A 100,280-nucleotide genomic window follows, 5' to 3' on the forward strand; every position below is an offset into this window, starting at 1 on the left:
CTACCCCCCGGGTGGGTCATTTTTAAATGATCACGATGGGTCAGTTTTGAATGCAGATTGACAGTTCTGGCCGAACTGCCCGCGATACAGGACAGTCTGCCCGAAGGCATGACAGTGACCCTGATGTACGATGCGACCGAGCAGATCGCGGCCTCGATCAACGAGGTGCTGCGCACGATCATCGAGGCGACGCTGATCGTCGGCGTGATCATCCTGCTGTTTTTGGGGTCGGTCCGGTCGGTTCTGATGCCTCTGGTCGCCATCCCGCTGTCGCTGGTCGGCGTCCTGTTCATCCTGTTCCTGATGGGCTATTCCATCAACCTGCTGACCCTGCTGGCGATGGTTCTGGCCATTGGTCTGGTGGTGGATGACGCCATCATCGTGGTCGAGAACGTGCAACGCCACATCGACGACGGGACAAGCCCGATGCAGGCCGCGTTCAGGTCGATGCGCGAGCTGTCGACCGCGATCATCGCGATGATGCTGACGCTGATCGCGGTGTTCCTGCCGCTGCTGTTCACCGGCGGGTTGACCGGCGCACTGTTTCGGGAATTTGCCGTCACGCTGGCCGGGGCCGTGTTCATCTCGGGGATCGTGGCGCTGACCATCTCGCCGATGATGGCGGCGCGACTGCTGAAAAAGGGCGGCGAAAACCGGTTTCAAAAGCGGCTGAACAGCGGCTTCACCCGGTTCGAGGGCTGGTATGAACGGCGACTGTCCTCGTCTCTGGACTATCTGCCGGTGACGGCGCTGATCGTGGTCGTGCTGATCGGGGTTACCGGATACCTTTTCGTCAAGACCTCGTCCGAACTGGCCCCGGAAGAGGATTCCGGCGCGTTGTTTTCATTCGTGAATGCCCCCAGCTATGCCACCAGCGACTATACCCAGAAATATGTCGACCAGATGCGCGAGTTGACCAAGGACCTGCCAGAACTTGATGCCAATTTCTCGATCACCGGCTTTGGCGGGCAGACCAATTCGGCCATCATGCTGTGGGCCTTTGACGACTGGGCCGAGCGCGACCGGTCGCAGGCCGAGATTCAGGGCGATCTTCAGGGGCGTCTGGCTCCGGTCGCCGGGTTGCAGGCCTTTGTCTTTGCGCCGCCCTCGCTGCCCGGTGCGGGCGGTGGCCTGCCGATCTCCTTCGTGCTGCAATCCACCGGCGACCCCTCGCAGGTTTACGAGGTGGCCGATCAGATCCGGCAGGAGGCGCAGGCCTCGGGGCGGTTCATCGTGGTGCAGAATTCGCTGAACTTCGACACCACGCAGCTGGTCGTCCGCATCGACCGGGACCGCGCCGCGGCCCTGAACCTGCCTGCCAGCCAGATCGGCACGACGCTTGCCCTTTTGGTGGGCGACGGGCCGGTGTCGCAGTTCGACCGCGACAGCAACAGCTATGACGTGATCATGCAGGCACCGCAGGAATACCGCGACAACCCCGAGCGGCTGGGCGAGGTCTATGTCCGCGCCACGACAGGCGAGATGGTGCCCCTGTCCGCCGTGATCGAGGTCGAGACCCGCGCCGCCCCTGCCAGCATCGAGCAGTTCAATCAGCTTAATTCCGCGACCATCACCGCGCTGCCGATACCGGGCGTCTCCACCGGCGATGGCCTTGCCATCATCGAAGAGATCGCCGCACCGCTGCTGCCCGCCGGTTTCTTTGTGGAGTATTCGGGCCAGTCGCGGCTGGAAAAGACCGAAGGCAACACGATTGCCGTGGCCTTCGCGCTGGCCATCGTGGTGATCTACCTGGTGCTGGCGGCCCAGTTCGAAAGTTTCCGTGACCCGCTGATCATCCTGATGTCGGTGCCGCTGTCGATCTTCGGGGTGATCGTGCCGTTGAACCTGGGGCTTGGGACGCTGAACATCTATACGCAGGTGGGGCTGATCACACTGATCGGGCTGATCACCAAACACGGCATCCTGCTGGTGGAATTCGCCAACCAGCTGCGCCACGACAAGGGCCTGAGCCGGGCCGAGGGCATCATCGCCTCCGCGCGCCAGCGTCTGCGCCCGATCCTGATGACCACGGCCGCCACGGCGCTTGGCGTGGTGCCGCTGATGACAGCCGACGGCGCGGGTGCTGCGGCGCGGTTTGCGATGGGTCTGGTGATCTTTGCCGGGATCACCGTCGGCACGTTCTTCACGCTGTTCGTGGTGCCTGCGTTCTACGCGATGTTGTCGCGCAAGGAACTGACCCCGGACGCGGAAGAGGCCGTTCGGGAAGACAACGCCGCTGCCCTGAGCCAGACCTGAGCCTTCGTTTGTTCACCGGTGCCGGGACCGACAGGTCAAACCGCCCAAGAACCGGACATCCCTTGCGACGTCAGGACCTGCGGACACGTCGGGGCGTGCCCTTTTTCAGTAGTCAGATGGATCGTTGATTGACCCGTGCCGATAGCTGTGCCGCGCTTTCCCTGCGTTCGGAATAGCGATCGACAAGATAGTCCGCGTGGTCGCGCGTCAGAAGCGTGAACTTCACCAACTCCTCCATCACGTCCACGATCCGGTCGTAATAGGGCGACGGTTTCATGCGGCCCGATGCATCGAATTCAAGATACGCCTTTGCCACCGAGGACTGGTTGGGAATCGTGATCATCCGCATCCAGCGCCCCAGAATGCGCATCTGGTTGACCGCGTTAAAGCTTTGCGATCCGCCCGAGACCTGCATCACCGCCAGCGTCTTGCCCTGTGTCGGGCGCACGGCGCCGATCGACAGCGGTATCCAGTCGATCTGGGTTTTCATCACCCCTGTCATCGCCCCATGTCGTTCGGGACTGGACCACACCATCCCTTCGCACCAGGCGGCCAGATCACGCAATTCGCGCACCTTGGGGTCATCGGCATCCACACCGTCGTCGACAAGCGGCAGACCGGACGGATGGAACAGCCTGACCTCGGCCCCGAGGCGCGTCAGAATGCGCCCTGCCTCCTCGGCTGACAACCGGCTGAACGACCGCTCTCGAAGCGAGCCGTACAGGATCAGGATGCGCGGCCGGTGGTCGGATGTGGCGGGGCCAAGCAGGCGGTCGCGGTCGATGGTTGCGAAACTGCCCTCGTCCATCTGCGGGGTGTCATCCGTCATGCCGGAAATCCTGCACGGGTCCGGTTGGCGAACCAGACCAGCGACAGCATCACCGGCACCTCGACCAGCACGCCAACGACCGTGACAAGCGCCGCGCCAGAGTTCAGGCCGAACAGGCCGATGGCGACAGCCACCGCCAGCTCAAAGAAATTGGATGTTCCGATCAGCGCGCAGGGGGCGGCCACCTTGTGCGGCACCTTCCAGCGCCAGGCCCAGAAATAGGCGATGGCAAAGATGCCGTAGGACTGGATCAGGATCGGCGTCGCCAGCAGCACGATCAGGAACGGATTGTCGAGGATGACATTGCCCTGAAACCCGAACAGCAGCACGACCGTCAGCAGCAGGCCCAGAACCGACGCCGGCTTGACCCTTGCGGTGAACCGCGCAACCGCTGCTTCCCCGCCCTGCCGTATCAGCCGTGCGCGGGTGAACACGCCTGCCGCCAGCGGCAGCACGATATACAGGACAACCGACAGCACCAGCGTTTCCCATGGCACCGCAATCTCGGTCACCCCCAGCAGCAGGGCCACGATCGGCGCGAAGGCAAAGACCATGATCACATCATTCAGCGACACCTGAACCAGCGTGTAGTTCGGATCGCCCTTGGTCAGCTGCGACCACACGAAGACCATCGCCGTGCAGGGTGCCGCCCCCAGCAGGATCAGGCCCGCGATATACTGCCCCGCGTCGGCCGGATCGATCAGCCCGGCAAAGACATGATTGAAGAACAGTACACCCAGCGCCGCCATGGTGAAAGGCTTGATCAGCCAGTTCACGACCAGCGTGATCACCAGCCCCTTGGGCCGCTGGCCAACCCCCTTGAGCGCGCCAAGATCCACCGCGACCATCATGGGATAGACCATCGCCCAGATGAGCACCGCCACGACCAGATTGACCGACGCGTATTCAAGCGAGGCCAGAAAGCCGAACAGGCCCGGCAGCAGGTTCGCCAGCACTATGCCCGCAACGATGCACGCGCCGACCCAAAGCGAAAGATAGCGTTCAAAAATTGGCATGGATCATCCCTGGACAGAGGAAGGGGTAACGCAGCAGCCAGTCTCCTGCCCCGCGACCCCAAGGTCGTCGATCAGCGCAGACAGGGGCGCCAATGCACCCGGTGTCAACGAGTAGCACACACGCGGCGGATCGATCTGGCCCTGGATCACGCCTGCGTCCTTCAGGATGCGCAGGTGTTCGGACACCGTGGATTGCGCAAGCCCGACCGCATCCACGATATCGCCGCCGATACACCCCGGCGTCCGCGCCACAAGCCGCAGGATCCGCAGCCGCGCCGGATGCCCAAGGGCCTTGGCCATGGCCGCCATCCGCATATCCGCCAGTTCCTGATCGGTGTCTCGCATCGGATTTCCAGTCTGTAGATCGTAGATCGTCTATCGTCGGATACCGATATGCGATGCACAGGCCGATTGCAAGCCAAAGGCGCGCCGCTGATCGGTAAGTACCTGCACTGGATGAAACTGAGGGTGGAAATCGAGGTGCGCATCGCCATCCTGCCCCCCGCGCTGATATCCCTGTTTGCGCAAGAAAGCCGGGGCCGGGCCAGCGATGATTCCACCTTGCACGGCCAACCTATAGCGGCTAAACGAACAACCGCGCGGCCCCAATAGCTCAGCTGGTAGAGCAACTGTTTCGTAAATAGTAGGTCGGCGGTTCGAGTCCGTCTTGGGGCACCACCATCCAGTCTGAATGGAATGTGCAAAGCTCTTTTGCCTCACCTCCGGGTTGTGGCATATCTGCGACTGGCACGGCAAGCCCGGTGCACCTCCGGGATGGCCGACCTAACAGCCTCACAGATCGAACCGCATGCTGATGCGGTCGGTCAGGGTGCCATCTTCCAGCCGGGTGGCGGATTGGCGGGCATAGGGTTCGAATCCGCGCGACTGGTAATAGGCCAGACCGCCTGAATTGTCGGCGCGGATCGTGGCGTTGATCCAGGCATAGCCCAGATCCTGCGCAGCGGCACGTGTGGCGGCGAACAGGGTCGAGCCGATGCCAAGCTGCGTGCGCCCGATCGCGACGAAGGTGACGATGTCGCAGGCCTGCGACGGAAGGGCCTCATGCGGCGCGATCCATTGAAACCCGAGTGTCGTGCCGCCCGCATCCTCGGCCAGATGCCAGGCGCTGCGGTCGGGCGCGGTGGACATCCAGACGGCCAGATCGTCACGGCTGACGGGGCGCGTCATCGCCGTGGTGCCGCCCCGCGCGATGATGGCGTTCAGCAGGTCGGCCAGTGGTCCGCAATCCAAAGCCCCTGCACGGCGGATATGGATCATGCGATCTGCCTCAACAACGCCTCGTGCCGGGCAGTGAACTCGGCCCGCGCCTCAGAGGCGGGGCGCAGGCGGATGCTCAATCCGTCGATCATCGCGGGCGCGGGACGGCCAAACAGCTTTGTCGCCTCGGCCTCGGAAAAGCCTGCGATCTGCGTGGCCTCCATCCAGGCGCTGATGCGGTCGGCCCTTTTGATCTGCCTTTTCAACGGCGCAGGTGTCACGGCGGGCAGGCCAAAGCGGATATGGATCGCCGCCGAAAGGCGCTTGTCCAGATCTTCATAGCCCGGACCGACCGCCGCCTTGACCGGGCTGATCATGTCCCCGATCACGTATTCCGGCGCGTCATGCAACAGCGCGGTCAGCCGTTGCGTCGGCGTGGCTGACGGGACCAGCCGGGCAAACAGCGCCTCGACCAGCAGCGAATGCTCGGCCACCGAATAGGCGTAATCGCCCGATGTCTGCCCGTTCCAACGCGCGACAAAGGCCAGCCCATGGGCAATATCGGCAATCTCGATATCCATCGGCGTCGGGTCCAGCAGGTCCAGCCTGCGGCCCGACAGCATGCGCTGCCATGCGCGCTTCATGATCCGGCCATGCCCGGCTGTTGCAAGACCAGGCCACTGTCTCCGGCCGTGTGAACCCTATCCATGCCAGCCCCTGCTTTGGCCATCGTTGGCGCAGGCGGTAGCACAGCCGCCATTGCCGCATCAATCCCGCAGGGACCGGCAGATCTAGTCGCCTGCCGTGACGTTGCCTTCGCAGGTATTGTAGCCGTCGCCGTTGGCATGGTTGACGATGATATGGCTCAGCATCTTGTTGCGCGTGCAGATGATCACCAGAACATCGGCATCCAGCGGGGCCGACGTGGGCGGCGTCACGCCATGCTGGTTCCACCACCCGTTGTTGCCTGCCGCAAAAAGCGCCGGAATCATCGCGCGCCGCTGCGCGTCACCGAAGAACGGATCACCCTGATCCTGCGGATCGCGACGATTGAACCGATGATAATTTGCGCGGTCCTGCTGCAGGATTGCGCCAAAATCGCGCAGCCGCGCACCTTTGGAATTGACATAGTCCTGCGGTCCGAGTGCGGCATAATAAGAGCCGATGGTTTCCTGAGCCATGGCACCCGCGCCACCCAGCCCCGTCACCGCGACAACGGCCAAAATACGAGAAAACACAATCATAAGGGAATCTCCTGTCTTGCACCAAAAAACTACCATGTCGCCGGGTGATTCCGTGAACTTTTCAGCCGCGACAAAGCCGGGCGGGATCAGTTGTCGGGCCTGTACCCCCGTGCTATGAGCCACCTAACCAAATTTGGAGAATACCGTTGACCCAAGATTACATCGTCAAGGATATCAGCCTGGCCGAATACGGCCGCAAGGAACTGGATATCGCCGAAACCGAAATGCCCGGCCTGATGGCCCTGCGCGACGAATATGGTGCCGATCAGCCGCTGGCGGGTGCGCGCATCGTCGGCAGCCTGCACATGACGATCCAGACCGCCGTTCTGATCGAAACGCTGACAGCCCTTGGTGCCGATGTGCGCTGGGCCTCGTGCAACATCTTTTCCACGCAGGATCATGCGGCGGCCGCGATTGCCAAGTCGGGCGTGCCGGTCTTTGCGATCAAGGGCCAGACGCTGGAAGAGCATTGGGATTACCTGGACAAGTCCTTCATGTTTGCCGACGGGCCGAACATGATCCTGGACGATGGCGGTGACGCCACGCTGTATGTGCTGCTGGGCGCGCGCGCCGAGGCAGGCGAGGATGTGATCGCGGTGCCGACCTCGGAAGAGGAAGAGGTGATCAAGAAACAGATCGCCAAGCGCATGGCCGAAAGCCCCGGCTGGTTCACAAAGGTGCGCGACCAGATCAAGGGCGTGTCCGAGGAAACCACCACCGGCGTCAACCGCCTGTATCAACTGGTGCGTGACGGGTTGCTGCCGTTTCCGGCGATCAACGTTAACGACAGCGTGACCAAGTCGAAGTTCGACAACAAGTACGGCTGCAAGGAATCGCTGGTCGACGGCATCCGCCGCGCCACCGACACGATGATGGCCGGCAAGGTCGCCGTGGTCTGCGGCTATGGCGATGTGGGCAAGGGCAGTGCTGCGTCGCTGGCCGGGGCCGGCGCCCGCGTGATCGTGACCGAGATCGACCCGATCTGCGCGCTTCAGGCCGCGATGGACGGGTTTCAGGTGACCACGCTGGAGGACGTGATCGAAACCGCCGATATCTTTGTCACCACCACCGGCAACAAGGACGTGATCCGGATCGAGCATATGCGCGCGATGAAGGACATGGCCATCGTCGGCAACATCGGTCACTTCGACAATGAAATTCAGGTCGCCGCCCTGAAGAACCACAAGTGGACCAACATCAAGGAACAGGTGGACATGATCGAGATGCCGAACGGCAATCGCATCATCCTGCTGTCCGAGGGGCGCCTGCTGAACCTTGGCAATGCCACCGGCCACCCGTCCTTTGTGATGTCGGCATCGTTTACCAACCAGGTGCTGGCTCAGATCGAGCTGTGGAAGAACGGCGGCGAGTATGAGAACAAGGTCTACATCCTGCCCAAGCACCTGGACGAAAAGGTCGCCCGCCTGCACCTGGGCCGGATCGGCGTGAAACTCTCCTCGCTCTCGCCGGACCAGGCACAGTATATCGGCGTAACGCCCGAAGGTCCGTTCAAGCCCGAGCATTACCGCTACTGATCAGACCGTCGTTGCGGATCAACAGTCAGGGTGGGCATCATTGCCCACCCTTTTTTTGGCCCGCCTGACCCTTGCGACCCAAGGTATACAATGCCGAAATTTCCCTTTCTTGGCTTTGAAAACTGGGGTTATCGTTTCCCCAGCCTCGGTTCGGGGCTGTAAAGTAGACATTGCAAACCGATAACGGTGGGAGAGAACGATGGGAAAACGTGACGATCTGATCGCCAGATATGCCGACGATCTGCGGAACAAATGCGGGATGGAGCCGGATATGGATCTGCTGACGAAGGTGACGATCGGCTGCGGGCCGGCGATCTACAACGACGATGCCTCGACCGTGGCTGCGACCCAGCCGGCTGAACTGGAAACCGTCAAGACCAACTTTCTCATCAAGAAGCTGGGATTGCCCGACAAAGACAAGCTGATGGACGCGATCCACAGCGTGATCGAAACCTATGGCAAATCCGAACGCAACAAGTACCGCGCCGTCGTGTATTACATGCTGACCAAGCATTTCGGCAAGGAATCCGTTTACGGATGATCCGGCACAGGCTGGCACAGACGCCCGCCGCTTGGCGGGCGCTCTTGTTTTGAAATGTATTTTCAGCACTTGGCCTTTGGCAGGTCAGATCGCTTGAGGTAGATTGTAGGTATCCGGGCAGGATGGCCGGACCCGATTCCAGAGTTCACGTGTGGTGTGTAGGGAGCACGTGGGGTGGCGGAGGGTTCCGGTGTACTATCGTCGGGCCCTCCGTTTTTTGCCTCGCACAGCCGGCATGCTCAATGCACAGGGCATGCACGGCGCATGCACACTGTCCAATGAACAAAGGGCAAGTCATGCAACCACCCCTGATCCTGCTTGGTGCCACACAAGGGCGACATCAAAGGCGTCAAGGCATGGGCCGGGCCCTCGCCAGACCTACGGCTCTATCCCTGCCATCTGGCACACGATCCGCCATTCCCGTTCCGTCACCGGCTGCACCGACAGGCGCGGGCTGCGCACCAGCGCCATATCGGCCAGCCTCGGCTCGGCCTTGATCGCGGCCAGCGTCACCGGGTTCGGCACGCTGCGCAGCGCGCGGATGTCTACGCACTCCCACCGGTCATCATCGCTGGTGCTGTCGGGATGCGAGGTGGCACAAACCTCGACAATGCCCACCACCGCCTTTTCCGTCTGGCTGTGATAGAAAAAACCGCGATCGCCCAGCGCCATCTCGCGCATGAAATTGCGTGCCTGGTAGTTGCGCACGCCGTCCCACTCCTCGCCCGCGTCGCCCTTGGCAAGCTGATCGTCCCAGCCCCATGCATCGGGTTCGGATTTGAAGAGCCAATAGCGCATCAGCCAATCACCTGTTTCCACTGGATCAGCTCGACCGACTGGAACAGCCCCGCCCTGGCATAGGGATCGTTCGCGGCAAAGTCCTGCGCCTGCGCCATCGTTTCGACCTCCAGGATCAACAGCGATCCGCACATCTGCCCCTGGTCATCCAGCATCGGGCCACCGTACTTGACGGTCACGCCGCTGTCGGCGGCATAGGCCAGATGCGCCTCGCGGTTGGCAAGACGGGTCTCCAGCGCACCGGGCTTGTCGCGGGCGATCAGGGCGATCAGCATGTCATTCTTCCTTCAACGGGCGGGACAAAAGTGTTTCCATAACCTGCGGCAGGCTGTCCGGCCGGTCAAGCAGGGCAACGACCGCGGCGGTCACCGGCAGGTCAAGCCCCATGGCCTGCGCGCGATCCAGGGCCGCGCGGGCGGTGGCGGCCCCTTCCACCGTGATGGTCGGATCAAACGGCGTGCCTGCGCCCAGCGCGTGACCAAACCGATAGTTGCGCGAGGCGTCGCTGGTGCAGGTCAGCACCAGATCGCCAAAGCCCGAAAGCCCCGACAGCGTTTCCGCCTGCGCGCCAAGGGCGGTGGCAAGGCGGGCAATCTCGGCATTGCCGCGCGTCATCAGGGCGGCGCGCGCACTGGCACCCAGACCCGCGCCCATCACCGCGCCTGCCCCGATGGCGATCACGTTCTTCAACGCCCCGCCCAACTCGGCCCCGGTGGTGTCGGTGCTGCGGTAAAGCCGCAGGTTGGGCGTTGTCAGAGCCTGTTGCAGATGCCTGCCGATGGCCGCGTCGGCGCAGGCCAGCGTCAGCGCCGTGGGCAACCCGCGCGCGATGTCGGCGGCAAAGCTGGGGCCGGTGAGGATGGCGGTTGTTGCCCCCGGCAGTGTTTCGGACAGGATGGCGGTCGGGCCGTTTCCGGTGCTCAGTTCGATCCCCTTGCAGCAGGCGATCAGAGGATGGCCGCGCAGGGCTTCGGCGTGCGTTTCCACCATACCGCGCAACTGCTGCATGGGCACGGCCAGCAAAACGGGGATTTCCACCGGAAGAGTGTCGAAATCTGCGGTAATCGTGATACCTTCGGGCAGCGCAATGCCAGGCAGGCGGCGGGCGTTTTCGCGCGCCTCGCGCATGGCGGTGGCGTGGTCGGCATCATGCGTCCACAGGATCACCGGGCCATTGGCCGCCAGCGATATGGCAAGGGCAGTGCCAAAGGCACCGGCACCGGCAACGCAGATCATGCCTTGGCCCCTTTCTTGCCGCTGCCCAGCAAGGCAGGGCTGGTGGTGTCCAGCGGCCAGCGTGGGCGGGCCGCCAGTGTCATGTCGTCAACCAGCCCCGCGCGGAACCGTTCCAACCCGGCATAGGCGATCATCGCGGCATTGTCCGTGCACAGGGCCAGGGGCGGCGCGGTGAACGCCACGCCCAGATCGGCGCAAACAGTCTCTAACCCGGCCCGAATGGCTGTGTTTGCCGCCACGCCACCGGCCACGGCCAGCAGGGGCTGGGCAGGGTCTTCTGCCAGATACAGGCCGAGCGCGCGGCGGGTCTTTTCGGCCAGCACATCCACCACGGCGGCCTGAAACCCGGCACACAGATCGGCGCGATCGGCGCGGGTCAGCCCGCCCTTGTCGGCCATCACCGCATCGCGGGCGCGCAGCAGCGCGGTTTTCAGCCCCGAAAACGACATGTCGCACCCCGGCCGGTCCAGCAACGGACGCGGAAAGGCAAAGCGGCGCGGATCACCTGCTGTTGCCGCCTGTTCCACCGACGGGCCGCCCGGTTGCGGAAGGCCCAGCAGGCGCGCGGTCTTGTCGAACGCCTCGCCCGGGGCGTCGTCGATGGTGCCGCCCAGCCGCGAGAAATCATCCACCCCGCGCGCGATCAGGAACTGGCAATGCCCGCCCGACACCAGCAGCATCAGGTAAGGATAGTGCGCCCCGTCTGTCAGGCGCGGCGTCAGCGCGTGTCCGGCCAGATGGTTGACCCCCACGAGGGGCAGACCCGCACCGATGGCGATGCCCTTGGCGCACATCACGCCTGAAATCACCCCGCCGATCAGCCCCGGCCCGGCGGTCACGGCCACCGCGTCGACCTCGGCGAGGGTCACTCCGGCCTCTTCCAGCGCGCGGATCACGCACAGGTCCAGACGCTCGGCATGGGCACGGGCGGCGATTTCGGGCACGACCCCGCCATAACTTGCGTGCAGATTGCTCTGCCCCATGATGATCGACGACAGGATCGCGGGTGGCCCGTCATTCACCTGCCGCACCACGGCGGCGGCGGTGTCGTCACAGCTGCTTTCCAGCCCAAGGATCGTCAGCGTGTGCATGGCCTGCCCGTTGCGGTTTTGACCCCTCGGAGGTATCACCAGACAATGTCTGGAACAATCCCGGGGGTGCGATGCCTGCGATCCTGCTGACCCGCCCCGCCGACGGGGCCGCGCGGTTCGCCGATGCGCTGCGGGCGCGGCTGGGGGATGTCGACATTGTCACCGCGCCGGTGCTGCGGATCGAAGGCACCGGGGCGTTGCCGGACCTGTCCGACGATCCCGTTGTGATTTTCACCTCGGTCAACGGGGTGGCGCATGGCGGCGTGGCAGGGTTTGGGCGGCAGGCGCTTTGCGTGGGCGATGCCACGGCGCAAGCGGCGATGGACGCAGGGTTTGACACGAAATCTGCAGGGGGCGATGCGCGCGACCTGCTGGCGATGATCGCCGCCGATCCGCCCCGCCAGCCGTTGCTGCACCTGCGCGGCGCCCATGCCACCGGCGATCTGGCCTCGGACTTGCGCGCGCTTGGACTGAGGGCGCGCGATCTGGTGGTCTATGATCAGGTGGCGCAGCCGCTGACCGCACAGGCGCTGGATCTGCTGGATGGGGAGGATGGCGTGATCGTGCCGCTGTTTTCCCCCCGCAGTGCGCGCGCATTCGCCAGACAGCACCGGGGCCGCGCACCGCTGGACGTGATCGCGATCAGCCGGGCGGCGGCAGACGCAGCGGCAGATCTGCCCCGGCGCAGCCTGATTGTGGCCACAGAACCGCAGGCGAGGGCGATGATTGACGCAATTTGCAATCACTTTACCTCATAGCAATTGCTTGAGGGGCGGGAACCCGCACAGTAAGGTCGCATTGGACACAAGTAGATAATGTATTGAGAATCGAAAGGTGGCCCGCCGGTGGCACGCAAGAAAAAGCCCGAAGATAGCAGGATCGACGACAAGCAAGAGATCGTCGATGCCGTGATCGTTCCCGAGGACGAGACCGACAAAACAATACCGGATGAGGCGACGGACACCGTTGCCGCAGACCAGCCCGACAAGATGACCGATGCGCCGGAAACGGTTGCGGCCGATGCGGGGCTCGATACCCTGACAGCGACCGAGGGTTCAGACACGATCATTGCCGCCGAAGATGCGCCGGAACTCTCCGACATCCAGGAGCCGCAGACAGAGATCACCGAACAGCAGGCAGAGCCTGTGACGCTGGACGAACCGTCAGGGCATGACAGCTCGGCGGTCAGGGAAGCAGACGATACGCTGGCGGGCGACGATGCAACCGAAGCGCCTTCGGATCACGACACGCCACCAGATGACCTGCGTGATATCAGGCCCGCCGATGAACTGCCCGCGGATGACCCGAATGCGATTGCCGATGATCCCAATTCCGGCAAGGACACGCCCTGGACCAAGGATACTGCCAAGGAAACGGTGCCAGACCCGCAGCCGGCACCGGCCCCACCGCCACAACAGGTGATCGTCAGGAAAGGCGGGTTCTTTCCGCTGCTTCTGGGGGGCATCGTCGCTGCAGCCATCGGGTTCGGGGCCGCGCGCTTTGTCCTGCCCGAGGGCTGGCCATGGCCTGGTGCCACGGATGACACGCTGGCGCAGGATGTGGCGGCGCAAGGCACACGGATCGACGATCTGGCAGGCACGGTCGATGGCATCGACCTGACACCGATCGAGGATCGGGTGGCAGGACTGGGCGATGCGGTGGATACCATAACCACACGTCTGGACGAGATCGCGACGCGGCTGGACGAGACGACAGACCGGCTGGATACGCTGGAACAGCGCCCGATCGTGCAGGCCGATGGCGAGGACAGCGGTGCCACCAGCGCCCTTGCCGCCGAGTTGCGCGATCTGCAATCCAGCGTCGAGGCGCAGCGCGCCGAGCTGGATGCCCTGATTGCCGAGGCGCAAGCGCAGGAAGAACAGGCGCAGGCCGATGCACAGCAGGCAGAAACCGCAGCCCAGCAGGCGCTGGCCCGTGCCGCTTTGGCGCGCATCCAGACCGCGCTGGACACCGGCAGCGATTTCAGCGGCGCGGTAACCGATCTGCGCGACACCGGAGTGGATGTGCCCGCGGCGCTGGCCGATGCCACCGGAGGGGTGCCGACACTGGCCGAACTGCAGGCCGAGTTCCCCGAGGCCGCGCGCCCGGCGCTGAGTGCCGCGCGCCGGTCCAGCGGCGAGGCCGACGGGCTGGGTGGCTTCTTGCGCACGCAGTTGGGCGTCCGCTCGCTTGAGCCCCAAGTGGGGAACAGCCCCGATGCGATCCTGTCGCGCGCCGAGGCTGCCTTGCGCGACGGCCGGCTGGCTGACACGCTGGCCGAGCTGAACACATTGCCGCCCGAGGGTAAGACAGTGATGTCCGACTGGATCGCACGTGCCGAAACGCGCCAGAACGCCGTGGCGGCCGCCAATGAACTGACACAGTCGCTGAGTGCGGACTGAGGGGGAAAACGATATGCTCTGGTTGATACTCAAGATTTCCGTTTTCTTCGTCCTTGTCCTCGCGCTGGCATGGGGCGCCTGGTACGTGCTGGACATGGATGGCGGCGTGACAATTCAGGCCGCCGGGATCGAGGTGGTGCTGACGCCGATCCTGTCGGTCTTGGCGCTGGTGACCATGGTCATTGCCGTCTGGCTGTTGCTGAAACTGGCGGGGCTGCTGGTGGCGCTGCTGAAATTCATCAACGGCGACGAAACCGCCCTGTCGCGTTATTTCGACCGCAACCGCGAGCGCAAGGGCTTTACCGCCCTGTCCGAAGGGATGATGGCGCTGGCCAGCGGCGAGGGTCGAGTTGCGCTGGCCAAGGCCGCCAAGGCCGAGAAATACCTGGACCAACCCGAACTGACCAACCTGCTGACCGCGCAGGCCGCCGAAATGTCGGGTGACCGGAATAAGGCCGAACAGGTCTATCGCCGGTTGCTGGAGAACGAAAAGACCCGCTTTGTCGGTGTGCGGGGCATCATGCGTCAGAAGCTGGAGGATGGTGATACCGTCACCGCGCAGAAACTGGCGGAAAAGGCGCTGTCGATCAAGCCAAAGCATCAGGAAACGCAGGATGTTCTGCTGAGGCTTCAGGCGCAGGCCGAGGACTGGTCAGGCGCGCGCGACACGCTGAAGCTCAAGCTGAAATACGGATCGCTGCCGCGTGACGTGCACAAGCGTCGCGATGCGGTTCTGGCCCTGTCCGAGGCCAAGGGCGTTCTGGATGATGGCAACGACATCGCCGCCCGCGAGGCCGCGATCGAGGCAAACCGCATGTCGCCCGATCTGGTGCCCGCCGCCGTTCTGGCCGCCAAGGGCTATGTCGCGCAGGGCAAGCCGAAATATGCCGTACGTCTTCTGAAAAAGGCATGGACGGCGCAGCCTCACCCCGATCTGGCCGCAGCCTTTGCCGCGATCGAGCCGGACGAAACGCCGCAGGCGCGGCTGAAACGGTTCGAGCAGTTTACCAAGCTGCGTCCCGAAGATCGCGAAACCAAGCTGCTGCGGGCCGAGTTGCTGATCGCGGCCGAGGATTTCCCGGCCGCGCGCCGCGCGCTGGGGGATCTGGCGCAGAATGCACCCGATGCCCGCGCGCTGACCATCATGGCCGCGATCGAGCGCGGCGAAGGTGCATCGGATGCGGTGGTCAAGGGATGGCTGGCGCGCGCCCTGTCGGCCCCGCGCGGGCCGCAATGGGTCTGCGACAAGTGCCACAACATCCATACCGAATGGGTGCCGGTCTGCACCAATTGTCAGGCCTTTGACACGCTGACGTGGCAGGCGCCCCCCGCGAACCAGATGGCCACGCCCACGGGTCTGGAAATGCTGCCTCTGATCGTCGGTTCCATCGAGGATCGGCGCGACACGCCCGAACCGGACATCGACGCGGACGCCGCGCAGACGGAACCGGCCCCGCAGGACATGGATGATGTGTTTGACGCGGAACTGGTGGACGATGGCGAGAAATCGCCCGGCGACACCAGGGTCGACGAGACCAAGGAAAAGGCATAGCGCCGAAAGCGCAACGTCCCCGGGTTCCGTCCCGGGGGCGTTTCATTCAAGACTACAATACGGTCTTTAGCGCGGCGATCGTTTCGCCAGAATGCGTTGCAGCGTCCGGCGGTGCATGTTCAGCCGACGTGCCGTTTCGCTGACATTGCGGTCACACAGTTCGTACACGCGCTGGATATGCTCCCAGCGCACGCGATCCGCGCTCATCGGGTTCTCCGGGGGCGGGGGCAGTTCGTCGCCGCTGGACAGCAGGGCGTTGGTGATGTCGGTGGCATCCGCCGGTTTTGACAGGTAATCGGTTGCCCCAATCTTGACCGCTGCAACCGCCGTGGCAATCGCGCCATATCCTGTCAGAACCACGATACGGCAATCCGGGCGCTTTTCGCGAAGGATTTCAACCACATCCAGCCCGTTGCCATCCTCGAGCCGCAGATCGCAGACCGCATATGCCGGGGGGCGGGCGGTGGCGATTGCCTTGCCTGCCGCGACGGATTCGGCTGTTTCCACCTCGAACCCACGCTTTTCCATCGCCTTGGCCAGACGTTTCAGGAACGGTTCGTCATCGTCCATCAGCAAAAGGCTGCGATCTTCGCCCAGATCCTGTGGTGTTTCGGCCATTCGAAGGCTCCTTATGTTCCAGGCAATAAATAGAATTTTCTATATCGCGGGCAAGCCTGCGTCAAACTTGGTCGGCTATTGCGCCTCGACAAAGCACTGGATGCTGTCGGCCAGCTGGTCCGGCCCCAGATCGCGCCTGAAGAACTCGACAAACCCCTCGTCAGGAAAGGACAGGTACGAGAATGTCGAGTGATCGACAAGGTAGTAGTCCTCGTCGCCCTCTTCGGGTTCCTGCACCTGGAAATAGGTGCGATAGGCTTGGCTGGCGGCCTTGACCTGCTCGGGCGTGCCGGTCAGGCCCAGCATGCGCGGATGCAGGTTGTCGGTGAAATCGGCCAGCAGCTCGGGCGTGTCGCGCTGCGGATCGACCGAGATGAAGACCGGCTTGACCATGATGCCGCGCTCTTCGAGGATGTCGACCGCCTCGGCGTTGCGGGCGGTGTCCAGCGGGCAGACATCGGGGCAAAACGCATATCCGAAATAGATCAGCGTCGGCATGTCGATCACATCCTCGTCGGTCACGGTCTGGCCGTCCTCGTCGATCAGGGTGAATGGTCCGCCGATCTGGGCCGATCCGCCCGCCACCGCAGAGCCGCGACATTGCGCGAACTTGTCGTCCGACCCGCCGCCGCCCATGGTCACGAACCAAAGCCCGCCCAGAAACACCACGACCACGACACCTGCGGCGATTGCGTATAGACGTGTCATCGGGTTTATCCTTTTGTCGGGTCAGCGTGGCCTGAGTGGCAAATATGGGTTGGTGGCGCATATTCAACGGCACACCAAGGGATGCAACAGGACGAAAACGCGCAGATGGCACCTACGGATATCGGCATATTGAAAGGACGCGACCGGGGCAACTGGATCCGGCTGCGCACCATCATCCTGTTGCGCTGGGGGGCGATCACCGGTCAGTTGTCAGCACTGATGGCGGCCAATCAGGTCTACAACCTGAACCTGGAATACGAACTGTGCCTGCTGGTGGTCGGCGTGTCGGTGATCGGCAACCTGATCGCGATGTTCATTTTCCCCGAGAACAAGCGCCTGTCGGAAACCGAAAACCTGCTGATGGTTCTGTTCGACCTGCTGCAACTGTCGCTGCTGCTGTATCTGACCGGCGGGCTGCACAATCCGTTCTCGGTGCTGATCCTGGGGCCGGTGGTGATCTCGGCCAATGTGCTGACCATGCGGTCGACCGTCTTCCTGGGGCTGACGGCGATCGTGGCGGTCACGATCCTGTCCACGGCCTATCTGCCTATGCGCAGCATCGACGGGGCCGAGGTGCGGGTGCCCGATATCTTTATCTTTGGCAACTGGGTGTCGATCGTGATCGCCGTGGTGTTCCTGAGCATCTATTCCCGGCGGGTGACCGTGGAAATGCACACCATGTCGGATGCCTTGCAGGCCACGCAGATGGCGCTGTCGCGCGAACAGCGCCTGACCGATCTGGGCGGGGTGGTGGCGGCCGCCGCGCATGAGCTGGGCACACCGCTGGCCACGATCAAGCTGGCCAGTGCCGAACTGGTTGACGAGCTTGAGGATCGCCCCGACCTGGCCGACGATGCGCGGCTGATCCGCGATCAGGCGGATCGCTGCCGCGATATCCTGCGGTCGATGGGTCGCGCGGGCAAGGATGACCTGCATCTGCATCAGGCCCCGCTGAGCGCCGTGATCGAAGAGGCCGCCGAGCCGCATCGCGACCGCGGCAAACTGATGCTGTTCGACCTGCATCCCGTCGACGACGGCGCCGAGGCACATCCCGCCATCCTGCGCCGGCCCGAGATCATCCATGGCCTGCGCAACCTGATCCAGAATGCCGTGGATTTCGCCAAGCAGACAGTCTGGATCGAGGCAACATGGAACGACGACCGGATTTCCGTGCGGATCATGGATGACGGGCCCGGATTTCCGCAACAACTGCTGGGCCGGATCGGTGATCCGTTCATGCGGGTGCGCCGGGACGGCGAAAGCCGGTCCCAGCGCCCGGAATACGAAGGCATGGGGCTGGGCCTGTTCATCGCCAAGACCTTGCTGGAACGGACAGGGGCGGAACTGAGCTTTGCCAACGGGCACGACCCGTTCCTGACCCCGGCAGAGCATCCCGGGCGCAGCGGTGCCATCATCGAGGTGTCTTGGCCGCGCGACCGCATCGACGTGCGCGCCGCCGGTTTGCCGGTTACCGCCATGAACCAGCCGCTGCAGGGCTGAAACATCCGGGGGTGGTGGCGGCGGGAGTGAAAACCTTAACACTTTGATAACCATTGGCGGTGCAACCTGTGGCGATTGCATCTGACAGGGAACAGGCAGATGGGCGCAGGTCTGGAATTGCTCGCGGTGGCCTTTGCCGCACTGATCGGCGCTGCGGCGGCAGTGCTGTTTCTGCATTGGCTGACCCGGAGCGGATCGGGGCGTGTGAATCATAAAGCGCAATCTGATCAAGAGTTTGAGCCTGCGTCGACGGTGTTTGTCTTTTCCGGGCGTGACCTTTTGGACATCTCCGATTCATCAGGTTTCTTTGATCAGCGCCTGTCACGTGCAACCCGCGACGACTGGGAGGCCGTGGCCCGGCAGCTTTCCTTGCGATTCGCGGGGTTTCCGCAAGCGCCAGGCGACCTGCGACAGGGCATAACCGAGCTTTTCCCGAACGACACAAAAGACCCCGGCAAGCTGACCGCGCTGCGATCCGGCGACACGGTGCGCCTGACGATGCATGGTGACCCGCGCGAGGGGTTGAGCGGCTCTGCCCTGCACCGGATGCAGAACGCGCTGATCGAACTGCGCGTGATGCGCAAAAGCCTGTCGCACACGCCCAACCCGATCTTTGCGCGCGACGGCAACGGCGCGATCCTGTGGGCCAACACCGCCTATATGAAGCTGGCCGCCGAACTGGGATATGAAAGCGAAGGGATCGGCGGTACGCCGCCCGAGCTGTTCGAACCGCTGGCGGCGCAAAAAGGTGGATACAGCCAGCGGCGTGACTGCCTGACCGAACCGGGAGGCGACGCCAAACGCTGGTATGATATCTGCGCCATAGATGCGGGCCCGCGCGAGATCACCTTTGCCATGAACGTCGACACCGTGGTCAAGGCCGAGATCGCGCAGCGCAATTTCGTGCAGACGCTGACCAAGACCTTTGCGCATCTGTCGATCGGCCTTGCGATTTTCAACCGCGACCGGCAGCTGGCGCTGTTCAACCCCGCATTGGTGGATCTGACCGAGCTGCCGGTGGATTTCCTCAGCGGTCGACCCGCGATCCGCTGCTTTTTCGACATGATGCGCGAAAAACAGATGATGCCCGAGCCAAAGAACTATTCCAGCTGGCGCGAACGGATCGGTACGCTGGTGGCTGCGGCCTCGGATGGCAGTTTTCACGAAACCTGGTCGCTGCCCTCGGGGCAGACCTATCGCGTAACGGGGCGGCCCCATCCCGATGGCGCGGTTGCCTTCCTGTTTGAGGATATCAGCCACGAAGTGTCGATGACCCGCAGTTTCCGCAGTGAACTGGCCCTTGGCAATGCGGTGCTGGACCAGATGGATGCGGCCATGGCGGTGTTCACCGCCGACGGGGTTCTGGCGTTTTCCAACTCCGAGTTCCGCCGGGTCTGGGCCTTTGATCCCGACAGCGCCTTTGCCGATACCTCGATCAACGATGCACTGGCGATCTGGCGACGGAAATCCGCCGCGCATGCGCCCTGGGATCAGGTGGAAACCGCGCTGATGGCGGCGATCCGGCTGGACAATGCGGTGATCGACATGACCGATGGCAGCCGCCGGATCTGCAAGGTGCGGCCCCTGATAAACGGCGCCCGCATGGTGGCCTTTGCCCGCGAGGCGCAGATGGCCGAAAGCGGCGCGGCGTAACCCGCCAAACCCGCTTGCAGCTACAGGCAGTCACGTTACTGTCGCGCCATGCCTGACGACATCACCCATCACCATGACCTGCACAGCCCCGACGCCACCGCCGATCTGGCCGCACGGCTGGGCGCGCGGTTGCGCGCAGGCGATGTGCTGCTGCTGGAAGGGCCGATCGGGGCAGGCAAGACGCATTTCGCCCGCGCGCTGATCCAGTCGCTGCTGTCGGTGCCCGAGGATGTGCCCTCGCCCACCTTCACGCTTGTGCAGGTCTATGACGGGCCGGGGGCGGCGATCTGGCACAGCGATCTCTATCGCCTGACCCACCCGGACGAAGTCGCCGAGCTGGGCCTGACCGATGCCTTTGACGACGCGATCTGCCTTGTGGAATGGCCCGACCGGCTGGGCGATCTGGCCCCGAAATCGGCCCTGCACCTGTCTTTCGCACCCGGCGCGCATGATGACGCCCGCCGCCTGACCCTGCGCTGGAGCGATCCGCGCTGGACCGGGCGGATCAAAGGAATTGCCCCATGACCGACCGCGCGGCGCTGGCCCAGGCGTTTCTGGACACGACCGATTGGCGCGGGGGCACGCGCACCCTGCTGGCCGGCGATGCGTCGAACCGCCGGTACGACCGCGTGCATCATCCTGAAACCGGACAGACCGCCGTTCTGATGGATGCCGACCCGGCCAAGGGCGAGGATGTGCGCCCCTTTGTCACCATCGCCCGCCATCTGACCGCACAGGGCCTGAGCGCGCCCAGGATATGGGCCGAGGACCCCGCGCAGGGCTTTTTGCTGATCGAGGATCTGGGCGACGCCCTGTTCGCGCGGGTGGTGATCGCTGAACCGGCGCTGGAACAGACCCTGTATCGCGCCGCCACCGATGTGCTGACCACGCTGCACGCCGCGCCCCTGCCCTCTGGCCTGAAACCCTATGATCCGGCGCTGATGACTCAACTGGCCGGGTTGGCCCATGACTGGTATCTGCGCGGCACGAGCGGCCCGGATGATCGCGCAAAACAGGCGTTTTGCGCTGCGTTCGAGCCGCTTTTGAACCAAGTGACCGACCCCGCCGATGTCCTGATCCAGCGCGATTATCATGCCGAAAACCTGCTGTGGCTGCCGGATCGCGCAGGGGTGGCGCGCGTTGGCCTGCTGGATTTTCAGGATGCGATGCTGGGGCATCGGGCCTATGATCTGGTATCGCTGTTGCAGGACGCGCGGCGCGACGTGCCCCCGGTGATCGAGTCGCAGATGGTCGCGCGTTTCGTGTCCGAGAACGATCTGGACCCGACGGCATTCGATGTCGCCTATGCCGCGCTGGGGGCGCAGCGCAACATGCGTATCCTCGGCGTCTTTGCCCGGCTGTCGCTGCGCGATGGCAAGACCCATTACATCGATCTGATCCCGCGTGTCTGGGATTATCTGATCCGCGATCTGGACCATCCGGCGCTGTCGGATATCCGTGCGCTGGTGCTGGATGCGCTGCCCGAACCCGATGCCACCCTGCTGCAAGGATTGAAAGACCAATGCGGAACGATCCCGAAGCAGTGATGCTGTTTGCCGCCGGGTTCGGCACGCGGATGGGCGTGCTGACCCGCGACCGGCCAAAGCCGCTGATCCCGGTGGCGGGGCGGGCGCTGCTGGATCATGCGCTGGATCTGGTGGCCGATACCGGCCTGCGCCCGGTGGTGAACACGCATTATCTGGGCGACCAGATCGCCGATCATCTGGCGGGGCGGGATGTGGCAATCTCGCACGAATACCCTGATATTCTGGAAACCGGTGGTGGGCTCCGGCAGGCGCTGCCGTTGCTGGGTAACGGGCCGGTTTTTACCCTGAACACCGATGCGGTATGGGACGGGCCGAACCCGTTGACGCTGCTGCGCGATGCCTGGGATGGGGCGCGGATGGATGCGCTGCTGGTCACCGTTCCTGCGCAAAATGCCGTTGGCCACGCTGGAACGGGTGATTTTCTGGCCGATGCGCAGGGGCGGCTGACGCGCGGGCCGGGGCAGATTTACGCCGGAACGCAGATCATCCGCACCGAACTGCTGGCTGACATTCCCGATCGCGCATTCTCGCTCAACCTGCTGTGGGATCGCATGCTGGCGGCGGGGCGCGTTCATGGCCTGTCCTACCCCGGTCGTTGGTGCGATGTCGGCCACCCCGAGGGCATCGCCCTGGCCGAAGCCATGATCGGGGGCCGCGATGTTTGACGCCTCGGACCGTCCTCGGGTCTTTGGTCTGCCGCCCGGCGTGGATTTCCCCGCAGAACTGGTGCGCCGCCTGACCGATGCCCATGCCGATCAGCCGCCCGAGGCGCTGTCGCGCGTGCGGCTGATCGTCAACACCAGCCGCATGGCGCGGCGCATCACCGACCTGTTCGCCCATGGCCCTGCCCGCCTGCTGCCCCGAATCGAGCTGGTGACCGACCTGCCCGAGGCGCGGCTGCTGCGTGGTATCCCGCCCGCCGTGCCGCCCCTGCGCCGCCGTCTGGAGATCACGCGGCTGGTCGCGGGCCTGCTGGATCAGGCCCCCGATCTGGCCCCGCGTGCGGCATTGTATGACCTGTCGGACTCGCTCGCCGCCCTGATGGATGAAATGCATGGCGAGGGTGTGTCGCCGCAGGTTCTCTATGATCTGGACGTGTCGAACCATTCCGAGCACTGGGCGCGGTCGCTGCGGTTTCTGCAGATCGTTCAGCACTATTTCGACCGCGCGGGCGAGGCCCCGGATGTGGAAACCCGCCAACGCCTTGTGGTCGCGGCTTTGGGCAAGCTTTGGGACACTGAGCCACCGCAAGGGCCGGTCATACTGGCAGGCTCGACCGGGTCGCGCGGCACCACGATGTTGCTGATGCAGGCGGTGGCGCGACTGCCGCAGGGGGCCATCGTGCTGCCGGGCTATGATTTCGACATGAGCGCGGACACATGGGCCGATCTGGACGATGCCCTGACCGCCGAGGATCACCCGCAATACCGCTTTCGCGCGCTGATGCACCGGCTGGGGATCGGCCCCGGCGACGTCAGGCGCTGGACCGGGACAACGCCGCCGAACCCGGCGCGCAACCGGCTGGTGTCGCTGGCGCTGCGCCCTGCTCCGGTGACCGACCGCTGGCTGGCCGAGGGGCCGGATCTTGGCCCGCTGACTCCCGCCTTTGACGGTGTGACCCTGCTTGAGGCGCCATCGCAACGCGACGAGGCGCTGGCGATCGCCATGCGGCTGCGACAGGCCGCCGAGGAAGGGATCACCGCTGCGCTGATCACGCCCGACCGGATGCTGACCCGGCAGGTGACGGCGGCGCTGGATCGCTGGGGCATCCTGCCCGATGACAGCGCCGGCACGCCGCTGCAACTAACGCCGCCGGGGCGGTTTCTGCGGCTTGTTGCGGCTCTGTTTCACCGCAAATCGGATGCGGCGGCGTTGGTGGCGCTGTTGAAACACCCGCTGACGCACACCGGCAGCCATCGGGGCAATCACCTGCGCTGGACGCATGAGCTGGAGCTGTATCTGCGCAAGAAGGGCCTGCCACATCCGTCGGTCACGGATTTGCAGGGCTTTGCCGAAAGGCACGACGGTGCGGGTGATTGGGCCGCGTGGATCGCTGACTGCCTGACAGGGCAACAGGACGGCGCAGAGTTGCCTTTGGCCGAGCATGTTTCGCGGCATCTGGCGCTGGCCGCCCGCATTGCACAAGGGCCAGAGGGGGTGGGTCACGGCGATCTGTGGGGCGAAAAGCCCGGTCGCGAGGCGTTGAAGGCCGTGACCGAGTTGCAGACCGAGGCCGAGGCGGGCGGCCCGATGGGGCCTGCCGATTATGCGGCTCTGTTCAACGCGATCCTGCAACGGGGCGAGGTGCGCGAGCGTGACGCGCCGCACCCGCGCATCCTGATCTGGGGCACGCTTGAGGCGCGGGTGCAGGGGGCCGACCTGCTGATCCTGGGCGGTCTGAACGAGGGCACATGGCCCGAAATGCCCGCGCCCGATCCCTGGCTGAACCGGCAGATGCGCCATGATGCGGGTCTGTTGCTGCCCGAACGGCGGATCGGCCTGTCAGCGCATGATTTCCAGCAAGCGATTGCCGCGCCACAGGTCTGGCTGACCCGGTCGATCCGGTCGGACGACGCGCAGACCGTGCCGTCGCGCTGGCTGAACCGGCTGCTGAACCTGACCGGCGGATTACGCGATCAGGGCGGCGACGCGGCGATTGCCGAGGCGCGGGCGCGCGGGGCCGATTGGCTGGACCTGACCCGCGCGCTGGAGGAACCGGGGCAGACGCCCCCGGCGCACCGCCCTGCCCCGCGCCCGCCGCTGGACGCGCGGCCAAGGCAGTTGTCGGTCACCGAAATCAAGCGGCTGGTGCGCGACCCTTATGCGATCTATGCCAAGCACGTGCTGCGCCTGCGTCCGCTGGACCCGCTGATGCGCGCACCGGATGCCCTGCTGCGCGGGATCGTCATTCACGAAGTGCTGGAGAAATTCGTCAAGGGTGTGACCCAGCATGACGCCCCCCTGACGCCCGAAGCCCTGATGCAGATAACCGAGACTGTTCTGGCCCAGAACGTGCCCTGGCCTGACACGCGTGCGCTGTGGCACGCGCGGTTGCAACGCGTGTCGGACTGGTTCGTTACCTCTGAATCCGCGCGGCTGGCCACGGCGCAACCCACGGGTTTCGAGATCAAGGGCAGCCATGCCCTGCGCGATCCGGTTTTTACCCTGACCGCAACCGCCGACCGGATCGACCGCGACGATCACGGGCGGTTGCATATCTATGATTACAAGACCGGCGCGCTACCCTCGACCGCGCAGCAGGAGAAGTTCGACAAGCAACTGCTGCTCGAGGCCGCGATGGCCGCCGAGGGCGCGTTTGCCGGGCTTGACCCCGCCCCGGTGGCGCGCGCGCTGTTCATCGGTCTGGGCAGCGATGCCAAGGAAGGGCCTGCCCCGTTGGATAAGCACCCGCCCGCGCGGGTGTGGGAGGAATTCTCGGCGCTGGTTTCCGCTTATCTGGACCCTGAAAAGGGCTTTGCCGCCCGCCGCGCGCTGTTCAAGGAAACCGATGTGTCGGACTATGACCAACTGGCGCGCTTTGGCGAGTGGGACACCACCCAGGACCCCGTGCCAGAGGATCTGGCATGATGCGCGACGATGCCACCACGGCGCAGGTGCGCGCCGCCGATCCGGGCAATTCGACCTGGCTGGCGGCCAATGCCGGGTCGGGCAAGACACGCGTTCTGACCGACCGGGTGGCGCGGCTGCTGCTGGACGGCACGCAGCCGCAGCGCATCTTGTGCCTGACCTATACCAAGGCCGCCGCCAGCGAGATGCAGAACCGCCTGTTCAGCCGTCTTGGCGAATGGGCGATGCTCCCCGATGCTGCGCTGCGCGACGCCCTGCGCGATCTGGGGCAGGACGGGCCGTTCGATCAGGCGCGGCTGGGGCAGGCGCGCACGTTGTTTGCCCGCGCGATCGAAACGCCAGGGGGTCTGAAGATCCAGACAATCCACAGCTTTTGCGCCGCGATCCTGCGCCGCTTTCCGCTGGAGGCCGAGGTCAGCCCCGGTTTCGCCGAGATGGAGGACCGCGCCGCCGCCCTGCTGCGCGCCGAGATTGTGCAGGACATGGCCGATGGCGCAGATGCAGGTGTGGTGCAGCGGCTGGCGCTGCAACTGTCCGACCCGGATTTCGCGCCGATAACAGGCTCTGTCGTGGCCCGACGCGGGGTTTTTGCACAGGCTCTGGGGCGTGATGACATTGCGCAGGCGGTGGGTTTGCCAGCCGGGTTTGGCGCCGACGATCTGTTGGCCCGTGTGTTTCTGGGGGATGAGGTCGATCTGCTGCACACGCTGCGCGGCGCGTTGGCAGGTGGCTCGTCAAACGATCTCAAGGCGCTGGAAAAGCTGCAAGCCATCAGCACGCCGGGCCTGTCCAGCCTGCCGGTGCTTGAGGATGTGTTCCTGACCGGCGCGAGCGCGAAAGAGCCGTTTTCCGCCAAGATCGGGTCTTTTCCGACCAAGGCCACCGCCAGGACGATCGCCGACGCCATGCCACGGATTGAAAACTGGATGGCGCGGGTCGAGGAGTCGCGCGACCTGCGGCTGGCGCTGGATCTGGTCGAGAAAACCGCCACCCTGCATGATTTCGCCGCGGCCTTCCTGCCGCGCTATGCGGCGCGCAAACAGGCACTCGGCTGGCTGGATTTCGACGATCTGATCCTCAAGGCGCGCGACCTGCTGACCGATCCGGGGGTCGCGGCCTGGGTTCTGTACCGGCTGGATGGCGGGATCGACCACATTCTGGTGGACGAGGCGCAGGATACCAGCCCCGACCAATGGCGCGTGATCGAGCTGCTGGCGCAGGAATTCACCGCCGGTCAGGGCGCGCGGGCCGATGTGGCACGCACGATCTTTGTCGTCGGCGACAAGAAACAGTCGATCTATTCGTTTCAGGGCGCCGACCCGCGCGAGTTTGACCGCATGCAGGCCGAATTCGGTCAAAGGTTGACGCAGGCGGGGCAGGCTCTGGTGTCATCTTCGCTCGAATACTCGTTCCGGTCCGCCGATCCGATCCTGCGGCTGGTGGACGAGACATTCACGGGCCGCGACAACTCGGGCTTTCCGCTGGGCAACCGGCACCGCGCGTTCAAGGACCGCATGCCGGGGCGCGTCGATCTGTGGCCGCCCATCGCGCCGGTCAAGCAGGCGGATGACGGCGCATGGCACGATCCGGTCGATCTGCTGTCCGAGGATCATCATACCAAGCAGATGGCCCGCCGCATCGCCGAACAGATCAGGCAGATGCTGGCCAGTGCCACGATTCCGCAGGAGATCGGCCGCAGCGGTGATTTTGGCCAACGACCGGTGCGGGCAGGCGACATCCTGATCCTTGTGCAACGCCGGTCGGACCTGTTTGCCGAGATCATCCGCGCCTGCAAGGAGGCCGGGTTGCCCATCGCCGGGGCGGACCGGCTTAAGGTCGGTGCGGAACTGGCGGTACGCGATCTGGCGGCGCTGCTGTCGTTTCTGGATCTGGCCGAGGATGATCTGTCGCTGGCCGTGGCGCTGAAATCGCCTCTGCTGGGTTGGGGCGAACAGGCACTGTTCGACCTGTCGCATCGTCGCGGCAAGCGGTATCTGTGGCAGGCCCTGCGGGACCGGCAGGCGGAGTTTCCCGAAACCTTTGCCATCCTGTCAGACCTGCGCGGGCAGACGGATTTTCTGCGGCCCTTCGATCTGATCGAACGTATCCTGACCCGTCATAATGGCCGCCGCCGCCTGCTGGCGCGGCTTGGCCCCGAGGCCGAGGATGGCATCAACGCCTTTCTGGCACAGGCGCTGGCCTACGAGCGGAACGAGGTGCCCTCGCTCACCGGGTTCCTGCAATGGATGGAAACCGACGATCTTGAGATCAAGCGCCAGATGGACAGCGCGGGCGACCGCATCCGCGTGATGACGGTGCATGGCGCCAAGGGGCTGGAAGCGCCGATCGTGATCCTGCCCGACACCGCCAGGCGCGACATCCGGTTCAACGATGGTTTTCTGGTGCATCGCAATCAGGCGCTGTGGCGGGTGCGTCAGGATCAGATGCCGCAGATGGCGCGCAACATGCGCGAGGCGCTGAAAGACAGCCAGAAGGCCGAGCGCGACCGCCTGCTGTATGTTGCCATGACCCGGGCCGAGACATGGCTGATCATGGGCGCGGCGGGCGATCTGGGCAAGGATGGTGACGCCTGGTACGATCAGGTCGCCGCCGGGATGGCCCATTGCGGGCAGGTCGATCACGATTTCGGCTTTGGCGTGGGCAAGCGGTTGGAAAGCGGCGATTGGGCCGCACCGGTGGTGGCGGCCGATGCGCCTGTGGCGTCCGATACGCCCGCCCTGCCCGTTCTGTTCACTCGCCCTGCGCCTGAAGCGCCCATTGGGTTGCAGATCGTCAGCCCCTCGGATCTGGGCGGGGCCAAGGCGCTGCCGGGGGATGCCGGGCAGGACGAGGAGGCCGCCAAACGGCTGGGTCGTCAGATACACCTGTTGCTGGAGCATCTGCCCACGGTGCCGCAAGACGACTGGCCAGACAGCGCCCGCCTGATCCTTGGGAATGGCGCGGACCGGGCCGAAGAGGCCGCGTTCCATTCAATCTACGCCCATGCGGCAAAGGTTCTGTCCGCGCCCGATCTGGCCCATATCCTTGCCCCCGGCACGCTGGCCGAGGTGCCGTTGGTCGCGGCGCTGGACGGCACAAGAACCCTGAGCGGGGTCGTGGATCGGCTGGTGATCGACCCGGACTCGGTGCTGGTGGTCGACTTCAAATCCAACGCGACCGTTCCCGACCATCCCGAGCAGGTGCCCGAGGGCGTTTTGCGCCAGCTTGGGGCCTATGCCCAGGCGCTGCGCGCGATCTATCCGGGGCGACGGGTGGACACGGCCGTTCTGTGGACCGCAGAGGCCAGGCTGATGACCGTGCCCGAAACACTGACTTCGGCCGCCCTGACCCGGTTTTTGCAGACGGACACCGCAGGTTGATATTGGCCCGTTACACGATTGCGGCTATCAAGCGCGCAGGCAAACCGGGGTAAGGTCATGCGTGTATTGGTAACAGGCGGTGCGGGCTACATCGGGTCGCACACCATCGTTGAACTGCTGGCGCGGGGGCACGAGGTCTGCGTGGTGGACAATTTCGACAATTCCTCGCCGCTTGTTCTGGATCGCATCCGCGAATTGACCAACCGCGATTTCACCTTTCACGAGGCGGATGTGCGCGACACCGGGGCGATGTCGGTGATCCTGCAAGAGTTCGGTGCAGATGCGGTGATCCATTTCGCCGGCCTCAAGGCGGTGGGCGAGTCCGAGAAAGAGCCGCTGCGCTATTTCGACGTGAATAACGGTGGAACAGTGTCTCTTTTGCAGGCGATGGATGCGGCTGGCTGCGCCCGGATCGTATTTTCATCCTCGGCCACGGTCTATGGTGAGCCGGTGTACCTGCCGTTCGATGAAAACCACCCCTGCGCGCCCTCCAATGTCTATGGCCGCACCAAGCATGTGGCCGAATCCATTTTGCGCGACTGGCAGCATGCCAACCCCGACGCCTCGGTCGTGCTGCTGCGGTACTTCAACCCGGTGGGCGCGCATCCCTCGGGCCGGATCGGAGAGGACCCGCGCGATATTCCCAACAACCTGATGCCGTTCGTGGCGCAGGTGGCAGTGGGGCGGCGGGACAGGCTGTCGGTGTTTGGCGATGACTATGACACGCATGATGGCACCGGCGTGCGCGACTATATCCATGTGGTCGATCTGGCGCGGGCGCATATCGCGGCGCTGGACCATGCCGCCGAAAAAAGCGGCGCGCAGGCTTTCAACATCGGCACCGGGCAGGGCTATTCGGTGCTGGACATGGTGGCGGCATTCTCGCGCGCGTCGGGGCGCGACATTCCTTATGAAATCGTGCCGCGCCGCGCTGGTGACATCGGCACCTCGCTGGCTGATCCGGCGCTGGCCAACACGGTTCTGGGATGGCGCGCCACCCATGATCTGGACGATATGTGCGCCAGCACATGGGCCTGGCAATCGGCCAACCCGAACGGTTACGGGTCGGGCTGACGCGCGCGGCGACCCTGCACGCCGGGCGCCCATGAGCGGAACACCGTGGCGACCATCAGCCGGAAATCGGCGCAAATGTTGCGGCGGCGGGCATAGATCAGGTCAAGCGCCGCCTTGCGCGGGACGCAACGGCGGACATAGGTGTCCTCGGTCTGCGCGGCGGTCTGGCAGTCGTGCAAAAGCCGCTCTTCGGTGCGGTGATAGACCAGCGTGGCAAGACCGGTGATGCCCGGCCGACTTTGCAGAACATCGGCATAAAGGTCCGGGCACAGCTCGACATAGCGGCGCAGCGGGGGGCGCGGGCCGACAAAGCTGAGATCGCCGCGAAACACGTTCCACAGTTGCGGCAATTCATCCAGCCGCGCACGGCGCAGGATGTGGCCGGTGCGCGTGATGCGGTCGGCCTTGTCCCCGCCCGAGACACCGGAGTCGGTATCGACCACCCGCATGGTGCGGAATTTCCAAAGGTTGAAGGCGCGGTCGGGCGTGCGCATCCGCTCGGAGATATACAGGACCGGGCGGCCATCGGTCACCAGAATGGCGATGATCACGGCGATGATCACGGGCAGCAGAACCAGCGTCAGAAACACCACCGCGCCCAGATCGAAGATACGCTTCATCGGCGTCATGCGGCAGACCCCGCAAACAGGGCTGCATCGGCCAGCAGCGTGGCCGGATCGGTCGGACCGGGGTCAACGATGCGGCGCAGGCGCGACAGATCCAGAGCCACGGTATGACCCTGATGACCGGCATCGCGCCAGATCAGTCGCCGGTCGGCGGCACGCACCAGATCGGCCATGTCGATCACGCCCGCGTTGGCGACGTTCACCACCTCGGGCAGATCGGCCCGCGGGCAGGCCAGCAGCGCCTGCACCACCCGCCCCAGCGTTGCGTGATCCAGATAGCTGCGGCGCGGACCATGGCCGTCGGCAAAGCGGTCCATGGTGACCGGCCCGCCCCTGGCGATCGAGGCAAAGACGCTGTCGGCCCCGGCCACGTTGCCGATGCGCAGCGCGCAGGCGGCGGGTCCATCCGCATGGTCGGTGCACCATTCGTGCAACGCCTGCTCCATCGCCAGTTTCGCCGTGCCATAGGGGTTTGACGGGTTGGCCGCGTCTTCGGGCCGGGGGGCGGGATCAGGGACATAAACGGCGGCTGACGAGCAATGCAGCACGCGGTCCGCGCCCAGTGCGGCCCCCAGGTCCTGCGCGGCCAAGGCCAGAGCCGCGTTTTCAGTCAGATCACCAGCCCCTGGCACCACGCCCCACAGGGCCACGATGGCGGACACCTGCGCAGGCCCCGGCCACGGCTGCCCCGGTGACCAGACCAGATCGGCCCCCGGCGCGCGCGCCTGCCACAGCACATTCCTTGCCTCGCGCCACTGATGCCGCAATGCGCGCCCCAGCCGCCCGTTGCCGCCCAGCACCAGAATGATCCCCGGTCGCATCAATCGCGTCACTCTCCCCCGGTTTTTCCGCCAATCTCCGAATTTCGGGCTGTTTATCACCGCCGCCGGTCTGTAGAAAGCTGACAATTGCGATACGCTAAATTGCTCGGAGGGTCGGAATGCAACGTCTTGGAAGGTATCTTTTCCTGATACTGGTCGTGGCGCTTGTATCCGCCTGCACCCTGCCGCGCGGTGCTGCCCTGACGGGCGAAGTTCTGCGCGAGCGTGACAGGGACAACCCCACCTTTGCCGTGGTGCCCGTGACACGGGACAACGTTGCGCAACTGGCCACATGGCCGGTCACCGGGTGGTCGGGCAGCTATCACTGGCTGAACGGCACGCGCGGCCCCGAAAGCAACGTGATCCGCGTCGGCGACAAGATGAAACTGGTGATCTGGGACAGCAACGAAAACTCGCTGCTGGCCCCGGAAGGCGCGAAAACCGTCAATCTCGAAGAGATGGTTGTATCCCCAACCGGCGCGATCTTTGTGCCTTATATCGGCGAAGTCATGGTGCGCAACATGACCGTCACCGACGCGCGTCGCAAAATCCAGGAAGAGCTTGCGCCCAGCGTACCCTCGGTGCAGGTCCAACTGTCCCTCGAGGCGGGCAAGGGAAACTCGATCGATCTGGTTTCGGGCGTGGCGCGCCCCGGCACCTATCCGCTGCCGGACCGCAACAGCACGATCCTGTCGCTGATCGCACAGGGTGGCGGGATATCGGACAGCCTGGCCAACCCGCTGGTGCGGCTTGTCCGCGACGGGCGCAGCTATGAAATCCGGTCGGACCGGCTGTTTTCGACGCCCTCGGCCAATGTGGTTCTGCGCGGGGCCGATCAGGTCATCGTGCAAGAGGATGACCGCTATTTCATGGCGTTGGGTGCCACCGGAAGCGAGCGGCTGGTGCCGTTCGAGCAAGAGCACATCACCGTGCTCGAGGCGCTGTCGATCATCGGCGGGATCAATGAAAGCCGCGCCAACCCCAAGGGCGTGATCATCCTGCGCGAGTATCCCGCGAACATGCTGCGCAGCGATGGCAGCGGCCCGAACATGGCCCAGACGGTGTTCACATTCGACCTGACAACCGCCGACGGGCTGTTTGCCGCGCGCAAGTTCGCCGTGAACCCGAAAGACACCGTTCTGGCCACGGAATCGCCCGTGACGGCCACCCGAACGGTGCTTGGCCTGATCGGGTCGGTCTTTGGTGTGGTGAATACGGTCAGCAACTAGACCGAGGCGCAGCCCCGGGCCTGTCCCGGGGCGCGTCAGTTCTGGCCCGATCAGGTCTCGGACTGGATGGCGGCGGTCACATCGCCCAGAACGCGATCCAGCAGGGCCAGATCGATCGCCTCGCCCATCACGCGGATCAGCGGCTCGGTGCCCGATTTGCGGATCAGCAGACGGCCATTGACGCCCAGATCCTTTTCGCCCTTGGCAATCGCCTCTTGCACGCGATCGACCTCCAGCGGCGTCTTGCCCTGCGCATACCGCAGATTGATCAGCTTTTGCGGCACCGGATCGAACACGCGCATCAGGCGGCTGGCCTTTTGGTCGGTCTCGACCATCGCGGCCAGAAACTGCAGCGCCCCGATCAGCCCGTCGCCGGTGGTTGCGTAATCCGTCATCATGATATGGCCCGACTGCTCACCGCCCAGGTTGAAGCCCCCGGCGCGCATCCGCTCCACCACATAGCGATCGCCCACGGCGGTGCGTTCCAGCCCGATGCCCTTGGAATCCAGGAACCGTTCCAGCCCGAGGTTCGACATCACCGTGGCGACAAGCGCCTTGCCGGCCAGCCGCCCCTCGCCCGCCCAGCGCGCGGCGATCAGGCCCATGATCTGGTCGCCATCCGCGATCCTGCCGGCCTCGTCGATCAGGATCACCCGGTCGGCATCACCGTCCAGGCAGATCCCCAGATCGGCGCGGGTTTCGCGCACCCGGCGCGCGGCATTCTCGGGGTGGGTCGATCCGCAGTCTTCGTTGATGTTGAAGCCGTCGGGCTCGACCCCCATCGGGATCACCTCGGCGCCCAGTTCCCACAACACGGCGGGGGCGGTGCGATACGCGGCCCCGTTGGCGCAATCCAGTACGATACGCAGCCCGTCCAGCCGCTTGCCGCGCGGGAAAGTCGTTTTCGCATATTCCACATAGCGCCCGCGCGCATCCTCGAACCGCTTGGCGCGACCGATGTTCTCGGGGGCCGCCGGGGCCACGCCCTCGACCATCAGGCGCATGATGTTCGCCTCGGCCTCGTCCGACAGCTTGTAGCCATCAGGGCCAAAGAACTTGATCCCGTTGTCGCTGGCCGGGTTGTGACTGGCCGAGATCATCACGCCCAGATCGGCCCGCAGGCTGTTGGTCAGGTATCCCACGGCAGGCGTGGGCACCGGGCCCAGCAGAAACACGTTCATGCCGGTGCTGGTGAACCCGGCGGTCAGCGCGTTTTCGATCATGTAGCCCGACAGGCGCGTGTCCTTGCCAATCACCACGCGATGTTCCTGCTTGTCCTGCCGGAAATGGCGGCCAGCGGCCGCAGCCAGCTTCAGCGCCACCTCGGCTGTCATGGGCCATGTGTTGGCCCGTCCGCGAACCCCGTCGGTGCCGAATAGAGATTTTGACATATCGCCCCCGTTTTCGCCGTACCTGCGCGCATGGTCATAGGCCGATTGCGCGCGCCTGTCCAACATCCGTGTTGCTGACGCCGGGGATGGCACAGATTTCAGACACCTCTGAAACACGCCTTGAGTCCGGGTCAGCGCTCATCATGTCACATCATCGTGCACGTGCGGCCTTCTTGACGCTGTTGGACACGAGGCATACCCTTGAGCGCAACAGACATACGTTCAGGAGAACAATCCAATGGCCACCGTAGCCGTCACCGACGATACATTCGACGCCGAAGTGAAAAATTCCGACATCCCCGTCGTGGTGGATTTCTGGGCCGAATGGTGCGGCCCCTGCAAGCAGATCGGACCATCGCTCGAAGAGCTGTCAACCGAGATGGCTGGCAAGGTCAAGATCGTGAAGGTCGATGTCGACAGCAACCCCAACAGCGCCGCCGCCTTGGGCGTGCGCGGAATTCCTGCGCTGTTCATGTTCAAGGACGGGCAGGTTGTGTCCAACCGCGCAGGTGCCGCGCCCAAGGCCGCCCTGCAAAGCTGGATCGAAGGCGAGCTTTAACCCAAGCTTTCCGTCATGCGCAAAAGGGCGTCCCGTCCCGGGGCGTCCTTTTTTCGTGCTACACAGGCCAGCCCGCCCGGCGCAGGGCGATCGCGATCTGCGCCTCTGCCTCGGGCCGGCCTGCGTTGATCGACATCTCTTGCCAGAACCACCACAGGTAGCCCGCGTAATCCGGGCGCAGCTGGGGCAGGGCGGCATAGGCATCTGCCACCCCCAGTTCGGGCACATTGGCGGCGATGTGGTGGAAATCGACCTGCCCGAACAGGAGGGCGGGCTTTTCAAAGAAATACCCGTTGAACGCCGCGCTGGAGTTCTGCGTGGCGACATAGGCACAGGCGGGCAGGAACCGCTCCATCTGGCCTGTCTCGACGGTTAGGCGGGGGTGGGCGCGGGCCAGCGCGGCCAGCGCATCACGCTCGGGCTGGGAATACGCCTCCTTGGGGTGCAGGGTGGCAACCACAGGGCGCGGATCACGGGCCAGAACCGCTTCGATCATCGCCAGCGGCGACATCGACTGGAACGAGCGGTGCTCCAGCAACCGCCCCTGCAATGGCACGTAGACAAAGCCATCGTCGCGCGCGGTCAGACCGGGAAACAGCCGCTCGCGCCAGCGCCGGGCAAACCCATCCGCCTGCTTGCGCGGCACCTGCGCGGCATCGAAAGGACTGCGCGCCACATGCCACAACCAACGCTCGGCCACAGGCTCGATCCCCCAGAACGGATAATGATAGGCGCGGCGAAAGGTCAGGCCGCGCTCATTCGTGGGCGGGTCCATGTGAAACATCGCATAGCCCCGGCGCAGCGCGGATTTCGCCCGCTCGGTCGCGGTATCGGCGCGGTACTCCACGCGAAACCCCGCCGATTGCACGACGGATGCGATCTTGCCGATGAAATTGTGCTGCCCGGCCTGCGCGCTGCCACGCAGGCCGGGATCAAGATAGAACCGAAGGATGCGCGGCTGCTCCATGGTTTTTGGTAGCGGCGGGTGGTGGGGCGGGCAAGACCCCCGGCCTTGTTCCCCGGCGCGATGACCGCCATATAGGCCTCCAGACAAAGGAGGCCCGCAATGGCAGATGATCAATTCCCCGGCTGGCACGGCACCACCATCGTCGGTGTGCGCAAGGGGGGCCGCGTGGTCGTGGCGGGCGACGGGCAGGTCAGCTTGGGCCAGACCGTGATCAAGGGCAGCGCCCGCAAGGTGCGTCGCCTGTCACCCGGTGGCTATGACGTGGTCGCGGGCTTTGCCGGATCGACCGCCGATGCCTTTACCTTGCTGGAGAGGCTGGAAGCCAAGCTCGAGGCGACGCCCGGCCAGCTTCAGCGCGCGAGCGTGGATCTGGCCAAGGACTGGCGCACCGACAAGTATCTGCAAAAGCTTGAAGCGATGCTGATCGTCACCGACGGCAAGGACATGTACGTGATCACCGGCGCAGGCGATGTTCTGGAGCCTGAACATGACGTGGCCGCCATCGGATCGGGCGGCAATTTCGCCCTTGCCGCCGCGCGCGGCCTGATGGAGGCCGAAGGGCTGGACGCCGAGGCGATCGCCCGCAAGGCGATGGCGATCGCATCCGACATCTGCGTCTACACCAATGGAAACCTGACCGTCGAAACAATCGGTGGCTAAGAATTTTCCAAAATTCTTGGCAAAACTCTTGCAAGAGTTTTGCCCCCGGAAAGGACTGACATGACTGACCTGACCCCCTGCGAGATCGTATCCGAGCTGGATCGCTTCATCATCGGGCAAAAGGATGCCAAGCGTGCCGTGGCCGTGGCGTTGCGAAATCGCTGGCGGCGCAAGCAACTGTCCGACGACCTGCGCGACGAGGTGTATCCCAAGAACATCCTGATGATCGGGCCGACCGGCGTCGGCAAGACCGAGATCAGCCGCCGTCTGGCCAAGCTGGCCCGCGCACCCTTTATCAAGGTCGAGGCGACCAAGTTCACCGAGGTTGGCTATGTCGGGCGGGACGTGGAGCAGATCGTGCGCGATCTGGTCGATGCCTCGATCGCGATGACGCGCGAGCACATGCGCGAGGCTGTGAAATCGCGCGCGCACAAGGCCGCCGAAGAGCGTGTGATCACCGCGATCGCCGGAGAAGACGCCCGCGAAGGCACGCGCGAGATGTTCCGCAAGAAGCTGCTGGCAGGCGAGCTGGACGATACGGTGATCGAACTGGAGATCGCCGATACCTCCAACCCGATGGGGATGATGGATATTCCCGGCCAGCCCGGTCAGGCGGGTATGATGAATCTGGGCGAAATCTTTGGCAAAGCCTTCGGCCAGCGCACCGTCAAACGCAAGCTGACCGTCGCCGAAAGCCATGACGCGCTGATCGCGGAAGAGGCCGACAAGCTGCTGGATGAAGAGGTGGTGAAATCCACGGCCCTGGAAGCGGTCGAACAGAATGGCATCGTGTTTCTGGACGAGATCGACAAGGTCTGTGCCCGCAGTGACGCGCGCGGCGGCGATGTCTCCCGCGAAGGGGTGCAGCGCGACCTGCTGCCGCTGATCGAGGGCACGACCGTGTCCACCAAGCACGGGCCGGTGAAAACCGACCACATCCTGTTCATCGCAAGCGGCGCGTTTCACATCGCCAAACCGTCGGACCTGCTGCCGGAATTACAGGGGCGTCTGCCGATCCGCGTGGAACTGCGCGCGCTGACCGAGGATGATTTCGTGCGCATCCTGACAGAAACCGACAACGCGCTGACCCGGCAATACACCGCCCTGATGGCGACCGAGCAGGTCACGGTGGATTTCACCGATGACGGGATCGCCGCGCTGGCCAAGATCGCCGCCGAGGTGAACCAGGCGGTCGAGAATATCGGCGCGCGGCGGCTGTACACGGTGATGGAGCGTGTGTTCGAAGAGCTGTCCTTCGTGGCGCCTGACAAGGCGGGCGATGCGGTGACTGTGGATGCCGATTTCGTCGAAAAGAACCTGGGCGAACTGACCCGCAACACCGACCTGAGCCGCTACGTGCTGTAGCGACTCGGGCAAGACATCACGGCAGGGTGCGTTCCAGATACCGCAGCCAGTTTTCGTGGCAAAGCTTGTCGATCAGCGCGGCACCATAGCCCGCGTCGCGCATCCGTTGCACGAGGTTGGGCAGGTCGGCGGCGCTGTCCAGCCCTTCGGGCATTGGCGCGCCGTCGAAATCTGACCCAAGGCCGACATGATCCTCGCCGGCCAGCGCGATCATCCGGTCCAGATGCGCCATCGCGTGATCCAGCGCGCCCGCCGCGTCGCGCCGCCCGTCGGGGCGCAGGAACACTGTGCCGAAATTCAGCCCCACCATGCCGTTCGTTTCCCCGATCGCGCGCAACTGGTCATCGGTCAGGTTGCGGGCCGAAGGCGATATGCCATGCGCGTTGGAATGGGTGGCGACCAGTGCCGTGCCCTCATCCGCCACATCATAGAAGCCCTTCATCGTCATGTGGCTGCAATCCACCACCATACGGCGGCGCACGCATTCACGCACAAGCGCCCGCCCCGCATCGGTCAGGCCCGGCCCGGTGTCGCCATCTGACGGGAACCGGAACGGCACGCCATGGGCGAACGCCGTTGGCCGCGACCAGACCGGCCCGATGGATCGCAGGCCCAGATCATACAGAGCATCCAGACCTTCCAGATCGGGCCCGATGCATTCTGCCCCCTCCAGATGCAGCAGCATCGCCATCGGATCGCCCGCATCCCAGGCGCGGCGCAACTCGGCCCCCGTGCGGCACAGCCAGACCTGTCCGGCCGCATCCAGTTCCTGCGCGACGCGGGCCTGCCCCTGCACGATGTCCCATGCCAGTGCGCGATCCATCTGCGGGGGCAGGGGCGTGTCATAGGGCGGATTGTCGAAGATCGCGAGATCCAGCCCCGTCGCCGCATCCAGCGCGAACATGGCAAAGAACCCGCCGCCAAACCTGCCCGCCTTGGCCCGGGGGAGGGTGATGTGCCCCGGCGCCTCGGCGGCAAAGGCGTCGGTGGCCGGGCCGTCGCCCCGCCACAGGCGCAGCAGCGCGTCGTTATGGCCATCGAATATGCGAGGTGTCTGTGTCATGCGGCAAGTCCTGTCTGAGTTTCTCTGACAGTGGCGCAAATCGCGCGGCAGTGCCATGCCGTCTGGTATTCGCCCGATCCGCGACTTAGCTTGGCCGCGCCAGACCGTCGAGGATTTCCATGCGCCGCACCTTTGAACCAGTCTCTGCCCTGCGCGGAACGGCCCGCGCCGGTTGTGGGGCCCCAAAGGCCACCCGGCTGGCATCGCACGCGGTGGCACACCCCTGATGCGGCTGGACGGGTTTCTTGATTTCTTTCGGCTCAATGCGCCCTGGCTGACGGCGGGTGTTCTGCTGACCTTCATGTCCAGCTTTGGGCAGACGTTCTTTATCTCGCTGTTCGCCGGCGAGATACGGGCCGAGTTCGGGCTGAGCCATGGCGAATGGGGCGGGATTTATACGCTGGGCACAGGGGTGGCGGCGGTCATCATGGTCTGGGCCGGGGGGTTGACCGATCTGTTCCGGGTGCGCGCGCTGGCCCCCGTGGTGCTGCTGATGCTGGCTGGGGCCTCTGTCTGGATGGCCACGGCGCAGGCGGCGTGGATGCTGCCCGGCGTCATCCTTGCGCTGCGGTTCTGCGGGCAGGGCATGACAAGCCATCTGGCGGTGGTGGCGATGTCGCGCTGGTTCGTCAAGACGCGGGGCCGGGCGCTGTCGGTGGCGCTGCTGGGCTTTGCGGCAGGCGAGGCGCTGCTGCCAATCATCTTTGTCGGGCTGATGCCCATCCTTGGCTGGCGCAGCCTGTGGATGATCGCCGCCGGCATTGCGCTGCTGGGTATTCCGCTGCTCTTGCTGCTGCTGCGGCACGAACGCACGCCGCAATCCATGGCGCGCGAAAACCAGACGCCGGGGATGGACGGGCGGCACTGGACGCGCGGGCAGGCCCTGCGCCATCCGCTGTTCTGGCTGATGGTGCCCGCGTTGCTGGGGCCTGCTGCCTTCAACACCGCGTTCTTTTTCCATCAGGTCCATTACGCCGAGATCAAGGGGCTTGCGCATATCGAACTGGTGGCCCTGTTCCCCGTGTTCACGGTGATGAGCCTGACCGCCATGATCGTCTTTGGCTGGGCGCTGGACAAGGTGGGCACCGCGCGGCTGATGCCGTTTTTCCAACTGCCGATGGTGGCGGGGTTCATCGCGTTTTCGCTGGCCACCGGCACCGGCGGCGCGCTGCTGGGCCTGTTCTTTCTGGCGATCACGACAGGCGGCAATTCCAGCCTGGTCAACGCCTTCTGGGCCGAATTCTATGGCACGAAGAACCTTGGGTCGGTCAAGGCGATGGCCGCGGCGGTGATGGTTCTGGGCTCGGCCATCGGGCCGGGCGTCACCGGGGCGCTGATCGATTTCGGCATGGGGATCGAGACGCAGTACATCGGCGTTGCGCTTTATTTCGTGTTCACGTCGATCCTGATGGCCATCGGGATCGTCCGTGCACGGCCCAGCCTACCTGTGGCGGCGTAGATAGACGTAATAGGCCCCGTCGCCGCCATGGCTGATATGGGCCGGGGTGATCTGCAAGACCGCCTGCGACAGCGGCGGCATCGACAGCCATTGCGGCACCTGATGTTTCAGCAACCCGCGCCGCACCGGGATTGGCCCATGGCCATCGCGATCCTTGCCCTTGCCGGTGATCACCAGAACCAGCCGCCGCCCGTGGCTGTGCTGCGTCAGGATAAACCGGTTCAGCGCCCCGTGCGCGCGGTCCAGCGTCATGCCATGCAGGTCGATCCGCGCCTCGGGCACCAGCTTGCCCTTGCGCATCCTGCCGTGGGTCTTGCGATCCATCGCCACCGGCGCGCGGTCCAGTGTATCGCGCAAGGACGGGGCCAGATCATGCTTGCCGGTGATCGGTTGGGTGACCTGACCCATCGTGAACTCGGTGATCCGGGTCTGGCCCTGCGGGGGCTTGGCCGGCTTGGGCTTGGGTTGCGGGGTCTGATGGGTCTTGCGCTCGGGATGCAGGCGCTGCGCGGTCTCGGCCACCTTGCGCCAAAGCTCAACCTCGTCGGGGCGCAGGCGGCGGCGGGTCATTCCCCGCCCTCGGACAACAGGGCATAGGCCCGCTGGATCGGCAACAGCACCAGCATCCGCCCCGGATCGCGCAACCGCCCGGCGGCACGCCCGGCCTGATCGCCGGTGCCGAAAAAGATGTCGGCCCGTTGCGCACCCTTGATGGCCGATCCGGTGTCCTGCGCGATCATCAGACGGCGGATCGGGTTCTGACCCTCTTTTTCCACCCAGACCGGTGCGCCCAGCGGCACAAAGGCCGGATCAACCGCAACCGACCGCATCGTGGTGATCGAGCGGTTCATCGCGCCCAGGGGCCCGCGATCCGCCGGAACCTCGCTGACCTCGCGAAAGAAGACAAAGGACGGATTGTGCCACAGCAGTTCCTGCCCCTGTGCGGGATTGCGGCGCACCCAGTTCTTGATCACCTGCGCCGAGACCTGATGCGTCTGATAGATCCCGCGCCGCACCATTTCCTGCCCGACCGAGCGGTATTCGTGCCCGTTCTTGCCGCCATAACCAACACGGATCATCCGCCCGTCCGGCAAGCGTATGCGGCCAGACCCCTGAATTTGCAGGAAAAAGAGCTCGACCGGATCATCGACCCAGGCGATTTCAAGACCGCGGCCGCGCAAGACGCCGCCCTCTTCGATCTCGCGGCGCGAGACAAAAGACCCGCCGCGGGCTTCGGGTGGGGTGGCGTAGACCGGATAGCGATAGCGCGCATCCGGGCGCAGGGCGCCGTCAAGCTCGGGTTCGAAATAGCCTGTGAACAGCGCGTCCTTCCCGTCGCGGATCAGAACCGGGCGAAAGAACAGCTCGAAAAACGCACGGGGGTTTTCGATATTCTCGGCAACGGCACAAAGCGATGTCCAGTCAGGTTCGCGCCGGTCCATGCAGGTGTTGCGGAACGTGGTCAGCGCGGCGGCGTGATCGTCCTGTGCCCACCCTTCAAGGTCGGCAAAATCCAGCACCTCGAAGGTGGTTTCGGAGCTGGCGGGCTGTGTCATCATCACCCCCGCCAACAAGGCCACCCGCAAAGCCGCAAACATCACTCACCCGTGGCGACCAGTTGCCAGTTGGGATCGTCGCTGCCCATGACGCGCGCAAAGGTCCACAGATCGCGCTGGCGCTTGATCTCGCTCGGGTTGCCCTCGACCACGTCACCGGCGCTGTCGCGTACAACCGAAGTCAGCTCACCGACATAGCGGACCGTGACTTCGGCCTCGCGGGTGTCGGGATCGAACGTCGCCTCGTGCAGGGCCAGTTCGCGCAGGCCGACGAAATCGGCCTCGACCGTCAGGCCCTGCCGCTCGCGGGCTTCGACAACCTCGGCAAAGGCTTCGTAAATGTCATCGGACAGGAACGGCTTGATCTCGGCCATATTGCCGCGCTCGAACCCCATCAGGATCATTTCATAGGCTCCGCGCGCCCCTTGCAGGAAGTCGGCCACACCGAACGACGGTTCGATACGTTTCATCGCGGCCAGCGCCTTGGCGGTTTCGCTGCCTTCTTCGGCATGGTCGATGATGTCGTGGTCAGGCCCGCCTTCGATCACGGCGAAATCGGGCCGGCGCGAGTCGTTCGCGGTGCGCGGGTTTTCCACCTTCGGGCGTTCATACCCCTCACGTGTGCCCAGAACACTTTTCAGGCGCAGGATCAGGAACACGGCGATGCCGGCCAGAACCAGAAGCTGGAGAATGGGGTTGTTCATTGTATCCTCTTGGCAGGGCCATGGTAACAGGCGGTGTTGATCCCTATGTAGGTGAGCGACCGGGCCAAGTCCACCACGGCGCCGGTCAAAAGGAGGTGCCCATGTGGCTGTTCGTGGCATTCGTTGCCGTTCCGATCGTTGAAATCGCCCTGTTCATCCAGGTTGGCGGGCTAATCGGCATGTGGCCCACCTTGGGGATTGTCGTGCTGACAGCCGTGCTTGGCACGATGATGATGCGGGCGCAGGGTGCGCTGGCGATGCGTGACGTACAACGCAGTTTCAGTGATCTGCGCGACCCGACCGAGCCGCTGGCCCATGGCGCGATGATCCTTGTGGCAGGCGTTTTGTTGCTGACGCCGGGGTTTTTCACCGACGCCTTGGGCCTGTCGCTGCTGATCCCGCAGGTGCGCCGCGCGGTATTCGCTTATGTCGCAGCCCGGGTGAAGGTGCAGACCGTTCATTACGGGCAGGCCGGACCGGGGCCGCAGGGCCCGCGCGGCCCGCAGCCGGGCGGCAAAGACATCATCGACGGCGATTTTCACGAGGTTGACGAGGATGCCGCCCAGGTCGAGCCGCCAAAACGGCCCACGCATCGCCCGTCAGGCTGGACCAAGCATTGAGGCCCATGTGGCATCCTGCTAAGACATCTGGCAACGAAAACCTCTTGGAGTGCATATAATGGCCGAAAACGAATTGCCCGAGGGCCAGCAGGCGCAGCCGCAGGCACAACCCCAGGTCAAGATGAGCGTGATGACGCAGTTCATCCGCGACCTGTCGTTTGAAAACATCCTGTCGCAAAAGGGTGTGCAGGGCGAAGTGCAGCCCGATGTTTCGGTGCAGGTCAATCTGGATGCGAAAAAACGCACCGCCGATCACCAGTTCGAAGTGGTGATGAAGCTTCAGATCGAATCCAAGGCCAAGGAAAGCGATCACAAGCTGTTCCTGATGGAGCTCGAATATGCCGGCGTGTTCCACATCGAGGGCGTGCCCGAAGAGCAGATGCATCCCTTCTTGCTGATCGAATGCCCGCGGATGCTGTTCCCCTTTGTCCGCCGGATCGTCTCGGACATGACACGGGATGGCGGGTTCCCCCCGCTGAACCTGGAAACCATCGATTTCGTGCAGCTGTACCGCAACGAATTGCTGCGTCGCCAGCAGGCACAGCAAACCAACGGGCAGGTCGGCACCGCCTGATCCGTCAGCCCAGTTTCGACCACAGCGCGCCGTCGCCCATTGCCTTGACAAAGGCGTCATGGGCGGCGGCTTCTTCTTGCGTGATGCGCGGGGGCAGGGGCGTCGGGCGCGGCTGCGGCTTCCACGTAGTGCCCGCGATACTGCTGCCGTCGGTGTTCACGCTGGCCAGCGCGAAATCCGGCTGCCGCCCGCCGATCAGTTCAAGATAGACCTCGGCCAAGATTTCTGAGTCGAGCAGCGCGCCGTGCAGCGTGCGCGAGGTGTTGTCGATCCCGAACCGGCGACACAGCGCATCCAGCGAGGCGGGCGAGCCGGGGAATTTCTGCCGCGCGATGGCCAGCGTATCCACCGCCCGCGCCCAGGCCAATTCGGGCAGGCCGATCCAGCGCAGCTCGGCATTCAGGAATTTCATGTCAAAGGCCGCGTTGTGAATCACCAGCTTGGCGTCGCCGACAAAGTCAAAGAATGCGCGGCCCACATCCTTGAACAGCGGCTTGTCGCGCAATGTCACCTCGCCGTCGCGGGGCGGTCGTGGGTTGGCCAGCAGATCGGGGCCGATACCGTGAATACCGAACGCGCCTTCGGGCATGTCACGCTGCGGGTTGATATACTGGTGATAGGTGCGACCCGTCGGCATGTGGTTCAACAGCTCGATCGCGCCGATTTCCACGATCCGGTCGCCCTGATCGGGTTCAAATCCGGTGGTTTCGGTATCAAGAACGATTTCACGCATCTGCTGCCATCCTCTTGCGTATGTCTGCGATCACATCCTGCACCTGCGCGCGGGCATGCTCGATCGTGTCGGTCAGTATCACGTAGTCCGCGCGGGCACGCTTTTCCGCATCCGGTGTCTGCTTTGCCCGGATCGCGTTGAACTGATCCTCGGTCATGGTGCCACGATCCAGCACGCGGGCGCGCTGCGTGTCGGCATCGGTGCTGACAACGGCCACCGCATCCACCCGCGCCTCACCGCCGGTTTCGAACAACAGCGGGATATCGAACACAAGGATATCCGCCTGCGCCTGTGCGGCAAAATCTGCCCGGTCCTGCGCCACCAACGGATGCACGATGGACTCGATCCGTTTCAACGCATCCGCATCCTGCGCGATGATATTTTTCAGCGCATCGCGCGACACCGCACCATCCTGTATCGCATCGGGAAAGGCGGCTGCCATTGGCGCAACCGCCGCCCCGCCGCTGGAATAGAGCCTGTGCACGGCGGCATCCGCATCCCAAACGGCACAACCTTGTTCGGCGAACAGCCGCGCCGTGGTGGATTTGCCCATGCCGATGGAGCCGGTCAGACCAAGACGGAATGTCATCGCAACGCTGCCGCCCGCGCCGCCGCATCGACCTCCGGGCGCACGCCGAACCAGCGTTCGAACGCCGGCACCGCCTGATGCAGCAGCATACCCAGACCATCGACGGTGATGCATCCCATTTCTTCGGCGGTTTTCAGAAGCCGAGTTTGCAGCGGGGCGTAGACCAGATCGGTCACCACCGCGCCCTTTTGCAACCCGTCCAGCGGCACGCGCATCTCGGGCTTGCCGATCATGCCAAGGCTGGTGGTGTTGACGACCGTTGCCGCGTCTTCCAGCATGTTGCCCGCCTGCACCCAATCGACAACCTGCAACCGCTTGCCGAAATCGGCTTGCAGGGCTTCGGCGCGGATACGGGTGCGGTTGGCGATCAGGATCTCGGGCACGCCCACGTCCAGCAGCGACGCGATCACCGCCCGCGCCGCACCACCGGCCCCCAGCACCGCGGCCGGCCCTGCCTGCGGCCGCCAGTCGGGCGCGCCCTGTCGCAGGTTTTCGATAAAGCCGTATCCGTCTGTGTTGTCGGCGTGAATCTTGCCGTCCTTGCGAAAGATCAGCGTATTCGCCGCCCCGATCAGCGTGGCGCGGTCGGTGACCAGATCGGCAATCTCCATCACCTTTTCCTTGTGCGGAACGGTGATGTTCGCGCCGACAAACCCGGCTTTGGGCAGGGTCTGGATCACCTGCGCCAGATTTTCGGGGGCCACCTCCATAGGAATGTAGAACCCAGGCAAGCCGTGGGTTTTCAACCAATGCCGATGCAGTTGCGGTGATTTGGAATGGGCGATGGGCGTGCCGATCACCCCCGCCAGCGGAATGCGCGTTTGCGTCATTGTTGCAGATCCCCTCGCAGCGTCAGATAGGACAAGAGTTCCAACAGCGGCATACCCAATACCGTAAAGTAATCGCCTTCGACGCGGGAAAACAAGCGCACGCCTTCCTCTTCCAGCTTGTAGGCCCCCACGCTGTCACCGATGCCCGGCCAGTTGCGGGACAGGTATCCATCCAGGAACGTATCCGAAAACTCGCGCATCATCAGCCGCACGGTGCCCACATGCCGCCAGATCGGCTGCCCGTCCTCGACGATCACCGCCGCCGACAGCAGCTGATGCCGCTGCCCGCGCAGGGCGCGCAGCTGGTCGCGGGCGTCGTCGACACTGATGGGTTTCGACAGGATGCGACCATCGAAGCTCAACACCTGATCGCAGCCGATCACCAGTGCGCCGGGCCTCTTGTCGCTGATCTTGCGCGCCTTCATCTCGGCCAGCGTGTCGGCGATATCGCGGGGGCTGGCCTGTTCTACCAGCAGGGCGTCGCGGATCATCTCCTCGTCCACGCGCGCGACCTGAACATCGAAATCAACGCCTGCGCGCTCCAGCATCTGACGCCGGATGGACGAGCCCGAGGCAAGGATCAGTTTTTGCGGCATGTGGATAACCCGGTGGGGAACGTTAAGGGGTTCTTAAGGATAAAATCGGGGCAAATCCACCGCTGCGGCACACCGGTGGAAAACCCACATCATCCAACCGCCCTCGGACCCGCTCGCCCACCTGTGAAAAGGATAACCGGGCCCAGGTGGACAACGCGGACCGAAACGTTCGGCGCACAGGGTTTTCCACAGACTCAAAACAGTTACAATCTAATTAACTAACTGAAAATATTTTCATATTTGACACATCCCCCGATCTTAACCTTCTGTGGGCAAAAACTGTCCCGTTGTGGGAAAGAGACGGATAACCACGTTATCCACTGCTCCGGTGACCCCCATCTAAATCTTCATCTCTTTTCTTATATCTATATTGATATTAAGAGGGCAGGATCGCTTGAAAGGCTTTCCATGTCCGATCTGCTTGCCCTGCTTTATCCTTGGAACAAGGCCATTCACATCATGGCCGTGATCACCTGGATGGCGGGCATCTTTTATCTGCCCCGTCTGTTCGTTTATCACGCCGAACAGGCCACGGTCGGCGATGCCCGCGACGAGGTGTTTCGCGTCATGGAACACAAACTGCTGCGCTACATCATGAACCCGTCGATGATTGTGGTCTGGGTGTTCGGCCTGGCGCTGGTTGCCACACCCGGGATCGTCGACTGGGGCATGGTCTGGCCCTGGGCCAAGGCGATATCGGTTCTGGCGATGACGTGGTTTCACATGTGGCTCTCGGCGCGGCGCAAGGAGTTTGCCGCCGGACAGAACCAGATGGCCGGGCGGCGATACCGGCTGATGAACGAGGTGCCGACGATCCTGATGATCGTGATCGTGCTGTCGGTGGTCATCAAGTTCTGAGTTTGACTTGGGGCCGTGGCAGGCGTATACCGCACGCCAAGTCGCCCGTCCGGGCGGATATCTTCCACTTACAGAACTGACCATGTGCCGTACACGGCAGGCATGGTCGCGCAAGGTATATCCCGATGTCCGAGAACCGTTTGAATCTGGCCGAGCTCAAGGTCAAAAGCCCCAAAGACCTGCTGGCGATGGCCGAAGAGCTGGAAATCGAAAACGCCTCGACCATGCGCAAGGGCGACATGATGTTCCAGATCCTCCGCGAAATGGCGGATGAAGGCTGGGAAATCGGCGGCGATGGCGTGCTTGAGGTCCTGCAGGACGGTTTCGGTTTCCTGCGCAGCCCCGAAGCCAACTACCTGCCCGGCCCCGATGACATCTATGTCTCGCCTGACATGATCCGGCAGTTTGCCCTGCGCACCGGCGATTCGATCGAAGGCGTGATCCGTGCGCCAGACGATCAGGAACGGTATTTCGCCCTGACCAGCGTCGAGAAGATCAACTTCGAGGACCCGGAAAGGGCCCGTCACAAGATCGCGTTCGACAACCTGACGCCGCTCTATCCCGACGAGCGGCTGAAGATGGAGATCGAGGATCCGACGATCAAGGACCGCACCGCTCGGATCATCGACCTGGTGGCCCCCATCGGCAAGGGCCAACGGTCGCTGATCGTGGCGCCGCCGCGTACGGGTAAGACTGTGATCTTGCAGAACATCGCCCGCTCGATCGAGGTAAACCACCCCGAAATCTATCTGATCGTGCTGCTGATCGACGAACGTCCCGAAGAGGTGACCGACATGCAGCGCAGCGTGAAGGGCGAGGTCGTGTCGTCAACCTTTGACGAACCTGCCACCCGCCACGTGGCTGTTTCGGAAATGGTGATCGAAAAGGCCAAGCGTCTGGTCGAACATAAGCGAGATGTTGTTATCCTTCTCGACTCGATCACAAGACTTGGTAGGGCATTCAACACGGTCGTGCCCTCGTCGGGCAAGGTTCTGACCGGCGGCGTGGATGCCAACGCGCTGCAACGGCCAAAGCGATTCTTTGGTGCGGCGCGGAACATCGAAGAGGGCGGATCGCTGACCATCATCGCCACTGCGCTGATCGACACCGGCAGCCGAATGGACGAGGTGATCTTTGAAGAGTTCAAAGGCACCGGCAACAGCGAGCTGGTTCTGGATCGCAAGATCTCGGACAAGCGGGTGTTCCCGGCCATCGACATCCTGAAATCCGGCACACGCAAAGAGGAACTGCTGATCGACAAATCCGATCTGGCGAAAACCTATGTGCTGCGCCGGATTCTGAATCCGATGGGCACCACGGATGCAGTTGAATTCCTGCTGTCGAAGATGAAACAAACCAAGACAAACGCGGAATTCTTTGATTCCATGAACACCTGACGCGGCCCGCCGCAGTAAGGATTGCGAAATGGACACGATTTTCGCCCTTGCCACAGCCGCTGGCAAGGCTGGCATCGCGGTGATCCGCGTGTCCGGCCCGGGCGCGTTTCTGGCGTGTGAGCGTATCGCCGGGGATGTGCCCGCACCCCGCCGCGCCAGCCTGCGCAGACTGCGGGACGCGGGCGGCGACGTTCTGGACGAGGCGCTGGTGATCACCTTTGCCAAAGGCCACAGCTTTACCGGCGAGGACGTTGTCGAGCTTCACTGCCACGGCTCTGTCGCGATCACCTCGGCCGTGCTGCGGGCATTGGGGGAGATTGACGGGTTGCGTATGGCTAACCCCGGCGAGTTCACGCGCCGGGCATTGGAGAATGGTCGCTTGGATCTGACCCAGGTCGAGGGCCTGGCCGATCTGATCGAGTCCGAAACCGAGGCGCAGCGCAAGCAGGCGCAACGCATCCTGGACGGGGCCATCGGGGCGCAGGCCGAGGCGTGGCGCCGCGACCTTATTCGTGCGGCGGCTTTGCTGGAAGCGGTCATTGATTTCGCGGATGACGACGTGCCTGAGGATGTCTCGCCCGAGGTTCTGGACCTGACCAAGCGGACCCGAGGCGACATCGAGGTGCAATTGCGCGGGATCGATGCGGCCGAACGGGTGCGCACGGGGTTCGAGGTGGCAATCGTCGGTGCGCCGAACGTCGGGAAATCCACTCTGTTGAACGCGCTTGCTGGGCGCGAGGCTGCGATCACATCCGAGTTCGCAGGCACGACACGCGATGTGATAGAGGTACGGATGGACCTGGGTGGTTTGCCGGTGACGGTCCTGGATACCGCAGGCCTGCGCGACACGCAGGATCATGTCGAGGGGATCGGCATTGCCCGCGCGCGCGAGCGCGCAACCGCGGCGGACTTACGGGTTTTCCTGCTGGATGGCGACGCGCCTGATTTGCCGCCGCTGCCCGGAGACATCGTGGTTCAGGCCAAGGCCGATCTGCGCGGAACGGGTGTGTCGGGTTTGACGGGGCAGGGGATCGGACAGCTCGTTTCCGATATCACGACCTGTCTGCAAGAGCAGGCTGGTCAGGCCGGGCTTGCATCGCGTGAACGGCATCGCCTTGCGCTGGCACAGGCGATAACCGGCCTGCAGGCCGCCGAATCGCATGTCAGAATCGGCGCGGACCGTTATGATCTGGCGGCAGAAGAATTGCGCAATGTCGTGCGGGCGCTGGAATCTCTGGTTGGTCGCATTGATGTTGAAAACCTGCTGGACGAAATCTTTGCCAGCTTTTGCCTTGGGAAGTGAGGAGTGTTTCACGTGAAACATTTTGACTTCGACGTTCTCGTCGTCGGTGGGGGACATGCCGGTGCGGATGCCGCCCATGCGGCCGCACGCATGGGGGCGCGCACGGCGCTGATCACGCTGCGGCGTGAGGCGATCGGTGTTATGTCCTGCAATCCGGCGATTGGCGGTCTGGGCAAAGGGCACCTGGTGCGAGAGATCGATGCGCTGGACGGTGTTATGGCGCGGGTCGCGGACAAGGCTGGTATCCAGTTTCGACTTCTGAACCGGCGCAAAGGTCCCGCCGTTCAAGGCCCGCGAGCGCAATCTGACCGCAAGATCTATCGCACGCAGATGCTGATGGAGATGGAAGAACAGCCCAACCTGACGATCATCGAAGGTGAAGCCACCGATTTCCTGATGGAAGGTGTTCGCGTCACGGGGCTGCAACTGTCGGATGGCAGCGAACTTTGCGCAAAAGCTGTTGTGCTGACCACCGGAACATTTCTGCGCGGCATGATCCATATCGGGGACTTGTCGCGCCCGGGCGGCCGTATGGGTGACAAGCCCTCGGTGCGGTTGGCTGAACGGATTGACAGCTTCGGCCTGCCGTTGGGACGCTTGAAAACCGGCACGCCCCCGCGGCTGGATGGACGCACGATTGCCTGGGACAAGCTCGAGTCGCAGCCCGGGGATGATGACCCTGTGATGTTCTCGTTCCTGTCAAAAGCCCCTTTTGTGCGTCAGGTGTCTTGCGGAATCACGCACACGAATGAGCGCACCCACGCGATTATTCAGGACAACCTGTCGCGCTCGGCCATGTATGGCGGGCATATCGAAGGGGTTGGGCCCCGGTATTGCCCTTCGATCGAGGACAAGGTGGTGCGTTTTGCCGACAAGACCTCTCACCAGATTTTTCTGGAACCAGAGGGGTTGGACGATCACACGATTTACCCCAACGGAATCTCGACTTCGTTGCCCGAAGATGTGCAGCACGCGTATGTTCAGTCAATCGTAGGATTGGAGCAAGCGGTGATCCTGCAGCCCGGCTATGCGATCGAATATGACTATGTCGATCCTCGCGCGCTTGATCTGCGGCTGGCGGTCAGGGAGGTGCCGGGTCTGTATCTAGCCGGTCAGATCAACGGAACCACCGGATATGAAGAGGCTGCAGCGCAAGGCTTGGTCGCCGGACTGAACGCGGCGGCAGAGGCTTTGGGGCGCGACCCCATCACATTCAGCCGCGCGGACAGCTACATCGGCGTGATGATCGACGATCTGACGACCCGAGGCGTGACCGAGCCATATCGCATGTTCACCTCGCGTGCCGAATTCCGCCTGTCGCTGCGTGCGGACAACGCCGATCAGCGCCTGACACCGAAAGGGATTGAAATAGGATGTGTCGGTGAAATCCGACGCGCCGCGTTCGAAGCAAAGCGGGAACGCTTGGTTTCCGCCAGGCAGCGGCTGGAGGCGGAGACATACACGCCGCGACAACTCGCTGGTCTGGGTCTGACAGTCAATCAGGATGGCGCGCGCAGAAGCGGCTTTCAACTGCTGTCGTTCCCCGATGTCGGGTTTGACCATCTGATCATGCTCGATCCGTCGTTTGCAGATATCGACGCCGAGACGCGCGAGCAACTGGCGCGGGACGCGCTTTATGCGAACTACATTGACCGGCAGCAGCGTGACGTCGATGCGATGAAACGGGATGAGCAGCACGAGATTCCGACGACATTCGATTTTGTCGCAATCGATGGTCTGTCCAACGAGCTAAAGACAAAGCTTGCAAAGTCGCGCCCGGCGAATCTTGCCCAGGCAGCGCGGATCGACGGGATGACGCCAGCAGCATTGACCTTGATTCTGGCGCGGTTGCGGCGTGACAAGCGCGAGAGATCCGCGTGATGCAGGCCGCACAGCACAGCAATGTTTCACGTGAAACAATGGATCGTCTCGTGCGATACGTCGATCTGCTGGAAAAGTGGAACCCGCGCATCAATCTGGTGGGTAAATCTACGCTCAAGGACGCCTGGACACGACATGTGGTTGATTCCCTGCAAATCTTGGCATTGGCACCAACCGAATGGACGCATTGGGCCGATCTTGGCAGCGGTGGTGGGTTTCCCGGGCTTGTAGTTGCCATTGCCGCGATGGATCAAGCCGAAGGGCGGACCGTAACCTTGGTGGAAAGCGATCAGCGCAAATGCGCTTTTCTGCGCACGGTGATTCGCGAAACAGGCGCCCCGGCACAGGTCATCGCCGCGCGAATTGAGGATATCGAACCCTTGAAAGCGGATGTGATTTCCGCCCGTGCGCTAGCAGATCTATCGACGCTGCTGGGCTTTGTGCAGCAACATGGCACCGTGGACTGCACGGCCTTGTTTCAAAAAGGCGAAACATGGCAAAGAGAACTGTCGCAGGCGCAAGCGCAGTGGGCATTCACCAACACGCCGTATAAAAGTGAAACCGAAGAGAAATCCGTCATTCTGAGGATCCAAGGAGTTGCCCGTGTCTGATCCGACCCGCCCGCCGGGGCCGCGTATCATCGCAGTCGCAAATCAAAAGGGTGGCGTGGGCAAAACCACGACCTCGATCAACCTGGCTGCAGCCCTGGTGGCGCAAGGGCAGCGTGTTCTGGTGATTGATCTGGATCCGCAGGGCAACGCCTCGACCGGTTTGGGGATCGAGGTGGATGACAGGGCGTTCACGACCTACGAACTGCTGCTCGAGGATATCGACCTGACACAGGTTGTTCTGGGCACGGCAACCGACGGTCTGTATATCGTCCCGGCCACGATTGATCTCAGTTCCGCGGACATTGAACTGATCGCGAATGAAAAGCGCAGTTTCCTGCTGCATGACGCGCTTAGGCAGCATGCGATGGATGACTTCAACCTCGATTATATCCTGATCGACTGTCCACCATCGCTGAACCTTTTGACGGTCAACGCAATGGTGGCCGCGCATTCCGTGCTGGTTCCCCTGCAGTCCGAGTTCTTTGCACTCGAAGGTCTGTCGCAACTGATGCTGACCATCCGCGAAGTGCGTCAGACCGCGAATTCCACCCTGCGAATCGAAGGTGTTGTGTTGACCATGTATGATAGCCGCAACAGGTTGAGTCAGCAGGTCGAACAGGACGCGCGCGACAATCTCGGCGAACTGGTGTTCAAGACCGTGATTCCTCGCAATGTGCGCGTGTCCGAGGCGCCGTCCTATGCGCAATCGGTGCTGGACTATGACCCGGGATCAAAGGGCGCGCAGGCCTATCTGGCTCTGGCGCAGGAAATTCTGCAAAATCACGCGAAACTGGCTGCTTAAAGGGGGCACATGATGGACAAGAAACCCAAACCGCGCGGGCTGGGCCGTGGATTGTCTGCCCTCATGGCCGACGTCGCCCCTGAAGAGCAGGTGAGCACACCGCGCCGTCCCGACATGATGGTCGCAATCGAGCGTGTGCATCCCAATCCCGATCAGCCACGTCGCAGCTTCACGCCCGATCAACTGGAAGAGCTGGCCGCCTCGATCCGCGAAAAGGGCATTATCCAGCCCCTGATCGTGCGCCCGCGCCCCGGTGATGAGGGCGCATTTGAAATCGTGGCGGGCGAACGGCGCTGGCGTGCCGCGCAAATGGCGCAACTGCACGAGATTCCGATTCTGGTGCGCGATTTTGACGACACCGAGGTTCTGGAAGTCGCAATCATCGAGAACATCCAGCGCGCCGACCTGAACCCGGTTGAAGAAGCCGCAGGCTACAAGGCGCTGATGGACAAGTTTGGGCACACTCAGGAAAAGCTATCCGATGTTCTGGGCAAAAGCCGCAGTTATATCGCCAACCTGGTACGCCTGTTGAACTTGCCCGACGAGGTGCAGGGCTATCTCCGCGAGGGCAAGATCTCTTCCGGTCATGCGAGGGCGCTGATAACAGCGGATGATCCGGGGTCTCTGGCGCGGCAGGTCATCCAAAAGGGTCTGTCGGTGCGCGATACGGAAAAGCTGGCGAAGAAGCCGATCGCAGGCAGCACTGAACAGGGCACAAAAACGCGGACCAGGACGCCGAGCGAAAAAGATGCCGATACCAAGGCGCTCGAAGGCGATCTGGGGGCCAATCTGGGCATGAAGGTCGAAATAAACCACGATACCGGGCAGGAATCGGGTCGATTGACGATCAGCTATGCCAACCTCGATCAACTGGATGATCTGTGTATGCGCCTGTCGACTACGCGCTAGGTCGCGACCAGATAAAGATCAGGACGCAGCACAGGGTGACCGCCTGAATGGCCAGAATTTGCCATCGCAGGCCCAATGCCAAAGAAATGGTGAACACCACGGCGATGGACAACGTCGCCAAACGCTTGCCCCGCAAGCTTATCGCGCCTCGATCCTGCCAATCGGCGATTGGCGGACCGAAGGTGGGATGCGCCAGCAGCCAGTGATGCAGTCGCTCGGACGAGCGGGAAAAACAGTACGCTGCCAACAGCATGAAGGGCACCGTGGGCAGCAACGGCAAAACCGCCCCGATCAACCCCAGGGCAACCGATAACACCCCAAGACTGGCCCAGACGATGCGCATGATCTAATCCGTCAATAGCTGCTCAAGCACCGCATTCAGAACCATCCGCCCCTGCGGCGTGACGCGCAGATGGATGGAGCCATGATCGATCATGCCCAGATCCATCAAATAGCGTAGTTTGGCCTCGGGCAAAGCGTGACCCGCCAGCGCCTCGTATCTGCGCGGATCTATGCCATCGGTCAGGCGCAGGCCCATCAGCAGAAACTCGACCGCCTGATCTTCGCGGGGCAGGGCGGTCAGCGCCTCGTCAGCGTTGCCCGCTTCGGCCTGCGCCAGCCATTTGCCCGGCATGCGCCATTGTTCGGTCGCGTGGCGCTGACCATTCAGGGTCAACCGCCCATGGGCTCCGGGGCCGATCCCAAGGTAATCGCCATAGCGCCAATAGAGACTGTTATGCCGCGACTCTGCACCGGGCAGCGCATGGTTCGACACTTCATAGGCCGGCATGCCTGCCGCGTCACAGATTTCCTGCGTCGCCTGATACATGTCTGCCGACAGGTCATCGGGCGGTAACCCGCGCAGCTTGCCCGCGTTATAACGGTCGCCAAAGGCGGTGCCCTGCTCGATGGTCAGTTGATACAGTGACAGGTGATCCACCGCCATCGACAGCGCCTGACGCAGTTCATCCTGCCAGTCGGACAGCGTCTGATCCTGCCGGGCATAGATCAGGTCAAAGCTGACGCGATCGAATTGCGCCCGCGCGATGTCAAAGGCGGCGCGGGCTTCTTCAACCGTGTGAATACGGCCCAACCGAACCAGGTCGCGGTTGTTCAAGGCCTGAATCCCCATCGACACGCGGCTGACGCCTGCCTGCGCGTAACCGGCAAAGCGCCCCGCCTCGACCGAGCCGGGGTTTGCCTCCAGCGTCACTTCCATGTCGTTGGCGGTGGGCCAGTGATGCCGGATACGGCCCAGTATACCCCCCACCACATCCGGGTTCATCAGGCTGGGCGTGCCACCACCAAAGAAAACCGACGTCAGAACCCGCCCCGGCACCATCGCAGCCAGCCGGTCGATCTCGGCAATATAGGCTCTAAGCCAGCGGGATTGATCGATTTCACGTGAAACATGGCTGTTGAAGTCGCAATAGGGGCATTTGGCCTGACAAAAGGGCCAATGCAGATACAGGCCAAAGCCACCGTTCTGCCAATCCTCAGTCAAAACAACCCGCTACCAGCTTGGCAAAGGCATCCGCGCGGTGGCTGATGCGGTTTTTTTCCCAACGGTCCATCTCGCCAAAGGTCACGTCATACCCGTCCGGCACAAAGATCGGATCATACCCGTGCCCCTGATCGCCGCGCATGGGCCAGACGACGCGCCCGGCCATGACACCTGGGAATACCTCATCATGGCCATCGGGCCACGCCAGAACCAGCGTGCAGCAAAACCGCGCGGTCCAGGGTTCAGGCGCGCCGCTGGCCTGCAACGCGTCATGGGCGCGGATCATCGCCATGACGAAATCGCGACCCGTCTCTGTTTCGGCCCAATCGGCGGTATAGACGCCGGGCGCGCCGTCCAGCGCATCAATCTCGATGCCGCTGTCATCGGACAGGGCGGGCAGTCCGGTGGCTTGCGCCGCGGCATGGGCCTTGATCCGGGCATTCTCGACGAAGGTCGTGCCATCCTCGACCGGTTCGGGCAGGTCCATGTCGGCAGCGCCCGCCACCGACACGCCAAAAGGCTCCAGCAAGGCGGAAATCTCTTCCAGCTTGCCATTGTTGTGGGTGGCGACCAGCAGGCGGTCGCCCTGAAACCGCCGGGTCATCCCACCGCCGCCAGTTGCGCCGCGACCAGTTCGGACACGCCTTTTTCGGCCAGATCCAGCAGTTCGTTCATCTGCGCGCGCGAATAGGTGGCACCCTCGGCGCTCATCTGCACCTCGATCAGGCGGCCATCGGCCAGCATAATGAAATTGCCGTCAACGCCGGCCTCGGAATCCTCGGGGTAATCCAGATCCAGCACCGGCTGCCCCGCATAGATGCCGCAGGACACCGCAGCGACCGGCGAGATCAGCGGATCAGAAATGACATCGCCCGCTTTCATCAGCTTGTTGACCGCCAGTTTCAACGCGACCCAGCCGCCGGTGATCGACGCGCAGCGCGTGCCGCCATCGGCCTGAATCACATCGCAATCCACGGTGATCTGCTTTTCCCCCAGCGCCACGCGATCCACCCCCGCCCGCAGAGAGCGCCCGATCAGCCGCTGAATCTCTACCGTGCGGCCGCCTTGCTTGCCCGCTGTCGCCTCGCGCCGCATCCGGCTGGTGGTCGACCGGGGCAACATGCCGTATTCCGCCGTGACCCAGCCCAGCCCCGATCCCTTGATAAAGGGCGGCACGCGGTCCTCGATCGTCGCGGTGCACAGCACATGGGTGTCGCCCATGCGGATCATGCAAGACCCCTCGGCGTGTTTCGTGACCCCGGTTTCGATTGAAACCGGACGCATTTCGCTTAACTGTCTTCCAGACGGGCGCATGGTGTCTCCTCACTTTGCCCCTGTGGGATACAGGCGCGGCGGGCCAATACGCAACCCCGATTGACCTTTGGGGCAACTGCCCTTTAATGGCCTCTTGGCTGAAGGTGCGATCATGCAGGACGACAGCAACATACTGGCAGAAATGAACGACCGCTCGCGCGAGGTGTTTCGCCGCGTGGTCGAAGGATATCTGGAAAGCGGCGACCCCGTGGGCAGCCGCACCCTGACCCGCAGCATGAGCGAAAAGGTCAGCGCAGCCACCGTGCGCAATGTCATGCAAGACCTTGAATACATGGGTCTTTTGGGCAGCCCCCATGTCAGCGCCGGGCGCGTGCCAACGCAGCTTGGCCTGCGCATGTTCGTCGATGGGCTGCTTGAGGTGCGCGATCTTGACGCCGCCGACCGCCAGAAGATCGACGAGACCGCAGGCAGCAACAGCGATGACGTGGGCGGGCTGCTGGATCGGGTCAGCACCGCGCTGTCGGGGGTGACCCATGGCGCGTCCCTGGTTCTGGCCCCCAAGCACGAGGCCCCGATCAAGCATGTCGAATTCGTCAGCCTTGCCCCCGACCGCGCGTTGGTGGTGCTGGTGTTTGGCGACGGTCATGTGGAAAATCGCCTGTTCACTCCGCCGCTGGGCCAAACGCCCGCCTCGATGCGCGAGGCCGGGAACTTCCTGAACGCCTTGGCCGAGGGGCGCACGCTGTCGGAACTGCGCGCGGTGATCCGGTCCGAGATCTCGAAAAGGCGTCAGGAAATTGACGTGCTGGCGCGTGACATGGTCGAATCCGGGCTGGCCGTCTGGGAAAACCCCGGCGAGCAGGGCGAGCGTCTGATTGTGCGCGGCCGGTCGAATCTGTTGTCGGATGACACCTCCGAGGCCGATCTCGAGGTGATCCGCAGCTTGTTCGACGACCTGGAACGCAAACGTGATATCGCCGAATTCCTTGAACTGGCCGAGGATGGCGAGGGTGTGCGCATTTTTATCGGGTCGGAAAGCAAACTTTTCTCACTTTCGGGTTCATCTTTGGTGGTCTCTCCATATATGAACGCAGACCGAAAGATCGTGGGCGCAGTGGGTGTGATCGGCCCGACGCGCCTGAATTATGGACGGATCGTGCCGATTGTGGATTACACGGCGCAGCTGGTTGGAAAGATCATTTCCGACCGCAATCAGAGGTGAAAAATGGCACAGCGCAGCGAAGACGAATTCCTGGACGACATCGAAAAGGCCGAGGCCGAAGAGCAGGAAAACGAAGCCGAAGACTATTCTGACGAGGCGATCGAACTCGACAGCTTGCGCGCCGAGCGGGACGAGTTGAAAGACAAGTGGATGCGCGCCCTTGCCGATGCGGAAAACTCGCGCAAGCGTGCCGACAAGGATCGGCGCGAGGCCGAGCAGTATGGCGGTTCGAAATTCGCGCGCGACATGCTGCCGGTCTATGACAACCTCAAGCGCGCGCTTGAAGTCGCGACCGAGGAACAGCGCCAGTCCTTCGGCCCGCTGCTGGAAGGGGTCGAGCTGACCCTGCGCGAACTGGTCAACGTGTTCCAGAAGCACGGGATCGAGCGTATCACCCCCGCCGAGGGCGACATATTCGACCCACAACTGCACCAGGCCATGTTCGAGGCCCCGGTGCCCGGCACCAAGGCCGGTCAGATTATTCAGGTTTCCGGCGAAGGCTTCATGCTTTACGATCGCCTGCTGCGCCCGGCACAGGTGGGCGTGTCGTCCAACACCGGCGAATAATCCAGCATCCCGCGCAGGTCATACAGCATCTGCAACGCCTCGCGCGGGCTCAGCTCATCCGGGCTGATCCCGCGCAACGCCTCTTCGACGCCTGATTTCGGCGGCTTTGCCGGAGCGGGCGGCGGCGCGGCCGCGAACAGCGGCAGATCGTCGATCAGCGCCTTGGGCTTCACGCCGCCCATCCGTTCGCCTTGTTCCAGCGCATCCAGCACCACGCGCGCCCGGGCCACCACGCTGTCGGGCAACCCCGCCAGCTTGGCCACCTGCACGCCATAGGATCGGTCGGCGGCGCCCTTGCGCACCTCGTGCAGGAAAATCACGTCGCCGTCATGTTCGCGCACGGTCACGGTGGCGTTTGCCACCCGCTCCAGCTTGCCCGCCAGTTGCGTCAATTCATGGTAATGCGTGGCAAACAGCGCGCGGCAGCGGTTCATGCCGTGCAGATGCTCCAACGTGGCCCAGGCAATCGATAGCCCGTCATAAGTGGCCGTGCCGCGCCCGATTTCGTCCAGGATCACCAGCGCATGAGCATCCGCCTGATTCAGGATCGCGGCAGTTTCGACCATTTCCACCATGAACGTAGACCGCCCGCGCGCCAGATCGTCGGACGCGCCAACCCGGCTGAACAACTGGCTCACCATGCCGATATGCGCCGAGGTTGCGGGCACGAAACTACCCGCCTGCGCCAGCAGCGCGATCAGCGCGTTCTGCCGCAGAAAGGTGGATTTACCGGCCATGTTCGGACCGGTCAGCAGCCAGATGTCGGCACCGACCCCCAGCGCGCAATCATTGGCGATGAACGGATCGCCCCCCTGTTTGCGCAGGGATCGTTCCACGACCGGATGCCGCCCGCCCTCGATCACCAGCGCGCGGCTGCCATCCACACGCGGGCGGCACCAGTTCTCACCTGTGGCCAGGTCTGACAGCGCGGTTGTCAGGTCGATCTCGGCCAAGGCGCGGGCGGTCTGGGCCAGCGGCGCGGCGCGGTCCAGAATTTCGGCTTTCAGGGCATCATAGAGCCGCTTTTCAATCTCGATCGCCCGCCCCCCCGCATTCAGGATGCGGGTTTCCATCTGTGACAGCTCGACCGTGGTAAACCGCACCTGATTGGCCGTGGTCTGGCGATGCTTGAACCGGTCATCGGCGTGCATCTTGTCGGCATGGGTCGCCGTCACCTCGACGAAATAGCCCAGCACGTTGTTATGCTTGATCTTCAGCGACGAAATGCCGGTGTCCTGCTGATACTGTGCCTGCATTCCGGCGATCACGCTGCGACCCTCGTCGCGCAACTGGCGCATCTCGTCCAGTTCGGCATCGTAACCGGCCGCGATGAAACCGCCATCGCGGGCCAGCAGCGGTGGTTCCGCCACCAGCGCCTGATCCAGCAGATCGTGCAGCGCGTCGTGGCCGAACAGGCTCTGTTTCGCCTGCAACAGCAGATCGGGCATGTCATCGGGCAGCAGCGCGGCAATAGCCGCCGCCTGTTCCAGCCCGCCGCGAATGCCGGTCAGGTCGCGCGGTCCGCCACGATCCAGCCCCAGCCGCGACAGCGCGCGGTCCAGATCGGGCACCCGTCGGAGCGCCGCGCGCAGATCGGCGGACAATCGACCCTGATCCACCGCGAATTGCACTGAGTCCAGCCGCGCCTGCACCACGTCCAGCACCCGTGACGGGCTGGACAGCCGACGCTCCAGCAGCCGCGCGCCCCCTGCGGTCAGCGTGCGATCCACCGCAGCCAGCAACGAGCCGGCCCGCCCGCCGTTCATCCCGTGGGTGATCTCCAGATTGCGGCGCGTCGCGGCGTCGATCTGCATCACCCGTGCCTCGGCCTCGCGCACGGGCGTGCGCAGCAACGGCAGTTTGCCCTTTTGCGTGATCTCCAGGTACTCGACGATGGCACCCATCGCCGACACCTCGGCGCGCGAAAACGCGCCGAAGGCATCCAGCGATCCGACCTTGAACAGGGCGCACAACCGCTTTTCCGCGCCCTGGCTGTCAAAGGCCGCTCGACCCAGCGGCGTCATCGCGGCGCCCGAGTCAGTGACTGTTTCGGCCAGATCCGCCTCTTGCCCCTCTGCCACGATCAGTTCGGACGGCACCAGCCGCGCCAGTTCCGGCCCCAGCCGCACCGGCGTCAGGGGCATCACGTGAAACTCGCCCGTGGAAATATCCGCCCAGGCCAGCGCGCTGTCATCGCGCAGCGTGATGAAGGCCGCCAGATAATTGTGCCGACGCGCCTCAAGCAGCGACTCTTCGGTCAGGGTGCCGGGGGTGACCAGCCGCACCACATCGCGCCGCACCACCGATTTCGACCCGCGTTTCTTTGCCGCCTCGGGGCTTTCCATCTGTTCGCAAACGGCCACCCGAAACCCCTTGCGGATCAGGGTCAGCAGATAGCCCTCGGCCGAATGGACCGGCACGCCACACATCGGAATGTCCTGTTCCAGATGCTTGCCGCGTTTCGTCAGGGCAATATCCAGCGCCTCGGCGGCGGCCACGGCATCGTCGAAGAACAGCTCGTAAAAATCGCCCATGCGATAGAACAGCAGGGCGTCGGGGTACTGCGCCTTGATCTCAAGATATTGCGCCATCATTGGCGTGACATTCGACATGCAGTTCCCCGTGGTTCGGTGTGACCTTACAAATGCGGCTGCCTGCCTCCAAGCCCGAATTGGCGCAAAACCTTGAGGCAGGGCATCACCCAAGGTAAGAGGCTGAAACCCTTGATCTGAAGGCCGCTGCATAATGACAAAAAACCGCATCACCCGCGAAGAGGCGCGTGCCTTTCACCTCGAACCCACCCCTGGCAAGTGGGAGGTGAACGCAACCGTCCCCATGACCACACAGCGCGATCTGTCGCTGGCCTATTCGCCGGGCGTTGCAGTCCCGTGCGAGGATATCGCGGCCAACCCCGAACTTGCCTATGACTACACCAACAAGGGCAACCTTGTGGCGGTGATTTCCAACGGCACGGCGGTCCTGGGTCTGGGCAATCTGGGTGCGTTGGGCTCGAAGCCGGTGATGGAGGGCAAGGCGGTTCTGTTCAAACGCTTTGCCGATGTGAACAGCATCGACATCGAACTGGATACCGAAGACGTCGATGCGTTCTGCAACGCGGTGCGGCTGATGGGGCCGACATTCGGCGGCATCAACCTCGAAGATATCAAGGCGCCTGAATGTTTCATCATCGAACAGCGCCTGAAAGAGGAAATGGATATCCCCGTTTTCCACGACGACCAGCACGGCACCGCGGTGATCTGCGCCGCCGGTCTGATCAACGCGCTGCATATCTCGGGGAAAAAGATCGAGGATGTGAAGATCGTGCTGAACGGGGCAGGGGCCGCCGGGATCGCCTGTATCGAACTTCTCAAGCGCATGGGCGCGCGGCATGAAAACTGCATCGTCTGCGACACCAAGGGCGTGATCTATCAGGGCCGCACCGACGGCATGAACCAGTGGAAATCGGCCCATGCCGTCACCACCGAGGCGAGAACGCTGGAAGAGGTGATGGTGGGCGCCGACGTGTTTCTGGGCGTGTCGGTCAAGGGTGCCGTGACGCCCGACATGGTCGCCAGCATGGGCGACAACCCGGTGATCTTTGCCATGGCCAACCCCGACCCCGAAATTACCCCGGAAGAAGCGCATGAGGTTCGTCAGGATGCCATCGTCGCCACCGGACGCAGCGATTATCCCAACCAGGTCAACAACGTCCTTGGCTTTCCCTACCTGTTTCGCGGTGCGCTGGATATCCACGCCCGCGCCATCAACGACGAGATGAAGATCGCCTGCGCTGAGGCGCTGGCCGAACTTGCCCGCGAGGATGTGCCGGACGAGGTTGCAATCGCCTATGGCCGCAAGCTGACGTTCGGACGCGACTACATCATCCCCACGCCGTTCGATCCGCGCCTGATCCACCGGATTCCGCCCGCCGTTGCCCGTGCGGGGATGAACACCGGGGCCGCGCGCAGGCCGATCATCGACATGGACGCCTATGAACTGGGCCTGAAATCGCGCATGGACCCGACGGCCAGCATCCTGCGCGGCATCAACCTGCGTGCCCGCAACGCGCAGGCCCGCATGATCTTTGCCGAAGGCGACGACATCCGCGTCCTGCGCGCCGCCGTGATGTACCAGCGGCAGGGGCTGGGCAAGGCGCTGGTTGTCGGCCGGGAAAGCGACGTGAAGGAAAAGCTCGAGGCCGCAGGCCTGGGCGATGCCGTGCGCGAGCTTGAGGTGGTGAACGCCGCCAACACTCGGCACCTGGAAACGTACAAGGAGTTTCTCTACGAGCGCCTGCAACGCAAGGGCCATGACCGACACGACATCAACCGGCTGGCCGGGCGTGATCGCCACGTGTTTTCGGCCCTGATGCTGGCGCACGGGCATGGCGACGGGATGATCACCGGCGCGACCCGCAAATCCGCCCATGTGATGGAGCTTATCAACCACGTCTTTGACGCCGATGCCGACCATGGGGCCGCGGGCATCACCGCGCTGCTGCACAAGGGGCGCATCGTTCTGATCGCCGACACGCTGGTGCACGAATGGCCTGATCAGGAGGATCTTGCCAATATCGCCTGTCGCGCGGCAGACGTGGCCCGTCATCTGGGGCTTGAGCCGCGCGTGGCCTTCGTGTCGTTTTCTACCTTCGGCTATCCAAGGTCCGAGCGCGCCGAAAAGATGCACCTTGCCCCGCAGGTGCTGGAGCGCCGCGGCGTCGATTTCGAGTTCGAGGGCGAGATGACGGTCGATGTGGCCCTGAACCCCAAGGCGCAGGCCAGCTTCCCGTTCCAGCGCCTGTCGGGCCCGGCCAACATCCTTGTGGTGCCCGCGCGGCACTCGGCCTCGATCTCGGTCAAGTTGATGCAGGAAATGGCCGGGGCCACGGTGATCGGGCCGATCCTGTCGGGCATCGGCGCGTCGATCCAGATCTGTTCGTCCAACGCCACGGCCACCGACATCCTGAACATGGCGGTGCTGGCCTCGTGCAAGGTGGGGTAGGATGACCCTGTTCACCTTCGGCTCCATCAACGCAGATCACACCTATCTGGTGCCGCATCTGCCCGGTCCGGGCGAAACCCTGGCGGCCCGGTCTTTGACGACCGGGCTGGGCGGCAAAGGGGCAAACCAGTCGGTCGCCGCCGCGCGGGCCGGGGCGGATGTGGTGCATATCGGGGCAGTGGGGCGCGATGGCGGTTGGGCGCTGGACCGGCTGGCGGGATATGGCGTGCAGACCCATGCGATCGTGCAGATCGACACGCCAACCGGCCACGCCATCATCTGCGTCGATCCGAGAGGCGAGAACCAGATCATAGTCTATCCCGGCGCAAACCGTGCCCTGACTCCTGATCAGCTGACCACGATGGACGCGGCCGAGCCGGGCGACTGGCTGCTGTTGCAGAACGAAACGAACCTTCAGGTCGAGGCGGCGCAGCGCGCGCGTGCCGCAGGGGCCAGCGTGGCCTATTCCGCCGCACCATTCGAGGTGGATGCCGTGCGGGCAATCCTGCCGATGACGGATCTGTTGCTGCTGAATGCGGTCGAGGCCGCGCAACTGTGCGATGCGCTGGGCGTGACCCTTGCCGATCTTCCGGTTCCCCGGGTTGTCGTGACCAAGGGGGCCGATGGGGTGGATTGGCACGAAGGTGGAAAAACAGTCACTGTTCCCGCTCATCCGGTTGATGTTGTCGATACCACGGGGGCGGGCGATACCTTTGCGGGGTATCTTGTGGCCGGGCTGTCGCAGGGCATGACGCCGGACGATGCGCTGCGCCTTGCCGCCGCCGCCGCCGCGCTAAAGGTCACGCGGGCCGGAACGGCCGACGCCATCCCGACCCGCGCACAGGTCGATGCGTTTCTGGCCTAGCTGGCAAAGGGTGCGGCGCTGCCCCACAACTGCCTGACCCGCTCGTCGCGCCCACAGGCATCGCGATACCGTGTGTACGCCTTTTCCTGGCTGATCGGTCCAAAGCGCGACAGGATCAACTTGTCACTCTTGTAGTAATCCTGGTGATAATCCTCGGCCAGGTAGAACTCCTTGGCATCCAGTACCGGCGTGACGATCTCTTGCCCCAGCTCGGCCTGCGCCTTGGCGACGACCTGCTGCGCCAGTTGCTTTTCCGCCTGATCAGAGACGAAAATCGCCGTGCGATAGCTTTCGCCGCGATCGCAGAACTGCCCGCCCGCATCCGTGGGATCGACCGAGCGCATGAACATGTGCAGCAACTGCTCGCGGCTGACCTGCGCGGGGTCGAACATGATCTGCACCGCCTCGTAATGACCGGTGCCGCCGCGTGTCACCTCTTTGTAGGTCGGGTTCCTTGTGGTGCCCCCGGAATAGCCCGACACAACCTCGGATACGCCGCGCACCTTTTCAAAATCGGCCTCGACGCACCAGAAACAGCCGCCCGCCACGGTCAGGATCTCGGTTTCCGCAGCCTGAACCTTCCCCGATTGCACGGTCCACCCCGCCGCAATCGCCAGCACCAGCGCGATGGTTTTCAGAACTCGCATTCGTTTCGCCATGGGTCGTACTCCATACTTTACGCAAACTTTGCGCCGCAAGCTTGAGTCGTCATAGCCCCTGCAACGCAAAGTCACGCAAGGGTGACCGGCGGTGAAGGGCTTTTCCCCCGCTGCGACCCGGTCTAGCGTGGGGGAAACGGGGGCGCGCATGACCGATCACATCACCACCCATCAGGCCGAGGAAGACGCCAGGAACGACCAGATCCTGATCTGGCTGAACGGGCAGATCGTGCCAAAGGCGCAGGCGCTGGTCAGCGTCTATGACAGCGGTTTCATGCTGGGCGATGGCGTGTGGGAGGGGCTGCGCCTGTATGACAACACATGGGCCTTTGCGGATGAGCATCTGGATCGCCTGTTCGAGGCGGCCAAGGCCATCGATCTGGACATCGGCCTGACCCGCGATCAGGTGTTTCAGGCCATTCTGGACACGCAACAGGCCAATGGCATGACCGGTGATGCTCACGCCCGGCTGATGGTGACGCGCGGGGTGAAAACCCGCCCCTTTCAGCATCCGGGCCTGTCGCGGCAGGGGCCGACCGTGGCGATCATCATGGAACATTCGCGGCCCAGCATCCCGCGCCCGATCCGTCTGGCCACCGTGCCGCATCTGCGCGGTTTGCCGATGACGCAGGATCCGAAACTGAACTCGCACAGCAAGCTGAACTGCATCCTGGCCTGCATCGCCGCCGAAAAGGCAGGCGCGGACGAGGCGCTGATGCTGGATGTGCATGGGTTCGTTAACACCACCAACGCCTGCAACTTCTTCATCGTGCGGCGCGGGCAGGTCTGGACCAGCACGGGCGACTACTGCATGAACGGGATCACCCGGCAGAAAGTGATCGACCTGTGCCGCGCCAATGACATCCCGGTGTTCGAGCGCAACTTCAGCCTGGTTGATACATATGGGGCGGACGAGGCGTTCCTGACCGGCACCTTCGGCGCGCAAACCCCGGTGGGCGAGATTGACGGGCGGCAGATCGGCACTGGGCAGATGGGTCCGATGACCGAGCGGATTCGCGGGCTTTACAAGGATCTGATCGCGGGGCCCGGGCATGACAGCCTGCGCATGGGTTGTGCATGCACCGTGCATGGGATGTGACAGATGAAAATCGCGATGTGGAGCGGCCCGCGCAACCTGTCGACCGCGATGATGTATGCCTTTGCCGCGCGGGGCGATTGCGCCGTGGTGGATGAACCGTTCTATGCCGCCTACCTGTCGCAGACCGGGCTGACCCATCCGATGCGGGACCAGATCATCGGCAGTCAAAGCACCGATCCCGCGCAGGTGATCGCCGCTCTGACAGGCTCTAACCCTGCGCAAAGGCCGAATTTCTATCAGAAACACATGTGCCAGCACATGCTGCCCGGGAGATATGCGCAGAAGTTGGTGACGCGTGATCAGGCGGCGGTTTAAAGTTGGCGGAGGCCGTCGCGGAACTCAACCCCTTGGATGATCTCGGGCAGGCGGTTCCGGCCATCGAGTTTGCGCCATTTTTTCTGCGCCGACATCATCAACTTGAACGCCATGGCCAGCCCGGTCTTGCGGCTGAGGCATCCCTTGGTGCGTTTCGTTCGATGTCGGACGGTGGCGAAGGTGCTCTCGATCGGGTTTGACGTCCGGATGTGTTTCCATTGTTCCGCCGGATAGTCGTAGAAGGTCAGCATCGCGTCCCGATCCTTGACCAGCTTGGCCACCGCCTTGTCCCATTTCACCCCATAGGTTTCGACGAAGAAGTCGAAGGCGGCGTTCGCCTTGGCTTGTGTCTCGGCCTGCCAGATGTCGTGCAGATGGCCCTTGGCCTTGGCTTGGATGGATTTCGGCAGCGCGTTCAGCACGTTCATCGTTTTATGGACCCAACAGCGCTGCTCCCGCGTCGTGGCGAACACCTCGCGCAGCGCGGTCCAGAACCCCAGAGCACCGTCGCCTATGGCCAGCTTGGGATCCTGTTTCAGGCCGCGGCGTTTGAGGTCGAGCAGCACCTCACGCCAGCTTTGCGTGCTCTCGCGGAAACCGTCGGTCATCGCCAGAAGCTCCTTGCGGCCATATTCATCCGCCCCGACAACCACCAGAACACATTGTTTTTCTTCAGCCATTCTCGGTTTGAAGTAGACGCCATCCGCCCAGACGTAGAGAAAGCGCCGGTTGCCAAGGTCGCGTTTCTGCCACGCCTCGTAGTCGTGCCACCAGTCAGCCTTTAACCGGGTGACGGTCTTGGCAGATAAGCCCTTGGCATTCGGGCCCAGCAGCGCCTCCAGAGCCTCGCTGAAGTCGCCCGTGGACACGCCCTTGAGGTAGAGCCACGGCAGCAGATCCTCGACCGACTTTGCCTTGCGCAGATACCGCGGCAGGATGCTGGGCGTGAACGTGACCTTGTCTTCGCCAGCACCCCGATCCCGCACGCGCGGCACTTTCACCGGCACCGGACCAATGCCGGTCATAACCTCGCGTTCAGGTAAGTGACCATGACGCACCAGGCGTGCCCGTCCATCTTCGAGCGTCTCCCCGGAAAAGGCGTTCATGAGCATGGCCAACTCGGCATGGATCGCCTGTTCGATCAGCTTGCGCGCGCCATCGCGCAGAACGTCAGTGAACGGGTCGGAGCTAAATCCCGATGGATCGGGCAGTTGGGTGATGGTAGTCTCTGGCATGTGGTATATCCTTTTCTCAGCAGAGAATTGACGGCGACTCGACACCGCCTTGATATGCCGCCCCTCAGGGCATCACCAACTTTCGCGCGTTTCTCGCTGCCCGGCATCCCGCGCGACTGGATGGCGGATGTGGTCAACGTGTTCCTGATCCGCCATCCGGCTCGCGTGGTGGCCAGTTTCGGCGCAAAATACGACCGGCCCACTCTGGCCGACATCGGCTTTGTCCAGCAGGCGGAACTATTCAATCACTGTATCGCGCTGGGTCAGTCCCCGTTAGTGATCGACAGCACGGATATACGTCGTAATCCCTTGAAAATTCTGCGTAAACTGTGTTCGGAAATAGGGTTGGACTGGACTGAAAACATGCTGCGCTGGCCACCCGGTGGGCATCCCGACGACGGCATCTGGGCCGCGCATTGGTACGCGGCGGTGCATGACAGCACCGGCTTTGCCCCGCCCGAGGGCAAGTTGCCAGTATTGGACGGAGCGATGGCCGACCTGGCCGCGCAGGCGATGCCGCATTACGCCGCGCTGGAAAAGCACAAGATCACGCTGGAATAGAGCCTATTTCAGCAACGATCCCAGCTTCATCGCCACGGCCGGATTGCCGCTGACCTTCAGTTTGCCCATCATTACACCGGTCATCGGGTTCAGCTTGCCGGTCAGCAACGCCTTGAGGTTCTCGGGGCTCAGCCGGATCGTGCAGTCAGCGTCCTGATCCACGGTCGTGGCACGATTGTCGGCCAGCACCAGAACGCCGTCCTGGCCGCAATCGAATTTCAGTGATCCGTCAAAGGTTTGGCCGTTCAGCGCGGTGTTGATCCGGTCGGCGATGTCGTTCAGCATGGTATGCCCCAAAGGAAAATGCCCGCCAGTTCTGGCGGGCAAATGCCGGTGTTCGCAAGGGTGACGTTGCGGGCCTTAACCCTTCAGCCGCCGGTTCCGCGCCGCCAGCAGTTTCAGACGCAGCGCGTTAAGCTGGATGAACCCCTGCGCGTCCTTCTGGTCATAGGCGCCGGCGTCATCCTCGAACGTCACATGCGCCTCGGAATAGAGACTGTGATCGGACCAGCGGCCAACGGTACGCGCCAGACCTTTGTAGAGCTTCAACCGGACCGTGCCGGTCACATGCTCCTGGCTCTTGTCGATGAGGGCTTGCAGCATCTCGCGCTCGGGGCTGAACCAGAAGCCGTTATAGATCAGCTCGGCATAGCGCGGCATGATCGAATCCTTCAGATGGCCGGCACCCGAGTCCAGTGTGATCTGTTCGATCCCGCGATGCGCCTCAAGCAGGATGGTGCCGCCGGGGGTTTCGTAGATCCCGCGCGATTTCATCCCGACAAAGCGGTTTTCCACGAAATCCAGCCGCCCGATGCCATGCACACGGCCCAGTTCGTTCAGCCGGGTCAGGATCGTGGCGGGCGACAGGGCCTCGCCATTGATGCTGACGGCATCGCCCTGCACAAAACCGATTTCGACCATTTCGGGCGTATCGGGCGCATCTTCGGGCGCATTTGTGCGCTGATAGACGTAGTCGGGGGCATCGACTGCGGGATCTTCCAGCACCTTGCCCTCGGACGAGGTGTGCAGCAGGTTGGCATCCACGCTGAACGGGGCCTCGCCGCGCTTGTCCTTGGCCACCGGAATCTGGTGCGCTTCGGCAAATTCCAGCAGCTTGGTGCGACTGGTCAGGTCCCATTCGCGCCAGGGGGCGATCACCTTGATATCGGGGTTCAGCGCATAGGCCGACAGTTCGAACCGCACCTGATCGTTGCCCTTGCCGGTCGCGCCATGGGCGACGGCATCGGCGCCGGTTTCGGCGGCAATCTCGACCAGGCGCTTGGAAATCAGCGGCCGCGCGATTGACGTGCCCAGCAGGTACAGACCCTCGTACAGCGCATTTGCGCGGAACATCGGGAAGACGAAATCGCGCACGAATTCCTCGCGCACGTCCTCGATATAGATGTTCTCGGGCGCGATCCCCAGCATCTCGGCCTTCTTGCGGGCGGGGTCCAGCTCCTCGCCCTGGCCCAGATCGGCGGTAAAGGTCACCACCTCGCAATCATACTCGGTTTGCAGCCATTTCAGGATGATCGAGGTATCAAGGCCACCGGAATAGGCCAGCACGACTTTCTTGGGCGCGGACATGGAAATCTCCAGAAGTTGAGTTTGCAACCGCCTAGCGCCTTTACGCAAGGGACGCAACATTGGCCTCGTGTGCCGATGAATACCGTGCAGCCGCCTTGCCATTGCGCGATTTGCCCGCCATCACGGCAGACATGACAAGTTTTCAGGATATGGCCCGCGTGGCCGAGCGCGCGATGCGCGAGGTGTTCGCCGAGACGCCCTTGCAGATGAACGCCCATCTGTCCGAGCGGTTTGAGGCTGAAATCTGGCTCAAGCGCGAGGATCTGTCGCCGGTGCGCAGCTACAAGCTGCGCGGGGCGTTCAATTCCATGCGCAAGGTGCTGGAAACCCGGCCCGATCAGGGGCTGTTTGTCTGCGCCAGTGCGGGCAATCATGCGCAGGGCGTGGCCTATATGTGCCGGCATTTCGGGGTGCGCGGCGTGATCTTCATGCCGGTGACGACACCGCAGCAAAAGATCCAGAAGACCCAGATTTTTGGTGGAGATGCCGTGGAAATCCGCCTGACCGGCGATTTTTTCGACGACACGCTGGCCGAGGCGCAGGCGTTCTGCACCGCGCAGGGCGCGCATTTCCTAGCACCGTTCGATGATGACGACGTGATCGAGGGGCAGGCCAGCGTTGCGGTGGAAATCGCCGTGCAGATGGGTGGCGCGCCCGATCACATCATCCTGCCGGTGGGTGGCGGGGGCCTGTCTGCCGGGGTGCGCGCGTTTTTTTGCGCGCGCTGCACCTATACGTTCGTGGAACCGGCGGGTGGGCGCAGCCTGTTCGCGGCGGTGCAGGCCGGGGCCCCCGTGACGCTGGACCGGGTGGACAGCTTTGTCGATGGTGCGGCGGTCGCGCGTATCGGTGCACGCCCGTTCGAAAAGCTGCGCGATTTGGATCTGGCCGACGTGCTGGCCGCGCCCGAGAACCGCATCTGCGGCACCATGCTGGACATGCTGAACGTCGAGGGCATCGTTCTGGAACCGGCGGGTGCGCTGGCGGTGGACGCGCTGGCGGATGTGGCCGACACGATCCGCGGCAAGCGCGTGGTCTGCGTGACATCGGGTGGGAATTTCGATTTCGAGCGCCTGCCCGAGGTCAAGGAACGGTCGATGAAATGGCAGGGGTTAAAGAAGTATTTCATCCTGCGCCTGCCGCAACGCCCCGGTGCGCTGCGCGATTTTCTGGATCTGCTGGGGGCCGATGACAACATCACGCGGTTCGAATATCTCAAGAAGAACTCGCGCAACTTCGGCTCGGTCCTGATCGGGATCGAAACCGGCAAGGCCGGAAATTTCGCCGGGTTGTTCGAGCGGGTGAATGCCCGTGGTTTTGCGTTTCGTGACATCACCGATGACGAGATCATGGCGGATTTCCTGATCTGACGGGTCATTCCGCGCGACCTTTCAAAAACACCGCGCGCGACGCATCATAGCTGGCAAGGATCGCGGGCAGATCGACATGATCTGCCTGACCCTGGGCGCAGGCGTGTTCGCCCGTGTTGCACAGCGCCGCGAACTCGCTGAACCCAAGGTTCAGCGCGCCGCCTTTCAGAAAATGCAGGTCCGCCCCCAGATTGTCCACTGGCCCGGCGCGCAGGCGGGCGATGACTTCTTCGATTTCCTCGAGGAACAGATCGACCACCTCTTGCAGGCAATCCGCGCCGATTTCGTCGCGCAGGGTGTCAATGCGTGTCCAGTCGATCATCCCAGGCCTCCTGACTGGCAGGATCGTCTTTGGGGGTTAACAAAACCTTGGCAACACCGCCGGAAAACAAGGCATTTTAACTTTTACAGGTCTTTAACGCGCCGGGCGGCACAAGATTGCAGACACAAGAAGAAAGGCGGGTTTCGTGCAGGCACCCCGATCCCAGCAGACGATGCAGATGACCGGTGATGCCGGTCTGTTGCGCGTGCTGGTGGTCGATGACAGCGGGGCGCAGCGGCGCATTCTGGCGGCGTCGCTGCGCAAATGGGGTTTTGCCGTGGACGAGGCCGACTCGGGTCACAACGCGCTGGAGCGGTGCCGGTTCCGTCCGCCCGATCTGGTGCTGTCCGACTGGATGATGCCCGGTATGGACGGGCTGGAGTTCTGTCAGCATTTTCGCGCCCTGCCGCGCGAAACCTATGGGTATTTCATCCTTCTGACCTCGAAAACCGAAAAGGACGCGGTGGCACGGGGCCTTGATTGCGGGGCGGATGATTTCCTGACCAAGCCGGTCAACACCGCCGAACTGCGCGCGCGCATCAACGCAGGCCAGCGCGTCCTGCGGATGGAGCGCGAGTTGCAGGCCAAATCCGAGCGCCTGTCGGGCGCGCTGGATGAATTGCAAGGGCTGTATGACGCGATCGACCGCGATCTGGTTCAGGCGCGCAAAATACAGGAATCGCTGGTGCCGGATCGGTTCTGCGCTTTCGGGCGCTCGCAGGTTTCCATGCTGCTCAAACCCTGCGGTCATGTGGGCGGCGACCTGGTGGGGTTGTTTTGTCCGGGCGAAAACCGGATCGGCGTGTATTCCATCGATGTGTCAGGGCATGGGATCACCTCGGCCCTGATGACCGCGCGGCTTGCCAGCTACCTCAGCGGGCGGTTTCTGGATCAGAACATCGCCCTGCAACGCCGGTTGGAGCGGTTTTTCGTCATGCGCCCCCCGGGCGAGGTCGCGCGCGACCTGAACGACCGTCTGCTGGCGGATGCAGGGGTCGAGGAGTATTTCACCATGGTCTATGCCACCGTTGATCTGCGATCGGGTCATGTGCGGATGGTGCAGGCGGGCCATCCTCATCCCGTTATCCAGCGCGCGCAGGGCACGGTGGAGTTTGCGGGGCAGGGTGGTTTGCCTATCGGCTTGCTGCCGGGTGCGGATTACACCTGCTTTGATCTGCGGCTGAACCCCGGTGACCGCCTGCTGCTGTATTCTGACGGGTTTACCGAATCCGAGGATGGCACCGGCGCAATGCTGGGCGAGGAGGGGCTGGTTTCGATGCTGACCGATCAGGTCGGGCGCAGCGGTCCAGAGGTGCTGGACGACATGTTCTGGGCTCTCAGCCACCGCGAAGGCGGCGGGCCGATGGCCGACGACGTCTCGGCCGTTCTGCTGGAATACTGGGGGCCTGATTAGGGTCTATCCCATGGCAAAACGCGCCACGAAATGCCGGTCGCCGCTGTTGCCCAGTTCCTTGGCGGCCACCCGCGGCGCGGCCCAGACCACACTGTGCCCGGGTTCCGTGGGCGGGCCAAGCGGGCGCACCGGATATGCCATGTATATCACGCACAGCTTTTCGGCCCACAGATCATATTCGGGCATGAACACGAACCGCCGGAACGCCCCCAGACGCCGTGGCGCGGCGATGGACCAGCCGGTTTCTTCATACACCTCGCGGTACAGCGCGCGCAGGGGCGATTCGCCAGGATCGATACCACCGCCGGGCAATTGCAGCTCGGGTTTCGGTGCGTCCTGAAAGGTCAGCAGCAGGTCGCCGCCCTGCGGCAGGATCGCATAAGCCCCGGGACGCAGCCGGTATTTCACATCCGCGTGGGGTGCCGGGCCGAAACGGGGGATCATGCGGGCCTCCTTGGACAGTGCCTTGCAGCAGCTATATAGGCGCGGTATGGCAGGGCAAGGCGCATAAGGAAATCCCATGACCATAGGATCGAAACTTGCCTGGGACGACGCTGTATTGCCGTTCCAGCTTGATAATTCAGATATGCGCGGGCGTGTCGCGCGTCTTGACGGCGTGCTGGACGGTGTCCTGCGTCAACACGATTACCCCCCGCAGGTCGAGGCGCTGGTGGCCGAGATGGCCCTTTTGACCGCGCTGATCGGTCAGACGATCAAGCTGCGCTGGAAGCTGTCGCTGCAGGTGCAATCCAAGGGTCCGGTGCGCATGATCGCCACCGATTACTTTGGCCCTTCGGCCCCGGGCGAGCCAGCGCGCATCCGCGCCTATGCCAGCTTTGACCGCGACCGTCTGACCGAGGCCGGGCCATTCGATCAGATCGGCGCGGGGTATTTTGCGATCATGATCGATCAGGGCCGCGACATGGCCCCCTATCAGGGGATCACGCCGCTGACCGGCGGATCGCTGGCCGCTTGCGCCGAGGCGTATTTTGCGCAGTCCGAGCAATTGCCGACACGGTTTTCGCTGTCATTCGGAAAATCTGACGAAAACGCCGGGGCGGCGCATTGGCGTGCGGGTGGCATCATGCTGCAACACATGCCCAAGGCCAGTCCGCATGTGACGGGCGGCGGGTCGGGCTCTGATGGATTGCTGGCGGCCGAGGATGTGGTGGGCGACGACAATCGCGAGGATTGGAACCGCGTCAACATCCTGCTGGATACCGTTGACGCCGATGAAATGATCGGCCCCTCGATCAGTTCGACCGAGTTGCTGGTGCGCCTGTTTCACGAGGAACAGCCGCGTGTGTTCGATGCGCAGGCCGTGCGCTTCGGGTGCACCTGCTCCGAGGATCGCGTCCGCCAAAGCCTGTCGATCTATTCGGCCAAGGACATCGCCCATATGACAACCGATGAGGGTCGCGTGACCGCCGACTGCCAGTTCTGCGGCGCGCATTACGACCTGGACCCGGAAACGCTGGGGTTCGAGGCGAAAAAAGGATCGGACGACGGTGCGTGATCCGCTGGACTCCGTCATTGCCGCTTTGGGCCGGTACAGTGCCGCATCCTCCGATTTCGACCTGAACCCCGACGCGGTGATGCCCGAAGGGCGCAAACTGCGCGCAGCGGGCGTTCTGGTGGGTCTGTTGCCGCGCGAGGATGGCGTTCGGGTGATCCTGACGAAACGCTCAAGCCATCTGAAACACCATCCCGGCCAGATCGCCTTTCCGGGGGGCAAGGTTGATCCGGGTGACGCGGATGTTGTCGCTGCCGCCCTGCGCGAAGCGCGCGAGGAAATCGGGCTGGACCCCGCCAATGTCGAGGTTCTGGGCAGCTTGCCCGCGCATGAAACCGTCACCGCCTTTCACATGACCCCGGTGATCGCGCGCATCCATGCGCCGTTCCGGTTCGTGGCCGAGCCCGGCGAGGTCGATGAGGTGTTCGAGGTGCCGCTGGATCACGTCACCGATCCGGCGCAATTCAGCATCCAGTCGCGGCGCTGGCGTGGCACAAGGCGGCACTATTTCACCGTGCCCTGGGGGCCGTACTACATCTGGGGGGCCACCGCGCGTATCCTGCGCGGGCTGGCCGACCGGATGCAGGGCTGATGCGGATCAGGGGCGATTGGATCGACGACCCCGCGTTGCAGCGGGTTCTGGCGCTGCTGGGCGATGGCGGACATCAGGCACTTCTGGTTGGCGGCTGCGTGCGCAACGATCTGTTGGGCGCACCTGTCAGCGACATGGACATCGCCACCGACGCGCGCCCCGGGCGGGTGATCGCGCTGGCGGAACAGGGCGGGATCAAGGCGGTGCCGACCGGGGTGGAGCATGGCACCGTCACGCTGGTTCTGAAAGGTGCGCCGTTCGAGATCACCACCTTTCGCCGTGACATCGATACTGACGGTCGTCGCGCCACCGTCGCCTTTGCCGACGATGTGGAACAGGATGCGCGGCGGCGCGATTTCACCATGAATGCGCTCTATGCCCGCGCGGATGGCACGGTGATCGACCCTCTGGGCGGCCTGCCCGATCTGCGTGCGCGGCGGGTGCGGTTCATCGACGATCCCGCGCAACGGATCGCCGAGGATTACCTGCGCATCCTGCGGTTTTTCCGGTTTCACGCCTGGTACGGCGATGCCGACGCCGGGATGGATGCCGAGGCGCTGGCCGCCATTGCCGCGCATCTGGAGGGGCTGGCGCATCTGTCGCGCGAACGTGTCGGGGCGGAAATCCGCAAATTGCTGGCAGCCCCCGACCCTGCACCCTCGGTCGCGGCGATGCGCGCGGCGGGTGTTCTGGGCGTTGTCCTGCCGGGGGCAGATGACACCGCGCTGGCCCCGCTGGTGCATTTGGAAGGACAGGCAGGTATTGCGCCGGATGCGATCCGCCGGCTGGCCAGTCTGGGCGGGCAGGATGTGGTGGATTGCTTGCGCCTCTCCAAGGCCGATGCGCGCCACCTACAGGTTCTGCGTGCCGGGTTAGAGACCGAATCTTCCGCTGCTGAATTGGGCTATCGCCAAGGTGCAGCGATAGCGCGCGACATCCTGCTGTTGCGCGCGGCCATGTTGGGGCAGCCCCTTGCGCCCGAGGCTCTGGCACAGGCCAGCCAGGGCGAGGCGCAGGTTTTTCCCTTGAAAGCCGCTGACCTGATGCCGGACTATCAGGGCCCGGCGCTGGGCAAACGGCTGGCCGAACTGGAAGACCGCTGGATCGCATCCGGGTTCAGCCTGACCAAGGCACAGCTATTGCGTTGACCTTGCCGCGTGGCGCGCCAGTATTGTGACAACCGGAAAGGCACCCATTGCAACATCTGATAGATCCGTTCGCCCGCGCCGATGGCCCGCCGCCCCAGACCCTGTGGCGGTTCATGACATGGTCGCTGCGCGGATCGTGGACCGTGTTGATACTGGCCACTGTCGCCAGCGTCGTGGCCGGCGTGATGGAGGCGGGCACTGCCCTGATCATGGGTCTGGTGATCGACAGCGCCGTGGCCAGCGGACCTGACAGCTATTTCGACGGGCAGAACATGGCCCTGCTGGTGGGGTCGGTGGTGTTTTTCATGCTGGCGCGTCCGGTGGCCTTCGGCCTGTCTTCAGCGGCCAACGCGATGCTGGTGCAGCCCAATGTGAACCCGCTGGTCCTGTCGCGTCTGCATCGCTGGACGCTGGGGCAGGCGGTGCGGTTCTTTGACAACGATTTCGCCGGGCGCATCGCGCAGAAACAGATGCAGACGGCGCGCGCGATCACAGATGTGGTGGCCGAGTTTATCAACGTCGTGGCGTTTGCGCTGGCGTCACTGGCCGGGTCGGTGGCGCTGCTTCTGGCGATCGACGGGCGGGTGGCGTTGGCCTTTTCAGGCTGGCTTTGTCTCTATTTCCTGACGATCTGGTGGTTCCTCCCGCGGGTGCGCGAAAGGGCCGGGCGACGTGCCGGGGCGCGCGCGCATGTGTCGGGGCAGATCGTGGACACGATCACCAATATCAAGACGGTCAAGCTGTTTGCCCATGACGATCACGAGGATCGCGCCGCCCTTGGCGCGATGGAGGGGTTTCGCGATACCGCGTTGAAGTTCGGGCGGCTGGCCGCAGGGTTTCGGCTGGCGCTGATGACGCTGGCCGGGGCGCTGCCGGTGCTGCTGATCGGGATGACCCTGTGGCACTGGTCGGCGGGCACGGCCAGCGCCGGTGATATCGTGGCGGCGGGTGCCGTGTCGATCCGTATCGCGCAGATGACCGGCTGGGTCAGTTTCACGCTGATGACGATCTATTCCAACGTGGGCGAGGTCGAAGACGGGATGCGTACCCTGACACCGCGCATCCGGCTGGAGGATGCGGGCGATGCGCAAGAGCTGCAGGTGCCGCAGGGCGAGATCAGGTTCGATCATGTCGATTTCGCCTATGGCCGCGATGTGGGCGGCGTGTCGGACATCGACCTGACGGTCAAGCCCGGTGAGAAACTGGCCATCGTGGGGGCGTCAGGTGCCGGGAAATCCACGCTGGTGTCGCTGCTGTTGCGGCTGCATCAGCCAGAACAGGGGCGCATCCTGATCGATGGGCAGGATATCTCGGGCGTCACGCAGCAATCCCTGCGCCGCGCCATCGGAATGGTCACGCAGGAAACCGCCATGTTCAACCGTGCGGCCCGCGACAACATCCTGTACGGCCGCCCCGACGCGACCGAGGAAGACCTGATCGCGGCGGCGGAAAAGGCCGAGGCACATGATTTCATCACCGACATGCAGGATCACATCGGGCGGCGCGGCTATGACGCGCATCTGGGCGAGCGGGGCGTCAAGCTGTCCGGTGGTCAGCGGCAGCGCATCGCGCTGGCCCGTGCCATCCTGAAAGACGCGCCGATCCTGGTGCTGGACGAGGCGACAAGCGCGCTGGATTCCGAGGTCGAGGCCGCGATCCAGGAAGCGCTGGAGCGGGTGATGGAGGGCAAGACCGTGCTGGCCATCGCGCACCGCCTGTCGACCATCGCGCAGATGGATCGCATCATCGTGCTGGATGAGGGTCGCATCGTGGAGCAGGGCACGCATGACGACCTGTTGGCGCGTGGCGGGCTTTATGCGCGCTACTGGAACCGGCAGTCGGGCGGGTTCATGGGGCTGACCGACGCCGCCGAATAGGGCTTTGCCCGGCAAGGCAGGCGCGGTATCTGGCCCGGCATGGAACAGTTTGAAATTCAGCGTCTGGGCCATCAGGGCGACGGCATCGCCCCCGGCCCCGTATTCGCCCCCCTGACCCTGCCGGGTGAGGTAGTCAGCGGTGTGCGCGATGGCGCGCGACTGAGCGATGTGCGCATCCTGACGCCGTCCCCCGATCGTGTCGCGCCGCCGTGCCGGCATTTCAAATCCTGCGGTGGCTGCCTGCTGCAACATGCCGGCGACGATTTCGTGGCTGACTGGAAGATGCAGGTTGTGCGCGCCGCGTTGGACGCGCAGGGGTTGCAGGCGGCATTTCGCCCGATCCAGACATCACCGCCCGCCAGCCGCAGACGCGCCGGGATTTCCGCGCGGCGCACGAAAAAGGGTGCGACAGCCGGGTTTCATGGTCGCGCCTCGGGCACGATCATCGAGATACCTGACTGCCAGGTGATCCATCCCGATCTGCGGTCCGCGCTGGCGGTGGCGGAACGGCTGGCCATCGTCGGTGCCAGCCGCAAGGCGGAACTGTCGGTGATGGCGACGCGCAGCGCCAATGGGCTGGACATCGCCGTGACAGGTGGCAAGCCGCTGAACGGACCGTTGCGCGTGGCACTTGCGCAAGAGGCCGAGGTGGCAAAACTGGCCCGTTTGGCGTGGGACGACGAGGTTGTGGCGACCCGCCTGCCACCCGTCCAGACGATGGGCCGCGCGCAGGTCACGCCGCCCCCCGGTGCGTTCCTGCAAGCGACGGAACATGGTCAGGCGGCCTTGATGGCGGCGGTTACCGAGATCGTTGGAGACGCGGCGCAGGCGATCGACCTGTTTGCCGGTTGCGGCACCTTTGCCCTTCCGCTGGCCGAACGGGCCGAGGTGACAGCGGTCGAAGGCGACGCCGCGATGCTGGACGCGCTGGACAAGGGCTGGCGGCAGGCGCAGGGCCTGAAACGGGTTACAACGCAGACCCGCGATCTGTTGCGCAATCCGTTGATGGCGCAGGATCTGACCCGGTTCGAAGCGGCGGTGATCGACCCGCCGCGCGCCGGGGCACAGGCGCAGGTGGCCGAACTGGCGCGCAGCAAGATCCCGGTGATTGCCCTTGTGTCGTGCAACCCGGTGACTTTCGCCCGGGATGCGCGGGTGCTGGTCGATGCGGGCTGGTGCCTGGATTGGGTGCAGGTGGTGGATCAATTCCGCTGGTCGCCGCATGTGGAACTTGTGGCGCGATTGCACATCCCTCATATCTGACCGGAACGCTTAACCTTGGGGGACAAGCCTGAAAATGCGCGAAAAGATCGCCAACTGGCTGGCTCGGCCATACGTGAGCAACGTGATCATCGCTGTGATCGTGTTCAACGCGGTGATCCTTGGGCTGGAAACCTCGGATGTGGTGATGGAGCGGGCCGGACCGCTGATCGTGCTGCTGGACAGGCTGTGCCTTGCGGTGTTCGTGGCCGAGATCATTCTCAAGCTGATCGCCCACGGGCGACGGTTCTTTTCGTCGGGGTGGAACCTGTTCGATTTCGTGATCGTCGGCATATCGCTGGTGCCGACCGGGCAGGGTCTGTCGGTGCTGCGGGCGCTGCGCATCCTGCGTGTGCTGCGGGTCGTGTCGGTGGCCCCGCGCCTGCGGCGCGTGGTCGAGGGGTTGCTGACCGCGCTGCCCGGCATGGGCAGTGTGTTTCTGCTGATGGCCCTGATCTTTTACATCTTCGCGGTGATGGCGACCAAGCTGTTCGGCTCGACCTTTCCTGAATGGTTCGGCACGCTTGGTCGGTCGGGCTATTCGCTGTTCCAGATCATGACGCTGGAAAGCTGGTCGATGGGGATCGTGCGGCCGGTGATGGAGGTGTTTCCCTATGCCTGGATGTTCTTCTTGCCGTTCATCCTTGTCACGACCTTTGCGGTGGTGAACCTGCTGGTGGGCCTGGTGGTCAATTCGATGCAGGATGCCCACCACGAAGAAGAGAACGCGCGTACGGATGCCTATCGCGACGAGGTGCTGGAACGTCTGTCAGCAATCGAGGCGCGCCTTTCCGAAAAGGAGGCCGGGCAGGACCGCGCCAAGATGTGATCGAAAAACGCTGGCCCGATGGCAGGTGCCTGATGTATTGATGGCAAAAATCAAAACACGGCAGGACTTTCAGGTGATCATTCGTTTACTGGCCGTTCTGGCCGCTCTGTTGGCATTGTCAGGCTGTGCCAGCAAGTTTCGCACATACAACGGCCCCGAGGTGACGCATGTCGTCGTCCAGAAGGGCGCGCGCAAGATGTATCTGCTGCATCATGAAAAGGCGCTGAAGGTCTATGACATCGATCTGGGTTTCGCCCCGGACGGTCACAAGCAGTTCGAAGGCGATGGACGCACCCCCGAAGGCACCTACCTGATCGACCGGCGCAATCCCAACAGCGCGTTTCACCTGTCCATCGGGATCAACTATCCAAATCCGGTAGATCGTGCATTCGCGCACGAGGCGGGCCTCAAACCGGGGGGTGATATCTTCATTCACGGGCGACCCAATATCGGCCGACCGAACCGCCGCGACTGGACGGCCGGTTGCATCGCCGTGACCAACCGCGAGATGGAAGATATCTATGCGATGGTGCGCGATGGCACGCCGATAACGATCACGCCGTAAGCGTGGCGTTCACCTTGCGCCGGGGTGTCGGTTTCGGACTTGCAGTGTCGCAGGTTCAGTTGGCCGAGGCGGTCAGAATGGATTCGCCCCGTCCGCCCATCACCAGGGTCCACCAGATCTTGCCGTTGCTTTCCTGATGCCAGGAAAACCCAAGGGTGGTCGCATCGGGGGATACGATGACGCGACGGGTGTCGGGCTGCTCCATCCAGGCGCCCAGCGTCTCAAGCTCGGTTTCGTAGGTTTCCGAGATGTTTTCGCCGATCAGCGTGCCGGAATATCCCGCGCGGCGCACCCGGTCGATCGGTGACGACCCGTCCGACCCGAAATGCCAGGGGCGGTTCTGCACGGACATGTCGCGCGCATGCGTCGCTGCTGCTGCGGTCAGCTGCGCATTCAACTCGACCTCGGCCACACCGGCGGCGCGGCGCAAGGCATTGACCGAGTCAAGCATACGGAACTGGATGCGTGACGTGTCGCCCGGACCGATTCGGTAAGCCCGCGGCAAAGGCTTGCCATCCGGGCCCAATGTGGGCGGGGCCGGGGCACAGGCCGCAAGGGCGAGGGAAAGGGAAACCAGTAGGGCTGCGATGCGCATGGGTCTATCCACTGTTCTTTTTCTGTTTTTCCTGACTTATCCCGGCCAGAGCAGGCTTTCAAACCCACTTCGCCGTGAGTTGGCCGATTGACGCCTGTTTGATTTGCGACTGCGGCTTTCACGCCATATTATAATGTGTACAGTTACATAACTTCTTTGCGGAGACGATTATGACCAAATTTTCGCTCAAGACCATGAACCGGCGGGCGTTTCTTGCCACCGGCACTGCCATGCTGGCCACGCCCGCCCTGGCGCAAAGCAGCGATGTGAATTCCGCCGAAACCGTCGAGGTAGAGCGCGACATCACCCAATCGGTACGCCGCAACATCTCGAGTTTCCGGACTTTGGACTGGCGACCGTATTTTTCCAACCTGAACAACGGGGCGATTCTTGTCGATATCGACAGCCGCGCGCTGCACTATTGGTCTGACGATGGTGTGACATACAAGCTTTACCCTTCTTCCGTGCCCCTGACCGAGGATCTGACCCGCCGTGGCCGCACCAGCGTGACCCAAAAGGTCGAAGGCCCAAGCTGGCGACCAACCCCGGCCATGAAACAGCGTAACCCTGAGTGGCCCGATTTTGTTCCGCCGGGGCCGGACAATCCGCTGGGCACACATGCGCTGTACCTGTCCTGGACCTATTATCGCATCCATGGCACCCATGACACGCGCAAGATCGGGCGCCGCTCGTCGAACGGCTGCATCGGCCTGTATAACGAGCATATTGCCGAGCTTTTCGCGATGTCCAAGGTGGGCACTCAGGTGTTGCTAATTTGACGACATCGGGGCCAAACCGGTGTGGTGAAAGCAAAACTGCGTTTGCCAAAGCGGGTTTTTGCTGGTTTATCAAAAGCCACGAGGTAAGTCTTGGGTGCTTGTCGACGCTTAATCGCGAGCGACAGCAAATATCTGGAGGATAGTATGAAGAAACTCGCTCTGGCCGCTGCTCTGTCGGTCGCCGCAACCACCGCCTATGCCGGCAGCATGGCAGATCCCGTGATCGAAGCTCCGGTCATCGTGGAAGAAACAGCCGGTTCGTCGGCTGGTGGCATTGCCATCCCCCTGCTGCTGCTGGCCGTTCTGGCCGTGGCTGCTTCGAGCTAAGTTCGAAACACGCAGGTACCAAAAGAAGGCGGTGGAGTTTTCCACCGCCTTTTCTTTTGTCTATCGCTATGCGGTCAAAGCCGTATCGCGGTGGCAGGCAGCAGTTTTGCCCCCAGCCGGGCATGGTGTTGCGCCCTGGCGATCTGGGTCTGTGGCTCGGCCCGCGCATTGTTCAGATGTGCCGGGCGGTCAATGAACCCCTCCCAGATATCGCGCCCGGCAACCGCGTTCAGCACCAGGGCGCGGGTGACCTGCGGGCAGGCCGCGCTGGTGCCTGCCAGAGTGGCGCGCGTGCCTGACAGCACCCCGATGCCACGCACGCCCGCGCGCAGCCTGCTGCGGTCGCTCGGGGCGCTGGCCTCGATCAACGGGGCCTCTGCGGCGGTGGCGCTGATCGGGCTGGCCCCGGAATAGCGCGCTGGATAGCCGGTCAGCGCCTCGTATCCGGCAACCCGGGTGACGCAGGGGGCGGTCGCAATCGCGCTCAGCCCGCCATAGCCCCGGATCAGATCCAGCCGCCCGTCATAGACCGCCCGTTCATCGGGCCGCGGCGGCGGTTCAAGATCCACCAGATAGCTTTGCTGCCCGCCCGTGCCCATCCGCACCGGGTCATCGTCACGCTGCACCCACAGTTTGATCGCCTGACCGGCGGGCAGCGGATTGGCCTGCGCCGTGCGGCTGATGTCCAGCGTCCAGCGACCGGCGGGGGCGGCGCGGTCCTGCCCCGGTTTGTGACAGGTGGGAAGCAGGGCGATCATCGCCCGCCATCGCGTGCCACGGTCCAGATCGGCGGACATCTGGCCGATGTTGCGGCCTGCCATCTCGATCTCGACAAAGCGGCGGGGGTCGCCGCCGGTCAGCGCGGGATCGGGGGTCATCAGCAGTTCGCCCCGACTGCTGAGGTGCCCATGGGGCGGGATCAGGTCGATCTGGTATTGCGACGGGTCCATGCCGGGCGGAAACCAGATCTCCAGATAGCTGCATGTCTTGTCATCGGGCGGCACCTGCCAGCCCAGACGGCAGGCCCCGTTCCTCAGGCGCTGCTCGTCGATATGGGCATGCAGGTCCGCGTCAAACTCGTTGCCGGTGGGCATCAAGACATGGGTCAGCGGCTGGATCGCGCGCCGTGCGGTCACCATATGCGAAATCGCATCATCCAGCGCCGAACCGGCATCGTGCCGCCCCGCGTTCCAGCCATAGGACAGATTGATGAACAGCGGCAGTTCCGCCGTCTCAGAGCCTGTTTGCGCCGCAATCCGCCGCGCACGGTCAAAGACATAGTGCAGCCCGGCCAGCAGGTAGGTTTCCTTGCCAAAGCCCGAGGTTTCCCATGAAATCGTATTGGGCAGTTCGACCGCGATGATCTGCACCTCATCGCCGATCGTGTCGGCCTGTATGCCCGGGCCGTTGCCCGCCGCCAGCCCCATCACCTGCGCGCCGTGGGAGGCGGCGCGCCGCATCAACCCGCCACGCCCGGACAGGCCGGGCAGCAGCGTGCCGGACTGGCGATAGGCCTGCGCTTCGTTTCCACCGGCCTTCGCGCGCAGGGCGTCTATATCGCCGTTCACGATCTGGCGGCCAAAGGGCACGCTGTCGCGCGGCGAGGCCGGTGCCGATTGCAGCCAGCAGTGACTGATCCGCGTCCTGCCATGCGCGTCCAGAAACGCGCCGCCGGCAAAGGGGATGCCATCGTCGATCACGGCAACGATGGCCTTGGGCCGGGTGGCCGGGGGGGTCCATCCGTGCATTGCATCATCGGGGGCGTAATCCTCGACCCAGGCATCGGGGCGGATGGGGAAATTCACCCGAAAGCGGGTGTTTTCCAGATCAGACAGCAGTGCCGCAACCTTGCAATCCATCTGCGGGTCTGCCTCGTCGCCGATCAGGTGCTGAAAGGCAAAAGGCAGGATCCGATGCGCCACATCCCCCGGTGCCCAGATCGGGGGCAGCCGGGCGGCCATGCCCGCCGGGTCAGGCAGGCAGTCGCCATACCCTTCCAGAAGCGCGGTGAAATATCCGCCCTTAGGGTCCAGATCGGGCGGAAAGGCAAAGGGTTGGCCAAGTTCCGGCGAGGTGATCCAGCGCTCGTAAGGGCCTGTGTAGCGGTCGATCCGCTGATCCTCGGGGCGGGGGTGATACATGGCTCAGGCCCCCGCCGCCATGCCTTGGCGTTCCTTCATGACCTCGTCCCACAGCCATGCAAAGATCGGGCTGGTGTTGACCGCACAGTCGGCACCGGTGGTCAGGCCATGGTTCGCAGGATCATTGACCAGCGCGTAATCGGTGAAATCGGTATGTTCTGCAACATAGGACAGCGAAGGCGTTTCGATCTTCTGGCCACAGCGGCGCAGGATCGCCCGGCCCACGGCGATGCCGATGGCGGCCCCGGCCCAACTGTCGATCGGGTAATGCACACCGGCAACGGTGCGATTGACCGCGATCCGCTCGGCCAGTCCCCGCAGCAAGGCGATGCGTGTGGCCTGATCCTTCATCGATCCCCACTGCTCGACCACGTGGCCCAGCACGGTCATGGCGGCATAGGCCTCGGTCGCGTGGGCGCTGGGAAAGGCCCCGTGCCCGGGCGTGGCGATCATCGGCAGGATACGCCCGTCGATCTGATCGGGCCGCCGCACCGCCAGCGGATACTTGGCGATCATCGCGGTATGCGCGGCAACAACCTGCGTCACGGCCAGCAGTTCCAGCGTCTTTTTGTGCTGCGCGGTATGCAGGCCCAGGATCATCGCGAAATACGCGGTGGGAAAGCCAAGCTGCGAGGTGATCTCGACCGTGCGATCGGCGCGCAGATCGGCATAATCGCGCACGATTGCAGCCTGTTTGGCCAGAATAGTGTCTGCCGGGCGGGCCAGCGTGACCATCGGCGCGCCGTCCATGCGGATTTTCACGGTTTCCGAGGCGGCGTTCGCATCCCAGTCCAGCCCCTTGACGAACTCGGTCAGGTAGAGCGAACCGCGCACCCAGTCCGCCCAGCGGGGCAGGTTGTTGGTGCTGTCGAAATCCATCAGATCGGCGGCCGGGGCCGGATCATGGCCCAGCAGGTGGGCCAGCCCTTCGGCCGTGGTTTGCAAGCCGACGGTGGTGGTCCCGTCATAGGCGCCCGAGGCCCCCAACCCGCCAAGGCCACCCAAGCCCCTCAAACCTCCAAGGCCGCCCAGACCTCCGAGGCCACCCAGACCTCCGAGCCCGCCAAGGCCCCCCAAACCACCCAGCCCCCCCAATCCGCCAAGGCCGCCCAATCCGCCATATTGTGACATTTTCAAATCTCCCTGTGTGTCAAGTCACGCCTGCTGCGGTCAGCGCCTCGATCACGCGCTGACCTACATGATGTTTCGCCGACGGATGCGTGCGGCGATAAAATTCAAGGCTGAAATCCGGCTGCCGGCGCATAAGTTCTTGTGCCGTGACGCGCGCCTCGTCCGTCCGGCCCAGAAAATGCAGGGCGGTGGTGCGCACACGCAAGGTGGACAGGTGCCTGTCGTTCATCGTCAGTGACCGGTCGGCAAATTCCAGCGCCTTTTCGTAATCCTCGGCGGCGACATAGGCGGAACTGGCCAGACTGTCATAGAAATAGCCGAACGGGTCGATGGGCGACAGGTTGCGCGCGGTCTCGATCCCGCGCACGGCGGCCTTGCCGTCATCCTGAAACGCCATGAGCGTGCCGCGCAGAAGCCAAGACAGGCTTTCGTTCGGGTTCACCTCGAGCGCCATGTTGTACCGCTCTTCGGCCACCGACATGTCTTGCAGCAGGTTGTTGTGGGCAAACCCGTCGATGGTCAGGCCAAAGCTGGACTCGGGGTCGATGTCCAGCGCGCGGGCGGTGTTGTCCAGCGCCTTTTGGGTGTCATCCGCGGCATCCACGGTCCAGCCGTTGAACACGCTCAGGACGTACCATTTGCCGATCCACGCGTGAATATCTGCTGCGTTCGGGGCCCGATTTGCGGCCTCGGTCAGCAATTCGCGGGATTTCAGGAAATCGCGCATCTGCCGCTTGTGCATCAGCGATACGCCCGCGATCAGCAGGTTGTGATCCTCGATCTGGGGCAGGGGGCGGTCGCGCACATAGGAAATCGCCACTTCGGCGATGGTGCGCCCGATCGCCTGAATCACGTTGGCCAGCCTGCCCTGCAACTGTTCGGAGAATGTGCTTTCGGGGCAGGCGATGTGCCGGTTCCACAGGATCGAGCCGGTGCGCGCATCGACGAAATCGAAATCGGCCACCAGTTCGGCGCCGACCCGCCGCAGGGTGCCCGCGATCAGGTAATCCACGTTCAGAGTTTCGCGCACGTCATCAATGCTGAAGCTGCGTTGCGCCATTGCTCGGCTGCTGAGGTGTGAAATCACCGTCAGCAGGTTGGACCGCGACAGCGAGCGGCAGGCCTCTTCCGCGACCCAGTCGGCCAGAACGCGCAGGTTGGGGTCGTGGCCCATCACCTTCAAAGGCAGTGCCGTCATGCGCGGGCGGGGGCGGCCTGATTGCGCCTTGGGTGCGGCCCGAAACAGCGCGGCGACCTGCGACGGGTTCGCGCGAACCGTCTGGACCCAGTCGACAAACGTCCTTTCGCGGATGTTCAGGTCTTCCAGAAAGGCACCATCGCCGGGCCCGCCCAGATAGGTCACATGCTCAAGATCCAGTTCGATATCACTGTTGGTGACGTGAAACAGGGTCGGAAAGTCATCGCCCAGGATGCTGCGCAGGTCAGACAGGGCGCGGCGCAGATTCTGATGCCCGGCGTCATAGGAGGTGTCGCCCCACAGCGTCTGTTGCAGGTAGGTGCGGGTGCGCCGTCCCAGTTGCGCGGTGGCCAGAATGGCGAAAAGTGCCCGATGTTTGGCCCCGCGAATTTCCTGCGGCTCGTCGCCCGCGATGCGGACGACGCAGGTTCCGAACAGGGAAATTTCCAGCCTAGCCGCCACGTTACCACTCCTTACCCTGCGGAAACGTTACCTTGCAATCTCGTGCTTACCAAGCGCTTCACAGTTTATTCACGCCCGTCATTCCCCAGCGTCAACTAGGCTGGGGTCACACAGCAAAAACAAAAGGTCAAACCGATGCTGGCGACATTGAATGACAGAAAAATCACCGATCTGATCGAATTTTACCGGCAGTGGCCGGAGATGAGACATCAGGCGCGGGCGTTACAGGCCCGGTCCGACATCGGTGAGGACGATAGGGAAATTCTGAAATGGATGATCTGCGTGGTGGATCGCGTCGGCCCGTCCGACCTGAGCGAGGAGGTCTGAACATGATCACGAACCTGAGACAAGGCAAATGGCTGCCGGTCGAGCCGGTAGGCTGGGTCCGCCGGGCCTATGGGCGCACCATCAAGTATGAATCCGAAGGTGGCACGCTGCGCACGACGACCAGCCGGTTGCAGGCCGATCATGGTCAGATTTATCTGCAGCTTGAGGTGACGGGCCGGATGCTGGTGCAGGTGTTCTGCAACGATGCCCTGGTGTTCGAAGACCTTGTTGCCCATGGCGAGCTGGACACGTTCATCGATCTGCGGGCGGATCCGTTTGCTGACCGTGTCGAGGTCGAGCTGCATCTGATCCCGGCGACCTTCGGCAGCGTCAAGATCGCGCAGAACGTCAAGTTTGTCAGCGCCCGGCAGGTGGCCGAAATGTATCTGGCCACGGCGTCCTGATAGTTCGATTTTTACGAGTTCCGCGTTCGTCCTGACGCGTTTTGTTTACCTCTTTCTCCCCGTGACTGCGCGGATGTGGCCTTGGCCCATCCGCGCTTTTTTTGTCCGGATATCAAGAGGTTACGCAGGCACCAGCCAGCCCTGCATTTCCGTTTCGATCATGTCGCACAGCGCCTCGATATGGGCGGGCTGATCGTTCAGGCAGGGAATATAGGTGAAGCGCTCGCCGCCTGCTTCTTCAAAGCTTTCCTTGATCTCTTCGTTGATCTCTTCCAGCGTTTCGATACAGTCGCTGGCAAAGGCCGGTGCGATCACGGCGATGTTCTTCTTGCCGGATTCGGCCAGATGGGCGACATGCTCGACCGTGTAGGGGCGCAGCCATTCCTCGGACCCGAATACCGACTGGAAGGTGGTACAGATTTGGGTGTCGTCCCAGCCCAGCCGCTCTTTCAGCAGGCGCGTGTTCTTCTGGCACTGGCAGTGGTAGGGATCGCCTTCAAGCAGGTACCTCTTGGGCATGCCGTGGTACGAACACACCAGCATGTCGGGCTTGGTTTCAAGCTGCGCATAGGCCGTTTCGACCGATTTCGCCAGCGCCTCGATATACTTGGGATGGTCGAAATAGGCCGGGATGGTGCGCACGGCCGGTTGCCATTTCTCGTCCATCAGCGCGCGGAAAAATTCGTCATTCGCGGTGGCGGACGTGGCCCCGGCCTGCTGCGGATACAGCGGTACGAACAGGATGCGGCGACATCCGGCCTCGACCATCTTGCGCACCTTGGACTTGGTCGAGGGATTGCCGTAGCGCATGCAGAAATCCACCATCACCTTGTCGCCATACTTGCCTTTCATGGCTTCGGTGATCGCTGCGGTCTGATCCTTGGTGATCGTCATCAGCGGGCTTTCGCTCTGCTCTTCGTTCCAGATGCTCTTGTAGGCCGCGCCGCTGGTAAAGGGGCGCTTGGTCAGGATCACCAGTTGCAAAAGCGGCTGCCACAGCCACGGCGAATAATCGATCACGCGGCGATCCGACAGAAACTCATTCAGATAGCGCCGCATCGACCAGTAGTCGTAATTGTCCGGCGTGCCCAGGTTGGCCAGCAGGATGCCGATCTTTTCCTTGGGTATGGCGGGATGATCCGCCGCGGCGTGTACAGGGCGCGTGGCCGTCGATGTCGCATCCAGCATTCCGGACCTCGTGTTCTTTTTCTTCTATGCGTGAAATTGCATGGGTTGTTCGGGGACATAAGGGTTATTTGCGGCGCGTCAATCGCCAAGCGGCGTTTCCGTGGTTCCCAGAGCCTGCGCCAGCCGGGTCTGAGCCGAGCCCGGGCGCAACGGTTTCGGCTGGCTGTCATCGGGGGCCCAGCCAGTCAGAACGACCAGTTCGAACAGCTCGGTGATACGCCCGGTTCCGTCGCGTGCCAGCTCGGCATGGACCGCGGCCGCCCGCAGCAGCATGTCGCGCCGCGCAAGGTGGCGCAGACGCGCAACTTGCGCATTATTTTCACCCATGGCGCGCAGGTCACGCATCAGGGCCAGCGTATCCGCGTACGACACGCGCAGCGGCACGGAATCCGCAACCGGCAGGGCCAGCCCGGCGCGTTGCAGCAGCGCCCCCATATCGCGGATTTCGGCCATCGGCACCACGCGCGGCGACAGCCCGCCGGTCACCTGGGCCTCGGCCTCGGCCAGCGCCGTGCGCAGGTTCGCCAGGGTCTGCCCGCCAAAGGCAACAGACAGGAAAAGACCGTCGGGCCGCAGCGCCCTGCGACATTGAATCACCTGCCCCACCGGGTCGTTCGCCCAATGCAGCGCCATGGCGTGCATCACCAGATCATGCGCGCCCTCGTCCAGCGCCAGAACCTCGTCATCAGGCACGATGCGCGCATCTGGCCACAGGTTGCGCCAGAAATCGGGAAAGCCCGTCACGATGGCAGGTTTGGTAAACGTCCTTTTAACCATTGCCAGCCGATCCTGAAGCTCGTCAGCGGCGGCCCGATGCAGAAACATCTCCGGACCCCGCGCCAGTGCACGCGCACGGTTGCGGGTCAGGGCGGTGCGGTCGGTCAGGCGGGGCGCGTCTGTCATGAGTTGGCGATATAGGGGCAAGGCGATGGCACTTCAAACGCTGATCCGCATGGTCTATCCCCCGCGCTGCCTGAGTTGCGGCGAAATGGTGGACAGCGATTTCGGCCTATGCGGCCCGTGTTGGCGCGATACGCCCTTTATCGGAGGCGTATCCTGCGACCTGTGCGGCGCGCCCCTGCCCGGCGGCGACCCGGGCGAGGTTGCCCATTGCGACGACTGCCTGAAAATCGCCCGCCCCTGGGATCATGGCCGCGCCGCGCTGGTCTATGACGGCAACGGGCGGCGGCTGGTTCTGGCGCTGAAGCACGGCGACCGGCACGAGATCGCGCAGCCCGCCGCCCGCTGGATGGCGCAGGCCGCCCGCGATCTGCTGAAACCGGGGACGATCGTCGCCCCCGTGCCGCTGCATTGGTCGCGGTTCCTGCGGCGGCGCTTCAACCAGTCGGCCCTGCTGGCGCAGGCGCTGGCGCGCCAGACCGGGCTGGCGTGCTGCCCCGACCTGCTGCGCCGCGCCCGCAAGACCGAAAGCCTGGATGGCAAATCCCGCGATCAACGATTCGCCACACTGTCCGAGGCCATCACCGCCCATCCCAAACGCACCAATCTGATCGCGAATCGCCCGGTCCTGCTGGTCGATGACGTGATGACATCGGGCGCCACGCTGGCGGCCTGCGCCGATGCCTGCCACACCGCCGGCGCATCACAGGTTTGCGTGATCGTACTGGCACGCGTTGCCAAGCGGCCCTAAATCCCCGTAAACACACATGAACCAATCTTGGGGGATATCCATGCAACCTGTTGAAATCTATACGTCGCCGCTTTGCGGTTTCTGCCACGCCGCCAAGCGGTTGCTGGCGCAAAAGGGCATCAGCTTTGCCGAAATCGACGTTCTGGCCAATCCGGATCGCAAGCCCGAGATGATCGCCCGCGCCAGCGGTGGCCGCACCGTGCCGCAGATTTTCATCGGCGACACCCATGTCGGCGGCTGTGACGAGCTTTACGAACTGGATCGCGCGGGCAAGCTCGATCCGTTGCTGACCGGGCGCTAGGGCGATGCGCGCGGCGCTGCTGCAACTGACCTCGGGCGACGACCCGCAGGACAACCTGACCCAGGTTCTGGGGATGGTGCGGCAGGCCGTGGATCAGGGCGCGCGCCTTGTGCTCACGCCCGAGGTGACGAACTGCCTGTCGCCCGACGGCGATCATCAGCGCGCGGTGCTACGGTCTGAAAGCGACGACCCGACCCTGCCAGCCCTGCAAAGGGCGGCAGCGGACGCGGGCATATGGCTGCTGATAGGCTCGCTGGCGTTGAAAACCGATGATGCGGACGGGCGGTTTGCGAACCGTTCGTTCCTGATTGCACCCGATGGCCGGATCGCCGCGCGCTATGACAAGATCCACATGTTCGACGTGCAGGTTTCGGAAAGCGAAACCTACCGCGAAAGCAAGCGCTTTCGCCCCGGCGACCGCGCGGTGGTGGCACAGACCGATTTCGCCACGCTGGGTCTGACGATCTGCTACGACATCCGCTTTCCGCATCTCTACCGCATGCTGGCACAGGCCGGGGCGCAGATTCTGACCGTGCCCGCCGCGTTCTCGCCCGTGACAGGCGCTGCCCACTGGGAGCCCCTTCTGCGGGCCCGCGCGATCGAGACCGGCTGTTTCATCCTGGCTCCGGCGCAGACAGGCACGCATCCCACGCGCCACGGCACGCCGCGCCGCACGCATGGGCACAGCATGGTGGTGGCCCCCTGGGGCGAGGTCCTGCTGGACGCAGGCACCAAGCCTGGCGTCTACACCGTCGATCTGGACTTTGCGCAGGTCGCCGATGCGCGCGCCCGCGTGCCTTCGCTGAACCATGATCGCCAGTTCGGTGGGCCGGATGTCTGACACGACCAATCCGCTGGCCATCGCGCTGTTTTCCGAACTGTTGACCGCGGATCAACTGGTGCGCAACCGGCTGTCACGGGTGCTGCCCAAGGGCATGGAAATCTCGCACTTCTCGGTGCTCAACCATCTGGCCCGCGCGGGCGGCGAGCGCAGCCCGGCGCAACTGGCCAAGTCGTTTCACGTCACCCGTGGTGCGATGACCAACACGCTCAGCAAGCTGGAATGGGCGGGCTATATCCACATCCGCCCAGACTGGGACGATGCCCGCCGCAAGATGATCGCGATCAGCCCCGCGGGGCGCCGCGCGCGAGATGCCGCTATCGCCTCGATCTCGCCAATGATCACCGATCTTGCGGATGAGCTGGGCGAGGACAAGCTGCGCGCCATCCTGCCGATCCTGCGCGAGTTGCGCCTGAAACTGGAAGACGACGGGTAACCCCTTCATCTTGCCAGATAAACTCTGGGGGAGTTTGAGGGGGCAACGCCCCCTCATTCCGCATCGCGGCTGCGATGCTCCCTCAGTGCGCGCTCTGGCGCGCTCATTCGGATCACGCCGGTTTGGTGCTGGCGGTCACATAGTTCACGCTCAGGTCGCGGGATGACAGCGACCAGCCCCAGGTGACCGGGTTGAACACGAACCCCTTGCGATCCACCGGGGTCAGGCCAGCCTTGCGGATCAGGTCATACAATTCGTCCGGGGTGATGAATTTCTGCCACTCATGCGTGCCCTTGGGCAGCCAGCGCATCACGTATTCCGCGCCGACAATGGCCATTGCGAAGCTCTTGGCGTTGCGGTTGATGGTCGAGCAGATCATCAGCCCGCGGGGTTTCAACAACTGCTGGCAGGCAGTCAGATAGGCCAGCGGATCGGCCACGTGCTCGACCACCTCCATGTTCAGCACCACGTTGAACTGCTCGCCGGCGGCGGCCATGTCCTCGGCAGTGGTGTGGCGGTAATCGATCGTCAGTCCGGATTGGTCGGCATGGACCTGCGCCACGGGGATGTTGCGGGGTGCCGCATCGGCACCCACGACCTCGGCCCCCAGCCGTGCCATCGGTTCCGACAGCAACCCGCCGCCACAGCCGATGTCCAGCAGGCGCAGCCCGGCAAAGGGTTTGTCGGCGGTCAGGTCGCGACCGTATTCGCCCGCGATCTGTTGCGTGATGTAGTCCAGACGGCAGGGATTGAGCATGTGCAGCGGCTTGAACTTTCCCTTCGGGTCCCACCATTCGGCGGCCATCGCCTCGAATTTTGCCACTTCGCCGGGGTCCACTGTCGTTTGGGCGGTTTGCATTCGGCTCTCCATATGCTCTTTTGGTGGTTACAACCTATATAGGCGCTCATGGATAAATACGCAGGTCAAAACAGCGCGGTGCGGCATCTGTATCCCTCGCGTGATCCGTTCGATCAACGGATGTTGCAGGTGGGTGACGGCCACACGCTGTATGTCGAGCAGTCGGGCAACCCCGATGGCATTCCGGTTGTCGTGCTGCATGGGGGTCCGGGGGGCGGGTGCAGCCCGGTGATGCGGCGGTTCTTTGATCCTGACGTCTATCGCGCCATCCTGTTCGATCAGCGCGGCTGTGGACGGTCGCGGCCCCATGCCAGCGTGACGGCCAACACCACATGGCATCTGGTGCGCGACATCGAGACGATACGCGCGACGCTGGGCATCGACAGATGGATGGTGTTCGGCGGGTCATGGGGTGCGACGCTAGCACTTGTCTATGCGCAGGCGCATCCGGATGCGGTGCGGCACCTGATCCTGCGGGGGGTGTTTCTGGCCACGCAGTCTGAGCTGGACTGGTTCTATGGCGGGGGCGCGGGCAAATTCTGGCCCGAGGTCTGGGCGCGGTTTGTCGATCCGATACCGGAAGATGAACGCGGCGATCTGATTGCGGCCTATCACAAGCGCCTGTTTTCCGGGGATTTGCCGACCGAAATCAAGTTCGGGCGGACATGGTCATCATGGGAAAACGCGCTGGCGTCGATGGGCACGAACGGGCAGTCCGGCGAATCGCCGGGGGATTATGCACGGGCCTTTGCACGGTTGGAGAACCATTACTTCACCAACAAGGCGTTCCTGGAGCGCGACGGCCAAATCCTTGGTGACATTGGGAAAATCTCTCATATTCCCGGTGATATCGTGCAAGGGCGGTACGACATGATCTGCCCGCCGCATTCGGCCTGGGGGCTGGCGCAGAACTGGCCCGAGGCGGAGTTGCACATGGTGCGCAACGCGGGCCATGCGCTGAGCGAGCCGGGCATCAGCTCGCAACTGGTGCGGATCATGGACGGGCTGGCCGGGGCCGAAAAGGCGGTGTGAATAGCATGCGCAAGCCATGCACAACCCATGCATATCGGGGCGGTGGGTTGCACCCACCCTACGGTGCCCGGGGAATCCGCTTGCAGACTCGGGCCTGAGCGCCTATATCCCACATCAACAGCGGCGCGCTGGGGTCCAAACCCGGTGCCCACCGGATCTTGTGACGGGCCGCGCGCCCGTTTTTTTGTGCCTGACCCAATCGTAGCTGACCCACCGGAGCCTGCATGAGCGACCTGATCGCCAAAACCGCCATTGACCGGCGCATTGCCGAGATCATCACCCCCGTCATCGAGGACATGGGGTTCGAACTGGTGCGCGTGCGGCTGATGGGGGGCAAGACCCACACGCTTCAGATCATGGCCGAACGTCCGGCCGGCGGGATCGAGGTGGACGAGTGCGGCGAGATTTCGGCGGCGGTCAGTGCGGTTCTGGATGTCGAGGACCCGATCGTCGATCAGTACATCCTCGAAGTCTCCAGCCCCGGCATCGACCGGCCGCTGACGCGGCTCAAGGATTTCGAGGCTTACGAGGGCTACGAGGCCAAGCTGGAAACCGACGAGACGATCGACGGGCGCCGCCGCTTTCGCGGTGTGCTGGCCGGGGTCGAGGGGGACGAAGTGCTGATCAACGTGACCGAGGGCACGATTGGCCTGCAGTTCGACTGGCTGGCCGATGCCAAGCTGATCCTGACGGATGAGCTGATCCGCGAGATGCTGAAGGCGCGCAAGGATGCGGGCGTTCTGAACGAAACCGCGTTTGACGATATTGAAACCGAAGACGGTTCCCAGGAGGACTGAAAACATGGCCATCACTTCTGCAAACCAGCTTGAGCTTTTGCAAACCGCCGAGGCCGTGGCCCGCGAAAAGATGATCGACCCCGGTCTGGTCGTCGAGGCGATGGAAGAGAGCCTGTCGCGCGCCGCCAAAAGCCGTTACGGCAGCGAAATGGACATCCGGGTCAGCATCGACCGCAAGACCGGGCGCGCCACCTTTACCCGCGTGCGCACCGTGGTCGAGGATGAAGAGCTTGAGAACTATCAGGCAGAGCTGACGGTCGAGCAGGCGAAACAGTACATGGCCGAGCCCAAGGTGGGCGACACCTATGTCGAAGAGGTGCCGCCGGTGGAAATGGGCCGGATCGCGGCACAAAGCGCCAAGCAGGTGATCCTGCAAAAGGTGCGCGAGGCCGAGCGTGACCGCCAGTACGAGGAGTTCAAGGATCGTCAGGGCACCATCATCAACGGTGTCGTCAAGCGCGAGGAATACGGCAACATCATCGTCGATGTGGGCCGGGGCGAGGCGATTCTGCGCCGCAACGAAAAGATCGGGCGCGAGGCCTATCGCAATGGCGACCGCATCCGCTGCTACATCAAGGACGTGCGCCGCGAAGCCCGTGGCCCGCAGATTTTCCTGAGCCGCACCGCGCCCGAGTTCATGGCCGAGCTGTTCAAGATGGAAGTGCCGGAAATCTATGACGGCATCATCGAGATCAAGGCCGTGGCCCGCGACCCGGGCAGCCGCGCCAAGATCGGCGTCGTGTCCTATGACAACTCGATCGACCCGGTGGGCGCCTGCGTGGGTATGCGCGGCAGCCGGGTGCAGGCCGTTGTGAACGAGCTTCAGGGTGAAAAGATCGACATCATCCCGTGGAACGAGGATATGCCGACCTTCCTTGTCAACGCGTTGCAGCCTGCCGAAGTGTCCAAGGTGGTTCTGGACGAGGATGCCGAGCGCATCGAGGTCGTGGTGCCGGACGAGCAGCTTTCGCTGGCGATCGGTCGCCGGGGTCAGAACGTGCGGCTTGCATCGCAGCTGACCGGGCTGGACATCGACATCATGACCGAGGCCGAGGAATCCGAGCGCCGCCAGAAGGAATTCGAGGTGCGCACCAAGCTGTTCATGGACACGCTGGACCTGGACGAGTTCTTTGCCCAGTTGCTGGTGGCCGAAGGGTTCACCAACCTTGAAGAGGTCGCCTATGTCGAGGTCGACGAACTGCTGGTGATCGACGGCGTCGATCAGGACACGGCCAACGAATTGCAGGCCCGTGCCACCGACGTTCTGGAAGAGCAGGCCCGCACCGCGCTGGCCAAGGCGCGCGAACTGGGGGTCGAGGACAGCCTGGTTGAATTTGACGGGCTGACACCCCAGATGTTGGCGGCGCTGGCCGAGGACGGCATCAAGACGCTGGAAGATTTCGCCACCTGCGCCGACTGGGAGCTGGCCGGCGGCTGGACCACGGTGAATGGCGAGCGTCACAAGGACGATGGCCTGCTGGAGCCTTTTGAGGTATCCTTGGAAGAGGCGCAGGCGCTGGTCATGTCGGCGCGCCTCGCGCTGGGCTGGGTTGACATCGCGGATATCGAAGGCGCCCCGGACGATGATGGCGACGCCGAAGATGAAACCGAGGAGGCCGGAGCCTGAGCGCAGGGTCCGGAAGCGCAGGCATGACACGCGGTGGCGCAGAAAAACAACAGGGCGACGGACCGGAGCGGAAATGCATCGTGACCGGCGACGTCGCCCCCAAGGCCGGGTTGATCCGGTTTGTGGTGTCGCCTGACGGGGATATCGTGGCCGACCTGGCGGAAAAGCTGCCCGGACGCGGTATCTGGGTCAGCGCGGATAGTGCCGCCATTGACAAGGCGGTCAAGAAGGGTCTGTTTTCGCGCGCCGCCAGGATGCAGGTGCGGGCACCCGACGATCTGTCCGCCACGGTCGAGGCTATGCTGGCGCGGCGGGTGGTTGATCTGATCAGTCTCGCGCGCAAGGGCGGCGGCGCCGTGGCCGGGTATGAAAAGGTCAAGGACTGGCTGTCGAAGGACGAGGCCGAGGTGCTGGTGCAGGCCACCGACGGCTCGGGCCGCGGGAAATCGAAGCTGTCCACGCCCTATGGCGGAAGCTATATCGGCTGGCTGACCGCGGATGAGCTGGGATTGGCCTTTGGCCGACAAAACGTTATACACGTTGCGCTTGCCGCTGGCGGTTTGGCATCGCGTGTTGTAGATGAGGCCGCAAGACTGAAGGGTCTGCGCCTGACAGACGGCGGGGACTCTGCCGGAAAGGATAAAAGACGCATATGAGCGACAACGACGGAAAGAAGACCTTGGGTGTACGTGGTGGCGGTCCCCGCTCGGGGAATGTGAAGCAGAGCTTTAGCCATGGCCGCACCAAGAACGTCGTGGTGGAGACCAAGCGCAAGCGCGTCGTCGTGCCCAAGACGGCTGCGGCATCGAAACCCGCGGCGTCTGGCAGCGGCCAGCGGCCCGGGTCTGACCCCGCCAAGCGGCCTGCCGGGATTACCGACGCCGAGATGGAGCGTCGCCTGAAGGCGTTGCAGCATGCCAAGGCGCAGGAGGCCAACGATCAGGCCAAGCGCGAGGCCGAGGAAAAGGCCCGCACCGAAGAGCGTGACCGCCGCCGTGCCGAGCAGGAAGAGAAAGAGCGCGAGCAGCGCGAGGCCGAAGAGCGCGCCAAGGCGAAAGCCGAGGAAGAAGACCGCGCCCGTGCCGAAGCCGCCGCCGCCAAGACCGCCGCCGCAGCGCCGCCGCCCGCCGAGATCAAGGCGAGCGCGCCTGTGGACGATGCCGCAAGGTCCAAGCCCAGTGCGGCCCCGCGCAAGGCCGAGCGCGAGCGCGAAGATCGCGGGCGCACGACGCGCACGCGGGACGACAGCCGCCGGTCGGGAAAACTGACGCTGAACCAGGCGCTTTCGGGCGAAGGTGGCCGTCAGAAATCCATGGCCGCTATGAAGCGCAAGCAAGAGCGCATGCGCCAGAAGGCCATGGGCGGCGCGCAGGAACGTGAAAAGGTCGTGCGCGACGTTCAGTTGCCCGAAACCATCGTCGTCAGCGAACTGGCCAACCGTATGGCCGAACGCTCGGCCGACGTGGTCAAGGAACTGATGAAGATGGGCATGATGGTCACGCAGAATCAGGCAATCGACGCCGATACTGCGGAGCTGGTGATCGAAGAGTTCGGCCACCGCGTCGTGCGCGTGTCGGATGCCGATGTCGAGCAGGTCATCACCTCTGTCGATGACAAGCCCGAGGAGCTGCAGACGCGTCCGCCGGTGATCACGATCATGGGCCATGTCGACCACGGCAAGACCAGCCTGCTGGATGCGATCCGCGACGCCAAGGTGACCGCGGGCGAGGCCGGTGGGATCACCCAGCATATCGGGGCCTATCAGGTCACGACGGCGGGCGGATCGGTTCTGTCCTTCCTGGATACGCCGGGCCACGCGGCCTTTACCTCGATGCGGTCGCGCGGTGCGCATGTCACCGACATCGTGGTGCTGGTCGTGGCGGCGGATGATTCGGTGATGCCGCAGACGATCGAGGCGATCAACCACGCCAAGGCGGCGCAGGTGCCGATGATCGTGGCGATCAACAAATGCGACAAGCACGATGCGAACCCTGACAAGGTGCGCGCCGAACTGCTGCAGCACGAGGTCGTCGTCGAGGCGATGTCGGGCGATGTGCAGGATGTCGAGGTGTCGGCCATCACGGGTCAGGGCCTTGAGGAGCTGCTGGAATCGATCGCGTTGCAGGCCGAGATCCTTGAACTCAAGGCCAACCCCAACCGCGCCGCCGAAGGTGCGGTGATCGAGGCCAAGCTGGACGTGGGCCGCGGGCCCGTCGCCACGGTGCTGGTGCAAAAGGGCACGCTGCGCCGCGGTGACATCTTTGTCGTAGGCGAGCAGTGGGGCAAGGTGCGCGCGCTGATCAACGACAAGGGTGAGCGCGTTGACGAAGCTGGACCCTCTGTGCCGGTCGAGGTGTTGGGCCTGAACGGCACGCCCGAAGCGGGTGACGTTCTGAACGTGGTGGAAACCGAGGCGCAGGCGCGCGAGATCGCGGAATACCGCGAGCAGGCCGCCAAGGACAAACGCGCCGCTGCCGGTGCCGCGACCACGCTGGATCAGTTGCTGGCCAAGGCCAAGGAAGACAAGAGCGTCACCGAATTGCCCATCGTGGTCAAAGCGGATGTGCAGGGGTCGGCCGAAGCCATTGTTCAGGCGATGGAAAAGATCGGCAACGACGAGGTGCGCGTGCGCGTCCTGCATTCGGGGGTTGGTGCGATCACCGAATCCGATGTGGGTCTGGCCGAGGCATCCGGCGCGCCGATCCTGGGCTTCAACGTGCGGGCCAACGCGCCGGCGCGCAGCAGTGCCAACCAGAAGGGTGTCGAACTGCGCTATTACAGCGTGATCTATGACCTTGTGGATGACGTGAAAGCCGCTGCAAGCGGTCTGCTGTCTGCGGAAATCCGCGAGAAGTTCATCGGCTATGCCAAGATCAAAGAGGTCTTCAAGGTGACGGGCGTCGGCAAGGTTGCCGGGTGTCTGGTGACCGAAGGCATCGCGCGCCGGTCCGCCGGTGTGCGCCTGCTGCGCGACGATGTCGTGATCCACGAGGGCACTTTGAAAACGCTCAAGCGGTTCAAGGACGAGGTTGCCGAAGTGCAGTCGGGTCAGGAATGTGGTATGGCGTTCGAAAGCTACGACGATGTGCGCCCCGATGACGTGATCGAGATTTTCGAGCGCGAAGAGATCACCCGCACGCTGGCGTGAACCGGGCCTGATCGAAGCAACAATATTCCAGGGGGCGGCGTTGGCCGTCCCCTTTTTTGTTCGGTGCTCAGGTTTTGTCGGCCGGTCAGGCGGCCCGTGCCATGACGGGCCTGCCGGTAAATTCGCGGTCACCCACGCGGATGACGGTGCGTCCGTCCGGCAGGTTGCAGACGAAGTGCCCCTGTATGGACACGTAATTTCCGATTGTGATGGTGCGCAGCATGTGGCTTCCCTCCCAAGGTGGGGAATTATTGGTCAACGATGGGCAATTATCAATTAAAATTGTGGGCACTTCGAAAAATTGCTGTGGCCGGGCCGCTGGGATAGAAAGCAGAGGGCATGAGGTTTCTGGGGTGTGACGATGGCG

The 100,280-nt window shown here is 63.6% G+C and carries 99 protein-coding genes, 1 tRNA gene and 1 pseudogene; 58 read left to right on the plus strand and 43 right to left on the minus strand.

What is annotated here, in order from left to right:
- Positions 1-57 precede the first annotated feature (57 nt).
- Positions 58-2,256, plus strand: a complete 2,199-nt coding sequence (locus ACFTOW_RS19425) for an efflux RND transporter permease subunit (protein ID WP_379918882.1) — start codon at positions 58-60, stop codon at positions 2,254-2,256.
- A 112-nt stretch (positions 2,257-2,368) separates the two neighbouring features.
- On the opposite strand, the gene arsH is transcribed toward ACFTOW_RS19425, so the two are convergent.
- Genes arsH through ACFTOW_RS19440 form a run of 3 tightly spaced genes read right to left on the minus strand, consistent with a single transcriptional unit; the run spans position 2,369 to position 4,446 of the window.
- Positions 2,369-3,085 carry an arsenical resistance protein ArsH gene (gene arsH, locus ACFTOW_RS19430; protein WP_379918884.1) on the minus strand — a complete coding sequence of 239 codons (717 nt, stop codon included), beginning with the start codon at positions 3,083-3,085 and terminating at the stop codon, positions 2,369-2,371.
- A complete protein-coding gene (gene arsB, locus ACFTOW_RS19435; RefSeq protein ID WP_379918886.1) occupies positions 3,082-4,101 on the minus strand; it encodes an ACR3 family arsenite efflux transporter in 1,020 nt (339 codons plus the stop codon). Before arsB ends, arsH begins: the two co-directional genes overlap by 4 nt.
- A gap of 3 nt (positions 4,102-4,104) precedes the next feature.
- Entirely contained in the window at positions 4,105-4,446 is a 342-nt protein-coding gene (locus tag ACFTOW_RS19440; RefSeq protein WP_379918888.1) for an ArsR/SmtB family transcription factor, read from the minus strand.
- A 257-nt stretch (positions 4,447-4,703) separates the two neighbouring features.
- Here ACFTOW_RS19440 and ACFTOW_RS19445 point away from each other — a divergent pair.
- Positions 4,704-4,779 (plus strand) — tRNA-Thr (locus tag ACFTOW_RS19445).
- A 114-nt stretch (positions 4,780-4,893) separates the two neighbouring features.
- Here the strand turns inward: ACFTOW_RS19445 and ACFTOW_RS19450 are convergent.
- The 3 genes from ACFTOW_RS19450 to ACFTOW_RS19460 all read right to left on the minus strand — a co-directional run bounded on the left by ACFTOW_RS19450 (position 4,894) and on the right by ACFTOW_RS19460 (position 6,563).
- Positions 4,894-5,379 carry a GNAT family N-acetyltransferase gene (locus tag ACFTOW_RS19450; RefSeq protein ID WP_379918890.1) on the minus strand — a complete coding sequence of 162 codons (486 nt, stop codon included), beginning with the start codon at positions 5,377-5,379 and terminating at the stop codon, positions 4,894-4,896.
- Positions 5,376-5,963: a hypothetical protein gene (locus tag ACFTOW_RS19455; RefSeq protein WP_379918892.1), complete on the minus strand. Its 588-nt coding sequence runs from the start codon at positions 5,961-5,963 to the stop codon at positions 5,376-5,378. The genes ACFTOW_RS19450 and ACFTOW_RS19455 overlap by 4 nt, the downstream gene beginning before the upstream one ends.
- 147 nt (positions 5,964-6,110) lie before the next feature.
- The gene (locus tag ACFTOW_RS19460; protein ID WP_379918894.1) at positions 6,111-6,563 is read right to left on the minus strand and encodes a hypothetical protein; all 453 of its coding nucleotides are present in this window, start codon (positions 6,561-6,563) and stop codon (positions 6,111-6,113) included.
- Between the two features lie 146 nt (positions 6,564-6,709).
- Here ACFTOW_RS19460 and ahcY point away from each other — a divergent pair, with 146 nt between their 5' ends.
- Both ahcY and ACFTOW_RS19470 read left to right on the plus strand, forming a co-directional pair.
- Complete coding sequence (gene ahcY / locus ACFTOW_RS19465) at positions 6,710-8,098, plus strand: adenosylhomocysteinase (protein WP_379918896.1); 1,389 nt, start codon at positions 6,710-6,712, stop codon at positions 8,096-8,098.
- Positions 8,099-8,297: 199 nt separating this feature from the next.
- Entirely contained in the window at positions 8,298-8,639 is a 342-nt protein-coding gene (locus ACFTOW_RS19470; protein WP_379918898.1) for a DUF2853 family protein, read from the plus strand.
- 378 nt (positions 8,640-9,017) lie between these two features.
- Here the strand turns inward: ACFTOW_RS19470 and ACFTOW_RS19475 are convergent, their stop codons facing one another.
- Genes ACFTOW_RS19475 through tsaD form a run of 4 tightly spaced genes read right to left on the minus strand, consistent with a single transcriptional unit; the run spans position 9,018 to position 11,764 of the window.
- Positions 9,018-9,437 carry an EVE domain-containing protein gene (locus ACFTOW_RS19475; protein ID WP_379918900.1) on the minus strand — a complete coding sequence of 140 codons (420 nt, stop codon included), beginning with the start codon at positions 9,435-9,437 and terminating at the stop codon, positions 9,018-9,020.
- Positions 9,437-9,712, minus strand: coding sequence for a YciI family protein (locus ACFTOW_RS19480; protein WP_379918902.1), 276 nt, complete (start codon positions 9,710-9,712; stop codon positions 9,437-9,439). Before ACFTOW_RS19480 ends, ACFTOW_RS19475 begins: the two co-directional genes overlap by 1 nt.
- 1 nt (position 9,713) lies before the next feature.
- Complete coding sequence (locus ACFTOW_RS19485) at positions 9,714-10,673, minus strand: NAD(P)H-dependent glycerol-3-phosphate dehydrogenase (RefSeq protein ID WP_379918904.1); 960 nt, start codon at positions 10,671-10,673, stop codon at positions 9,714-9,716.
- Positions 10,670-11,764, minus strand: coding sequence for a tRNA (adenosine(37)-N6)-threonylcarbamoyltransferase complex transferase subunit TsaD (tsaD, locus tag ACFTOW_RS19490; RefSeq protein WP_379918906.1), 1,095 nt, complete (start codon positions 11,762-11,764; stop codon positions 10,670-10,672). Before tsaD ends, ACFTOW_RS19485 begins: the two co-directional genes overlap by 4 nt.
- A 71-nt stretch (positions 11,765-11,835) precedes the next feature.
- Here tsaD and ACFTOW_RS19495 point away from each other — a divergent pair, with 71 nt between their 5' ends.
- The 3 genes from ACFTOW_RS19495 to ACFTOW_RS19505 all read left to right on the plus strand — a co-directional run bounded on the left by ACFTOW_RS19495 (position 11,836) and on the right by ACFTOW_RS19505 (position 15,718).
- The gene (locus ACFTOW_RS19495; protein ID WP_379918908.1) at positions 11,836-12,522 is read left to right on the plus strand and encodes a uroporphyrinogen-III synthase; all 687 of its coding nucleotides are present in this window, start codon (positions 11,836-11,838) and stop codon (positions 12,520-12,522) included.
- Between the two features lie 87 nt (positions 12,523-12,609).
- The gene (locus tag ACFTOW_RS19500) at positions 12,610-14,166 is read left to right on the plus strand and encodes a COG4223 family protein (RefSeq protein WP_379918910.1); all 1,557 of its coding nucleotides are present in this window, start codon (positions 12,610-12,612) and stop codon (positions 14,164-14,166) included.
- Positions 14,167-14,179: 13 nt separating this feature from the next.
- Positions 14,180-15,718: a heme biosynthesis protein HemY gene (locus ACFTOW_RS19505; RefSeq protein ID WP_379918912.1), complete on the plus strand. Its 1,539-nt coding sequence runs from the start codon at positions 14,180-14,182 to the stop codon at positions 15,716-15,718.
- Positions 15,719-15,784: 66 nt separating this feature from the next.
- Here ACFTOW_RS19505 and ACFTOW_RS19510 read toward each other — a convergent pair whose 3' ends face one another.
- Both ACFTOW_RS19510 and ACFTOW_RS19515 read right to left on the minus strand, forming a co-directional pair.
- Entirely contained in the window at positions 15,785-16,336 is a 552-nt protein-coding gene (locus ACFTOW_RS19510; RefSeq protein ID WP_379918914.1) for an ActR/PrrA/RegA family redox response regulator transcription factor, read from the minus strand.
- A 75-nt stretch (positions 16,337-16,411) separates the two neighbouring features.
- Positions 16,412-17,044 carry an SCO family protein gene (locus tag ACFTOW_RS19515; RefSeq protein ID WP_379918916.1) on the minus strand — a complete coding sequence of 211 codons (633 nt, stop codon included), beginning with the start codon at positions 17,042-17,044 and terminating at the stop codon, positions 16,412-16,414.
- Positions 17,045-17,149: 105 nt separating this feature from the next.
- On the opposite strand from ACFTOW_RS19515, the gene regB reads away from it, so the two are divergent.
- From regB to galE, 8 genes are all read left to right on the plus strand, one after another.
- A complete protein-coding gene (regB, locus tag ACFTOW_RS19520) occupies positions 17,150-18,544 on the plus strand; it encodes a sensor histidine kinase RegB (RefSeq protein WP_379919055.1) in 1,395 nt (464 codons plus the stop codon).
- 99 nt (positions 18,545-18,643) lie between these two features.
- Positions 18,644-20,197 (plus strand): PAS-domain containing protein, encoded by a 1,554-nt coding sequence (locus ACFTOW_RS19525; RefSeq protein WP_379918918.1) that lies wholly within the window; start codon positions 18,644-18,646, stop codon positions 20,195-20,197.
- A 48-nt stretch (positions 20,198-20,245) separates the two neighbouring features.
- Positions 20,246-20,722 carry a tRNA (adenosine(37)-N6)-threonylcarbamoyltransferase complex ATPase subunit type 1 TsaE gene (tsaE, locus tag ACFTOW_RS19530; protein WP_379918920.1) on the plus strand — a complete coding sequence of 159 codons (477 nt, stop codon included), beginning with the start codon at positions 20,246-20,248 and terminating at the stop codon, positions 20,720-20,722.
- Positions 20,719-21,744, plus strand: coding sequence for an aminoglycoside phosphotransferase family protein (locus ACFTOW_RS19535; RefSeq protein ID WP_379918922.1), 1,026 nt, complete (start codon positions 20,719-20,721; stop codon positions 21,742-21,744). Before tsaE ends, ACFTOW_RS19535 begins: the two co-directional genes overlap by 4 nt.
- A complete protein-coding gene (locus ACFTOW_RS19540; RefSeq protein ID WP_379918924.1) occupies positions 21,720-22,409 on the plus strand; it encodes a nucleotidyltransferase family protein in 690 nt (229 codons plus the stop codon). The genes ACFTOW_RS19535 and ACFTOW_RS19540 overlap by 25 nt, the downstream gene beginning before the upstream one ends.
- A complete protein-coding gene (gene addB / locus ACFTOW_RS19545; RefSeq protein ID WP_379918926.1) occupies positions 22,402-25,332 on the plus strand; it encodes a double-strand break repair protein AddB in 2,931 nt (976 codons plus the stop codon). Before ACFTOW_RS19540 ends, addB begins: the two co-directional genes overlap by 8 nt.
- Positions 25,329-28,712 (plus strand): double-strand break repair helicase AddA, encoded by a 3,384-nt coding sequence (addA, locus tag ACFTOW_RS19550; protein ID WP_379918928.1) that lies wholly within the window; start codon positions 25,329-25,331, stop codon positions 28,710-28,712. The genes addB and addA overlap by 4 nt, the downstream gene beginning before the upstream one ends.
- Before the next feature lie 57 nt (positions 28,713-28,769).
- The gene (gene galE, locus ACFTOW_RS19555) at positions 28,770-29,786 is read left to right on the plus strand and encodes a UDP-glucose 4-epimerase GalE (RefSeq protein ID WP_379918930.1); all 1,017 of its coding nucleotides are present in this window, start codon (positions 28,770-28,772) and stop codon (positions 29,784-29,786) included.
- Here galE and ACFTOW_RS19560 read toward each other — a convergent pair.
- Positions 29,771-30,415, minus strand: a complete 645-nt coding sequence (locus ACFTOW_RS19560; RefSeq protein ID WP_379918932.1) for a sugar transferase — start codon at positions 30,413-30,415, stop codon at positions 29,771-29,773. The two genes, galE and ACFTOW_RS19560, sit on opposite strands and share 16 nt — an antisense overlap.
- On the minus strand, positions 30,412-31,245 hold the full coding sequence (locus tag ACFTOW_RS19565; protein WP_379918934.1) for an NAD-dependent epimerase/dehydratase family protein: 834 nt from the start codon (positions 31,243-31,245) through the stop codon (positions 30,412-30,414). The genes ACFTOW_RS19560 and ACFTOW_RS19565 overlap by 4 nt, the downstream gene beginning before the upstream one ends.
- 107 nt (positions 31,246-31,352) lie before the next feature.
- Here ACFTOW_RS19565 and ACFTOW_RS19570 point away from each other — a divergent pair, with 107 nt between their 5' ends.
- Positions 31,353-32,462, plus strand: coding sequence for a polysaccharide biosynthesis/export family protein (locus tag ACFTOW_RS19570; RefSeq protein ID WP_379918936.1), 1,110 nt, complete (start codon positions 31,353-31,355; stop codon positions 32,460-32,462).
- 50 nt (positions 32,463-32,512) lie between these two features.
- Here ACFTOW_RS19570 and glmM read toward each other — a convergent pair whose 3' ends face one another.
- Entirely contained in the window at positions 32,513-33,853 is a 1,341-nt protein-coding gene (gene glmM / locus ACFTOW_RS19575; protein WP_379918938.1) for a phosphoglucosamine mutase, read from the minus strand.
- 238 nt (positions 33,854-34,091) lie between these two features.
- On the opposite strand from glmM, the gene trxA reads away from it, so the two are divergent.
- Positions 34,092-34,412 carry a thioredoxin gene (trxA, locus tag ACFTOW_RS19580; RefSeq protein ID WP_379918940.1) on the plus strand — a complete coding sequence of 107 codons (321 nt, stop codon included), beginning with the start codon at positions 34,092-34,094 and terminating at the stop codon, positions 34,410-34,412.
- Positions 34,413-34,470: 58 nt separating this feature from the next.
- On the opposite strand, the gene ACFTOW_RS19585 is transcribed toward trxA, so the two are convergent.
- Positions 34,471-35,379: a hypothetical protein gene (locus ACFTOW_RS19585; protein ID WP_379918942.1), complete on the minus strand. Its 909-nt coding sequence runs from the start codon at positions 35,377-35,379 to the stop codon at positions 34,471-34,473.
- A 99-nt stretch (positions 35,380-35,478) separates the two neighbouring features.
- Between ACFTOW_RS19585 and hslV the strand changes: the two genes are divergently transcribed.
- Together hslV and hslU are read left to right on the plus strand one after the other, a co-directional pair.
- Positions 35,479-36,039 carry an ATP-dependent protease subunit HslV gene (gene hslV / locus ACFTOW_RS19590; protein ID WP_379918944.1) on the plus strand — a complete coding sequence of 187 codons (561 nt, stop codon included), beginning with the start codon at positions 35,479-35,481 and terminating at the stop codon, positions 36,037-36,039.
- Between the two features lie 60 nt (positions 36,040-36,099).
- The gene (gene hslU / locus ACFTOW_RS19595; RefSeq protein WP_379918946.1) at positions 36,100-37,404 is read left to right on the plus strand and encodes an ATP-dependent protease ATPase subunit HslU; all 1,305 of its coding nucleotides are present in this window, start codon (positions 36,100-36,102) and stop codon (positions 37,402-37,404) included.
- Positions 37,405-37,420: 16 nt separating this feature from the next.
- Here hslU and ACFTOW_RS19600 read toward each other — a convergent pair whose 3' ends face one another.
- A complete protein-coding gene (locus ACFTOW_RS19600) occupies positions 37,421-38,467 on the minus strand; it encodes a dipeptidase (RefSeq protein ID WP_379918948.1) in 1,047 nt (348 codons plus the stop codon).
- Between the two features lie 226 nt (positions 38,468-38,693).
- Here ACFTOW_RS19600 and ACFTOW_RS19605 point away from each other — a divergent pair, with 226 nt between their 5' ends.
- Entirely contained in the window at positions 38,694-39,926 is a 1,233-nt protein-coding gene (locus tag ACFTOW_RS19605; protein ID WP_379918950.1) for an MFS transporter, read from the plus strand.
- On the opposite strand, the gene ACFTOW_RS19610 is transcribed toward ACFTOW_RS19605, so the two are convergent.
- From ACFTOW_RS19610 to ACFTOW_RS19620, 3 genes are read right to left on the minus strand one after another with little or no spacing between them, the layout of a single operon-like run.
- The gene (locus ACFTOW_RS19610; RefSeq protein WP_379918952.1) at positions 39,909-40,496 is read right to left on the minus strand and encodes a Smr/MutS family protein; all 588 of its coding nucleotides are present in this window, start codon (positions 40,494-40,496) and stop codon (positions 39,909-39,911) included. The genes ACFTOW_RS19605 and ACFTOW_RS19610 overlap by 18 nt on opposite strands.
- Entirely contained in the window at positions 40,493-41,482 is a 990-nt protein-coding gene (gene mltA, locus ACFTOW_RS19615) for a murein transglycosylase A (protein ID WP_379918954.1), read from the minus strand. Before mltA ends, ACFTOW_RS19610 begins: the two co-directional genes overlap by 4 nt.
- 41 nt (positions 41,483-41,523) lie before the next feature.
- Positions 41,524-42,186 carry a Tim44/TimA family putative adaptor protein gene (locus tag ACFTOW_RS19620; protein WP_379918956.1) on the minus strand — a complete coding sequence of 221 codons (663 nt, stop codon included), beginning with the start codon at positions 42,184-42,186 and terminating at the stop codon, positions 41,524-41,526.
- 101 nt (positions 42,187-42,287) lie between these two features.
- Here ACFTOW_RS19620 and ACFTOW_RS19625 point away from each other — a divergent pair, with 101 nt between their 5' ends.
- Together ACFTOW_RS19625 and secB are read left to right on the plus strand one after the other, a co-directional pair.
- On the plus strand, positions 42,288-42,806 hold the full coding sequence (locus tag ACFTOW_RS19625) for an FxsA family protein (protein WP_379918958.1): 519 nt from the start codon (positions 42,288-42,290) through the stop codon (positions 42,804-42,806).
- Between the two features lie 58 nt (positions 42,807-42,864).
- Positions 42,865-43,380, plus strand: coding sequence for a protein-export chaperone SecB (secB, locus tag ACFTOW_RS19630; RefSeq protein ID WP_379918960.1), 516 nt, complete (start codon positions 42,865-42,867; stop codon positions 43,378-43,380).
- A gap of 4 nt (positions 43,381-43,384) precedes the next feature.
- Here the strand turns inward: secB and dnaQ are convergent, their stop codons facing one another.
- From dnaQ to ACFTOW_RS19650, 4 genes are read right to left on the minus strand one after another with little or no spacing between them, the layout of a single operon-like run.
- Positions 43,385-44,113 (minus strand): DNA polymerase III subunit epsilon, encoded by a 729-nt coding sequence (gene dnaQ, locus ACFTOW_RS19635; protein ID WP_379918962.1) that lies wholly within the window; start codon positions 44,111-44,113, stop codon positions 43,385-43,387.
- On the minus strand, positions 44,106-44,702 hold the full coding sequence (coaE, locus tag ACFTOW_RS19640; protein WP_379918964.1) for a dephospho-CoA kinase: 597 nt from the start codon (positions 44,700-44,702) through the stop codon (positions 44,106-44,108). The genes dnaQ and coaE overlap by 8 nt, the downstream gene beginning before the upstream one ends.
- Entirely contained in the window at positions 44,699-45,532 is an 834-nt protein-coding gene (locus ACFTOW_RS19645) for a shikimate dehydrogenase (protein ID WP_379918966.1), read from the minus strand. The genes coaE and ACFTOW_RS19645 overlap by 4 nt, the downstream gene beginning before the upstream one ends.
- Positions 45,529-46,128, minus strand: a complete 600-nt coding sequence (locus ACFTOW_RS19650) for a Maf family protein (protein ID WP_379918968.1) — start codon at positions 46,126-46,128, stop codon at positions 45,529-45,531. Before ACFTOW_RS19650 ends, ACFTOW_RS19645 begins: the two co-directional genes overlap by 4 nt.
- Before the next feature lie 408 nt (positions 46,129-46,536).
- Here ACFTOW_RS19650 and ACFTOW_RS19655 point away from each other — a divergent pair, with 408 nt between their 5' ends.
- The 7 genes from ACFTOW_RS19655 to ACFTOW_RS19685 all read left to right on the plus strand — a co-directional run bounded on the left by ACFTOW_RS19655 (position 46,537) and on the right by ACFTOW_RS19685 (position 53,889).
- A complete protein-coding gene (locus ACFTOW_RS19655; RefSeq protein WP_379918970.1) occupies positions 46,537-46,986 on the plus strand; it encodes a CopD family protein in 450 nt (149 codons plus the stop codon).
- A 125-nt stretch (positions 46,987-47,111) separates the two neighbouring features.
- A complete protein-coding gene (rho, locus tag ACFTOW_RS19660; protein WP_379918972.1) occupies positions 47,112-48,383 on the plus strand; it encodes a transcription termination factor Rho in 1,272 nt (423 codons plus the stop codon).
- A gap of 28 nt (positions 48,384-48,411) precedes the next feature.
- A complete protein-coding gene (gene mnmE, locus ACFTOW_RS19665; RefSeq protein ID WP_379918974.1) occupies positions 48,412-49,686 on the plus strand; it encodes a tRNA uridine-5-carboxymethylaminomethyl(34) synthesis GTPase MnmE in 1,275 nt (424 codons plus the stop codon).
- A gap of 12 nt (positions 49,687-49,698) precedes the next feature.
- Entirely contained in the window at positions 49,699-51,567 is a 1,869-nt protein-coding gene (gene mnmG, locus ACFTOW_RS19670) for a tRNA uridine-5-carboxymethylaminomethyl(34) synthesis enzyme MnmG (protein WP_379918976.1), read from the plus strand.
- Entirely contained in the window at positions 51,567-52,178 is a 612-nt protein-coding gene (gene rsmG, locus ACFTOW_RS19675) for a 16S rRNA (guanine(527)-N(7))-methyltransferase RsmG (RefSeq protein WP_379918978.1), read from the plus strand. Before mnmG ends, rsmG begins: the two co-directional genes overlap by 1 nt.
- Positions 52,171-52,980 carry a ParA family protein gene (locus ACFTOW_RS19680; protein WP_379918980.1) on the plus strand — a complete coding sequence of 270 codons (810 nt, stop codon included), beginning with the start codon at positions 52,171-52,173 and terminating at the stop codon, positions 52,978-52,980. Before rsmG ends, ACFTOW_RS19680 begins: the two co-directional genes overlap by 8 nt.
- 9 nt (positions 52,981-52,989) lie before the next feature.
- Positions 52,990-53,889, plus strand: a complete 900-nt coding sequence (locus tag ACFTOW_RS19685; RefSeq protein ID WP_379918982.1) for a ParB/RepB/Spo0J family partition protein — start codon at positions 52,990-52,992, stop codon at positions 53,887-53,889.
- Here ACFTOW_RS19685 and ACFTOW_RS19690 read toward each other — a convergent pair.
- Genes ACFTOW_RS19690 through rph form a run of 4 tightly spaced genes read right to left on the minus strand, consistent with a single transcriptional unit; the run spans position 53,879 to position 56,707 of the window.
- A complete protein-coding gene (locus ACFTOW_RS19690) occupies positions 53,879-54,232 on the minus strand; it encodes a YbaN family protein (RefSeq protein WP_379918984.1) in 354 nt (117 codons plus the stop codon). The two genes, ACFTOW_RS19685 and ACFTOW_RS19690, sit on opposite strands and share 11 nt — an antisense overlap.
- Positions 54,233-54,235: 3 nt before the next feature.
- Positions 54,236-55,393 carry a radical SAM family heme chaperone HemW gene (gene hemW, locus ACFTOW_RS19695; protein ID WP_379918986.1) on the minus strand — a complete coding sequence of 386 codons (1,158 nt, stop codon included), beginning with the start codon at positions 55,391-55,393 and terminating at the stop codon, positions 54,236-54,238.
- On the minus strand, positions 55,386-55,997 hold the full coding sequence (gene rdgB / locus ACFTOW_RS19700) for an RdgB/HAM1 family non-canonical purine NTP pyrophosphatase (RefSeq protein ID WP_379918988.1): 612 nt from the start codon (positions 55,995-55,997) through the stop codon (positions 55,386-55,388). Before rdgB ends, hemW begins: the two co-directional genes overlap by 8 nt.
- On the minus strand, positions 55,994-56,707 hold the full coding sequence (gene rph, locus ACFTOW_RS19705; RefSeq protein WP_379918990.1) for a ribonuclease PH: 714 nt from the start codon (positions 56,705-56,707) through the stop codon (positions 55,994-55,996). The genes rdgB and rph overlap by 4 nt, the downstream gene beginning before the upstream one ends.
- A gap of 112 nt (positions 56,708-56,819) precedes the next feature.
- Here rph and hrcA point away from each other — a divergent pair, with 112 nt between their 5' ends.
- Positions 56,820-57,890 carry a heat-inducible transcriptional repressor HrcA gene (hrcA, locus tag ACFTOW_RS19710; protein ID WP_379918992.1) on the plus strand — a complete coding sequence of 357 codons (1,071 nt, stop codon included), beginning with the start codon at positions 56,820-56,822 and terminating at the stop codon, positions 57,888-57,890.
- A 3-nt stretch (positions 57,891-57,893) separates the two neighbouring features.
- Entirely contained in the window at positions 57,894-58,457 is a 564-nt protein-coding gene (locus ACFTOW_RS19715) for a nucleotide exchange factor GrpE (RefSeq protein WP_379918994.1), read from the plus strand.
- Here the strand turns inward: ACFTOW_RS19715 and mutS are convergent.
- Positions 58,400-61,069 (minus strand): DNA mismatch repair protein MutS, encoded by a 2,670-nt coding sequence (gene mutS / locus ACFTOW_RS19720; RefSeq protein ID WP_379918997.1) that lies wholly within the window; start codon positions 61,067-61,069, stop codon positions 58,400-58,402. The genes ACFTOW_RS19715 and mutS overlap by 58 nt on opposite strands.
- A gap of 133 nt (positions 61,070-61,202) precedes the next feature.
- Here mutS and ACFTOW_RS19725 point away from each other — a divergent pair, with 133 nt between their 5' ends.
- Both ACFTOW_RS19725 and ACFTOW_RS19730 read left to right on the plus strand, forming a co-directional pair.
- Positions 61,203-63,458: an NADP-dependent malic enzyme gene (locus ACFTOW_RS19725; protein WP_379918999.1), complete on the plus strand. Its 2,256-nt coding sequence runs from the start codon at positions 61,203-61,205 to the stop codon at positions 63,456-63,458.
- A 1-nt stretch (position 63,459) separates the two neighbouring features.
- Positions 63,460-64,323 (plus strand): ribokinase, encoded by an 864-nt coding sequence (locus ACFTOW_RS19730; protein WP_379919001.1) that lies wholly within the window; start codon positions 63,460-63,462, stop codon positions 64,321-64,323.
- On the opposite strand, the gene msrA is transcribed toward ACFTOW_RS19730, so the two are convergent.
- Positions 64,320-64,982, minus strand: coding sequence for a peptide-methionine (S)-S-oxide reductase MsrA (gene msrA, locus ACFTOW_RS19735; protein WP_379919003.1), 663 nt, complete (start codon positions 64,980-64,982; stop codon positions 64,320-64,322). The genes ACFTOW_RS19730 and msrA overlap by 4 nt on opposite strands.
- Positions 64,983-65,130: 148 nt before the next feature.
- On the opposite strand from msrA, the gene ACFTOW_RS19740 reads away from it, so the two are divergent.
- A complete protein-coding gene (locus tag ACFTOW_RS19740; protein WP_379919005.1) occupies positions 65,131-66,081 on the plus strand; it encodes a D-amino acid aminotransferase in 951 nt (316 codons plus the stop codon).
- Between the two features lie 3 nt (positions 66,082-66,084).
- Positions 66,085-66,351 (plus strand): annotated as a pseudogene (locus ACFTOW_RS19745) (sulfotransferase-like domain-containing protein); the annotation flags it as partial.
- A 41-nt stretch (positions 66,352-66,392) separates the two neighbouring features.
- On the opposite strand, the gene ACFTOW_RS19750 reads toward ACFTOW_RS19745, so the two are convergent.
- The gene (locus tag ACFTOW_RS19750) at positions 66,393-67,631 is read right to left on the minus strand and encodes an IS256 family transposase (RefSeq protein WP_465261614.1); all 1,239 of its coding nucleotides are present in this window, start codon (positions 67,629-67,631) and stop codon (positions 66,393-66,395) included.
- Between the two features lie 54 nt (positions 67,632-67,685).
- Here ACFTOW_RS19750 and ACFTOW_RS19755 point away from each other — a divergent pair, with 54 nt between their 5' ends.
- Positions 67,686-68,192, plus strand: a complete 507-nt coding sequence (locus ACFTOW_RS19755) for a sulfotransferase-like domain-containing protein (RefSeq protein WP_379919007.1) — start codon at positions 67,686-67,688, stop codon at positions 68,190-68,192.
- A gap of 3 nt (positions 68,193-68,195) precedes the next feature.
- Here the strand turns inward: ACFTOW_RS19755 and ACFTOW_RS19760 are convergent, their stop codons facing one another.
- Positions 68,196-68,477 carry an SCP2 sterol-binding domain-containing protein gene (locus tag ACFTOW_RS19760; RefSeq protein WP_379919009.1) on the minus strand — a complete coding sequence of 94 codons (282 nt, stop codon included), beginning with the start codon at positions 68,475-68,477 and terminating at the stop codon, positions 68,196-68,198.
- Between the two features lie 75 nt (positions 68,478-68,552).
- Positions 68,553-69,779, minus strand: coding sequence for an argininosuccinate synthase (locus ACFTOW_RS19765; protein ID WP_379919011.1), 1,227 nt, complete (start codon positions 69,777-69,779; stop codon positions 68,553-68,555).
- Positions 69,780-69,910: 131 nt separating this feature from the next.
- On the opposite strand from ACFTOW_RS19765, the gene ilvA reads away from it, so the two are divergent.
- On the plus strand, positions 69,911-71,149 hold the full coding sequence (gene ilvA, locus ACFTOW_RS19770) for a threonine ammonia-lyase IlvA (protein WP_379919013.1): 1,239 nt from the start codon (positions 69,911-69,913) through the stop codon (positions 71,147-71,149).
- Positions 71,150-71,153: 4 nt separating this feature from the next.
- Here ilvA and ACFTOW_RS19775 read toward each other — a convergent pair whose 3' ends face one another.
- On the minus strand, positions 71,154-71,471 hold the full coding sequence (locus ACFTOW_RS19775; RefSeq protein ID WP_379919015.1) for an Hpt domain-containing protein: 318 nt from the start codon (positions 71,469-71,471) through the stop codon (positions 71,154-71,156).
- Positions 71,472-71,643: 172 nt separating this feature from the next.
- Between ACFTOW_RS19775 and ACFTOW_RS19780 the strand changes: the two genes are divergently transcribed.
- A complete protein-coding gene (locus tag ACFTOW_RS19780) occupies positions 71,644-72,885 on the plus strand; it encodes a PP2C family protein-serine/threonine phosphatase (protein ID WP_379919056.1) in 1,242 nt (413 codons plus the stop codon).
- Positions 72,886-72,888: 3 nt separating this feature from the next.
- Here the strand turns inward: ACFTOW_RS19780 and ACFTOW_RS19785 are convergent, their stop codons facing one another.
- Positions 72,889-73,329, minus strand: coding sequence for an NUDIX hydrolase (locus ACFTOW_RS19785; RefSeq protein ID WP_379919017.1), 441 nt, complete (start codon positions 73,327-73,329; stop codon positions 72,889-72,891).
- A 76-nt stretch (positions 73,330-73,405) separates the two neighbouring features.
- Between ACFTOW_RS19785 and hslO the strand changes: the two genes are divergently transcribed.
- The 7 genes from hslO to ACFTOW_RS19820 all read left to right on the plus strand — a co-directional run bounded on the left by hslO (position 73,406) and on the right by ACFTOW_RS19820 (position 80,669).
- Positions 73,406-74,401 (plus strand): Hsp33 family molecular chaperone HslO, encoded by a 996-nt coding sequence (gene hslO, locus ACFTOW_RS19790; RefSeq protein ID WP_379919019.1) that lies wholly within the window; start codon positions 73,406-73,408, stop codon positions 74,399-74,401.
- On the plus strand, positions 74,394-74,990 hold the full coding sequence (locus ACFTOW_RS19795) for a CoA pyrophosphatase (RefSeq protein WP_379919021.1): 597 nt from the start codon (positions 74,394-74,396) through the stop codon (positions 74,988-74,990). The genes hslO and ACFTOW_RS19795 overlap by 8 nt, the downstream gene beginning before the upstream one ends.
- A complete protein-coding gene (locus ACFTOW_RS19800; protein ID WP_379919023.1) occupies positions 74,990-76,138 on the plus strand; it encodes a CCA tRNA nucleotidyltransferase in 1,149 nt (382 codons plus the stop codon). Before ACFTOW_RS19795 ends, ACFTOW_RS19800 begins: the two co-directional genes overlap by 1 nt.
- A 113-nt stretch (positions 76,139-76,251) precedes the next feature.
- Positions 76,252-78,015: an ABC transporter ATP-binding protein gene (locus ACFTOW_RS19805; RefSeq protein ID WP_379919057.1), complete on the plus strand. Its 1,764-nt coding sequence runs from the start codon at positions 76,252-76,254 to the stop codon at positions 78,013-78,015.
- 39 nt (positions 78,016-78,054) lie between these two features.
- Positions 78,055-79,278 (plus strand): class I SAM-dependent RNA methyltransferase, encoded by a 1,224-nt coding sequence (locus tag ACFTOW_RS19810; RefSeq protein ID WP_379919025.1) that lies wholly within the window; start codon positions 78,055-78,057, stop codon positions 79,276-79,278.
- A 34-nt stretch (positions 79,279-79,312) separates the two neighbouring features.
- Positions 79,313-80,104, plus strand: a complete 792-nt coding sequence (locus ACFTOW_RS19815) for an ion transporter (RefSeq protein WP_379919027.1) — start codon at positions 79,313-79,315, stop codon at positions 80,102-80,104.
- Positions 80,105-80,144: 40 nt separating this feature from the next.
- Positions 80,145-80,669: a L,D-transpeptidase family protein gene (locus ACFTOW_RS19820; RefSeq protein ID WP_379919029.1), complete on the plus strand. Its 525-nt coding sequence runs from the start codon at positions 80,145-80,147 to the stop codon at positions 80,667-80,669.
- 55 nt (positions 80,670-80,724) lie between these two features.
- On the opposite strand, the gene dalA is transcribed toward ACFTOW_RS19820, so the two are convergent.
- A complete protein-coding gene (gene dalA, locus ACFTOW_RS19825) occupies positions 80,725-81,264 on the minus strand; it encodes a divisome-associated lipoprotein DalA (RefSeq protein WP_379919031.1) in 540 nt (179 codons plus the stop codon).
- A gap of 170 nt (positions 81,265-81,434) precedes the next feature.
- On the opposite strand from dalA, the gene ACFTOW_RS19830 reads away from it, so the two are divergent.
- Complete coding sequence (locus tag ACFTOW_RS19830; RefSeq protein WP_379919033.1) at positions 81,435-82,043, plus strand: L,D-transpeptidase; 609 nt, start codon at positions 81,435-81,437, stop codon at positions 82,041-82,043.
- Between the two features lie 144 nt (positions 82,044-82,187).
- Positions 82,188-82,370, plus strand: a complete 183-nt coding sequence (locus tag ACFTOW_RS19835) for a hypothetical protein (RefSeq protein ID WP_379919035.1) — start codon at positions 82,188-82,190, stop codon at positions 82,368-82,370.
- A 74-nt stretch (positions 82,371-82,444) separates the two neighbouring features.
- On the opposite strand, the gene ACFTOW_RS19840 is transcribed toward ACFTOW_RS19835, so the two are convergent.
- Genes ACFTOW_RS19840 through ACFTOW_RS19850 form a run of 3 tightly spaced genes read right to left on the minus strand, consistent with a single transcriptional unit; the run spans position 82,445 to position 87,302 of the window.
- A complete protein-coding gene (locus tag ACFTOW_RS19840; protein ID WP_379919037.1) occupies positions 82,445-84,511 on the minus strand; it encodes a S8/S53 family peptidase in 2,067 nt (688 codons plus the stop codon).
- A 3-nt stretch (positions 84,512-84,514) separates the two neighbouring features.
- Positions 84,515-85,642, minus strand: coding sequence for a phosphatase PAP2 family protein (locus ACFTOW_RS19845; RefSeq protein ID WP_379919039.1), 1,128 nt, complete (start codon positions 85,640-85,642; stop codon positions 84,515-84,517).
- Positions 85,643-85,661: 19 nt separating this feature from the next.
- Positions 85,662-87,302, minus strand: coding sequence for a hypothetical protein (locus tag ACFTOW_RS19850; protein WP_379919040.1), 1,641 nt, complete (start codon positions 87,300-87,302; stop codon positions 85,662-85,664).
- A gap of 135 nt (positions 87,303-87,437) precedes the next feature.
- Between ACFTOW_RS19850 and ACFTOW_RS19855 the strand changes: the two genes are divergently transcribed.
- The gene (locus ACFTOW_RS19855) at positions 87,438-87,629 is read left to right on the plus strand and encodes a hypothetical protein (protein ID WP_379919041.1); all 192 of its coding nucleotides are present in this window, start codon (positions 87,438-87,440) and stop codon (positions 87,627-87,629) included.
- A 2-nt stretch (positions 87,630-87,631) separates the two neighbouring features.
- Positions 87,632-88,033, plus strand: coding sequence for a hypothetical protein (locus tag ACFTOW_RS19860; protein WP_379919042.1), 402 nt, complete (start codon positions 87,632-87,634; stop codon positions 88,031-88,033).
- Between the two features lie 120 nt (positions 88,034-88,153).
- Here ACFTOW_RS19860 and hemH read toward each other — a convergent pair whose 3' ends face one another.
- Entirely contained in the window at positions 88,154-89,221 is a 1,068-nt protein-coding gene (gene hemH / locus ACFTOW_RS19865) for a ferrochelatase (protein ID WP_379919043.1), read from the minus strand.
- A 78-nt stretch (positions 89,222-89,299) separates the two neighbouring features.
- Complete coding sequence (locus ACFTOW_RS19870; protein ID WP_379919044.1) at positions 89,300-90,124, minus strand: methyltransferase domain-containing protein; 825 nt, start codon at positions 90,122-90,124, stop codon at positions 89,300-89,302.
- Between the two features lie 25 nt (positions 90,125-90,149).
- Here ACFTOW_RS19870 and ACFTOW_RS19875 point away from each other — a divergent pair, with 25 nt between their 5' ends.
- From ACFTOW_RS19875 to ACFTOW_RS19890, 4 genes are read left to right on the plus strand one after another with little or no spacing between them, the layout of a single operon-like run.
- Positions 90,150-90,872, plus strand: a complete 723-nt coding sequence (locus tag ACFTOW_RS19875) for a double zinc ribbon domain-containing protein (RefSeq protein WP_379919045.1) — start codon at positions 90,150-90,152, stop codon at positions 90,870-90,872.
- A gap of 40 nt (positions 90,873-90,912) precedes the next feature.
- The gene (gene grxC, locus ACFTOW_RS19880) at positions 90,913-91,173 is read left to right on the plus strand and encodes a glutaredoxin 3 (protein ID WP_379919046.1); all 261 of its coding nucleotides are present in this window, start codon (positions 90,913-90,915) and stop codon (positions 91,171-91,173) included.
- A 4-nt stretch (positions 91,174-91,177) separates the two neighbouring features.
- On the plus strand, positions 91,178-92,014 hold the full coding sequence (locus ACFTOW_RS19885; RefSeq protein ID WP_379919047.1) for a carbon-nitrogen hydrolase family protein: 837 nt from the start codon (positions 91,178-91,180) through the stop codon (positions 92,012-92,014).
- Positions 92,007-92,450 carry a MarR family winged helix-turn-helix transcriptional regulator gene (locus ACFTOW_RS19890; RefSeq protein WP_379919058.1) on the plus strand — a complete coding sequence of 148 codons (444 nt, stop codon included), beginning with the start codon at positions 92,007-92,009 and terminating at the stop codon, positions 92,448-92,450. Before ACFTOW_RS19885 ends, ACFTOW_RS19890 begins: the two co-directional genes overlap by 8 nt.
- 112 nt (positions 92,451-92,562) lie before the next feature.
- On the opposite strand, the gene ubiG is transcribed toward ACFTOW_RS19890, so the two are convergent.
- Positions 92,563-93,309, minus strand: a complete 747-nt coding sequence (ubiG, locus tag ACFTOW_RS19895) for a bifunctional 2-polyprenyl-6-hydroxyphenol methylase/3-demethylubiquinol 3-O-methyltransferase UbiG (protein WP_379919048.1) — start codon at positions 93,307-93,309, stop codon at positions 92,563-92,565.
- A gap of 48 nt (positions 93,310-93,357) precedes the next feature.
- Here ubiG and pip point away from each other — a divergent pair, with 48 nt between their 5' ends.
- The 5 genes from pip (at position 93,358) to infB (ending at position 99,913) form a co-directional block, all read left to right on the plus strand.
- Positions 93,358-94,341: a prolyl aminopeptidase gene (gene pip / locus ACFTOW_RS19900; RefSeq protein WP_379919049.1), complete on the plus strand. Its 984-nt coding sequence runs from the start codon at positions 93,358-93,360 to the stop codon at positions 94,339-94,341.
- Positions 94,342-94,565: 224 nt separating this feature from the next.
- The gene (rimP, locus tag ACFTOW_RS19905; protein WP_379919050.1) at positions 94,566-95,138 is read left to right on the plus strand and encodes a ribosome maturation factor RimP; all 573 of its coding nucleotides are present in this window, start codon (positions 94,566-94,568) and stop codon (positions 95,136-95,138) included.
- Positions 95,139-95,142: 4 nt separating this feature from the next.
- Positions 95,143-96,765 carry a transcription termination factor NusA gene (gene nusA / locus ACFTOW_RS19910; protein ID WP_379919051.1) on the plus strand — a complete coding sequence of 541 codons (1,623 nt, stop codon included), beginning with the start codon at positions 95,143-95,145 and terminating at the stop codon, positions 96,763-96,765.
- A 23-nt stretch (positions 96,766-96,788) separates the two neighbouring features.
- A complete protein-coding gene (locus ACFTOW_RS19915) occupies positions 96,789-97,421 on the plus strand; it encodes an RNA-binding protein (RefSeq protein WP_379919052.1) in 633 nt (210 codons plus the stop codon).
- On the plus strand, positions 97,418-99,913 hold the full coding sequence (gene infB, locus ACFTOW_RS19920) for a translation initiation factor IF-2 (RefSeq protein WP_379919053.1): 2,496 nt from the start codon (positions 97,418-97,420) through the stop codon (positions 99,911-99,913). The genes ACFTOW_RS19915 and infB overlap by 4 nt, the downstream gene beginning before the upstream one ends.
- 85 nt (positions 99,914-99,998) lie before the next feature.
- Here the strand turns inward: infB and ACFTOW_RS19925 are convergent, their stop codons facing one another.
- Positions 99,999-100,136: a hypothetical protein gene (locus ACFTOW_RS19925; protein ID WP_379919054.1), complete on the minus strand. Its 138-nt coding sequence runs from the start codon at positions 100,134-100,136 to the stop codon at positions 99,999-100,001.
- Between the last annotated feature and the right edge of the window lie 144 nt (positions 100,137-100,280).

This window comes from Lacimonas salitolerans, assembly GCF_042677865.1.
GTDB classification, from domain to species: domain Bacteria; phylum Pseudomonadota; class Alphaproteobacteria; order Rhodobacterales; family Rhodobacteraceae; genus Lutimaribacter; species Lutimaribacter salitolerans.

What these genes read in the sequence shown, in the direction of transcription:
- arsH (WP_379918884.1), bottom strand. Translation starts at nt 3,085, where the DNA reads ATGACGGATGACACCCCGCAGATGGACGAGGGCAGTTTCGCAACCATC.
- arsB (WP_379918886.1), bottom strand. Translation starts at nt 4,101, where the DNA reads ATGCCAATTTTTGAACGCTATCTTTCGCTTTGGGTCGGCGCGTGCATC.
- ACFTOW_RS19440 (WP_379918888.1), bottom strand. Translation starts at nt 4,446, where the DNA reads ATGCGAGACACCGATCAGGAACTGGCGGATATGCGGATGGCGGCCATG.
- ACFTOW_RS19450 (WP_379918890.1), bottom strand. Translation starts at nt 5,379, where the DNA reads ATGATCCATATCCGCCGTGCAGGGGCTTTGGATTGCGGACCACTGGCC.
- ACFTOW_RS19455 (WP_379918892.1), bottom strand. Translation starts at nt 5,963, where the DNA reads ATGAAGCGCGCATGGCAGCGCATGCTGTCGGGCCGCAGGCTGGACCTG.
- ACFTOW_RS19460 (WP_379918894.1), bottom strand. Translation starts at nt 6,563, where the DNA reads ATGATTGTGTTTTCTCGTATTTTGGCCGTTGTCGCGGTGACGGGGCTG.
- ACFTOW_RS19470 (WP_379918898.1), top strand. Translation starts at nt 8,298, where the DNA reads ATGGGAAAACGTGACGATCTGATCGCCAGATATGCCGACGATCTGCGG.
- ACFTOW_RS19475 (WP_379918900.1), bottom strand. Translation starts at nt 9,437, where the DNA reads ATGCGCTATTGGCTCTTCAAATCCGAACCCGATGCATGGGGCTGGGAC.
- ACFTOW_RS19480 (WP_379918902.1), bottom strand. Translation starts at nt 9,712, where the DNA reads ATGCTGATCGCCCTGATCGCCCGCGACAAGCCCGGTGCGCTGGAGACC.
- ACFTOW_RS19485 (WP_379918904.1), bottom strand. Translation starts at nt 10,673, where the DNA reads ATGATCTGCGTTGCCGGTGCCGGTGCCTTTGGCACTGCCCTTGCCATA.
- tsaD (WP_379918906.1), bottom strand. Translation starts at nt 11,764, where the DNA reads ATGCACACGCTGACGATCCTTGGGCTGGAAAGCAGCTGTGACGACACC.
- ACFTOW_RS19495 (WP_379918908.1), top strand. Translation starts at nt 11,836, where the DNA reads ATGCCTGCGATCCTGCTGACCCGCCCCGCCGACGGGGCCGCGCGGTTC.
- ACFTOW_RS19505 (WP_379918912.1), top strand. Translation starts at nt 14,180, where the DNA reads ATGCTCTGGTTGATACTCAAGATTTCCGTTTTCTTCGTCCTTGTCCTC.
- ACFTOW_RS19510 (WP_379918914.1), bottom strand. Translation starts at nt 16,336, where the DNA reads ATGGCCGAAACACCACAGGATCTGGGCGAAGATCGCAGCCTTTTGCTG.
- ACFTOW_RS19515 (WP_379918916.1), bottom strand. Translation starts at nt 17,044, where the DNA reads ATGACACGTCTATACGCAATCGCCGCAGGTGTCGTGGTCGTGGTGTTT.
- regB (WP_379919055.1), top strand. Translation starts at nt 17,150, where the DNA reads ATGGCACCTACGGATATCGGCATATTGAAAGGACGCGACCGGGGCAAC.
- ACFTOW_RS19525 (WP_379918918.1), top strand. Translation starts at nt 18,644, where the DNA reads ATGGGCGCAGGTCTGGAATTGCTCGCGGTGGCCTTTGCCGCACTGATC.
- tsaE (WP_379918920.1), top strand. Translation starts at nt 20,246, where the DNA reads ATGCCTGACGACATCACCCATCACCATGACCTGCACAGCCCCGACGCC.
- ACFTOW_RS19535 (WP_379918922.1), top strand. Translation starts at nt 20,719, where the DNA reads ATGACCGACCGCGCGGCGCTGGCCCAGGCGTTTCTGGACACGACCGAT.
- ACFTOW_RS19540 (WP_379918924.1), top strand. Translation starts at nt 21,720, where the DNA reads ATGCGGAACGATCCCGAAGCAGTGATGCTGTTTGCCGCCGGGTTCGGC.
- addB (WP_379918926.1), top strand. Translation starts at nt 22,402, where the DNA reads ATGTTTGACGCCTCGGACCGTCCTCGGGTCTTTGGTCTGCCGCCCGGC.
- addA (WP_379918928.1), top strand. Translation starts at nt 25,329, where the DNA reads ATGATGCGCGACGATGCCACCACGGCGCAGGTGCGCGCCGCCGATCCG.
- galE (WP_379918930.1), top strand. Translation starts at nt 28,770, where the DNA reads ATGCGTGTATTGGTAACAGGCGGTGCGGGCTACATCGGGTCGCACACC.
- ACFTOW_RS19560 (WP_379918932.1), bottom strand. Translation starts at nt 30,415, where the DNA reads ATGACGCCGATGAAGCGTATCTTCGATCTGGGCGCGGTGGTGTTTCTG.
- ACFTOW_RS19570 (WP_379918936.1), top strand. Translation starts at nt 31,353, where the DNA reads ATGCAACGTCTTGGAAGGTATCTTTTCCTGATACTGGTCGTGGCGCTT.
- glmM (WP_379918938.1), bottom strand. Translation starts at nt 33,853, where the DNA reads ATGTCAAAATCTCTATTCGGCACCGACGGGGTTCGCGGACGGGCCAAC.
- trxA (WP_379918940.1), top strand. Translation starts at nt 34,092, where the DNA reads ATGGCCACCGTAGCCGTCACCGACGATACATTCGACGCCGAAGTGAAA.
- ACFTOW_RS19585 (WP_379918942.1), bottom strand. Translation starts at nt 35,379, where the DNA reads ATGGAGCAGCCGCGCATCCTTCGGTTCTATCTTGATCCCGGCCTGCGT.
- hslV (WP_379918944.1), top strand. Translation starts at nt 35,479, where the DNA reads ATGGCAGATGATCAATTCCCCGGCTGGCACGGCACCACCATCGTCGGT.
- hslU (WP_379918946.1), top strand. Translation starts at nt 36,100, where the DNA reads ATGACTGACCTGACCCCCTGCGAGATCGTATCCGAGCTGGATCGCTTC.
- ACFTOW_RS19600 (WP_379918948.1), bottom strand. Translation starts at nt 38,467, where the DNA reads ATGACACAGACACCTCGCATATTCGATGGCCATAACGACGCGCTGCTG.
- ACFTOW_RS19605 (WP_379918950.1), top strand. Translation starts at nt 38,694, where the DNA reads ATGCGGCTGGACGGGTTTCTTGATTTCTTTCGGCTCAATGCGCCCTGG.
- ACFTOW_RS19610 (WP_379918952.1), bottom strand. Translation starts at nt 40,496, where the DNA reads ATGACCCGCCGCCGCCTGCGCCCCGACGAGGTTGAGCTTTGGCGCAAG.
- mltA (WP_379918954.1), bottom strand. Translation starts at nt 41,482, where the DNA reads ATGACACAGCCCGCCAGCTCCGAAACCACCTTCGAGGTGCTGGATTTT.
- ACFTOW_RS19620 (WP_379918956.1), bottom strand. Translation starts at nt 42,186, where the DNA reads ATGAACAACCCCATTCTCCAGCTTCTGGTTCTGGCCGGCATCGCCGTG.
- ACFTOW_RS19625 (WP_379918958.1), top strand. Translation starts at nt 42,288, where the DNA reads ATGTGGCTGTTCGTGGCATTCGTTGCCGTTCCGATCGTTGAAATCGCC.
- secB (WP_379918960.1), top strand. Translation starts at nt 42,865, where the DNA reads ATGGCCGAAAACGAATTGCCCGAGGGCCAGCAGGCGCAGCCGCAGGCA.
- dnaQ (WP_379918962.1), bottom strand. Translation starts at nt 44,113, where the DNA reads ATGCGTGAAATCGTTCTTGATACCGAAACCACCGGATTTGAACCCGAT.
- coaE (WP_379918964.1), bottom strand. Translation starts at nt 44,702, where the DNA reads ATGACATTCCGTCTTGGTCTGACCGGCTCCATCGGCATGGGCAAATCC.
- ACFTOW_RS19645 (WP_379918966.1), bottom strand. Translation starts at nt 45,532, where the DNA reads ATGACGCAAACGCGCATTCCGCTGGCGGGGGTGATCGGCACGCCCATC.
- ACFTOW_RS19650 (WP_379918968.1), bottom strand. Translation starts at nt 46,128, where the DNA reads ATGCCGCAAAAACTGATCCTTGCCTCGGGCTCGTCCATCCGGCGTCAG.
- ACFTOW_RS19655 (WP_379918970.1), top strand. Translation starts at nt 46,537, where the DNA reads ATGTCCGATCTGCTTGCCCTGCTTTATCCTTGGAACAAGGCCATTCAC.
- rho (WP_379918972.1), top strand. Translation starts at nt 47,112, where the DNA reads ATGTCCGAGAACCGTTTGAATCTGGCCGAGCTCAAGGTCAAAAGCCCC.
- mnmE (WP_379918974.1), top strand. Translation starts at nt 48,412, where the DNA reads ATGGACACGATTTTCGCCCTTGCCACAGCCGCTGGCAAGGCTGGCATC.
- rsmG (WP_379918978.1), top strand. Translation starts at nt 51,567, where the DNA reads ATGCAGGCCGCACAGCACAGCAATGTTTCACGTGAAACAATGGATCGT.
- ACFTOW_RS19685 (WP_379918982.1), top strand. Translation starts at nt 52,990, where the DNA reads ATGATGGACAAGAAACCCAAACCGCGCGGGCTGGGCCGTGGATTGTCT.
- ACFTOW_RS19690 (WP_379918984.1), bottom strand. Translation starts at nt 54,232, where the DNA reads ATGCGCATCGTCTGGGCCAGTCTTGGGGTGTTATCGGTTGCCCTGGGG.
- rdgB (WP_379918988.1), bottom strand. Translation starts at nt 55,997, where the DNA reads ATGACCCGGCGGTTTCAGGGCGACCGCCTGCTGGTCGCCACCCACAAC.
- rph (WP_379918990.1), bottom strand. Translation starts at nt 56,707, where the DNA reads ATGCGCCCGTCTGGAAGACAGTTAAGCGAAATGCGTCCGGTTTCAATC.
- hrcA (WP_379918992.1), top strand. Translation starts at nt 56,820, where the DNA reads ATGCAGGACGACAGCAACATACTGGCAGAAATGAACGACCGCTCGCGC.
- ACFTOW_RS19715 (WP_379918994.1), top strand. Translation starts at nt 57,894, where the DNA reads ATGGCACAGCGCAGCGAAGACGAATTCCTGGACGACATCGAAAAGGCC.
- mutS (WP_379918997.1), bottom strand. Translation starts at nt 61,069, where the DNA reads ATGTCGAATGTCACGCCAATGATGGCGCAATATCTTGAGATCAAGGCG.
- ACFTOW_RS19725 (WP_379918999.1), top strand. Translation starts at nt 61,203, where the DNA reads ATGACAAAAAACCGCATCACCCGCGAAGAGGCGCGTGCCTTTCACCTC.
- ACFTOW_RS19730 (WP_379919001.1), top strand. Translation starts at nt 63,460, where the DNA reads ATGACCCTGTTCACCTTCGGCTCCATCAACGCAGATCACACCTATCTG.
- msrA (WP_379919003.1), bottom strand. Translation starts at nt 64,982, where the DNA reads ATGGCGAAACGAATGCGAGTTCTGAAAACCATCGCGCTGGTGCTGGCG.
- ACFTOW_RS19740 (WP_379919005.1), top strand. Translation starts at nt 65,131, where the DNA reads ATGACCGATCACATCACCACCCATCAGGCCGAGGAAGACGCCAGGAAC.
- ACFTOW_RS19750 (WP_465261614.1), bottom strand. Translation starts at nt 67,631, where the DNA reads ATGCCAGAGACTACCATCACCCAACTGCCCGATCCATCGGGATTTAGC.
- ACFTOW_RS19755 (WP_379919007.1), top strand. Translation starts at nt 67,686, where the DNA reads ATGCCGCCCCTCAGGGCATCACCAACTTTCGCGCGTTTCTCGCTGCCC.
- ACFTOW_RS19760 (WP_379919009.1), bottom strand. Translation starts at nt 68,477, where the DNA reads ATGCTGAACGACATCGCCGACCGGATCAACACCGCGCTGAACGGCCAA.
- ACFTOW_RS19765 (WP_379919011.1), bottom strand. Translation starts at nt 69,779, where the DNA reads ATGTCCGCGCCCAAGAAAGTCGTGCTGGCCTATTCCGGTGGCCTTGAT.
- ilvA (WP_379919013.1), top strand. Translation starts at nt 69,911, where the DNA reads ATGACAAGTTTTCAGGATATGGCCCGCGTGGCCGAGCGCGCGATGCGC.
- ACFTOW_RS19775 (WP_379919015.1), bottom strand. Translation starts at nt 71,471, where the DNA reads ATGATCGACTGGACACGCATTGACACCCTGCGCGACGAAATCGGCGCG.
- ACFTOW_RS19780 (WP_379919056.1), top strand. Translation starts at nt 71,644, where the DNA reads ATGCAGATGACCGGTGATGCCGGTCTGTTGCGCGTGCTGGTGGTCGAT.
- ACFTOW_RS19785 (WP_379919017.1), bottom strand. Translation starts at nt 73,329, where the DNA reads ATGATCCCCCGTTTCGGCCCGGCACCCCACGCGGATGTGAAATACCGG.
- hslO (WP_379919019.1), top strand. Translation starts at nt 73,406, where the DNA reads ATGACCATAGGATCGAAACTTGCCTGGGACGACGCTGTATTGCCGTTC.
- ACFTOW_RS19800 (WP_379919023.1), top strand. Translation starts at nt 74,990, where the DNA reads ATGCGGATCAGGGGCGATTGGATCGACGACCCCGCGTTGCAGCGGGTT.
- ACFTOW_RS19805 (WP_379919057.1), top strand. Translation starts at nt 76,252, where the DNA reads ATGACATGGTCGCTGCGCGGATCGTGGACCGTGTTGATACTGGCCACT.
- ACFTOW_RS19810 (WP_379919025.1), top strand. Translation starts at nt 78,055, where the DNA reads ATGGAACAGTTTGAAATTCAGCGTCTGGGCCATCAGGGCGACGGCATC.
- ACFTOW_RS19815 (WP_379919027.1), top strand. Translation starts at nt 79,313, where the DNA reads ATGCGCGAAAAGATCGCCAACTGGCTGGCTCGGCCATACGTGAGCAAC.
- ACFTOW_RS19820 (WP_379919029.1), top strand. Translation starts at nt 80,145, where the DNA reads ATGGCAAAAATCAAAACACGGCAGGACTTTCAGGTGATCATTCGTTTA.
- dalA (WP_379919031.1), bottom strand. Translation starts at nt 81,264, where the DNA reads ATGCGCATCGCAGCCCTACTGGTTTCCCTTTCCCTCGCCCTTGCGGCC.
- ACFTOW_RS19830 (WP_379919033.1), top strand. Translation starts at nt 81,435, where the DNA reads ATGACCAAATTTTCGCTCAAGACCATGAACCGGCGGGCGTTTCTTGCC.
- ACFTOW_RS19835 (WP_379919035.1), top strand. Translation starts at nt 82,188, where the DNA reads ATGAAGAAACTCGCTCTGGCCGCTGCTCTGTCGGTCGCCGCAACCACC.
- ACFTOW_RS19840 (WP_379919037.1), bottom strand. Translation starts at nt 84,511, where the DNA reads ATGTATCACCCCCGCCCCGAGGATCAGCGGATCGACCGCTACACAGGC.
- ACFTOW_RS19845 (WP_379919039.1), bottom strand. Translation starts at nt 85,642, where the DNA reads ATGTCACAATATGGCGGATTGGGCGGCCTTGGCGGATTGGGGGGGCTG.
- ACFTOW_RS19855 (WP_379919041.1), top strand. Translation starts at nt 87,438, where the DNA reads ATGCTGGCGACATTGAATGACAGAAAAATCACCGATCTGATCGAATTT.
- ACFTOW_RS19860 (WP_379919042.1), top strand. Translation starts at nt 87,632, where the DNA reads ATGATCACGAACCTGAGACAAGGCAAATGGCTGCCGGTCGAGCCGGTA.
- hemH (WP_379919043.1), bottom strand. Translation starts at nt 89,221, where the DNA reads ATGCTGGATGCGACATCGACGGCCACGCGCCCTGTACACGCCGCGGCG.
- ACFTOW_RS19870 (WP_379919044.1), bottom strand. Translation starts at nt 90,124, where the DNA reads ATGACAGACGCGCCCCGCCTGACCGACCGCACCGCCCTGACCCGCAAC.
- ACFTOW_RS19875 (WP_379919045.1), top strand. Translation starts at nt 90,150, where the DNA reads ATGGCACTTCAAACGCTGATCCGCATGGTCTATCCCCCGCGCTGCCTG.
- grxC (WP_379919046.1), top strand. Translation starts at nt 90,913, where the DNA reads ATGCAACCTGTTGAAATCTATACGTCGCCGCTTTGCGGTTTCTGCCAC.
- ACFTOW_RS19885 (WP_379919047.1), top strand. Translation starts at nt 91,178, where the DNA reads ATGCGCGCGGCGCTGCTGCAACTGACCTCGGGCGACGACCCGCAGGAC.
- ACFTOW_RS19890 (WP_379919058.1), top strand. Translation starts at nt 92,007, where the DNA reads ATGTCTGACACGACCAATCCGCTGGCCATCGCGCTGTTTTCCGAACTG.
- ubiG (WP_379919048.1), bottom strand. Translation starts at nt 93,309, where the DNA reads ATGCAAACCGCCCAAACGACAGTGGACCCCGGCGAAGTGGCAAAATTC.
- pip (WP_379919049.1), top strand. Translation starts at nt 93,358, where the DNA reads ATGGATAAATACGCAGGTCAAAACAGCGCGGTGCGGCATCTGTATCCC.
- rimP (WP_379919050.1), top strand. Translation starts at nt 94,566, where the DNA reads ATGAGCGACCTGATCGCCAAAACCGCCATTGACCGGCGCATTGCCGAG.
- nusA (WP_379919051.1), top strand. Translation starts at nt 95,143, where the DNA reads ATGGCCATCACTTCTGCAAACCAGCTTGAGCTTTTGCAAACCGCCGAG.
- ACFTOW_RS19915 (WP_379919052.1), top strand. Translation starts at nt 96,789, where the DNA reads ATGACACGCGGTGGCGCAGAAAAACAACAGGGCGACGGACCGGAGCGG.
- infB (WP_379919053.1), top strand. Translation starts at nt 97,418, where the DNA reads ATGAGCGACAACGACGGAAAGAAGACCTTGGGTGTACGTGGTGGCGGT.
- ACFTOW_RS19925 (WP_379919054.1), bottom strand. Translation starts at nt 100,136, where the DNA reads ATGCTGCGCACCATCACAATCGGAAATTACGTGTCCATACAGGGGCAC.